The organism is Bacillus sp. FSL R5-0416 (assembly GCF_037975425.1).
In the GTDB taxonomy this organism is placed as follows: Bacteria; Bacillota; Bacilli; order Bacillales; family Bacillaceae; genus Bacillus; species Bacillus subtilis.
Window position 1 is genome coordinate 2,929,303 of sequence record NZ_CP150252.1, and the last position, 115,343, is coordinate 3,044,645.

Sequence of the window (115,343 nt, forward strand, 5' to 3'; positions counted from 1 at the left end):
AGCCAAAATACACATTGATGCTATCACAATTGTAACCGCATTCATTTTCTCCCATCCCCTTTGCTGTTTTTCATAAATATATCATAATTTCATGGTGAAAAGCGGTCATTTTTTCCTATACAAAAAGCCGGCTTGAACGGGCCGGCTCGTGGCAGTTGAAAGACAAGCCGGAGAGAAATCTCCGGCTTAGCTTCTCTTATGACTGTTTTTTCAGGCGGATCACATTCCAGGAAAGCGGCGTGAAATGAGCAGTTAAGCCGTTTTCGCTGACAGACGATGTTCCGTTGGAATGCGGAACGACATTTTTTCTGTTATGCTGGTTTGTCGCTTTGATATCCTGATGCTCAAGTACGATGTGCTCTGCGATTTGGTAGGATTCAAAGCCTCTGAGCGAAATCTCCGTCTCCATCTGATCCTCAGCCTTGTTTACCGCAAAAATAGTGAGGCTTTCTTCCTCTTCAGAGTACACAACAGCAGCATCAACATATGGCACATCAGTGAAATCAGAACAGTCGTACTTCGGAGAAGAAATAAGCGGTTTCAGTGACTCGCCCCTTCCATAAACAGAAGCATGCATGTATGGATAGAAAATCGGCTGTCTCCATGCTTCTCCGCCTTTTTCCGTCATGATCGGCGCGATGACATTGACAAGCTGTGCAAGACACGCAATTTTCACACGGTCTGCGTGCTGCAGCATCGTAATGAGCAGAGAGCCGACTAATAAGGCATCTTCAAAATTGTAAATATCCTCTAAAATCGGACGCGCAGTGATCCACGGCTCGACTTTTTTATCAGCCTCATTTGAGTGGTACCAGACGTTCCATTCATCCAGAGAAAGATTGATTGTTTTCTTGCTGCGTGTTTTTGCTTTTACATAGTCACAGGTCGCAGCGACTGATTTGATAAAATGATCCAAATCCATAGAACGTGCCAAGTAGTTTGGCAGATTGTTATCCCGGTTTCCGTAGTAGGTGTGAAGAGAGATATAGTCGACATGCTCATACGTATGCTCCAGCACCTTCGCTTCCCAATCGATAAAGGTCGGCATGCCGCTGTTTGAGCTGCCGCAGGCAACGAGTTCAATTGATGGGTCAACCCACTTCATGACCTTTGCTGTCTCTGCAGCAAGCCGTCCGTATTCATCAGCTGTTTTGTGGCCGATCTGCCACGGTCCATCCATTTCGTTTCCTAAGCACCATGTTTTGATGCCATACGGCTGTTCATAGCCATGCGATCTTCTTAAATCACTCCAGTAAGAGCCTTTCGGATGGTTGCAATATTCAACGAGATTACGAGCGGCATCTATGCCCCTTGTGCCAAGGTTGACGGCCATATTGACCTCAGTGTTCACCTTTTTTGCCCAAGATAAAAATTCATTTGTTCCCACTTCATTGGTTTCTGTCGTTTGCCATGCCAAGTCAAGCCGTCTTGGGCGGTTTTCGACTGGTCCGACACCGTCCTCCCAGTTGTATCCGGATAAAAAGTTTCCGCCCGGATAGCGGATGATGGGAACCTGTAATTCTTTGATCAGCGACTGGACATCTTTTCTAAATCCATCTTCATCCGCTTCAGGGTGATCAGGCTCGTATATGCCTTCATATACCGCACGACCCATATGTTCGATAAACGAGCCATAAATCCGTTTATCTACTTCACCGATTTTATATTCTTTGTCTACAATCATTCGCGCTTTTTTCATCACACGTTTCCTCCTTCATTAACCTTTGACTCCCCCTACCGTCAGGCCGGAGATAAAGTACTTTTGGAAAAACAAGAAAATGATAATCACCGGCAAAATCGCAAATACTGAGCCGGATATAAGCATGTCGTAATTATTTCCATAAGGGCTCAGCAAGCTGGACAGCCCTATTGGAAGCGTAAACATTTCTTTCGACCGAAGCACAATCAGCGGCCATAAGAAGTTGTTCCAGCTGTTTAAGGACTGGAGGATAATCATCGCGCCGAAAGCCGGTTTCATCAGCGGTGCCATAATCCTGAAAAAGATGCCGAATTCCGTACAGCCGTCCATCCTTGCAGAGTCCAGCAGATCTCTTGGAAGGCCAAGGGCATATTGCCTGAAAAAGAAAACGGCAACAGGTGAAACGATAAACGGCAATATGACACCCGTATATGAATCGATCAAGTGCAGTCCGACGGTAAGCTTAAACAGAGGAAGCATCATCACTTCCAGCGGAACCATCATGATAATCAACACAAGAACAAAGATGATATTTCTGCCCTTAAAATCATAAACCGCAAGCCCGTACCCGATCATCGAAGAAAAAAACAGAGTGAGCACGGTCGTAAAAAGTCCGAGTACAAGACTGTTAAAAAACCATTTGAAATAAATGCTGCCGCCATTAAACAGAAATGTGTAGTTATCAAAACTCATCACTTTTGGATCAATATCAAGATTCAGCCCCACACGCAAAAGCTCAGATGACGGCTTTAATGATCCTAAAAGCAAACAGAAAATCGGAAAAAGATACAATAGGCTCAGCATCATAAAAAACAGGGTCAGCGCAATTCTGTAAACGCTAAACTGAGGACTGTGCCGCAACATTTATCCCTCCCCCTTAAACGAGCCTGACAGCTTTAATGAAATCAGGCTGACAACAAGGATCACAATCAAAAGCACAATGCCGATGGCCGCTCCGTATCCCATTTCATTGTAGGCAAGTCCCTGCTGATACAAATATCCGACAAGCGTCAGACCAATATTACCCGGGGAATTATTCTGCCAAAGGACGTAGCTTTCTTCAAACATCCTGAAGCCGCCGATGATGCTGATGGTCAGCACATATACGGTTACAGGCTTGAGAAACGGCAGCGTGATGTGCAGAAATTTTTTCATTGTATTCGCGCCGTCTATATCAGCGGCTTCGTACAGCTCTTTCGGCACATTTTGCAAACCGGCTAAAAAGTAAAGGATGTTGATTCCCATCCATCTCCATGAAGCAAGCAGCACCATCAAAAACATGCCGGTATGTTCATTGTTCATCCAGTTCTGAGGTGAAAAGCCGAGTTTAAGTAGGATGGAATTGGCCAGAGACGTTTCCATTTCTCCGAAGATCAGCCGAAAAATGATCCCCGCGACAATGGTTGAGGTCAATGCCGGGATAAATAATGCTGATTTAAATATATTTCTAAATTTGACCAGCTTTGAATTCAGGAATATGGCCAGAAGCAATGGAACAGGAATCAGCACGATCAGCGTCCAAAAGGTGTATTCCAGCGTATTCCAAAGGGCGGTATAGAACGTCGGGTTGTTTAGCGCTGTATAATTAGACAATCCGACAAAGGACACCTCTCCCGGCAATATTCTTTGAAAGCTCATGATGAAGACACTAATGATGGGGTATAGAAAAAATACGAGAAAGGATAAAACGAATGGCGCTGTAAACAGATAGGGCGCCGCTTTTTTCGAATAAAATACATCTCGCCAGCCTGATTGTTTCGCAGCTGAAGGAACGGGATGAACCGTTCCCGTTTTCACAGGTTTCATGAGAACCTCCCCGCTTTCACTTTTTGAATGGGATTCTATTTCTGTTTCAGTTCACCTGCCGCTCTGTCCAAGGCTTGTTTAGGCGTTTTTTGCTGAGATTTAAGCGCGTCGAACAATACGCTTCTGTTGACAAGGTCTGAAGCCTTGGCAAAATCCTCATGTAAATAAATTGGATTGATTTCATCCTTGATATCGAGCAGCACAGAAAAAATGCCTGTTCCGTTTTGGAAGTAATCCGTGTATTTGTTTTTCTCTTTCAATTCCTTGGAGCTCCAAACATCCCAGCGAAGCGGGTCAAAGCCGAGTACGCTCCAGAGTTTTTTATTTCCTTCTTCAGAGCCCTTCGCAAAGGCCAAAAACTCTTTTGCTAACTCAACATGCTTGGATTGCTTCGGTACAACAGTTGCCGTACCGCCCAAACCTGCCGAGCGGTCGCCCCCCTCTTTCCATGCCGGGAGCGGTCTGATGGCAATCTTCCCTTTCAGATCAGGCATATAATCGATAAATCTTCCCATATACCAAATCGGCATGAGGACTGAAGCAGCTCCTCCTTGGTTCATAAAGCCGTAGTATTCTTCACTGTGATGCCCGCCGCCCGGCGCAGGAATCATCGTTTTATCATTGATCATGTCTTTTAAATATTGAAGTGTTTTTACGTTGGTGTCATTATTGAGGATCAGCTTGCCGTTTTTATCAAAATAGCCTGAGTTTTGCTGTGAAATCATAGATAAGAACGTTGCGGAATCATTTGTTTCCACCGTTCCCATCGGCTTCCCGGTCACTTTGCGCACTTTCTGTCCGGCTTTATGGTAATCATCCCATGTTTTAATATCGTCAGGATTGACGCCGGCTTTTTTCATCACATCCATGTTATAAAACATGACCGTTGTCCCTACATGTGTATCGAGTCCGTAAAGCTTTCCGTTTTTGCTGTACAATGTCAGCCGCGCCTCAACGAATTTATCGCGATCCTTTTCAATCAGCGGAGTCAAGTCGGCAAGCGGTATGTCAGAGCCCTTCAAAAAGTTTGAAAAACGGGCCAATTCGACATCTGCAATATCAGGAACGCCTTCTCCCGCTATTAGGGAGATAGATAAGTTATCGTGCATTTGTCCATATGGATAAACGACCGTATTCAACTTAATTTTGCGGTCAGGATATTTTTTGTTCCATTCCTTCACCATTTCCACATAGAACTGCTCATGAAGCCCGTTAAATGTCCAAAAGGTCAGCTCGGTTTCACCCGACTTCCCGGATGATCTTTCTGCTGAACACCCAGCAATGACTAATGTCAGCAGCATCATGAGCACAAGAAAACAGACAGTCATTTTTTTCATCTGCGTTACCCCTTCCATTCGAGGTGCGGGCTATTCATATAGACCATGGTTGATCAGCGTTTTGTTTTCATTAATGATTCTTAATCCGGTGCAGCGGTCTCTTAAGGTGTGCGCATGTCTGAAGGCATTCTTGACGGAATCCTGCCCGACACCGATTTCGTCAAAATACGCAGGGCCTCCGGCTGATCTCAGCCAATCAGCCAGCACTTCTCCTTCCGGGAGAGTTTGATAAGCCGATTGGATGGCTTGCCGCCGGCTCGGTGAAAATTCGTTCAGCCCGTCATCCTGAGCGAGCTTTCTGTATGTGTCAGTTAATAAAACAGCTGCACAGCCCACCTTTGCCCCATGAAGAATCTGTGGCCGTTTTTTCTCCATTAATTCCATCTCAATCCAATGTGAAATATGATGCTCTCCGCCTGATGCCGGGCGGGAATGATCTAATGCCAGCATGACAAGCCCCGATACAAGTAAAGACTCCATCAAAACCCGTATGCCTGTTTCCGTTTTCATCGCAATGTCTTCTGTGTGTTCAATGCAGGCAGCAAGCGCCTCCTGAACGATCTTAGCTCCTGCAGGCGAATAAGGCTCACCGGCAAGATGCCGGGATATTTCCCAATCTGCTAAAGACGTGATTTTACCGAGCATGTCACCAAAGCCAGCCGCCACCATTGACTGCGGTGCCGCTTTTAATAGATCCAGATCAGCGAACAGCGCAGATGGGGCCTTCGTTTGAATGGTTGTTTTCGTGCCGTATAAAATAATCGGCGCACCGGCTGATGTAAAACCGTCTACAGATGGAGCAGTCGGATAAGAAATAAACGGCAAATCTCTTTGAAACGCCGCAAAGCGGACGATATCATGAATCGTGCCCGAACCGACTGCGATCATGACATCCGTTGGTTGTTTCGTATGGATCAGCACATGAATGAGCGATCGTTCATCAGCTGTCACATCTCCGGCTTCATTTTCTGGAACGATCAGGCACTCGGCCTGAAATCCTGCTTGATTCAGTCGGTTTTCTAAATCAATTCCTGCAATGCGGTGTGTATTCGTGTCGCAAACAAGGACAATATGTTTGTAGTTTTTTCGTTTTACATAATCCAAAAGCGAATCAGCTGCTTGTTTACCGAGAACTATTTCTTCAACTTTTATAGGCAACGTCTTTTCTCCGGCGTGTTCAAAAGCACGCTGAACGTCAGCTGCGATACGATTCATATCAGAATCCCCTCCTCAGCCAATTTGGTTACATCTTTAATAGAATCCAGCACATAATCCGGCGTGTACAAACGCTGTTCACCCTGTTTCGCAGAACCAGTTAGCACTAAGGCGCTTTTCATGCCATAAAGCTTACCCATCGCAATGTCAGATTCAATGCTGTCTCCTATAATCATGCATTCATGTGCGGACAGCCCCATTGCTGTACAGGCAGCCTCCGCCATCAGCCATGACGGTTTTCCGACAACAAGTTCAGTCTTCGCTTGTGCGGAAGCCTCTATCGCCCCAATCATTCCAGCCACATCAATGGCATTTCCGTCTTCGTTCGGAAAAGAGCGGTCTTTGTTTGTAGCAATGATACGAGCGCCGCTGGCAGCCGCTTGAAAGGCTTGATTTAAATCGTCGTACGTGAGCGTTTCATGAAGGGAGATCACGAGCCAATCCGCTTCCTTCGGTTCGCTCGCGTTCTGCACACCGGCCAGCCTCAGCTCGTCAACCAAGCCTTGCTCCCCAAGCACCCATACCTTTGAAAAACGATAATGTTTTTTCAGAAAAGCCGCTGTCACGCTTGATGACAGAACAATGTCGTTTACGTCCGTTTCAATCCCCGCGCCAAGAAGTTTTTTTCTGCACATGGCACGGGAGATATTCCCCCGGTTGCTTAAAAAGACGATTTTCTTTCCCATTCTCCTAAGCGTTTTGATCGCTTCTCTTGCTCCTTCGATCAACTCATTTCCTCTGAATACAGTACCGTCCAAGTCAATTAGAATGCCAGCCGGTGACACAGGCGTATCATGACTGGCCATAATACGCATTTGCTCCGTGTTTTCGATAAAAATGCTTTTCATGCAGGACTGTATTGATTGGGGTTACATCCTTGTTCAGCATAATGGAGTGATAGGCCATTTCGGCAACCGTTTCTAATACAACTGCGTTATGAATGGCATTTAAGGCGTCAGTGCCCCAGCAGAACGGTCCGTGATTATTCACGAGCACACCCGGCACCTGTTCGTAGTTATGATGCTGAAAGGTTTCCGCTATGACTTTTCCTGTATTCAGTTCGTAGTCATGAATGATTTCTTCATCGTACATTTCTCGAGTACATGGAATCGCACTGTCAAAATAATCAGCATGGGTCGTGCCTAACGGAGGGATGTCTCTGCCCGATTGCGCCCAGCTTGTCGCCCATTGAGAATGGGTATGGACAATTCCCCCGATATTCGGAAAGGCTTTATATAAATAAACATGGGTAGGTGTATCTGAAGAAGGCTTAAGCGAGCCTTCGACGACCTCTCCATCAAGGTTCAAAACAACCAAGTCATCGGCTGTCAGGTCGCTGTATTCGACTCCGCTAGGTTTGATGACAATTCTTTCTTTTTCACGGTCAATGCCGCTGACATTTCCCCACGTAAAGGTTACCAGCTGATGCTCTTGAAGCTTCAGGTTGGCAGCCAGCACTTCTTTTTTTAATGTTTCAAGCATGCTCCATCACCCTTTTTCAATTCTTTTTGGCGGCAGATGAAAATTGAAGATTTTTGATCGTTTTCAGACGTTTCATGACATGGTTTTCTTTTCCGAAATAATGAACCAGCTCTTTATATTCAGCGTACAATTTTTCATAAATCGCGGCGTTTTCGGCATTTGGCGTATAAGTTATATCTTTCAGTTTTCCCATGTTCGCCGCTGCCTCTTTGATGTCATCGTAGCCGCCTTTTTCTTTGCCTGCTGCAAGCGCGCCGAAAATGGCAGATCCTAAGGCTGGGGCTTGCGGTGAACCAGAGATTTTAATGTCCATGTTTGTCACATCCGCATAAATCTGCATGACAAACGGGTTTTTCTCAGCTATTCCGCCCGCTGCGAACAGTTCCTCAATCGGAACACCGCTTTCTTTGAATGTTTCGATAATCATCCGGGTTCCGTAAGCTGTCGCTTCAACTAACGCTCTATAAATCTCTTCAGGCTTCGTCAGCAGTGTCATGCCAAGCAGCATCCCTGTTAAATCTGCATCAACAAGAGTTGAACGGTTTCCATTCCACCAATCTAAAGCAAGCAGGCCGCTTTCACCTGGCGCTTGATGGTTTGCTTTCTCACTCAGCAGCTCATGAACGCCAATGTTTTTTTCCTTTGCTTCCTCTTGATAAGCTGGCGGGACACATGTTTTCACAAACCAGTCAAAATGATCGCCGACACAGGACTGCCCGGCTTCATATCCCGCATAGCCCGGGAGAATTCCGTTGTCCACAACGCCGCACATACCTGGAACGATATGCACCTCTTCACCAAGAAGAACATGGCACGTTGAAGTTCCCATAATCATCAGCATTTTCCCTGGCTCTGTAATGCCGACCGCCGGTACGGAAACATGAGCGTCCACATTGGCAACCGCAACAGCCGTTCCCGGGAGAAGCCCTGTCAGCTTTGCCATTTTTTCAGTCAGACTGCCGGCTTTTTCTCCTACTGAATGAATAGAACCTGACAATTTGTCTTTTGTAATCGTTTTCATTGAAGGATTTAATTTCTCAAAGAAATCATCTGACGGATACCCCGCTTTTTCACTCCACATCGCTTTATACCCTGCGGTACAATTGCTTCGCTTGAGCGAGCCGCACAGCTGGTACACGATCCAGTCCGCAGCCTCGATGATCCGGTCAGCCGCTTCATAAATGTGAGGCGCTTCCTCGGCAATTTGCATGACCTTTGGAATCATCCATTCTGATGAAATTTTTCCTCCGTACCGCTGTAAAAAAGCCTCTCCTTCTTCTTCCGCGATTTGATTGAGCCGATCAGCATGTTTTTGGGCCGCATGATGCTTCCAGAGCTTCACATAGCTGTGCGGCTCCTCTTCATATTCAGGCAGCATGCATAACGGCTGCCCGCTGCTGTCAATAGGAAGGATCGTACATGCCGTGAAATCAATTCCAATCCCGATAATGTCTTTCGGTTCAACGCCCGTCTGTTCGAGTAAAGACGGAATGGTTGTTTCCAAGACTTCGAGGTAATCAGCAGGGTGCTGCAGCGCCCAGTCGCGCGGCAGATTTTGACCCGTTTTTGGAAGGACGGTATCAATGACAGCATGCCTGTATTCTTTTACAGCAGCCGCAAGTTCCTCCCCTGTTTGGACATGAACGAGCACTGCTCTTCCTGATAAAGTTCCAAAATCAACCCCTATTGTGTAAGCCATGTGACATCCCCCTCTACTTTTGAAGCCGGTAAAGCGCCTCGTTCCATTTTAACTCGTGTTTCAGTTTATGAATTGTCGTATCACGGGAAATGAGAACACTTTCGATCCCCGCCATTTCCGCCCAATCAAGCATTTGCTCCGCTGTCAGTTCATAAGACAGGCAGGTATGATGTGCACCGCCGGCTAAAATCCATGCCTCCGCTGCTGTTTTCAATGACGGCTCCGGCTTCCAGAGAACACGGGCAACCGGTAAATTCGGCATGTCTTTTTCAATTTCCTGGCCGTTGACTTCATTCAGCACAAGGCGGAAACGCCCGCCAATATCAACAATGCTAGCTTGAATGGCAGAACCGCTGATGCCGTTAAATACAAAACGCGCAGGGTCCTCTTTGCCGCCAATCGAAAGTGGATGAACCTCGATTTTCGGCTGATCCAAAGCGACAGTCGGACACACTTCAAGCATGTGAGAGCCCAGAATCATTTCATTTCCCGGTTCAAAATGGTACGTGTAATCTTCCATGAAGGAAGTTCTTTTTCCTTTAGCCATGATTTTCATCATCCGTACAAGGGCCGCTGTCTTCCAATCTCCTTCACCGGCAAACCCGTAGCCTTTCTCCATCAGGCGCTGAACGGCAAGTCCCGGCAGCTGTTTCATTCCGTGCAGCACTTCAAACGATGTCGTAAACGCTGTGTATCCGCCTTGCTCAAGAAAAGCGGTTAAGCCAAGTTCAATTTTCGCCTGTTCTTTAATGGACGCTACCTTTGCTTCGTCACGTTTTGTTTCCTCACTGATCACATATAGTCTGTCATACTCGGCATAAAGCGTGTCAACCTCGTCGTCCGTAATGCGATCCATCACTTCAACAAGATCCCCGATGCCATATCCGTCAACCTGCCAGCCAAATTGAATATGCGCTCCCACCTTGTCTCCGTCCGTTACCGCGACATGACGCATGTTATCTCCAAATCTGGCAACCTTAATATGTCTGCTTTCATTTAATGCAGCCGCCGTATCCATCCACTGGGACATTTCTTTTTTCACTTCTTCATCATCCCAATAGCCGGCAATGACTTTTCGGCTAAGCCCCATTCTCGAGTTGATGTAACCGTACTCACGATCGCCATGCGCGGATTGGTTGCTGTTCATAAAATCCATGTCAATCGTACCCCACGGGATATCGCGATTATATTGGGTATGCAAATGCATAAGCGGTTTTTGATAAGAGGAAAGGCCTTCTATCCACATTTTTGCAGGGGAAAATGTGTGCATCCATGTAATAATGCCAGCACATGTCTCACTGTACTCCGCTTCTCTTAACAGCTCTCTAATGGTTTCCGGTGAAGTGACGACGGGCTTATGAGTGATTTTATATCTGGAAGAAATCCCGCTGAGCCCCTCACAAATGCTTTTAGCATGCTGATCTACGAGTTCCAGCGTCTCTTCCCCGTATAGGTGCTGGCTTCCTGTCACAAACCAGAATTCATAATCCTTTGTCTGAAGCATGTAAACTGCCCCTTTCTCATAAAATAAAACGCTTTCAAATACAAAAGATACGTACTAATGATAGAAAATAAACCTATAAATAAATATTTGTACGAACAATTTTATTATAGTAATTGACTATTATACTGTCAATCTTTTCTTTTAAAAAAAGCCGGGGGCAGAGTCCGGCTTTTTGATTCAATAGGACGGCCAGCCCGAGCTCCAATTCAAATCATTGATAAGAAGCTTTGGAATGCCGTTGTCATTGGCATCATAGGCATGGCGAACAAGAATGTTTCCGTTCACAATATCCTGGCCTCCAGGTCCTTTCCATTGGTCATTGCCCGAATCCAAAATGGTGCCTCCGCCTTCAAGCATGCTTTTTCCGCTTTTATCAAGATAAGGGCCTGTAATGTTTTTGGATCTTCCGTAAGCAATTTTGTACGTACTGTTTACCCCGTCACAGCATTTATCAAATGAGACCATTAAGTAGTAATAGCCATTTTGATACGTAAGAGTAGGAGCCTCAAGCGCCCCGCCATTATTCGGTCTGGCAGCAATCGAATAGAGCGAGCCTGTAGGCTTCATTGTACTCTTATCGAGCTTAGTCAGCTTAATGCCGCTCCAAAACGAGCCGAATGCAAGCCACGGGTTGCCATCCTTGTCGAATGTCAGCTCCGGATCAATGGCGTTATAATTATTTGAACTTGTCGAACGAATCACCAAGCCCTCGTCCTTCCAGCTCCCCGAACTGATGCTTGTTGAAGATGCCAGGCCAATGGCAGATGTATTGCTTCCAAAAGAAGAAACGGAATAATACAGCCAATACTTGCCGTTATAGTATTGGATGTCCGGCGCCCACTGGTTTTGACCATAATTCGGCACATAATTGGACCACCACGATAGCGGTGTACTGAAAATGGATTTTTGTACGGTCCAATTTTTAGCGTCTGAAGACTTCAAAACCCGCAGTCCCCGTTCTTCAGTAAGCCCTGTTCCGAGCGCATACCATGAGCTCCCCTCTTTAATCATAGTCGGGTCATGAAGCAGCTCATTGGATGCACCCCAAAACGCTGCCTCTGCGGGAGCAGCAGAAGTGAATATCAAACCTGCAGCCAGAGCGGCACTCGAAAAATGTAAGAAACGTTTCCATGTTTTTTTCTTTTTCAATTTTGTTTAACCTCCTTTATATTAGAAAGCGCTTACAAATTAGATTGTTTATCCTCCCTTCCTGTCAAATCGGGCTGCGTATCGTATATCGTCATGTTCAGGAAATTTTCGGTATCCCCTTTATTGTAGTCACTATGCTGTAATTTGTACAGACAAAAAAATAGAATCCGCCTCAATAGGCGGATTCTTCCGTATCTTTATTGGTACGTAATTTCGTCAACCGTTTTTCGGTCTAACTTCTTAATAACTTCTGTAATTAGCTTTACCGCGTTTTCATAATCATCACGATGCAGCATGGCCGCGTGCGTATGAATGTAGCGGGTTGCAATGGTAATGGACAGCGCAGGAACGCCATTTGCCGTCAAATGGATGGCACCCGAATCAGTTCCGCCGCCGGCAATGGCATCAAATTGGTACGGAATGCCGGCTTCCTCCGCAGTGGCTACAACTGCATCGCGCAAACCTTTGTGAGAGACCATGGATGCATCGTAAACGATAATCTGCGGGCCTTTGCCCATTTTGCTCTGCGCTTCCTTCTCGGAAATGCCAGGCGTGTCTCCTGCTATCCCTACATCAACACCAAACGCAATATCAGCCTGAATGGTGTGTGCAGCCGTTTTCGCTCCTCTCAGCCCGACTTCCTCCTGCACGGTTCCGACGCCATACACTATATTTGGATGGTCTGTGTTTTGTAAGTTTCTTAACACATCAATTGCAATCGCACAGCCGATGCGGTTGTCCCAGGCCTTTGCGAGGAGGAATTTTTCATTGTTCATGACCGTAAATTCAAAATGCGGAACGATCATATCTCCCGGAAGTACCCCCCACTCCAAGGCTTCTTCCCGGCTTGAAGCTCCAATATCAATAAACATGTCTTTTATTTCCACTGATTTTTTTCTTGCTTCAGGAGACAAAATATGAGGCGGCTTAGATCCGATAACCCCAGTGATTTCTCCTTTTTTTGTGACGATGGTGACCCGCTGGGCAAGCATAACCTGAGCCCACCAGCCGCCAACGGTTTGAAAACGGACAAAGCCTTTATCGGTGATTTGTGTCACCATAAAGCCGACTTCATCCAAATGTCCGGCGATCATAATTTTCGGGCCGTTTTCTGCACCAGTTTTTTTGGCAATTAAACTGCCCAGGCGATCTGTTGTCACCTCATCAGCAAATGGTTCTATGTATGATTTCATCACTTGCCTTACTTCTCTTTCATTGCCCGGTATGCCTTTTGCATCTGTTAAATCTTTCAGCATGGTCAATGTTTCATCTAATTTTGCCATGTTCCAAACCCTCCTTCATCAGTCCTGCATTCTTATTATACAAAACATAGCGCTAACCATACGACTATTTCACTTGAAAATCGGGTATATGTTTTTACAGCTTTCTTTTAGAAAAAGTGAAACCTTTTTCTATGCTTTTCGTATTACATCAGATCATCACCATAAGGGAGGTGCCTTCACACAATGTTTGTCATGGTTCTAAGGATTATTTTGCTTGCACTTTTTGCTTATTGTATTTATGCCGTGGTCAAATATGTCGCGAATCCTAAGAGAAGGCTTAAGCTGGCCCAATCAAAAGAACATTTTTATATTATTGATGAACAAAACAATACCCGGAAGAATTTTCAGCTGACGTATAAAGGCGTGCTTTTTGAGGGAGAAAAGCATATTCCTTCCAAGGATCATCCGCTGTTTATTCACACGATCTTTGTCTGGACAGAATCTCCTGAGAAGCTGAAGCATTTCTCTGCAAAAGATTTTGAGAGCATTGAAGAAAAAGTGCTGGAACGATATCCAAATTGTAAGATTGACTGGGACCAGCCCATTAAACTCGCAAAAAAAGCAGAAGAGCGTTAAACGCTTTTCTGCTTTTTATAAATCAAACGGGCTGTAGTAAATAGCGATGAGAATCGCTTCAATTACCAGAAGGAGCGGTACTCCGTACTTAAAAGAAGCGTGTTTCGTTTTATGTCTGAAGGTTTGCATGCCAAGCCAGACACCGAGCGCTCCAAACACGATGGCTATCAGCCACAGCCGGTCTTCAGAAATTCTCCACTTGTGCTGCTGCGCTTTGCGTTTGTCAATGCCCATCACCCAAAAACCGCACAGATTAATCAACACCAAATAAGCAGCAATAATCATGTTGCCTCATCCTTTATATAGAAAAAGCCGCTCTGCTGGAGAGCGGCTCTATATGATTACTTGTTTAATTGAGCTTTAGCAGCATCAGCAAGCTGATTGAATGCAGTAAGATCGTTTACAGCAAGATCAGCAAGCATTTTACGGTTTACTTCGATACCAGAAAGCTTAAGACCGTGCATTAAACGGCTGTAAGAAAGGCCGTTCATGCGAGCAGCTGCGTTGATACGAGTGATCCAAAGTTTACGGAAATCACGTTTTTTCTGACGACGGTCACGGAAAGCATAGTTTCCAGATTTCATGACCTGCTGGTTAGCTACTTTGTATAATGTATGTTTTGAACCGAAATAACCTTTTGCTAATTTAAGAACCTTTTTACGACGCTTACGTGTAACAGTTCCGCCTTTTACTCTTGGCATTGAATTTCCCTCCTAATTGTTCCTTATCCGATTACTTGATGTTAGCAAGCATTTGTTTGATACGTTTGAAGTCTCCTGCGCTTACAACAGCACTCTTGCGAAGCTTACGCTTTTGCTTTTGAGATTTGTTGGCGAATAAGTGACTTGTGTACGCGTGAGAACGTTTTAACTTCCCAGAACCTGTCTTTTTAAAACGTTTAGCAGATCCGCGGTGAGTTTTCATTTTTGGCATGGGATTTCCTCCTTATTGCTTTTCGTTTTTCGGTGCGAGCATTAAGAACATGCTGCGGCCGTCCATTTTTGGTTTTGTTTCGACTGTCGCAACCTCAGCACATGCTTCGGAGAAACGGTCTAATACACGCTGACCGATTTCTTTATGAGTGATTGCGCGTCCTTTAAAGCGGATAGAAGCTTTCACTTTATCGCCTTTTTCAAGGAATTTAATCGCATTGCGCAATTTCGTGTTAAAGTCATGCTCATCGATTGTCGGACTTAACCGAACTTCTTTTAAGTTAATGATTTTTTGATTCTTGCGTGCTTCTTTTTCCTTTTTCTGCTGCTCAAATCGGAACTTACCGTAGTCCATGATTCGGCAGACAGGCGGTTTTGCATTCGCTGCAACTAACACAAGGTCAAGATTTGCGCGGCCGGCGATTTCAAGTGCTTCCTGACGGGACTTGATTCCAAGCTGGTCGCCATTTTGTCCGATTAAACGGACCTCACGTGCACGGATACCCTCATTAACCAATTGATCTTTGCTAATAATGAGCCACCTCCATAGTTTCTTCGAATTGATTCACAACTCATTTTGAATGCATTTTGCAGGCAAACAAAAAGTGTGGGCATTATAAAACACCCACACTACGAACATCTGTATCAATAAAAATGTACGGTCAACCTGCCAACTACATGCATGTGTCAATCAGGTGAGAAGCGGGTGCTTCTGCTTGTGATTTATATTCAATTCAATAACTATTCTACACAATACCGGATCTTTAGTCAAGGACGACTTATCCGGAACAACTTTTACATTGTAACATGGGTTTTCTATGAGCGCAAGAGAGAAAAAGAAAATCTTTCATCCCCACCCAGAATGCAAAGAACCAACAATTCCCCCCTTATTTCGCAATTTACAACAAAACCACCGACAGGAAGAAATGTAAAACAAAGTTAATCTCTGACCGATATAAGAAGCAGAAGGGAGCCTGACACATGAACAAACTGATACAGCTTGCTTTATTTTTCACATTGATATTAACCGGTTGCTCGAATAGCAGCACATCTTCCGAATCAAAAGTCGAAACTGTTAAGACAACTGCAGCATTTCCTCAAAAGGGGCTGGAGAAAGAGCTAAAAAAACTAAAACCCGTTTCATTGGACATGAAGTTCGAGAGTCCACTTGCTACTGAGTTAGGAAAGCGGAAGGCAAAAGAAGAAGCTGAAAAGCAAAGACAAATCGCCGCAGAGAAAAAGCTTGAAAAAGAGCGGGAGGCGAAACGAAAGAAACAGCAGGAGGAAAAAGCAGAGAGACAGCGATTAGCAGAGCAGCAGGCGGCAGAGAATCAGCGATTAGCGGAAGCAAAAAGACAAGCTGAACTTGAAAGACAGCGGCAGGCAGCAATCCAAAAAGAGCAGAAAGCGAACGCTGAGAAAAAGCGGCAATCACAGGCACAACGGCAGCAGACCGAGGCACCCTCATCTAATAGTAAAAATCCACCATCTTCCTCGAGTCAGACAGATAAAACCATTCAACAGCCAGCTTCAGAGCTTCCTGATGACGATGGTTATGGTTATGAAGAACGAAAAAAGTGGCATGACGATCAAGTAGAATGGGGCATTAAACAAGGGTATATCGATCCCGAAGACGCACCATAAAATAAAAAAAGCCAAGGCATTCAGCCTTGGCTTATCCTCCGATCAGCTGCACGAACACAGGGATGACCAGAACCGTTACCACTCCTACTACGACAACAGCAATACTTGCCATCGCAGCTTCAACTTCTCCCATCTCAATCCCGACCGCTACACCAAGTGCATGTCCGGATGTTCCAAGAGCCAATCCTTTAGAAATCGGATTTTTCACTTTAAACACCTTCAAGAACAATGCTCCGAGCGCATATACGATGACAGCGTTAAAGATGACCGCAAAGGCTGTGATGTCGCTGATGCCCCCGATGCCTTTTGATAAAGGAAGCGCAATTGCCGTTGTAGCCGCCTGCGGAAGCATGCTTTTCATTACGGCCGAATCGAGATGAATGCCTTTAGCGAGCAGATAAACAATCGTGACAGAGCAGATAGAGCCGGCAATAATGGAGGCCATGATTTGCCACCAGTATTTTTTAAGCTTATCTCTTTGTTTGTACAAAGGAATTGCAAATGCGATCGTTGCCGGTTCAAGGAAAAACTTAATGATCTCTCCCCCGTTATTATAATCCGCGTAGGAAAAACCGCCGATTTTTAAAAATGCGATCCCCAGCACCATGGCAACAAACAAAGGAGTGAAAAGGAAGAAGCCTTTTGTTTTCTTAAATAAAAAGGTGCCGATGCCGAATGCAGCAAGTGATACGACAATCCCAAAATAAGGACTCATTGTGCTTTCCATTTGAAGAACCTCCTGTTTCCCTTAATGGTGAACGAGTTCGTTATTGTTCTGCGGGCTTTGTACTGTTTTTGTTTTCATGTCCGCTGCGGTCTTGTGTTTTCCGCTCAGCGAAAGAATCAGCTGAGAAAACAATCCCGTAGCCCCCAGCAAAATAATCGTTGCGAGCAGAATGACAAGAACAATTTGCAGGCCGTATTGCTGCATCACACCAAGCGAATTCATAACAGATATACCTGACGGAACAAATAAAAATCCGATCAGAGAGGTTAAAGACGTTCCGAGCGTTTCCACTTGTTCCAGTTTAATGACTTTCAAACATAATAGGAGAAATAATAAGACCAACCCTACAACCGATGCCGGGATAGGTATTGGGACAATAGCGGCAATCATATTTGAAACCAGCATAATGACGGCAAAAATAAATGCTTGTGTTAAAAACCCGTACACTTTTTTAGCACTCATTTTCTTCACCTCTTTCTCTTTGGTACCCTCATTATAAATAAGAATCCCCTGTTATAAAGCGCTTACAAGATAACATGCCGAATAGCGGGGCTGAGTTGCAGAATCAAATGGCTGAAATGCAAAAAGCCGCCCATCAAATATGGAGCAGCTTTTTCAATTCCTTCGCATATGTCCGGCTGACCGGTATTTTCGATCCGTCTTTCATGATCAGATTATACGTTGAATTAAACCATGGCTGAATTTCTTTAATATATTCGGTATTCACGACAAAGCTCCGATGGACGCGGATAAAATCAGAATCCGGCAGCTTTTTCTCAATCACAACGAGTGTATCGCTGACCGTATAAGAATGATCGAAGGTTTTTACATTGACATGACCATCTTCTGTTCCGGCATAGATAATGTCCTTCGTATCCACAATCACAATCGATTCCCCCACAGATAGCGCGAGCTTGTGCTGGCCCGCATGGCTGTTTTGCTCTATTTCTACAATATCCCGATTGACTTTTTTATATTTTTTCAGCGTTTGCTGAATTCTTTCTTCATCGAAAGGCTTGGTTAAATAATCAAGAGCGTCCACCTCAAACGCTTTGAGCGCATACTGGTCATACGCTGTCGCAAACACAACTGCAGGAGGATGCTTCATTTTCTTCAATCGCTTTGCGATATCAAAACCGTTTTCTCCGGATAAATCAACGTCTAGAAACAGCAAATCAGGTTTTTGATCCATCATTTGGTCAAAAGCGGATTCGATATTTTCCGCTTCATTGATTTCCATTTCCTCATTGGTCCGCTTAAGCAAGTAAGCCAGTTCATCTCTTGCCAGCATCTCATCATCAACTATTAACACCCTGAGCATGTTCTTCTCCCTCTTTCATCTGTTGCATTGGCACTTGAAAGGAAACCTCTGTCCCTTTATGAACCTCACTGCTGATATGCAGTGCAGCCTGCTGTCCGAATAAACCGATCAGCCGCTGATTTAGGTTATAAAGCGCTGTACCGGTTCCCTCCTTAGACGGAAACGGTTTCTTTCCCAGTTCCGGCAAGACGTCCGGCGGAATTCCGCGTCCGTTATCCGCCACCTTCATATAGACGGATGCATCATCAGATAAGACACAGACTGTAACCTTGCATATGTCTTGTTTTTTCGGAAACGCGTGCCGAAGCGCGTTCTCGACAAGCACCTGCAAAACAAACGGAGGGATTTCAATCTGCTCCAGTCTTGTGTCGATATTAAGCTCAATTTTATATTTCCCGGGAAAACGCGCCTGTTCTAATGACAAATAGGCGTTAAGATGGTTCAGCTCCTTTGAGAGCGGGATCAGCAGCTGTCTCGCTCCTTGAAGGTTTGAACGAAAATAAACACTGAGCTGCAATAGGAGCTTACGGGTTTTTTCAACATCTGTACGGCATAACGCAGAAATCGTGTTGATCGCATTAAATAAAAAATGCGGATTCACCTGTGCTTGAAGCGCTTTAATTTCAGCATCCTTGAGAAGTTTGCTTTGCAGCTCTGCTTCCCCAAGCTCAAGCTGTGTCGAAAACAGCATGGCCAGCCCCTCGGCAAGTTCCTCCTCTACCTGACTCAGGCCTGCCGGGCTTTTAAAGTACATTTTTAAGGTGCCGATTGTATTGCCGTTCGATGTCAGCGGCAGAACAATTGCAGCGTGCAAAGGGCATTCAGCATGCGTGCATTCAATCTCTTCCTGCGAAATCGCCTTCATAATATGCCCTGTTTTAATCACCTTTTTGGACAGGCCGGTGATCAAACTTTTCGATGGGATGTGGTGATCCATTCCCGCACCGACATGCGCAAGGATCTTTTCTTTATCAGTGAGAGACACCGCATCTGTTCCTGTCAGCTTATGGATAATAGCCGCTACACTTTTACAGGAGTTTTCATTTAATCCTTGGCGAAAAAATGGAAGTGTCTGATCAGCAATCGTCAGCACTCGATGCGTTTCGAGAGCTCTTGCCTGTTCTTCCTTGCGAATGATCGCTTGAATAATAGACAGAAAAATAAAACTGCCTGTTCCATTGATGAGTATCATCGGAATTCCGATCATGCTGACAAGCTCCCAAGCGTCACTGAACGGCTTTGCCATCAGCAAAATAATGATCATTTGCAGTGACTCCATGCCGATTCCCACAAGAGCGGCGATGCGCGGTGTCGGCATTCGATATCGCTTCGTAAAATACCTGCCGATCAAGCCTGCAAGAACACCCGCTAAAATAGATGATACGGCACAGCTTAAAGCCGTGCTGCCACCGAGTGAAAAACGATGCAGGCCCGCCAGTATGCCGATCCCAGCTCCTACAAACGGACCTCCGAGAAGGCCCCCGATTTCCACGCCCAAAATACGGGTATTCGCGATAGAGCCCGATGGATCTATCGTAAACACCCAGTCATTGTTTACAATCATATTTCTTTGAATTTCGATGCCTGTATAATTGCTGATGATGCTGAAAAGAGAAAAAATTGAAATTAAAATCGCTTTTCCTTTATAGCCGTCCTGATTCTGAAGAGCTTGTCTGAAAAGTTTCGTATGGGCGAGAATGAACCCTAATATAACAATAATCCCCACTCTCTCCAGCATCATAATCATTAAATGAATCATTCATGTCACCTGTTCTTTCCGTTTTCATTCTAGCATGTTTTCGTTTTACGGCTGACTGTTTTTTTAAAATCGTCTGAAAACATATTTCACAAGGCTTTTATCTATTGTAAAATAAAACATGAGCCTTTTGGCAGAAAGATTTGAATCTGAAGCAGAGGAGAAGATCATGAAAGCCGTATTTTTTGATTTAGATGATACACTACTTTGGGACGAAAAAAGCGTCAGAACAACATTTGCAGAAACTTGCTTACAGGCGGAGAAAAAATATGGCCTTGACCCTGAGGAATTCGAAGCAGCTGTTCGCGAAGCGGCGAGAGAATTGTACATGTCATATGAGACGTATCCATATACAGTGATGATCGGCATTAACCCGTTTGAAGGACTGTGGTCCAATTTCTCAGAGCCAATCAGTGAAGGCTTTCAAAAGCTGAACAAGATTGTGCCGGAGTACAGAAGAAATGCATGGACAAACGGACTGAAAGCGCTTGGGATCGATGATCCTGCATATGGCGAATACTTGGGAGAGTTTTTTGCGGCAGAGCGCAGAAAACGCCCGTTTGTATATGATGAAACTTTTGCTGTACTCGATCAATTAAAAGGCAAGTATGAATTATTGCTTTTGACAAATGGCGATCCGAGTCTGCAAAAGGAGAAGCTTGCCGGCGTACCTGAGCTCGCTCCTTACTTCAATGAAATCGTCATCTCGGGCGCATTCGGCAAGGGCAAGCCGGATGTTTCAATTTTTGAACACTGCCTTAAGCTGATGAATATTGAAAAAGACGATGCCATCATGGTCGGCGATAATTTGAATACTGATATTTTAGGCGCTTCAAGAGCCGGAATCAAAACCGTTTGGATCAACCGGACTGATAAGAAAAACGAAACTGACGTAACGCCTGATTACATCATCAGCAGCCTTCATGATTTGTTTCCTATATTAGAGAAATAAAAAAGCATGATCTCTTCAACGAGATCATGCTTTTTATTTTATTTTTTCGCTTCAGCTACTGCCTTTTTCACAAACTCATCAAGTGAAATGGTTTCAGAGTTCTGTTCTCCGTATTTACGCACGTTTACCGCTCCGTTTTCTGCTTCTTGGTCACCGACCACCAGCATGTACGGGATTTTTTGCATTTGCGCTTCACGGATTTTGTAGCCGATTTTTTCATCGCGGCTGTCGACTTCAACACGCAGGCCTTCACGTTGCAGGCGTTCCTGCACTTTTTTCGCGTAGTCTAAATGCACAGCCGGAGAAACCGGGATGACTTGGAACTGAACCGGTGCAAGCCATGTCGGCAGCGCGCCTTTGTGTTCTTCGATTAAGAAGGCAACAAAGCGTTCCATTGTTGAAACGACACCTCTGTGAATGACAACCGGACGGTGCTGCTTGCCGTCCTCACCGATGTATGTCAGGTCGAAACGTTCCGGCAATAAGAAATCAAGCTGAACCGTAGACAGTGTTTCTTCTTTTCCGATCGCAGTTTTCACCTGAACATCAAGTTTAGGGCCGTAGAATGCCGCTTCACCTTCTGCTTCGTAATAGTCGTGGCCGATTTCGTCCATTGCCTCTTTCAGCATGGATTGCGCTTTGTTCCACATTTCATCGTCATCAAAATATTTCTCTGTATCTTCCGGATCGCGGTAAGACAGACGGAATGTGTAATCACTTAAACCGAAGTCTTCATAAACATCCTGGATTAAACGGACTGTACGGATAAACTCATCCTTAATTTGATCCGGGCGCACAAAGATGTGTGCATCATTTAACGTCATTCCGCGTACCCGTTGAAGCCCTGACAGCGCACCTGACATTTCATAGCGGTGCATCGTTCCAAGCTCTGCAATACGAATCGGAAGCTCGCGGTAACTGTGAATGTCTTGTTTGTAAATCATCATATGGTGCGGACAGTTCATCGGACGCAATACAAGTGTTTCATTGTCCATTTCCATCGGAGGGAACATGCCTTCCTGATAATGATCCCAGTGTCCTGATGTTTCATACAGCTCTTTGCTGCCTAGCACAGGTGTGTATACGTGCTCATAGCCGAGGCTGATTTCTTTATCAACAATGTAGCGCTCGATGACGCGGCGGATTGTCGCGCCTTTTGGCAGCCAAAGCGGCAGGCCTTGTCCGACTTTTTGAGAGTTCGCAAACAGCTTTAATTCTTTGCCGAGCTTTCTGTGGTCGCGTTCTTTCGCTTCTTCTAGCATACGAAGATGCTCTTCAAGATCAGCTTTTTTGAAGAAAGCTGTGCCATATACGCGCTGAAGCATTTGGTTTTTGCTGTCACCGCGCCAGTATGCGCCTGCAAGGCTTAACAGCTTAAATTCTTTGATTTTTCCGGTTGAAGGAACGTGGACGCCGCGGCACAGGTCAAAGAATTCGCCTTGCTCATAGATCGAAACGGTTTCTCCTTCAGGAATCGCATCCAATAGTTCAAGCTTCAGGTCGTCGCCGATTTCCGCAAAACGGGCTTTCGCTTCTTCACGGCTGACTTCTTTTCGAACGATCGGAAGGTTCGCATTAACGATTTTTTTCATTTCTTTCTCGATTTTCGGCAGATCCTCCGGTGTAATCGCTTCGTCCATTTCTACATCGTAGTAAAACCCGTTTTCGATAACCGGACCGACGCCGAATTTAACATCCTTGTAGATGCGTTTAATCGCTTGAGCCAGCAAGTGAGCCGTACTGTGGCGCATAATTTGAAGACCTTCTTCTGAGCCTTCTGTAATGATTTCCACTGTACCGTCTTCATTGATCGGCGTTCTCAAATCGATTTCTTTTCCGTTCAGTTTTCCGGCTAATGATTTTTTCTTTAATCCCGGACTGATGGATGCCGCGATATCTTCTGTTGTTGTTCCTTTCGCAAACTCCTTGACTGCTCCATCAGGAAATGTGATTTTTACCATATCTGACATCTTTGTCACTCCTTTTTTTGCATATAAAAACCCCGCCCCCTATGAAAGGGACGAGGTTGAATAAACGGAATCGTGGTTCCACCCTTTTTTCCGCAAAGCCAATACGGCACCTGCGGCTCTAAGCTCTGTAACGGGAGTTCCCGTCAGCCATTACTGTTCCTTTTCAAGAGGTTCACAGCTGAAGTTCAAAGGCGGTAAAGCGAATGGTCCTTAGCTGGGAAGCTTGCAGCCAGGGCTTCCCTCTCTTTGAGCCGGTATCATTCCTTCGTGTCCTTATCAATACGTGTGTCTTTCTTAATCTCCTATGTATTATAAATTGTTCAATCCAAAAAATCAACACGATCGCGTTTCCTTTTTTTAAACCGACAGCCTTATATAGACAGGCTGCCGGCCCTCATCCTTCCGAGTGCTTCACCGGTATTTCTGCATCTGTAAAAGCATGCAGCGGGAGCATTTCCACTCTCTCTTGAAATACGTTTTGAATGGTCCTTGCCATCATGTGCTCGGGCTGGTCGGTATAAAGCACGACTTCATCAGGCGCAATGGAAATCAGCGGCGCGAGCAAATGAGAATCAATATACATAGGATGATCCCGGACAAATCTTCTGTCTATGTATTTCATTTTTTCCCGTTCCGGCACATAGCGCAGCTCCCATAATGTAAAGGAACCATCATGGACAATATGCACTTTTTTGATTCGCGGCTGTTTGGCGTTCACATAGTCTCTGAGTGTTTGAATAAAGTTTTGATATTCCTGTTCCATCTTATATTCATCAATCGCTGCTTCTGTAATATCTCTCAGCTGCTTATAGTATGATCCAAGTCGGAAGGTCTGAAAGGAGCGAATGTAAAATACTCCTTCCTCTAAACAGATCGTTTGGAGTTCATCCAAAATAGATTGTTTCCGTGAAAGCTTCAGCGGCTCAAACGGAAGATCGTCTGCTTCACCTTCAATAATACTGTGTGCGAGCTGAAGGATTTGCTGCTGTTCATCCTGGTCCGTGAAACAATAAGTTTCCTCAATCAATGACAGCATATGCTCGTCTTCTTTGCATTCCAAAAAAAATTTGACCAGAATCGGCTCCATAAAACGCTGAATAGGAAAAGCCGGATTCGCTTTTTCAATCCCGATTTTTCGTATGCCTTCACGGACAATGATATTGTTCCGATCGTCCGAATGCTGAATGAGATGTAAAAAAGCGGCTGCATCATGGTCATCTTCAAAGATTATTTCAAGCATGTTTGTCCCCCCTTACGGCATCTGTTACAAGTATATGGGGGATGTTTTTAAAATAGACGTAAAGGTCACTGGCAAATCTTAATTTGATTCTTGGAACAAGTTTTGCATTTTCTTTCTGAGGATGAATGGCAGCGAGATAAACACGATATACAGAGCTAGGACAAGAAAGAAAGCGGGCAGATTGCCAGCCAAAAAGCTCGCACCCAGCACATTAAGCGCAATCGTCCCAGGAATGATACCCACAGCCGTCGCCGCAAAATACGGCAGCGCTTTGACATTGGAAAGACCTGCCGCATAGCTGACGAAATCAAAATTGATCGGCAGGATTCTCAAAAGAAAGATGTAGAAAAATCCGTTATCCTCCATTTGCTTCTGAATGGCTTCAAGCCTTTCGTAATGCCCGTTCTTTTTCGCCGAAAACAAACCGGCCGCAAAAAACGAAACAGCTGAAGCGCACATTGAACCGACTAACGTATAAAGCGTGCCGAGAAGCGGGCCAAACGCAAGTCCGCCAGCTATTGAAATAACAGACACCGGAAATAAAACAAGTGGCCTGACGATGGATATCCCGATAAACATCAGAGGTGCAAAGACTCCGAACGACAATACCCAAACCCTGATTTCTTTCGGCGATACATTCAAATACGTTTTATTTCCCCAATAGAGTAAACCAGCACCTGCAAGCACTGCCAGCCATTTGACAGCCGTTTTTCGTTTCATACCCTCAGTTCCTTCCCCTTTGAACCACAGCAATTATGGATGTCGGCGGTTTTCTCCGTCAAGGCGGATCGGAGCAGCCAAATATAATATCCGCTCCATTAATCTTGCAGCTTTTACTTCTTCTTTTTCTCCCCTCTGCGAATACGTAAAATGATGCTTCAGCTCGTCAGGTGAGAAATTAGAAGAAAAGAACGTTGGCAGCTGCTGGGACATTCTGTGCTGAAGCACCGTTCCGATGACTTCATCCCTTACCCAGCTTGTCATTGATTCTGCTCCGATGTCATCAAGCATCAATACGGGTGTGGTCTTTACCATATTGAGCTTCTCTTCCAATGTCTGGTCTTGCAGCGAATTTTTAAGCTCTCTCACAAATTCAGGCACATAGACAATCATGGAGGAGTACTCTTTTTCCGCCAGCTCATTGGCAATTGCAGCGAGCATAAACGTTTTTCCTACCCCAAATTTCCCGTATAAATATAATCCTTTCCCTTTTCCCGTCTCATTATAGCTTTTCAGGAAGTCTGTAACATGCTGAAACATCGCGAGCCTGCTCGGGTCACTGATATCAACTTGCTGGAACGTCGCTCCGAGAAGATCCTGCTGGATATACATGCTTTTCATAAGAGACTTTTGTTTCTTCTGCTGGTCGAGCTTCCGTTTGACTGGACATTCATAATACTCGATATCAATAGACCGCCCACTGACAACAAGTTTCGGATGGTAGCCCTCCAACAAATTGTTGCAGTTTTCATCTTCCGAACAATAGGAGCAATTCTTGCTTTGTTCAATATATTCATAAAGCTTATTTAAGCTCTTTTCGATCATTTTTTGGTCAATCACTTCTTCGTTTTCCTTCAAAAATGCTTGAACATCTTGATCTTTCATGACTTTTTCCTTCATTTGTTCAAGACGTTTTTGGAAATCCGGCCTGCCGGTTACGCCCTGCAGGGAACGGCCGATTGGTTCCATCTATTCCTTCACCCCGCATCTCTGTCTTTAATAGGCAGAGTATTTTTTCAGTTTTTGCATTTCTTCCATCATCTTTTTCTTCTGTTCTTCCAAATCCTGCGGATGCAGCTTCTGCTGTCCGGATTCTGAGTCAGACGCTGTTTCCTTTTCTGTCATCCAATCAGGAAGCTTTTCTTCACGAATCACTTTTTGGTTTCGTTTCGAAGACTTTGTTTTTCCTTCAGCCCATTCAAGATACTGGCGGTTTTCTTCTATTGCGAGCTTCATCGCTTCCCTGACCGTTTTTACCTTTTTGCGTGCCCAATGCGAAGCGATTTTTTGGATATAGTTTTTGGACAGCTTCATGTCGGTTTTCAGCATGACATAATAAATTAACACATTTGTGACGCCTGGCTCGAGCTTCTGTTCGAACATAATTTCTTCTATGATCTTCAGATCAGCTTTTGACGGCTCTGTTCCGTCAGCAATGTCCTGCAGAAGCTTCTTCGGGGAAATCGCCTCAAGCAATGCAATCAGCTTCCCATCCAGAGAATCCTCTTCTGCCGGTTTTTCGCCTTCACGCAGATGCATCGGCTGTGTTTTTTCCACCAAATCGGGCAGCTGTCCGTTTCTTTCAATTTGATACCAGTCGCTCGCCGCTTTTCTTAATGCCTCCGTCGTAATGACGTCACGCTCATCAATTGCGCTCATTACAACATTTTGCATTTGCAAAGGGTCAATTCCGTACAGATAAGAAAGCTTTTTGATTGTGTCCCGCACCTGCTGGGTCATCGCTTTTCTCGGTATCATCGTCTCAGAAAGTCCCGCTAAAAACAAATCAAAATCAAATACATCCTCCGTTATGGTGTAGGACGGAGACTGTCCGACAGAAGTATACTCGGACCCCTCGGCAAGCCTTACCGTTTCCTCCATATCGGATGTGAGCTTCCATTCACTCGGCTGCAGCGATTCAAACGCATGATTAAACGGACGCGTAATGTCCTTCGCATCTTCTGAAATGGCCGGGTGCGTAAAAAATTGTTTTAATTGCTGATATTTCGTTTTTCCGACTCTATTATACAGAAAAACATTCAGCATTCCGTCTTCAAAAAATTCATTCGGTCTGAGCGGCGGAAGGAGTTCATATATAAAGAGGCGCTCCTGCCGCTCGGATTCTTTCATATATACTTTCAGCAATCCGATGCCCTCGAGCTTCCCCTGTTCCTGATGGATCGTTTTTAAGTTGGACTGTGTCATCCCCATCAGCTGTCTATGTGTGGACTCTCCGCCCCACAGACGGTTTTGTTCAAGCTCTCCCCACAATGTCATATAAAGAGAGAATGCAACAGGGCCGATTAAGGGCTGGTACAGTTGTGTAATAATTTGTCTGTCAATATCCTGCAGCATCGATCTGCTTTTAACCACATACGGGTCTACAGGCAGTACATCTTTCCAATAGTCAGCCATACATTCTCAAACCTTCCGAATTTGTTTCTACCTTTCATTTTACACCGTTTCTTATATCTATCAAATGCCAATTTTGCACATGAGAAAAGAGCTAGAAGAATCCTCTTAGCTCTTTTAACGCTCTTTCTTTATTAAGTCTTTTAATTCGTCGATAAAGACGTTTATATCTTTAAACTGCCGATAGACGGACGCGAACCGCACATATGCGACTTCGTCAATCTTAGCCAGCCGGTCCATGACCATTTCTCCGACGAGCTCACTCTTCACCTCGGAGCAGCCTTGATTGCGAAGCTCTTTTTCAATATCAAAGCACATGTCTTCAAGCGTTTTGAGTGAAACAGGCCTTTTTTCACATGCTTTTATGAGGCCGCGCAGCATTTTTTCTCTGCTGAATTCCTCACGCACACCTTCTTTTTTCACGACGATGAGCGGGGTTTCCTCCACTTTCTCAAAGGTCGTAAACCGGTAGTGGCAGGATTCGCACTCGCGTCTTCGGCGAATCGACTTTCCGTCATCCACAGGCCGTGAATCAAGGACTCGTGTTCCGTTATGCTGGCATGAAGGACATTTCAATAAAATCAGCTCCCAACTATATCGTTCCCTGCAATGTATTTTCGGCAGCCTCCGCCTTTTAAAAATAGATGTGACAGCATCTGTCGGGAGAGCCGTTGTTAAATTTGTTTCTATAGCATTAGGTGGTTTGTGAAAATCTCCTTCTTATTTTACAAAAAAAATGAAAAAAGAAAAAGCTGACACTCTCGTTTCTTTATAAAAATAAAAGGAGCATAAGCTAAAAAGCGCATAATGGCTTTCTAGCTTCAGCTCCCTTTGTGTTCGCAATTTACTTTATAGTACTTTCGCTTGCGCCTGTTTAATTTGCACAGGCCCCATTCCTCTTGGTATTTCAATGTTTTCTCTTGTATCAGCATGTAATGCCTCTGCAATGTAATCAGCAGCGACATTAGGATCTAAGTCTCCACAAGTATAAACATCAATGCTCGCATATCCGTGCTCAGGAAAACTGTGAATCGTTAAGTGTGATTCAGAAATAATCACAACTCCGCTTACGCCTTGCGGTGCAAATTTGTGAAATGCAACCTCGCGCACCTCAGCACCTGATTTTAGAGCAGCATTTACAAACGTTTTTTCAATAAAATCCATGTCATTCAGCTTATCAAAATCGCATCCCCATAGCTCGGAGATAACGTGACGCCCCATTGTTTCCATAGTCATGGACCCCCCTTAACAAGAATTAAAAAGTGAAATTCCAACAACTGGGTCGGCCATTTACCACGGGGGAAAGTTAGTCCGGAGAGGTCCTAACCCTTTAAGTAATTCCGAAACAGTCTCAAGCAAGAAGTTCACGAAAAATAGTATACTGTGTTTAAGTCTAATTTGCAAGGTGCGTTTTTTCAGAAATATGTTGTTAAGGGTTTTTTCTTTAAAATGTGTCCATGACCTTATTTTATACAGCAGACGGATGTTTCATTCGTGCCGCTACATGGCGGATCAGATCAACAACTCTGCAGGAGTAGCCCCATTCGTTGTCATACCACGCCAGCACCTTTACTTTCCTGTCTTCCATTACCATTGTTGTAAGCCCGTCAATGACCGCTGAATGCGGATTCGTATTATAATCAGTCGAAACGAGCGGTTCATCTGAGTAATCAAGTACACCGTACATCGACGTTTTGGCAGCGCGTTTAAATGCCTCGTTTACTTCTTCAGCCGTAACATCCGTTTTCAGATCAACAACGAGATCAACCAATGAGACGTTCGGAACAGGGACACGCAAGGCGAGGCCGTGAAGTTTTCCTTTCAGATGCGGCAGCACAAGCGAAAGCGCCTTTGCCGCTCCTGTTGTCGTCGGAATGATGGATTCACCGCAAGCCCGCGCCCGGCGCAAATCTTTGTGCGGGTTATCAATATTTTTTTGGTCATTCGTATACGCATGAACTGTAGTCATCAGACCGCTCTCAATGCCAAACTCTTCATCCAGCACTTTTACAACAGGCGCAAGGCAATTTGTCGTGCATGACGCATTTGAAATAATGACATGGCGCTCAGCGTCGAATTGGTCCTCATTTACGCCCATCACAATGGTAACGTCTTCATTTTTTCCCGGAGCGGTCAAAATCACTTTTTTTGCGCCTGCTTCTATATGGCCCATCGCTTTATCTTTAGCATTAAACTTCCCTGTTGCTTCGACAACTATGTCAATATCATATTCCCGCCAAGGCAGCTGTTTTGGATCACGGCTGTTTAACAAAAGCACTTTCTTTCCATTTACGATCAGGCTGTCTTCACCAGCCACAACTTCTTTGTCGTATCTGCCGTGAATTGTGTCATACTTTATTAAATGAGCCAGCGTTTCTGCGGAATAGCTGGCGTTAATGGCCACTACTTGAATTTGATCGTCTAACATCGCTTTTCTAAAAACCATTCTTCCGATTCTTCCAAACCCGTTGATCGCTACTTTTACCTTCATGTTGGACACCCCTTATCAATTATGCCATCCTAATTTGTTACTATCTAAAATTAGTATAACACATTAAAACAAATTCGCCAGTACATATTGATAAAAATCAACGATTATAACGCTAATTTATGATGCATCTTATGTTTTCTTGCACAGAATATCAGGCGTAAGAACCAAAAAGCAGCCAGCGCTCCGCACTGACTGCCCTCATGCTTTATGATTCCTGTTTTAACTTATCATTGAGCACACTTTCTTCTAGAACAGAAAATGTATCCCCGTACACTCTGTTAATATGATTCGCTCCCCAAGCACACAGCATATCTAAAATTCCTTCTAAGCTGCGGCCGTATTCGCTGAGCTCATATTCCACTTTGGGAGGAACTTGATTATATACGATTCGTTTAATGACACCGTCCGCTTCCAGCTCGCGCAGCTGCTGAGTCAGCATTTTTTGCGTGATGTTGGGCATTAGGCGTTTTAATTCGCTTGTGCGTTTTTTTCCGTGCGTCAGATGGCATAAAATGACGCATTTCCATTTCCCACCGATCACTTCAAGAGTCGCTTCAACAGAAATGTTATATTTTTTCTTCTCCATACAATCCATTCTCCTCACAGGCACCAAAAAGTGACTATAGCACTTCAAAGTACGTACTTTTATTTCTTAACGATATGTTTCATAATCACATTTGCCGGCTGATTTGAATCTGCTCTTTTTTATTTATATAGCTTACTCGGCAGAATTTCAATCATACAACACATCTTACAAAGGAGGAACATCATGACTTCAGCCAATAAAAGCAGTATTCCTGCACTACTGGCTTTGGCCGTAAGTGCATTCGCAATAGGGACAACTGAATTTATCAGTGTCGGCCTTTTGCCGCTCATTGCTGATGACCTGCATATTCCAGTCACGACAGCAGGATTAACCGTTTCCCTTTATGCGCTCGGCGTTACATTTGGGGCACCTATATTAACTTCATTGACCTCAAGCATGTCACGTAAGACACTATTGCTTTGGATCATGTTTATTTTTATTGCCGGTAATACGATGGCAGCAACCGCTTCAAGCATCGGGATTTTACTAGCAGCACGTGTGATATCGGCATTTTCGCACGGTGTGTTTATGTCGATCGGTTCGACAATCGCAGCGGATATTGTCCCGGAAGATAAAAGGGCTAGCGCGATTTCAATTATGTTTACTGGCCTCACTGTGGCAACTGTAACCGGAGTTCCTTTTGGGACATTTATCGGCCAGCAGTTCGGCTGGCGTTTCGCCTTTATGGTCATTATCGCCGTCGGAATCATTGCTTTCATTACAAATGGCATTCTTGTACCGTCCAAATTACGAAAAGGGACGAAAACAACGATGCGGGATCAATTGAAGCTTGTGACAAACAGCCGGTTATTGCTTTTATTTGTCATTACAGCGCTTGGATACGGAGGAACATTCGTTGTGTTCACGTATCTGTCTCCCCTGCTTCAGGAAGTAACAGGCTTCAAAGCCGGGACTGTTGCAGTGATTCTGCTCGGATACGGAATAGCTATTGCTATCGGCAATATGATTGGCGGAAAGCTGTCAAACCGAAATCCAATTGCCGCTTTATTCTATATGTTTATCGTACAGGCAATTGTTCTATTCGTACTGACATTTACAGCCCCGTATCAAGCAGCTGGGCTCATTACCATTCTCTGTATGGGATTGCTGGCCTTTATGAACGTGCCCGGCCTTCAGGTGTATGTCGTCATGCTGGCTGAGCGTTTTGTCCCGAGTGCAGTTGACGTCGCATCCGCGATGAATATCGCTGCCTTTAATGCAGGGATCGCGCTTGGGTCATACCTTGGCGGTGTGATCACCGATTCAATCGGATTGATTCATACCGCTTGGATAGGCGGATTAATGGTGGTCGGTGCAGTCATTTTAACAGGCTGGAGCCGCTTGATGGAAAAACGAGATCGGCAGGAAGCCTGACAATTTTAAAGGAGGAAATGAACATGACAACACATTTACAAGCAAAAGCAACACTTCATAATGGGGTAGAAATGCCTTGGTTCGGCCTTGGCGTGTTCCAAGTGGAAGAAGGATCTGAACTGGTAAACGCAGTTAAAACTGCCATTGTTCACGGGTACCGCAGTATTGATACTGCAGCAATCTATGGAAATGAAGCTGGAGTCGGAGAAGGGATTCGGGAAGGCATTGAAGAAGCAGGCATTTCAAGAGAGGATCTGTTTATCACATCGAAAGTATGGAATGCGGATTTAGGCTACGAAGAAACACTCGCCGCGTTTGAAACAAGTCTGTCCAAACTCGGTCTGGATTATTTGGATCTATACCTCATCCACTGGCCTGTAGAAGGAAAGTATAAAGAAGCTTGGAGAGCGCTTGAAACGCTGTATAAAGAAGGCCGCATCAAAGCGATTGGCGTAAGCAACTTCCAAATTCACCATCTTGAAGATCTGATGACGGCAGCTGAAATTAAGCCTATGATTAACCAAGTGGAATTTCACCCGCGCCTCACACAAAAAGAGTTGATAAGATACTGCCAAAATCAGGGCATCCAGATGGAGGCTTGGTCACCTTTAATGCAGGGACAGCTGCTGGATCACCCTGTATTGGCTGACATCGCTCAAACATATAATAAATCTGTCGCACAAATTATTTTGCGCTGGGATCTGCAGCATGGCATCATTACGATTCCTAAATCAACGAAGGAACACCGCATTAAAGAAAATGCAAGCGTATTTGACTTTGAATTAACGCAGGATGACATGAACCGAATCGATGCACTGAATGAAAACTTGCGCGTCGGTCCTGATCCGGACAACTTTGATTTTTAATGGCAAAAAAACACCGTTCAATATGAACGGTGTTTTTTGATTATGCCCAGCTGTTCATGATTTCATCAAGCTGCCTTTTGGTCTCTTCAAGCGTGCCGCTGTTATCAATGACTTGATCTGCTCTTGCTGTTTTTTCCTCTAAGGGCATTTGAGAGCGGATACGGCTGACTGCTTCTTCTTCCGTCAGCTGATTGCGCTTCATCAGACGTTCCAGTTGAAGATCTTTTGTCACACTGACCACAATAATTTTATCAACCAATGATTCCAATTTGCTTTCGAACAATAGCGGGATATCCAATACAACAAATGCCTCCCGATTTGCAACGGCTTCATCACGGCGATTGAGCATTTCCTGCCTGACTGCGGGATGAACAATTGCATTTAAAGCGAGACGTTTTTGTTCATTTGTAAATACCAGCGCTCCAAGCTTTTTTCTATCTATATCGCCATTTGAGAGCAGTATGTCTTCACCGAATTCGTCAATGATTTGCCGGTAGGCCGGCATCCCTTTTTCTACCGCTTGTTTTGCAATGATATCTGCATCTATAACTGTTATTCCTTTTTCAATCAGCATATTGGCTACCGTGCTTTTGCCGCTAGCTATTCCTCCCGTTAAACCAATGACTAAGGTCAAGAGATCCACTCCTTTTTACAATTTCCAGAGCCCAATCGTGATTAATAGAAGCCCCGGCAAAAACGCCATTTTATCGATCCATTTCCACTTAGACAGAAAATGGCCGGCATTGATTCCAATTGATACAAACAGCGAGCTCATGATTGCCACGGCGATGCTCATCACAATCGGCGAAAAACCGAGAATGGCTGCGCCTATACCTGCTCCAAAGGCATCAATCGATAAGGCAAATCCCAATAAGACCGCCTCAATTCCGTTGATCACACCCGATTTGTCGATATCCGCACTCATGGGTTTTCTCAAAATATGAATCACAATTCCTAATGACCGAACCTCTAAATTAAGCAGTGTTTTTTCATGCAATAGGTATTCTTTATCTTTTGCCGGTTTGAAAAATTGATACAGAACCCACGCACCGATTCCAACCAATATCAAACCGCCAAGCTTCTCCGTCACATATACAGGAAAAAACTTCGTGAGAAAGCTTCCGATCAGCATGGATATAAACATGACAGCACCGGAACAGCAGGCGATAACCAAAATCGCTTTAAACGGTATTTTCATTTTTCTCAATCCGTACGTAAATCCGACTGAAAAACTGTCCAAGCTGACAGCCAACGCCAGCAGCAGTATAGAAACCATTTGCATATCCGTTTCTTCCTTTCTGTTGGTGCTCTTGTATCAGATGTGAAATGCCCGGGATTCATCACAATCATATATATGGGAAAGTGAAAAATCCGTGTTTCGAAAATGGCATCCTCAATTCCAGAGTTACTGATATATGCACCGACAGCTTGGACAATGAAGCATTATGCTACTTTTTTGTCTGGCACTTTGCGCAAAAATGCGTGCCTCTTCCTCCAACGACAATTTTCGAAATCATCGTTCCGCAATTTTTGCATGGCTCGTCTTTTTTTCCGTACACAAAATGCTGCAGCTGGAACATTCCGATTTCCCCTTGGGAGTTGATATAAGAACGGACTGTGCTTCCGCCCGCATCAATCGCCTCCTGCAGAGTGTTTTTGATTTCAGCGTGAAGGGTTTTGATTGTTTTATCTGATAATTGATTTGCTTTTGTCTCGGGATGGACACCTGCTCTGAAAAGAGCCTCATCCACATAAATGTTCCCGAGTCCAACTACCGTTTTTTGATCCAGTAGGGCAGTTTTGACAGCGCGGTTTGTTTTCGCAAGCCGTTCTTTTAAATACGCACTCGTAAATTCTTCTGCATCCGGCTCCGGACCTAACTGAGAAAGCGGGAGCTCGCCCGCTTCTTCTCCCGGTTTAAATAAGTGCATGTTTCCAAATTTCCGCACATCCCTGTACCGGAGCTGGGTTCCATCCGTCATCGTGAATATGACATGCACGTGTTTATCGTCAGGCTCCTCGGCTTGATGAAGACCGTATTTTCCTTCCATTCGAAGGTGAGAAACCATAACATAATGATCTAAATGAAACAGTAAAAACTTTCCCCGTCTTCCGATGGACTGTATCGTTTCTCCTGCTAGTTTTCGCGCAAATTCCTCCGGTTCGGCAGGCCGTTTGATGATATTCGGCCATCTGATCTCTACCGATTTGATTGTTTTTCCCTTTACAAGCCCGGTCAGAGTGCGCCGGACCGTCTCAACCTCTGGTAATTCCGGCACATCCATCACTTCCTATCTCTGTTTATTTCGCATCGTACCAAGATGGGCCTGATGCAAAGTCCACCTTTAACGGCACATCTAATGCAAGCGCATGCTCCATCACTTCAGGAACAAGCTTTTCAAGAATTTCAATTTCTTCCTTTGGCGCCTCAAAAATCAATTCATCGTGTACTTGAAGCAGAAGCCTTGCTTTCAACTGTTTTTCTTTCAGCTTGGCAGCCATGTCAATCATGGCTTTTTTGATAATATCAGCGGCGCTTCCTTGAATCGGCGTATTCATGGCCGTCCGCTCCGCAAAACTTCGGATATTAAAGTTCCGGCTCGTCAGCTCAGGGATGTAGCGGCGGCGATGCATAAGCGTTGTTACGTATCCTTTTTGCTTCGCTTCCTGTACTGAATCTTCCATGTACGCTTTTACGCCTTGGAAGCTTTCCAGATAGCGGTCGATAAATGCTCCCGCTTCCTTCCGAGTAATGCCGAGGTTCTGTGACAGACCGTAATCGCTGATCCCGTAAACAATGCCAAAGTTGACCGCTTTCGCCTGGCGTCTCATCGCAGATGTCACTTCATCCTTAGCGACATGGAACACATCCATTGCCGTTTTCGTGTGAATATCCATATCATTTGTAAAAGCTTCGATCAGATTTTCATCCTTTGAAATATGGGCAAGCACCCGCAGCTCGATTTGTGAATAATCGGCTGCAAAAATGAGCCAGTCTTTTTCAGACGGCACAAAAGCTTGGCGAATTTTCCGCCCTTCCTCAAGCCTGATCGGAATGTTTTGCAGGTTCGGATCAGTCGAGCTGAGACGGCCAGTTTGCGTTAAGGCCTGGTTAAATCGCGTGTGCACTTTATGCGAATCCGGTCTCGTCACCTTTAAAAGCCCTTCGATATATGTTGATTGAAGCTTGCCGATTTGTCTGTACTGTAAAATATAGTCGACAATATCATGCTTGTCAGCCAGCTTTTCAAGCACATCGGCAGACGTAGAATAGCCTGTTTTCGTTTTCTTTACGACAGGAAGGCCGATCTTTTCAAATAAGATGACGCCTAGCTGTTTCGGAGAATTGATGTTAAACGGCTCTCCCGCAATCTCATGGATTTTTTCTTCATATTCCTTCAGCTTCGCACCCAGTTCTTCACCCATCCGTTTTAAACGGTCAACATCGACCTTGACGCCAGTTGATTCCATTTCGCCAAGAATAAGCGCAAGAGGCATTTCCAGCTCTTCAAACAGTTCAAGCTGGTCGTTGTTTTCCAGCTCCTGAACGAGCTTTTCCCGAAGGCTTTGAATCGCTAACGCTTTTCGGCCAAGGTGCTCAGACAGTACGTCTTCTGACGGCACTGCCCGTTTTGCTCCTTTTCCATAAACTGATTCATCACTTGAAACGATATGCAGGCCGTAATCCTTAGCCACACTCGCAACGTCGTCATATGAATTGCCCGGGTTGATGATATAAGCCGCAAGGAGCGTGTCAAACTCGGCTCCTTTCAGCTCAATGCCCTGCCAGCGCAAAGCGACAACTGCCCGCTTGCTGTCGAAGACCCATTTCTTCTGCTCGTCATTTTCCACCCATTCTTTAAACACCTCAGACTCAACGGCAATGTCTTTCGGAATGAAATAAGCTCCCGTTTCATTTACGATCGAAAATCCGAGGATCGGCTCTTCATGATAATTATCGCCAATCTGTTCAACGACAAATGCGGATGGAGAAACCAATATATCGCTTGTCACGTCTGTGACTGTTTTGACATTAATGTCTTCCAACGATTGATCCTGTTCTGCTTCTGCACTGTCTTCTCCAAGCCGTTCAAGAAGCGTGTTGAAGCCAAGATCTTTAAAGATGGCAATGACCTGTTCACGATTAAAGCCTTGATATTCCAGGCCGGAAACAGATACCTCAATCGGAGCATCCGTCATAATTGTCGCAAGCTCCTTGCTCATCAATGCCTGATCCTTAAACTCCTCAAGCTTTTCCTTCAATTTCTTTCCGCTCACCTCGTCAATGGACTCCAGCAGCTTTTCAACGGAATCAAATTGTTTTAAAAGCTTAATCGCAGTCTTTTCTCCGACGCCGGGCACACCCGGAATATTATCTGAGGAATCGCCCATCAGACCCTTCATGTCAATGATTTGTTCAGGCGTAAGCCCGTATTTCTCTTTGACATGCTCCGGTGTGTAAAATTCAACATCGGTAATTCCCTTTCTCGAAATGGCAACTGTCGTTTTGTCCGTTGCCAGCTGTGTTAAATCCTTATCTCCTGAGAAAACCTTAACTTCAAATCCGTCTTTTTCAGCCGATTTGGCCAGTGTGCCGATAATATCATCCGCTTCATATTGTTCCAGTTCATAGCGGCTGATCTGGTAGGCATCCAGCAGCTCGCGGATAAACGGCATTTGTTCGGAAAGCTCAGGCGGGGTTTTCTGTCTGCCGCCTTTATATTCTTTAAATGTGCCGTGACGAAATGTTGTTTTCCCGGCATCAAACGCAACCAGCATGTGCGTCGGTTTTTCATCCTCAAGCATTTTCATCAAAATCATCGCAAAGCCGTATACAGCATTCGTATGAACACCTTTATCATTGCTTAACAGCGGCAATGCAAAAAACGCCCGGTAAGCCAGACTGTTTCCGTCTACAAGCACTAATTTTTTTCGTTCCGTCATTCAATTTCCTCCTAAGAAGCCTCAGGCTTCCATTCATCTCTTACATAGTCATTAGCTCCTCTTATTTTAACAAAGTTCAATTTGAAAGGAAAATACGTGAACTATAAGAGAAGACACAAAAAAGGACGGGAACACAAATAGGTTCCCGCCGTCAAAATTGGCTCCTTGGATGAAGGGGTTCTACTACATCCTACCAGCATAGGTTTAACAGTGCATGAAGATATTGTTAAACCTTTGTAAACATTAGGCGGACTTTTCAGCGGCCCGTTTCAGCGTCACGGTAAAGACAGTTCCCCGTCCAAGCTCGCTTGTGACATCAATTTTCCCTTCATGAGCCTCTATTAAATGCTTGACAATCGCAAGGCCCAGCCCTGTTCCGCCCGAATTCCTGCTTCTGTCTTTATCTACGCGGTAAAAGCGTTCAAAGATTCGCGGAATTTCTTCTTTCTGAATTCCGATTCCAGAATCGGCAACCTCAATCTGAATGTCTTTTTCTCTGGGTTTTACATTGATAGCCACGGAGCCCCCCTCAGGCGTGTACGTTAACGCATTGTTTACGAGATTAAGAAATACCTGTTTCAGCCTGTACGGGTCACCAGATACATATTGAGGGTCTTTCGGGACATTCAGGTGCAAGGAGATGCCTTTCTCATCCGCTTTATGCTTCAGAAGCGTTTCAATCTCACCAAGCATTTTGGCCGGCTCAAACGTTTCGATACTGAGCGTGAAATTTTGCTGCTCGATTTTTGAGAGATCGAGCAAATCCTGAACCAAAGACTGAAGCCTTTCGCTTTCCTTAAGAATAATAGAGAGAAATTCAGAAAGCGCCTCTTTGTCCTCCATCGCCCCATCCAATAACGTCTCCGTAAACCCTTTTATGGACGTAATCGGCGTTTTCAGCTCATGAGAAACATTGGCCACAAAATCCTTCCTCATCTGCTCTAATTTCTTTGTTTCCGTCATGTCATGGAAAACGAGCACAATTCCTTTCCATTCATCGTCCGGCCCCATAATCGGAACGCCGTCCACTTCAAAATAACGCCGTTCTATTTTGATCGGAAGTCTTAACAGCTTGCATTTCTTTGTCTCCGTCATAAAAATATCTTCGACAAGCTGGATCACTTCTTCATGTTCAAATGCATCGTGATAAAGACGGCGCAGCATATGATTCGGATTGATATGAAACTGCTTGGCGTAAGACCTGTTTACGAGATTAATAAAGCCTCTTCCGTCGATCATAATCAGCCCGGAGCCAATGTTTTCAATGACTGTCAGCAGCCGATCCCGCTGCATTTCCTGCGTTCGCGTCATTTCCATCAGATCAATGGCAAGGCTGTTCATCGCATGTCCTAGCTTATCAGAACGCCTAATATAGCCGCCGTACGTCCGTGCATCGTAGTTGCCCTTAGAAAGTTCTGTGGCTACATTTGTCGCTGACTCAATTGACCTTTTATAACGTGAGGTCATGCTGGAATAAAAATAAACAATGACGATAAATGCGGTACAAAGACTGGCCGTCAGCATCCCCCACAATTCGCCTTTTAAGCCGTCGCTTTTTTCAGAGGCGGAAAGCAGCACATATCCTGTTTTTTCACCTTTGCTTCTAAGTGAAAGTCCGTAATAAAGCTTGTTATCTGTTGTTGACAGAATACCCTCATGGCCAGAAACAAGCGCCTGCACCTTTTGGGAATCAGCCGCTCTCCCGTTTGACTCATACAGCACCTTGCCGTCTGTATCGATAACGGATGCGCTCACATCAAGCGCGCCGCCTGCATCTTTAATGATTTTCTCATTTGCTTGATTATTCAGATTGCCGGCATCAAGAAGCGAAGCCAAGTATTTTGCTTCTTTTTCAATGTGTTCCTCTGCTTTCCTTTGATCAGATGTCTCAAAAAGCTGCTGTAAAAACAGCCCGAGAACACAAAACACCAGAATCATACAGACAACGAATACAGAAAAAAGGCGCACACGGTATTTATTCATTCATTTTTGGCTCCTCCAGTTTATACCCCAATCCCCTAATCGTTTTAATGTAGATCGGTTTTTTGGTATTGTTTTCAATTTTGTCGCGAAGATGGCTGATGTGCACATCAACAATTCTCGTATCTCCGGCAAAATCATAATTCCAGACTGCGCTCAGCAGCAGGTCTCTTGTCAGAACTCTGCCTTTATGTCTGCCTAAATAGAGCAGCAGTTCGAATTCTTTCGGTGTCAGTTCAAGCTGACTTTCTTTAAAGTACGCTTCATAATGATCAGGCAGGATTTTCAGATCGCCGATTACGATCTGGCCTTCCATTTCATCGTTCTTCATCTCACTAGAGGGCGCAGCCATTTCCGAACGCCTTAAAATCGCTTTGACTCTCGCATTTACTTCCCTTGGACTGAACGGCTTGGTCATATAATCATCAGCACCGAGCTCAAGCCCTAATACTTTGTCGAATTCCTCATCCTTCGCTGTCAGCATTAAAATGGGAAACATCAGTTTTTGCTGTCTCAGCTGCTTGCATACTTCGATTCCGTCCAATTTTGGAAGCATCACATCAAGCACAATCAAATCAGGCTTCTCTGTTTCCGCTTTTTTGAGTGCTTCTTCCCCATCCGAGGCGGTAATGACATCATAGCCTGACCGTTCCAAATTGTACTGTAAAAGAGTAACAATAGATTCTTCATCATCCACAACTAAAATTTTCTTGTTCATGCTGTGCCTCCAGTATTATAATTCCCCGACATCCTATTTCTCTATTTTATGTCATCTTAACATGTTTCATGATTTTATTTTAGCGAAAGCAGGACATTCCGACAATTCGCCTTTTACATCATTTTTAAAAGAAATAAAGATGTTCATGATAGCGCTTTCATTTATAGTAAAAAGAGAAAGGCTGTATTAAGCAAGCCTTTCTCTCTTTTTATTAGGATAATACTTTCATGACATTTTTGACAGATTCAACTGATTTATTCAGCTGCGCTCTTTCATAGTCTGTCAGTTCAAGTTCAATGATTTGCTCAAGACCGTTGCCGCCTACAATTGTAGGAACACCAAGGTAGATGCCTTCATAGCCGTATTCCCCTTCAAGATAAGCAATTGTAGGAAGGACGCGACGCTGATCTTTCAAGATCGCTTCGACCATTTCTGTCAGAGAAGCCGCAGGCGCATAATACGCGCTTCCGTTTCCAAGAAGATTCACGATTTCGCCTCCGCCTTTTCTAGTGCGCTCCACAATTGCGTCAATCCGTTCTTTCGGAATAAGAGTTTCAAGCGGGATACCGCCAGCATAAGAATAACGCACAAGCGGCACCATATCGTCACCGTGTCCGCCGAGTACGAAACCAGTCACATCTTTCACTGACAGGTTTAATTCCTCTGCCACAAATGTTCTGAATCTTGCCGTATCAAGCACACCGGACTGGCCGATTACACGCTCTTTAGGGAAGCCTGATTCTTTGTACACCGCGTATGTCATTGCATCAACAGGATTTGTCAGCACCACAATAATAGAGTCAGGAGAATATTTTACGATTTCCCGCGTAACGCTTCTCATAATCTTTTCGTTTGTAGAGACCAGATCATCTCTGCTCATACCAGGTTTTCTTGCGATACCGGCTGTAATGACAACAATGTCAGAGCCAGCTGTATCCTCGTAATTGGATGTTCCCGTAATTTTTGCGTCAAAGCCTTGAACCGGGCTTGCTTCAAGCATATCAAGCGCTTTTCCCTTTGTCGGGTTCTCCAATTGCGGAATGTCAACAAGAACAACGTCTGCCAGCTCTTTTTGAGCGATTAAAAATGCAGTTGTAGCTCCGGTAAAACCTGCTCCGATAACAGAAACTTTTTTACGAGTATTTCCCATGTCTCTCTTCTCCTTTATGGCTAGTTTTAGGCTTTTTCCTTGCTTAGTCCATGTTTTTGATCAGTTCTTCTCCGAACTCTGAACATTTCACTTCAGTCGCCCCGTCCATTAATCTAGCAAAATCGTAAGTTACGACCTTGGAAGCGATTGTTTTTTCCATAGATTTGATAACCAAATCAGCCGCTTCGTTCCATCCTAAATGCTCAAGAAGCAGAACGCCTGAAAGAATAACTGAAGATGGGTTTACTTTATCAAGGCCTGCATATTTAGGAGCCGTTCCGTGCGTCGCCTCGAAAATCGCATGTCCTGTTTCGTAGTTGATGTTCGCTCCAGGAGCAATGCCGATTCCGCCGACTTGCGCAGCAAGAGCATCAGAAATGTAATCTCCGTTCAAGTTCATTGTCGCAACGACATCAAACTCGTTTGGACGCGTTAAGATCTGCTGAAGGAAAATGTCAGCAATGCTGTCTTTGATAATGATTTTTCCTGCTGCTTCCGCTTCGCTTTGCGCTTTGTTGGCAGCGTCTTTTCCTTCTTCTTCAGCAATGCGGTCATATTGAGCCCATGTGAAGACTTTATCTCCGTATTCTTTTTCAGCAAGTTCATAGCCCCAGTTTTTGAAGGCGCCTTCTGTGAACTTCATGATGTTTCCTTTGTGAACAAGCGTTACAGATTTGCGGCCATGCTCGATCGCATAATCAATGGCAGCTCTGACCAAGCGGCTTGTTCCTTCTTCTGAAACAGGCTTAATGCCGATACCTGATGTCTCAGGGAAACGGATTTTATTGACGTTTAACTCATTTTGAAGGAAGCTGATAAGCTTTTGCACTTCTTCAGAGCCTTTTGCATACTCGATGCCTGCGTAAATATCTTCTGTATTTTCACGGAAGATGACCATATCAGTATCTTCAGGGCGTTTTACCGGTGACGGCACTCCAGTAAAGTATCTTACAGGTCTTAAGCAGACGAATAGGTCAAGCTCTTGTCTGAGCGCTACGTTCAAAGAACGGATACCGCCGCCGACAGGTGTCGTTAACGGGCCTTTAATCGCGATGAAATATTCGCGGATCACATCTAATGTTTCAGCAGGGAGCCACTCACCTGTTTTATTATAAGCCTTTTCTCCGGCGTAAACTTCTTTCCATGTAATTTTCTTTTCGCCTTTGTATGCTTTTTCTACTGCTGCTTCCAAAACCTTCGAAGCCGCGTTCCAAATATCAGGACCGGTTCCGTCTCCTTCGATAAATGGGATAATCGGGTTGTTTGGTACGTTTAATACTCCGTTAGAGACTGTAATTTTTTCACCTTGTGCCACAATAAAAACCTCCCAGTATGTAATTCATATTTAGAAAACATTTTATTTTTCTTATATAGAAAATAAAATGATTTTTCCTAACATTCAATTTAAAGTGTAACCCAATTTTGATGTTCTGAACAAGAGGCTAACCTCATTGACGCAAGCCAGCCTCCAATGGTTCTTTAGGCTCTTTCTTCAATCGGAACGAATTTTTGTTTGTCAGGGCCTGTGTAATCTGCCCGCGGGCGGATCAGACGGTTGTTGTCATACTGCTCAAGAATATGAGCGAGCCAGCCGGACATTCTGCTTACTGCAAAAATCGGTGTAAACAAATCATGGTCAATACCGAGGCTGTGATATACAGAAGCCGAATAGAAATCAACGTTAGGCGGAAGCTTTTTCTCTGATGTGACGATGTCTTCTATACGAATCGACATCTCATACCATTTGCTTTCGCCTGTCAGGTTGGTCAGGCGCTTGCTCATTTCTTTCAGATGCTTCGCGCGCGGATCACCATGCTTATACACACGGTGGCCGAATCCCATGATTTTTTCTTTCTTTTCAAGTTTAGCGCGGATGTACGGCTCAGCGTTTTCCACTTCACCGATTTCTGTCAGCATTTTCATAACGCCTTCATTCGCTCCGCCGTGAAGAGGCCCTTTCAGCGCGCCGATTGCTGCAGTAATGCCTGAATAGATGTCAGAAAGTGTTGCGACGCAGACCCTCGCTGTGAACGTTGACGCGTTCAACTCATGATCAGCATGTAAAATCAATGCTTTGTTGAAGGCTTCAACTTCAATTGGTGAAGGCTCTTCACCGTTTAATGTGTAAAGAAAATTCTCCGCAATACCGTAATCTTCTCTCGGTTCAACAGGCTCAAGACCCTTACGAATTCTGGAAAACGCTGCAACCAAGCCAGGCACCTTTGCCTGAAGGCGGATCGCCTTTCTGTAGTTGGCTTCCGGGTTCATGGTATCAGCCTCGCTGTCAAGCAGGCCTAGTAATGAAATTGCTGTCCGAAGAGCAGCCATGGGATGAACATTTTCGAGGGAATAAGATTTGAAGTGCTCAATAATTTCTTGCGGAACGGCAGCTTCCTTTGCAAGCTGCTGCTTTAACTCTTCAAGCTCTTTTTTGTTTGGCAGCCTTAGATGCCAAAGCAAGTAGATGATTTCTTCAAAACTTGCATTCTCTGTCAAATCATCGATATCATACCCCACATATGTAAGGGTATCATCAATAATAGAACTAACAGATGATGTTGTTGCTACAACCCCTTCAAGACCGCGTGTCGCTGTCATATATAACATCTCCTTTTCAATAAATTTCCCCTTTAAGAGTGTTGTAAAAACATGAGGCTTACTTAAAAAGCACGATGCAAGTATTTCTCTCCCCCAAAAAGAAAATGCTTACATTTTACTGGCTGCTGGAACTAAAACCCCTTGCTTATGAAAGAACATAACAAATTCTTATAAGCTTATTTAAGTTTAAGCCTATTCTCATTATAAACAATAATCAGACATTTGTTAAATGTTTACCTATAATTTTTTTTTTCATTCTGTGATTTCCCCGAAAAAACGCCTTTATTTGCGGGTTTTTGCATAAAAAAAAAGCGGCTTTCAGGCCGCTTTTTTTTATGAAGTGAACAGTTTTACGATCTGCATGGCTAAATAAGCAATCCCCGCTCCGATCAGCGGTCCCACCGCAACTCCTCCAAAAAGCGCGACTGCAAGAATGGTCCCGATCACGAGAGCAGTTGTAATATGCGGATCATTTTCAAGCAGGGTCAGGCCGTTTTTTGCAATCAGCGCCACTGCGATCCCCGCTCCAAGGGCGATCCATGCGTAGGAAGACCGCATTGCTTCTCCAAGCTGCTTAAATCCGATTTCTCCCGTGGCAATCGGGACAAGAACGGCGATGGTAATAATGGTCACACCCCAGTTAATGCCTTTTGACTGGATGGTCGGAAATAATTTTTGATCAAGTCCAACGATTTTGATGATCAAAAGGACGGATACAGCAAAGAGCAATGATTGGTTTTTTGCGATAAGTGCGATAGCCAAGAGTAAAATTAAAAATAAATTCGCTTGTGTAAACACATGCCATCCCTCCTTTAAGATGAATGTATTCATATTCAGCCGCAGCGTGAATACATATAAAAAATAGGACATGCTGACGAGAGGAGGACCGTTTTCGTGAATCAATCTTATATCACTATTTTTTTCAGAACCCTCTTTGTCATATCAATGACCGCAGGGTCGATAGCTGCGGCCTATTATTCGTTTCCGTTAACTTATCCGTTCCTGATCGCCCTTATTCTTTCTTCAATGATTCATCCTGTTGTCGATTATTTGGACAAAGTGACAGGATTCCCCCGAACGATAAATGTTCTGGGCGTTCTTGCTTTTTTTCTGCTCGCGGCCTTCGGCGTCCTCACCATTCTGGTAGCCGAAATCGTAACGGGAACAGCCTATCTAGCAAAAACGCTGCCTCCGCATATCAGCACGTTTATTTCATATTGCGAAAAATTGTTTACAACTCATATTCAGCCGCTCTATAACGAGTTAACTCTTTTGTTTCAAGAATTGGAAACGAACCAGCAGGCTTCCATCGTCACTCATATCCAGACACTCGGTGATTCTGCCGCTAAAAATGCCGGGCTCTTGCTGTCCCACATTCTAGAGATGATCCCGAGATTTTTTGCTCTTCTTCCCAATACGGCGGCGGTTCTGATTTTTTCTCTTCTGGCAACCTTTTTTATGACAAAGGATTGGCACAAGCTGAAAGCCATGCTTGTTTTAATTCTGCCGGATCGTGTGACAGCTAACAGCAAAGCAATCAGCAGCGAATTAAAAAAAGCAATGACTGGTTTTATCAAAGCACAAGCCGTCCTCGTTTTCATCACGATGGTGATTGTATTTATCGGCCTTTCTCTCTTAAAGGTTGAACACGCCGCAACAATTGCTTTTTTAATCGGGCTTGTAGATCTTCTCCCTTACTTAGGTGCCGGCTCCGTATTTGTGCCCTGGATTTTGTATTTATCGATTACGGGCCAGCTGCCCCAAGCGATCGGAATTGGTATCCTGTACCTCGTCGTTCTTATTCAGCGGCAGCTGACAGAGCCCAAGATACTAAGTAAATCTATCGGGATCGATCCGCTGGCAACACTCATCGCCCTGTTTGCCGGCTTTAAATTATTCGGGTTTTTAGGACTGATTGCTGGACCGGCTGTACTCGTCATCATCCAAGCTTTCATCACAACAGGCGCATTAAAAGAAATATGGTCCTATATCACCGTTCAGCAAAAATAAAACGGCAGCCGTTTTTTTCATGGCTGCCGTTTTTTATTTGATGATGATCCGCTTATTCTTCGACATTCCTCTCAGCCATTTGAACAGAATCGGCTTACACCAGCCGCGGGTAAACGGGATAAGAAGACAGGCGCCGGCCAAATCTGATAAAAAGCCCGGAAGCATCAGCAATAGACCGCCAATGAAAATGCACAAACCGTCAACAATCGCTTCCCCCGGCATTTTGCCATATTGAAGATCACGCTGAACCTTATAATACACTTCGGTTCCTTGTTTTTTTGCAGCTGCTGCGCCGATAATGCCAGTCAGAATCATGAATAGAACTGTCGGCAAAATGCCAATCAGCTTGCCTAAAAATAGGAATATGCCGATTTCTATTGCCGGAAACACAATAAAAAGCAAAAACAAAAATCTCATATCCAAGCCCCCCACACGTGTAACACGTTCTGTTCAACAAAAGGCATGATAAAGAGAAAAGGAAGGGATTCCCCTTCCATTTTCACCTGTAATTAAAGAACGCTCGCACGGCCTTGATAGACTGCGCCTCTGGAAGCGTCAACTGTAATATCCTGGCCATCTGTCAAAATAGATGTCGCATTTTCCAGACCCACGATAACCGGGATGCCAAGGCTTAATCCGACTACCGCAGCATGGCTAGTCAAACCGCCTTCTTCTGTAATAAGAGCAGACGCTTTTTCAAGGGATGCAATCATATCACGGTCAGTGCTTTTGGTAACAAGTACCGCACCGTCAGTCATTTTTTGCTCAGCTTCTTTTGCATTTTGTGCAACGACAACCGGACCGTAAGCTGATTTGCGTCCAATGCCTTGGCCTTTAGCGACGATATCGCCGACAGTATGAACCTTCATTAAGTTCGTAGTGCCGGACTCACCGACAGTGCCTGCTGTAATAACGATAAGATCGCCGTGTTTTACAATTCCGCTGTTCAATGATTTTTGGACAGCATCCTCAAGCATCTCATCTGTTGAGCTCGCATTTTGGCCGCTTTCCGCGAATACACCAGATACGAGGGCAAGCTTTCTGGAAATAGAGTCATTTACAGTAACCGCAACAATCGGAGCCTGCGGACGGTATTTTGCAATCATACGTGCTGTATGGCCGCTTTCTGTCGGCGTTACGATCGCAGCAGCATTCAGGTTAATCGCCGTATGTGCGACAGATTGTCCAATTGCGTCTGTAATTGTCATGCCCACTTGATCTCTGCGTTTTGAGAGAATTTCTTTATAATTTAAAGCTTCTTCAGAACGGGACGCGATGTTATGCATTGTTTGAACTGCTTCAACCGGATAACTTCCGGCAGCAGTTTCACCAGAAAGCATGATCGCATCTGTTCCGTCGAAGATCGCGTTTGCAACGTCACTTGCTTCCGCACGAGTCGGACGCGGGTTGCGCTGCATGCTGTCAAGCATTTGTGTTGCTGTAATAACAGGTTTGCCCAGCGCGTTGCATTTTTTGATCAGTTCTTTTTGCACAAGCGGCACTTCTTCAGCTGGAATTTCCACACCTAAGTCTCCGCGTGCAACCATTAAGCCGTCAGACACTTCGAGAATCGCATCGATGTTGTCAACGCCCTCTTGGTTTTCGATTTTAGGGATGATTTGAATATCCTGAGCGTTGTGCTCTTCAAGAAGCTCACGGATTTCGAGCACATCCGTAGAACGTCGAATGAAAGATGGTGCGATGAAGTCTACTCCTTGCTCAATACCGAAAACGATGTCTCGCGCATCCTTTTCAGTAATACCCGGAAGATTGACACTTACGCCCGGTACGTTAACACCTTTTTTATTTTTGAGTGTTCCGTTGTTTAATACTTTTGTTTTGATTTCGCGTTTAGCGGCATCTACATCAAGTACCTCAAGACCGATAAGGCCGTCATCTAACAGAATCGTTGAACCTTGTTCAACGTCATGGACTAAACCTTCATATGTCACTGAAATTTTATCTGTTGTTCCTACAACCTCGTCCATTGAAATAATGAGCTCTTTGCCTGTTTCAAGCTCAATACCGCCGTTTTCCATTGTATGTGTGCGGATTTCAGGACCTTTTGTATCAAGCAGAATTCCAACGTTCTTGCCAAGTTTTTTACTTGCTTCGCGGATATTTTTAATTCTTGCACCGTGTTCCTCAAAATCTCCGTGAGAAAAGTTTAATCGAGCCACGTTCATTCCTGACTCCATTAATTTCGTAAGCATTTCAATACTTTCACTTGCCGGACCGATGGTACAAACAATTTTAGTTTTTCTCATTTGGTTCACTTCCTTCTGAAATCTTCAGCCTTCAGCTGTACATTAGATAGACAGTTCTTTTGAAAGCTGATACATGTTTTGCTCAACTGTGTGTTTTGTCTCAAGTATTTCTATAATATCATGGTCTACAAGCTTATTGTTTTGTATACCTACACAGCGTCCGCCTTTTCCTTCAAGCAGCAGTTCAACTGCATATGCGCCGAGACGGCTTGCTAACACACGGTCAGCAGCACTCGGAGAACCTCCGCGCTGGATATGGCCCAATACAGATACCCTAGTTTCAAGATTTGTTTCTTCTTCAATGCGTTTCCCGAATTCAACACCGCTGCCTACACCTTCGGCAACAATAATAATACTGTGCTTCTTGCCGCGTTCGTGGCCGCGTTTTAAGCGGGCAATGATTTCGTGCATGTCATAGTCTGCCTCAGGGATTAAGATCGATTCCGCGCCCCCTGCAAGACCGGCCCACAATGCGATATCGCCGGCATGACGGCCCATTACTTCGATTACATATGTACGTTCATGAGAAGTCGCTGTATCGCGAATCTTATCAATTGCGTCAATTACTGTATTTAAAGCTGTATCGAAACCGATTGTAAAATCAGTGCCCGGAATGTCATTATCAATTGTACCCGGTACACCTACACATGGAAACCCGTGTTCCGTTAATTTTTTCGCACCCATATATGAACCGTCTCCGCCGATAACAACAAGGCCTTCAATACCAAGCTTCTTCAAGTTTTCTATCCCTTTTTCACGGCCTTCAACTGTTTTGAATTCAGGACATCTTGCCGTATAAAGCTTAGTTCCTCCACGATGTATAATATCGCCTACTGATCCGAGTTCAAGCTTTTCAATCTTTCCGCTGATCAATCCCGCGTATCCGTTGTAAATACCGTAAACTTCAACGTCATGATAGATCGCTTTTCTGACTACTGCGCGAACTGCTGCGTTCATTCCCGGGGAATCCCCGCCGCTCGTTAATACCCCTATACGTTTCATTCTCCATTCACCTCAGCAACATATATGATTAAACATAACATGATCATTGCCCTAAAAACAATGAAAAGGGATCTCCATCCTCCCTATGAAACCTTACCTATTATACAATTAAATAAATTGTTTTTAAATAAAATTTAAGGAATGTCACAAAAAATAAACGTGAGCCAAAGGCTTCACGTTTATTTAGTTTACCCCGATATATTGATCTTCAACCGAGACTTTGCCAATTGCTTTATATTTTTCATAGCGCTGCTGAACTAATTCTTCTTCGCTCAGCTTCAGCAAAGTTTTTAACGATTGTTTAAGGGTTTCGTCCATATAGCTTGCCTGCAGCTTCACATCATGGTGCGCTCCGCCTTTTACTTCTTTAATCATATGATCTATAATACCTAATTCTTTTAAATCCGGCGCAGTGATTTTCATTGTTTCTGCTGCTTTTTTAGCAAGACTGGAGTCCTTCCATAAAAGTGCCGCGGCACCTTCCGGAGAAATAACAGAATAAGTAGAGTTTTCCAGCATATGCAAGTGATTGCCTACACCCAGACCAAGGGCTCCGCCGCTTCCGCCTTCACCGATGACGATGCAGATAACAGGCACTCGAAGGCCGGCCATCTCAAACAGGTTTTTGGCAATAGCTTCACTTTGTCCTCTTTCTTCAGCTGCTCGTCCAGGGTATGCCCCCTTCGTATCAATAAAACAGATAATTGGTCTGTTAAATTTGTCAGCCTGTTTCATCAGACGAAGCGCTTTTCTGTAGCCTTCAGGATGCGGCATCCCAAAATTGCGGACTAGGTTTTCCTTCGTGTCTTTGCCGCGCTGATGCCCGATTACCGTTACAGGGAGGCCGTGGAACTTCGCAATCCCGCCGACAATGGCTTCATCGTCCCCGTACGCTCTGTCTCCGTGACATTCAAAAAAGTCGGTAAACAGGTGTTCGATATAATCAAGAGTTGTCGGACGGTCCGCCAAACGCGCGATTTGAACCCGGTCCCATGGCTTCAAATTTTTATAAATATCATCCTGAAGCTTAGCGAGACGGTCTTCGAGCCGTTCGATTTCCGCACTTAGATCCATATCGGAATCTTGGGTGAATTTTTTTAGTTCGGCGATTTTGGTTTGCAGTTCAATCACCGGTTTTTCAAATTCTAATCTTGGAGCCACTCAATGTCACCTCCTGTTTGATGCATATCCAGCAGATTTTCTAACGTTTTTTTCATATCGTCGCGATGAATAACCGCATCAAGCTGTCCATGTTTTAATAAAAATTCAGCCGTTTGGAAGTCCTCAGGCAGTTTTTCTCCTATTGTCTGTTCAATAATCCGTCTTCCGGCAAAACCGATCAGCGCGCCAGGCTCAGCGAAATTGTAATCGCCAAGGGATGCAAAGCTTGCTGATACGCCCCCGGTAGTCGGATGCGTCATTACTGAAATAATAAGACCCTGTTCTTCACTGAACAGTTTTAACGCAGAGCTTGTCTTAGCCATCTGCATCAAACTTAATACGCCTTCCTGCATTCTAGCGCCGCCTGAAGCCGTAAAAATAATAAACGGAACTTTATCAGCTTTTGCTTTTTCAATCGCAAGCGTGATTTTTTCACCGACGACTGAACCCATGCTGCCCATTCTGAATGAAGAATCCATGACGGCGACAACAGCCGGGTGTCCGCCGATGGTGCCTTTGCCTGTCACAACAGCCTCGTTTAAGGATGTTTTCTCGCGATCTTTTTCAAGCTTTTCCAGATATCCCGGGAAACCAAGCGGATTTTCCGAGAGCATTCCCTGATTGAATTCCTCAAAGGATTGTTCATCCATCAAGCTTTCGATACGCTGTTTTGCGTTCATTGGGAAATGATAATCGCAGTTCATGCATACCCGCATATTTTTATCCAACTCTTTAGTGAGCATGATTTTTTTACACTTAGGACATTTTGTCATAATGCCTTCCGGAACATCGTGCTTCGCTTGTTCAGATGGTACGGAAGCATACTTTTTCTTTTTCGTGAATATATCCTTTAACAAATGATTACCTCCCTTTTGTGAAGGGTTCTCTTCACCGCATGTCATCAAACAGATAGACTTGCTAATAACTTTACCGAAACTATTGTACTTTTTTTGTCAAACGCTGTCATCCTCAATTCGACAACTTTTTATTCGATGACGTGCTCGGAAAGGCTTGTATGAAATCAGATAAGGTGTTGAAACGACAAGGTTGACAGCGCATTCAAATATAATGTTAAACCCGGCTGAAATTTTTTTAAGGCTAACCCCCTAAAAAAATTTCAGCCGTCAGTTTAACTTGAGAACAGCGCGCCGGTCTCCGCCAACGCGCTGCCATTTTTGGAATGAATTAAAATTATTCACCAATAATCGTAAGTTTTCTTGTTTTTTCTGCGACTTCCTCAGGGTCAACAGTGATTCTTGCGACACCTGTTTCCATCGCAGCTTTTGCCACAGCCTTCGCAACAGCAGGCGCAACACGTTTATCAAACGGTGCAGGGATGACATAATCTGCGCTAAGCTCATCTTCTGAAACCAGTGAAGCAATGGCTTCAACCGCTGCGATTTTCATTTCCTCGTTAATATGAGTGGCACGCACATCAAGTGCTCCGCGGAAAATACCAGGGAATGCAAGAACATTGTTTACTTGGTTCGGGAAGTCAGAACGGCCAGTTCCGATAACGCTTGCTCCGGCTTCACGCGCATCTTCCGGCATGATTTCCGGATTTGGATTTGCCATTGCAAAGATAATCGGATCTTTTGCCATGCTTTGAACCATCTCTTTTGTTAACGCGCCTGCTACAGAGACACCGATAAATACGTCAGCATCAACGATGACATCTTTCAGAGAACCGTCTTTGCGATCTTGGTTCGTGAACTTCGCCACTTCATTTTTGACATCGTTCATGCCGTTCGGGCGCCCTTCATAAATGGCCCCTTTGGAATCGCACATCACAATGTCGCGAACGCCATAATGATGAAGAAGCTTGATAATCGCAATGCCAGCCGCACCCGCGCCGTTTGCGACAACTTTAATGGATGACATGGATTTTCCAGACAGTTTCAGCGCGTTCACAAGACCTGCTACGGTTACAATGGCAGTACCGTGCTGATCATCATGGAAAACCGGGATGTTTGTTTCTTTTTTGAGGCGCTCTTCAATGATAAAGCAGTTTGGCGCTGCAATATCTTCAAGGTTGACGCCGCCAAATGTCGGTTCCAGCAATTTTACAGTTTCAACGATTTTATCAACATCGTTTGTGTTTAAAGCAATCGGGAACGCATCTACGCCCGCAAAGCTTTTGAAAAGAACTGCTTTCCCTTCCATAACAGGAAGCGCCGCTTCAGGGCCGATGTTTCCAAGGCCAAGTACAGCTGTACCGTCAGTTACAACTGCTACCATGTTCCCCTTCATTGTGTAATCATATACTTTGTTAATGTCTTCATGAATATCCTTACACGGTTCTGCAACACCCGGAGAATACGCGAGGCTTAAATCTTTCGCATTTCTGACCTCTACTTTTGATTTAGACTCCAGTTTCCCCTGGTTGACTTTATGCAGGTGTAATGCTTCTTCTCTTAATGACATTCTCCTAAACACTCCTTATGGATATTTTTTGATTCGTATACTGCTGCGTTGATTGCTGCATTCTGCGGAGTAAATCTATCTGAATATTTAAACAGGATCACATAATTGCTCCAATTGTATAACAAAAAGCGAATCGTTACCACTGTTTTAAAACGACGTTTTTTTGACCCAACAGCTCTTTTAAGCGATATAACACCTGGTGATCTGCATTGATATGGAACGACTCAGGTAGCTTAATCGTCTGTTTTTGCCTTTCATAATAGAGATAAACGCCTGTTTCCCCTTTATGCTCCAGCAAAATGCGCTTAATCTTTGCCAGGATCTCCTGGCTGTGCTGACTGCTTTCTATTTTTATATAAACCGATGGCGCTTTTTCTGCATCCATATTTTCTAATAATTCTGCCCGGGACATGATGAATTGGATCTTATCTTGTCTAACTTCACATTTCCCCGCAGTGAACAAAAGAGCGCCTTCTCTTAAAACGGGAGAAAGCTGTCTGAATTGTTCAGGGAAGACTACGGCTTCCATCTCGCCGGTTTCATCACTGAGCGTTAAAAACGCCATGTTTTGACCTGTTTTCGTCCGAATCGTTTTGATCTTCGACAGCAGAACGCCTAGTGAAAGCTGCCTTTTGACTGCCCGCTGAGCCTGCAGAATGGAGACTGCTCCTTGCGCAGTGAGCTGTTTTCGGAAGGCGGAGAGGGGATGATTTGAAAAATAAATGCCAAGCGTTTCCTTTTCAAACGCAAGTAAATCCACCAGAGGAAGCTCCTCCGTCTCCACATACTTCGGCTTAATTGAAAACGATTCATCTAAAAACAATCCCATTTGGTCATCGTCCGCGGCGAATAGCTCAGCATGTTCCAAAGCAACATCAATGGATGCGAGCAGCGTGGCCCGGCTTTGGCCGAATTCGTCCATCGCACCAGAAAAGATAAGTGCTTCAAGCACTTTGCGATTTACGCTTTTTGACGGCACGCGAAAGCAGAAATCGAAAAGATCTTCAAATGGTTTCTCTTTTCTTGCTTTATATATATCTTTGACTGCTGAGACGCCTACACTTTTTATTGCGCGGAGGCTGTATCTGACAGATCCGTTTTCAACTGTAAACGGAAAACTGCTTTTATTCACTGACGGAGGAAGGATACGAATCCCGCTCCCCTTTGCTTCGTAAAGATATTGAGAGATTTTATCCTCATTGCCAATGACGCTTGTCAGCAATCCGCACATAAAATATAACGGATAATGAGCTTTCAAATACGCAAGCTGGCACCCGATCATGCTGTATGCCACCGCATGGCTTCTGTTAAAGCCATAGTTTGCGAATTTGACGATTAAATCGTAGACCTCATTTGCAGTGTCTACAGAATACTCCTTTTTTAAGCACCCTTCAACAAAATGGCTTCGCTCTCTGTCCAGGATTTCTTTTTTCTTTTTGCTGACCGCCCTTCTCAATAGGTCCGCTTCGCCTAAAGAAAACCCCGCCATACGGGAAGCAATCATCATAATTTGTTCCTGATACACAATGACGCCATATGTATCTTCCAAAATGCTCCTTAAATCTTCATGAGGATAGTGAACAGGCGCCCGGCCGTGTTTACGGTCGATAAATAACGGAATATTTTCCATCGGACCCGGCCGGTACAGTGCATTGACCGCCACAATATCTTCTAGGCCCGAAGGTTTCAGCCGTTTCAAGACGCTTCTCATCCCTGCAGATTCAAGCTGGAAAATGCCTGTCGTATCCCCTTTTGACAGCAAGGAGAACGTTTTGTCATCGCTGTAGGAAATACTTGAAAGATCTATTTTAATATTTTCTTCTTTTTCAATCATTGAAGTGATGGATTCAATAAGTGTCAGATTCCTCAAACCTAAGAAATCCATTTTTAAAAGGCCCAAGTCTTCAAGATGGTCCATCGCGTATTGCGTTAAATAGATCCCTTCATGCCCTTCTTGAAGCGGAACAACATCTGTTAAGGGTTCTTCACTCAGGACAACGCCCGCTGCGTGGGTTGATGCATGCCTTGGCAGCCCTTCTATTTTCCGGGCAATTGAATAGACTTGCTGAAGCAGGCTTGACTCCCGAAGCCGCTTATCCAGCTGCGGTGACTGCTGTCTCGCTTCATCCAGCGTCATGCCCGGTCTTGAAGGAATGAGTTTTGCAAGCTGATCTGCCTCCTTCGGGCTGACGCCGAATACTCTGCCGACGTCCCGGAGCGCCGCCTTTGCCGCAAGTGTTCCAAAGGTGATAATCTGTGCGACGTGCATTGCACCGTATTTCTGCTGAACATATTGAATGACTTCATCCCTTCTAGTATCGGGAAAGTCAATATCAATATCCGGCATGCTGACGCGCTCGGGATTTAAAAATCTTTCAAACAGAAGGTGATGCTTAATCGGGTCAACATCTGTGATATACAGCACATATGCCACAAGAGAACCTGCCGCAGAACCTCTTCCCGGTCCTGTAACAATCCCTTTTTTATGGGCGTGCTTCATAAAATCCCACACGATCAGAAAGTAATCGCTGAACTTCATCCGCTTGATGACATCAAGCTCATATTGAAGACGGCGAAGGTATCGTTCATCAGGCTTGCCGAAACGGCTGCGGAGTCCCTCCATACAGATATCCGTTAAATAATCATCAGCGGACGTTCCGTCTGGGGTCGGAAAAGACGGTAGACGGGTCTGCCCGAGACTGACGTCAACCCGGCATTGTTCCGCGATCTCTACAGAAGCTTGCAGTGCCTCGGGATGCTCTCGATAAATGTTTTGCATTTCTTCGAGTGGTTTCAAATCGAGATCAGGCAAATCTTCAGCGGGTGCATCCGTCAGTTTTTCCCCCGCTTTAATCGCTTTCAAACAACGGTAGGCAGCCTTATCTTCCTTCCTTATGTAATGCACATCGCCTGTGGCCGTAACAGGGATATCCGTTTCTTCTGATAGCTTTAGAATCTGCTCAGACAAGACTTGATTCCCTTTAAAAGGCTGATAGGAGAAATAAAAAGCTCCCTTTCCGAATATAGACTGAAATTCCAGCGAGGCTTGAGCAGCCTGTTCGAACAGCCCTCCTTCAAGAAGTGTTTCAATATATCCTTTTTCGCCGGGCGTTATTGCGATAATCCCTTCTCGATAACTGTGAAGCCATTTCGGCTTCAGTCCGCCTTTTGATTTAGATTGCAGAACGCTGCTGATTTTCAGCAGGTTTTGATAGCCTGTATTTGATTTTGCCAGCAGGACGAGCGGGTATGCTTCAAGCTCGCTGTCATCTGTAAAAACAGAAGCCGTCAAACCGATTATTGGGTTGATCCCTCTCGCCTTGCAAGCTTTATAAAATTGAATAGCTCCGTACATGACATGATCATCTGTCAGCGCCAAAGACGCATATCCGAGCCTGTCAGCTTCACTGACGAGTTCTTCCACAGCCGCGGCGCTGTTTAGCAGGCTATACCCGCTATGCACTTGCAGGTGAACAAAAGACATGCTATCACCTCTTTCTCATTACGATTCATTTCTTCCCTCATTATAAGGCCGGTTTCCAAAAGAAACAAATGTTCTTTTTTGACTCATCATCATACTTGTCCTGAAAGCTCAATATGATATAAAAGGTGAGGTGATAAAGATGGATCAGGAAGCAGGATTTATGGTGAATTTTATCAATAGCTACTTCATTGCGTTAGGGGTGCTGATCGGAGGCGCACTCATTGGAGGGCTCGGAGCATACTTGGCAGGCGAACCCCCGCTTACAGCCATTACAAAGCTTGCCAACCGGTTAAAAATATGGGCGCTTGTCGCAGCTATCGGAGGCACCTTTGATGCGGTATACAGCTTTGAACGCGGCATACTCGAAGGCAATACGAGAGATATCTTTAAACAGCTTCTTTTAATTATTTCGGCCATGGGGGGCGCGCAAAGCGGCTGGCTTATTATATCATGGCTGACTCAGGAGCATCTTTCTTCATGAGGGTCCCCCAGCATTACAAAAAACCGGGATGGCAGCGTTTTTTCGCGGGAATGATGTGCGGAGCCGTAATTAGCTGGTTCTTTTTCCTGTTTACTTACGGAACATTCCAAGAGGAGCAGGTCAGCCTCATCGAAAAGCAAAAAGAGCATGTAAAAGACTTGAACAATCAAATTTCGATCTATCAAGAAGACCTCCATAAACTGAATGAAGATAATAAAAGAAAACTGCTGATTCAAAGCGTCAGCGTCAAATTGCTGAATGGGGATAAATATAAAATATCACAGCCGGATAAAACGAAATTCGAGGAGCATGTAAAGGATGATATTTCAGAGGTGATTACAAAAGACATAGAGAGCGTCTATCAAACAAAGGATCTCTTGAAGCGGACAATTGAAAATAAAGTCTATATGATCAATGAAAAAAAATACGAGGCAACCGTCAGAGAATTGATTATTTATACGAGGCTGACAGTGGAACTTGAAATATCTTTCGCCACATAATTATGGATTTTTTTTAAATTCTCCAAACTTCTGTCGCTTTTTCCCATTCTTTTTTATAAACTATATGTGAGGCTTAATGGCGAAAGGAAGGAGGAAGGGAAATGGAGGTTTACAGTGACCGTCAGTTAGCAAAAGATCAAGCAGCCCGTCTCAGACAAGGTTTTTCTGCATATGCCGAAACAAACTCACTCGCTTCCCTCATCAAAAAAGAACTTCAATCACACAATCTCCAAGTCTACGAGGACCTTACTGATTTCGGCTGCTGGTTCATCCCCGTCACAGATGAACACTAAGAGAGAGGGTCTCCCCTCTACTCGTGTTCTTTACATAATGTTTCCAGATCAGCTAAAATCCGATCAGCTTCATCCCAGCTGTAAATAGAGGCGCCTGAAGCTAACGGATGCCCTCCGCCGTTATATTTCCGGGCAAGTCCGTTAATGACAGGCCCCTTCGAACGGAATCTGACTCTGATTTGATCGTCTTCTTCTACGAAAAACACCCAGGCGCGAATACCTGAGATATTGCCAAGCGTCCCGACAAGCTGCGACGCTTCAGAAGCCGTTGTGCCGAATTTTTCAAGCGTATCCTTTTTGATGAAAACAGAAGCAGCCCCGTTTTCGGACAAAGACACATTTTGAAAGATAAAGCCGTTAAGCTTCACCACATTCAGTTTTGTTTCATACAATTGATTAAATAACTCTGAGGAAGAGAATGGATACTGAATGAGCTCGCCTGCATATTTTAATGTTTTTTCCGTGGTATTCGGAAATAAAAAGCGTCCGGTATCTCCAACAATGCCGGCGTAGATCAGCTCTGCCGCTTTCGTATTCAGCTTCCAGCCGTGCTCTTTTCCTTCTAAATACAGCTCGTAAATCATTTCACTTACTGAGCTGGCGCTTGTATCGACCCAGAGAAGGTCACCGTATGGATCTTCGTTCGGATGGTGGTCGATTTTCATTAGTTTGGCGCCTGAAGGATAACGCTGATCGTCGATTCTTTCTTGATTTGCCGTGTCACAGACAATGACAAGTGCGCCTTCATATGTTTCATTGTCCACCTCATCGAGGGAATATAAAAAAGAGAGGGACGGTTCAGGCGTGCCGACCGCAAAAATATTTTTTTCAGGATATGTTTCACGCAGGATTTCCGTAAGCCCGCACTGTGATCCGTAGGCATCCGGATCAGGACGCACATGTCTATGTAAGATAATCGTGTCATATAATGATATGGTTCTGATCAATTCTGTTTTCATTTGATACTCCTTTATTGTTTTTATTCATTAAATCACATTCTCTGCCGACGGAAAAGAAAAATAACGTCAAAACCAAGCCCGTTTTTGTATAAAATGGGTTTGTAAACTTTTACGATGGAGGATTTCATTTATGCTGGTTCTTGTTTTTTTGATTGGGCTTTCAGCCTGCTTTTATGTGTACTATAAAGTAAAAGGCGTACGGGCAAAGCCATCTTTGGCAAAAGAAATATGTTCAGCAAAATCAAGCATGGCCTTAGGGTCACTAGTCCTGTTCTACGGGCTTAACCAAATGATATTATTCCATTCAGTATTAACGTTAGTAATCGGCGGTATCTTTATCGTCATAGGAGCAGGAAGCGCTTGGGCAGGTTATAAAGCCTTTAGGCATTACAATCCCCTTCACGCCAAAGAAGCTGAAAGAGATCACGCGTAAGGGGCGCCTGAACGTCCCTTAGCTTCTTTCCATCAGCTGAACCATCAGCATCGCTTTAGACACGATATGACCTTGGCTGTGCACTTCCACTTCCATTTTCCCAAACTTTCTGCCGGCCTCCAAGATGCGAGGTTTGACTTCGATGACTGATTCCATCTGCACAGGCTTCAAAAAGAAGATGGTGATGCTCTCTATGACGAGTTCGCCGCGTTTTTTCGAGCGCAAAAATCGGTTTGCCGCTTGCGTCAAAATGGTCGTAAATACGCCATAAGAAATGGTTCCAAGCTGATTTGTCATTTGCGGCGTGACTTCATACTCGTAAACCGTTTGATCTTCTTTATCATCACCCTCATCTTTAAACCCCCTTGAAACGATATCATCAAGCTTCTCCCCGACCTGCGGCTGCTTTTGAATCATTTGAAGAGCTTTCAATACGTCTTGGCGGCTGATCATGCCGATGAGTTTTTGGTGGCCGTCAGTGACGGGAAGCACTTCGATCCCTTCCCATACCATCATTTGCGCAGCTGAAGCGACAGATGTTTTCCCAATAACCGTGACGGGATTTTTGGTCATGACTTTTTCTATAGATGCATTTCGGTCATGGCCAGCAATATCTTTTGATGTCAGAATGCCGTGGATTTTCATTTGATCGTCGACAACTGGGAATCGGCCGTGGCCGGTTTCAAAATTTTTCTCATACCATTTTTCAAGTTTATCCTTTGGCGAAAGATATACCGTGCGGTCAGCGGGTGTTAGGATGTCCTCCACTAAAACAATTTCTTTTTTGATCAGCTGGTCATAAATTGCCCGGTTAATCATCGCGGCAACTGTAAAGGTGTCATAGCTCGTGGATAAAATCGGCAGTTCAAGCTCATCTGCCAGCTGCACAATGCTGTCATCCGTGTTAAAGCCCCCGGTCACCAATACGGCCGCGCCCGCTTCAAGCGCCTGCCTGTGTGCATTGATTCTGTTTCCGACAATCAAAAGATTCCCCGCTGCGGTGTAACGCATCATCGCGTCAAGCTCCATCGCGCCGATGACGAATTTATTCAATGTCTTATGGAGCCCTGCCCTGCCTCCGAGCACTTGTCCGTCTATAACATTTACAACCTCTGCATAGGTAAGCTTTTCAATGTTCTCTTTTTTCTTTTGTTCAATTCTGATTGTGCCCACACGTTCAATCGTGCTGACAAACCCTTTATTCTCTGCTTCCTTGATCGCTCTGTACGCGGTTCCTTCGCTTACTTTCATTTCCTTTGCAATTCTTCGGACAGAAATTTTTTCACCGACAGGCAGTGAATCGATATACGTTAAAATTTGTTCATGCTTCGTTGCCAAGCCTTTCACCTCTAAGGACAGTCTTCTTGTTTTTATTATAAGGTTTCAAAGGATTTATACGCAATGAGGCTGGAAAATAAAAAACCATCTCCTAGAGATGGTTTCACGGTTTAAAGCTCGATCGTCTCACCGACCGACATGACTTTGCCGACTCCGCCCGGCAGGCTGTCAGCGAATGCTTCTGGGTCTTGTTCGATGACCGGGAATGTATTGTAATGCACCGGCACGACCTGTTTTGCGCGCAGCCATTCAGCGGCAAGCTTGGCGTCTTCAGGCCCCATCGTAAAGTTATCGCCAATCGGCAGGAAAGCAAGGTCGATATGATTCAATTCGCCAATGAGTTTCATATCAGAGAAAAGAGCCGTATCGCCCGCGTGGAAAATCGTTTTATCTTCTACAGTCAGCAAAATACCGGCAGGCATGCCTGTGTAAGTGATCGTTTTGTTTTCTTCATCTGTGATGGCTGATCCATGAAAGGCCTGTGTAAGCTTCACTTTTCCAAAATCGAACTGGCGGGAGCCGCCAATATGCATTGGATGAACATTCAAGCCTTTCCAGCCTAAGTACACAGCGAGCTCGTTCGGGGCTATAACCAACGCGTTATTTTGCTTGGCGATTTGTTCAGTATCACCGACATGGTCATTGTGGCCGTGCGTTAATAAGATGACATCCGCTTTTACATCCTCCGGCTTTATATCCGTTAATGAATTCCCTGTTAAAAACGGATCAAAAATAATATGATGGTCCTTCGTTTCCACTGTGATTACAGAATGTCCGTGATATGTCACTTTCATTTCTTTCACCTCGTCACATGATTTTGATTTTTTTATTTTCCCTTTTTAAAAAGCTGAAAAACTTATGTTGTTTGATTCTTGTTAATGACATTGAGGCCTCCGGTGGCTTCAATGACAGTCCCTGTCACAAGGTCTGAGTTCTCCTCACACAAGAAAGCGATAATCCGGGCGATATCCTCGCCTGTACCGGATCTTCCTATCGGCGTTTTTTCTTTGCCGATTCGCATTCTGGCTTCCTCTATCGATGCTTCTTTCATGTCGCCGACAATGTCTCCCGGGCAAACCATGTTGGCGGTTATGCCGAATTCGGCTTCTTCAATGGCAATTGTCTTCGTCAAAGAAGCCAAGCCCACTTTCGCAGCGCCAAATGCCGATCGGTGAAGCCAGCCGGGCGCGTGAGCCGCACCTTGGAATCCGTACGTAATGATGCGTCCAAATTGCTGTTTTCTCATAATAGGAATAACCGCTTTGAATAAATGAAAGACGGCGCTTAAATTTCCTTCCAGCATGCCATACCATTCATCATCAGTATAATCGGCTAACTTTTTACGTTCAAATATGTATGGTCCCGCGTTGTTAATCAAAAAGTCGATCCTTCCGAAGCGGTTTAAGGCAGCCTCTGCAATACGCAGCAGATCTTCTTTTTTGGTGACATCACCTTTTACAAATTGCAGCCGGTCAAGACAATCGGAACAGGCTTCCTTCAGGCGGCTGACTGCCTCCTCATCCTGTCTGTAATTGACTGTTACTGAATACCCCTTTGCAAGCAACGTTTCAGTCACTTTGCGGCCTAAACCCTTCGAACCGGCAGTAATTAAAGCATGTCGCACATGAATACCTCCCAAAGCAACGTCGCCGCTTTCAATAAAGTGTTTCTTCTTCTACTTTACTATAAAAGGCTTGCAATATCACTTTTTACACTTTGGCATACAAAAAAAGCTGCCTGTACAGACAGCTTATTCTGCAGGAGATGAAGACTCCTGATCAGGCATATCGACATAACCGCTTTGATACGCTTCTGAAATGAGCCTTGTTGTCTCCTGGCTTTCTTGTTCATCATAAATATAGCGTTCCGGTTCTTTTTTCATCATTCTGCCTCCCATCATTATAGAGGTAGGTTGGCTATAATGACGGGATTTTATGAAGGAAATTTTAACAAACTCCAGCTGCCACGCAAGCTTTCGCTTTTTCAAGCGCCTGCTTTACCTGTTTGAATCCGGTGCCCCCGGCGCTCATTCTTTTTTCAACTGCGTAGTAAGGGTCTAACACAGTGTAAATATCTTCTTCGAATAGTGTACTCGCCTGCTGAAACTCGCCAAACGGCATATGGCTTAAATAGATCCCTCTTTCGATGCATGTGTACACAAGTTTCCCGACCACTTCATGCGCTTCTCTGAACGGCATTCCCTTTTTAGCTAAATAATCAGCCAGTTCCGTCGCATTTGAAAAGTCTTGTTTTGTCGCTTGCTTCATGACGTCTTTGTTTACAGTCATTGTTTGGATCATGCCTGTGAAGATTTGCAGACTGCCCTCCACCGTTTTCACCGTGTCAAACATGCCCTCTTTGTCTTCCTGCAGATCTTTGTTGTAAGCGAGCGGAAGTCCTTTCATGATCGTAAACAGCCCCATCATATCGCCGTATACGCGTCCTGTTTTGCCGCGGATCAGCTCCGCCATATCAGGATTTTTCTTTTGCGGCATCATGCTGCTTCCTGTTGCGTACGTATCGTCAAGCTCGATGAATTTAAACTCCTGCGAGCACCATAAAATGATTTCTTCAGAGAAACGGGATAGGTGCATCATCAGCATACTGCTGTTGCTTAAAAACTCCAAAATGAAGTCTCTGTCGCTGACGCCGTCCAAGCTGTTTTCATAAATGGCATCAAAGCCGAGCAGTTCTGCTGAATAATCACGGTCAATTGGGAAGGTTGTTCCCGCGAGCGCCCCGCAGCCGAGCGGAGATTTGTTAATCCGCTTCATCGAATCCTGAAAACGCTCCTTGTCGCGCTCAAGCATCCAGAAATACGCAAGCAGATGGTGAGCGAATGAAATCGGCTGGGCGCGCTGCAGATGTGTGTAGCCCGGCAGAATCGTTTCAACGTTCGCTTCCGCCTTTTCAATCAGCGCACTTTGGAATGCCTCAATCAGCTCGATGATGTGGCCGACATGATTCTTCAAGTATAAATGCATGTCAGTCGCCACCTGGTCATTCCGACTTCTGCCGGTATGCAGCTTGCCGCCAAGAGGACCGATTTCGTCAATGAGCATTTTCTCAATGTTCAAATGAATATCCTCATAATCGACTGAGAATTCCAATGTTCCCTCCTCTGCTTTTTGCAAAAGGGTATTCAGGCCCTCTCGGATTTTCAGCTCTTCTTCTGCTGTCAGAATACCGCATTTTTTCAGCATGGCAGCATGTGCGAGAGACCCTGTAATGTCTTCAGCAACTAAATGTTGGTCAAATGATATGGACGCGCCGAACTCGTCGACCCATTTTTCCGGTGTTTTTTGAAATCGGCCTCCCCAAAGCTTCTTCATGCTTTAATCTGCTCCTTCTTTTTCACGATGCTGTTCACTTTTGTCGGAAGTCCCCAAAGCTCGATAAATCCGATTGCTGCATGGTGATCAAATGCATCGTCTTTTGTATATGTTGCAAGTTTTTCATCATATAGAGAGTATTCCGATTTACGTCCTTCTACAATTGCATGGCCTTTAAACAGCTTCACGCGGACAATGCCTGTGACATGCTTTTGCGTTTCTTTTAAGAAAGCGTGCAGCGCGTCTTTTAACGGCGAGAACCATAAGCCGTTATAAATGATTTCTGACATTTTTTGCTCGATGATCGGTTTAAAGTGGGCTACCTCTTTCACCAGTGTCAAATCTTCTAATTCTTTATGCGCTTTGATCAGTGTCATCGCACCAGGGCATTCGTATACTTCCCGGGATTTAATGCCGACGAGGCGGTTTTCCACGTGGTCGATACGTCCGACACCGTGCGCCCCCGCCATTTCATTCAGCTTCAAGATCAGCTCAGAAAGCGAGTAGGAAACACCGTCAATGGAGACAGGCACGCCCTGTTCAAATGCAATTTCAATCACTTCCGGCGTGTCCGGCGTTTTTTCCAGCGGAGCTGTTAAATCGTATGCACCTTCTGGCGGCGCCGCCCATGGATCTTCTAAAATGCCGCACTCATTGGCGCGTCCCCAGAGGTTTTGGTCGATAGAATACGGGCTGTCAAGATTGATCGGAATCGGAATGCCGCGGCTAGCCGCATATTCAATTTCTTCTTCACGTGACCACTGCCATTCGCGAACCGGCGCGATGACTTCAAGGTCAGGGTTTAATGATTTAATGGAGACTTCGAAACGAACCTGGTCATTTCCTTTCCCTGTGCATCCGTGGGCAATCGCCTGTGCATCTTCTTTTTCCGCTATTTCAACCAGTTTTTTCGCGATCAGCGGTCGAGATAATGCCGAAACAAGCGGGTATTTTCCTTCATACATCGTGTGGGCCTGCAAAGAAATAAGCGCGTAGTCCTGTGCAAATTCTTCTTTTGCATCGATCACGTAGGAGTTTGTCGCGCCGACTTCAAGCGCTTTCTGCTGAACAAATGCCAAATCTTTGCCCTCACCGACATCCAGACAGCAGGCGATTACATTATATCCTTGCTCCTGAAGCCATTTTATTGCGACGGAAGTATCAAGACCCCCTGAGTATGCTAATACGACTTTTTTCTGTTCTGACATGATAAAATTCCCCTCTCAACCGTGTTTCTATTTTGTATAAAAATAAATTATATTTAATAAAAATACATTTTGTATGTATACACTTTAACAAGTACGTTTCGTTTTTTCAAGCCTTTTATAAAAAAAACTTCACCTAAATTTCAGGTGAAGTTTCATAGTATTTATTCATTTACTTGTCTTTTCTGATTTCTCTGACCACATGCGCAAGTTCGGGAATAATCAGCTTATTCATTGCCAGCTTTACCGCGCCGCTTGAGCCTGGCGTTGAGAAAACAGCGGTATGCTGAATGACGCCGGCAGTTGCTCTCGACATGATTGCGGCAGGGCCGATATCCTCTGTATAACTCAGCATCCTGAATATTTCTCCAAAGCCGGGCAGTTCTTTCGAAAACAGCGGCGTAATGGCTTCAATTGTGACATCACGATCTGCTATGCCTGTCCCTCCGTTTAAGAGTACCGCGTCTGTCTGTTCATCCATGCAGCCCGCAAGCACTGACCGCTGCAAAGCATCCTTTTCGTCTTTTACAATTTCATATGCGGCAATATGATGACCGGCTTCTTCTAAAAACGAGATCATCAGCTTGCCGCTTTTATCGGTTTCCTCTGTCCTCGTGTCACTGACAGTAATCACTTTGCAACGAACGATATCGGGAGCTTCTTGTTTATGCTCTTGAACACTCATTGGCCCACCTCTTTTATGTTTTCTGTCTGTCACTATCATGCATCAACAAAAAAGCACATTCAAGAGAATGTGCTTTCATGCGATTTATTTTGCTAAACGAACAACGTCGCGCGCAATCATGACTTCTTCATCAGTCGGAATGATCATGACTTTTACTGGAGAATGCGGATAGCTGATGAAAGCTTCCTCGCCGCGCACGTTATTAAGCGCAGGATCCCAGTATACGCCCATGAATTCTAAACCGCGAAGAACGCGTTCTCTGACTTCCACACTGTTTTCACCGATACCGGCAGTAAAGATGATCGCATCGACACCGCTCATTCTTGCAGCGTAAGAACCGATGTATTTGTGGATTCTGCTTGCGAATACTTCAAGAGCCGTTTCCGCGCGCTCATTTCCTTCTTTCGTTGCTTCAACGATGTCACGAAGATCGCTTGAGAAACCGGAAATGCCGAGCAGTCCGCTTTTTTTGTTTAATGTATTCAGTACTTCGTCAGCCGTTTGGCCTGTTTTCTCCATGATGTATGGGATCAGGGCAGGGTCGATGTTTCCAGAGCGTGTGCCCATTGCTACACCGGCAAGCGGCGTAAAGCCCATGGATGTGTCAATAGATTTTCCGCCTTCAACAGCCGCAATACTTGCTCCGTTTCCAAGGTGGCAGGAAATCAGGCGCAAGTCTTTTAACGGACGGCCGAGAAGCTCTGCCGCACGCTCAGTTACATATTTATGTGAAGTGCCGTGGAAGCCGTATTTACGGATGCCGAATTTTTCATAGTATTCATACGGCAAGCTGTACAGGTAAGACTGCTCAGGCATTGTTTGGTGGAATGCCGTATCAAATACAGCTACCGCAGGAACATTTGGAAGCACTTCTTTGAACGCTTTAATTCCAACGATATTTGCCGGATTGTGAAGCGGTGCCAATTCAGAAATATCTTCGATTTCCTTAATGGTTTCATCCGTTAATAAAACAGAATCGCTGAATTTTTCTCCGCCGTGAACGACACGATGGCCAATTCCGTCAATTTCATTCAAGTCTTTAATAATGCCGAATTCCGTTAACTTATTCAGCAGCATTTTAACAGCTACCGCATGATCTGGAATATCAGTTACTTCTGTATTTTTTTCGCCGTTCACAGAAATTGTGAATACGCTGTCGGCGATACCGATTCGTTCAACTAAACCCTTCGTTAAAACGGTTTCTGAAGGCATTTCGAAAAGCTGAAATTTCAAAGACGAGCTTCCTGCGTTAATTGCAATAATTTTGGACATGATTGACGCTCCTTTATACTCTGTATCAACAACTTCGTTTTTCGTACTTTTTTCCCGGTGAATATCAACATCTTCTCCGAAAAATATCTGACTTTTCCATTTAAACATTGTCATGTCGGCTTTTCAAGTCAACTTGCGTATTGATAACGCTTACAATAAGAAGTCGTTATTTTCAGACACATTCCCTATAGGTTTTGTATTGATGAACGCTTACAATTTGCGGTTTTTCCCTCTGTATTTTGTGTTTCAAAGCTGGATTCAATTCGTCAAGTCCGGTCTTCAAAAGCATAAATAAAAGCAGCTTAGGCATCGACCTCATACGGCTGCCTAAGCTGCTTTTAAAACACTTACTTTTCTTTTTTAAACCATTCATCAAATTGAGCCATCATATCAAGCATCGCCTTTTGATTGGAGAAAGACGGAAGATTCGCAAGCAGAATTTGCCCCGGCGCTTTCGTATTCTCTCCTTGTTTCTGAAGCACAAGGATGCTTTTGGCATGAGCTTCGTCTTTAAAAATAGATTTTGGCAGCTGCAACAGTGCGTTGATATGAACCTTATCTTTGAAAAACTGTTTCAGCTTGCCGCTTTGGGAGCTCTCAAACAAATGATTCGGAATCATAAAAAATAAGTAGCCGCCCGGTTTGGTATGCTTGACGCTCTGTTCAATAAACAGATGATGAGCGAAGGAATGGCCTTCGTCAGCTTTGAGCTCAAACGCTTCTGCTCCTTCGTCATTCGGATAATAGCCGACTGGCAGATCACAAATGACCGTGTCAACTGGATCGATAAACAACGGCTCAAGGCTGTCTTGGTGGAAAAGCTCAAGCTCTTTTTTCAGAAGGTTCGCTTGGGCATAGGCGATCTTCAAGAGCACATCATCAATTTCAATGCCAAAGCTGTTTGCCGTTTTTTCAGACAGCTGGTTCAGCACGGTAAACAGAAGGTTCCCAGTTCCCAAGGCTGGATCAAGAATGGTCAGTTCCTTTTTGTCCGCCATAAACTTATTCACCAAATAGCTGATGAAAAGCCCGATCGTATCCGGCGTCATTTGTCTGTTTGGATGGGAGATATCTTTCATTCCTTTAAGGACGGCAAGCTGAAAAGCCTTGCGTACCCACTCATGCTCATACGTGCCGAATTCCGCTTTTTCAAGCAGAGCCTGAAGTTGTTTGGTTTTCTGATCAGCAGGCAGTTTCAGCTGATCCGTTTTTTCAAGAAAATACATTTCTCCTGCTTCGGCCAGCGCCTCTATATATGAAATCTGCAATTCATTCTTTATCATAATCGCGGCTTCGTTTAACAGCTCATACACCGCACCTACATGGTCTTTTTGCATATTGTGTTCCTCCTTGCCATGAAAAAAGCTCCGGCGGCAGCCTGGAGCTTTTTTCCCTGCTTACTTCACTAATGCCTTAGCAGCCTCAATTGGCTTTTCATAGTTCGGGTGGTTTGTTGCTTCGCTTACATATTCAGCGTAAACGACTTTTCCGTTTTCATCAAGGACAAATACGGAACGCGCAAGCAGACGAAGTTCTTTAATATACACACCGAACGCTTCACCAAATGACATATCTCTGTGGTCAGACAGTGTTTCCACTTTGTCAATTCCGTTAGCGCCGCACCAGCGCGCTTGCGCAAATGGAAGGTCTGCACTGATTGTGTAGACGTTGACATCTCCAAGCTTTGCAGCTTCTTCGTTAAAACGGCGTGTTTGTGCATCACAAACACCTGTATCAATTGAAGGGATAACAGAAATAATCGTTACCTTTCCTTTCATGTCAGCTAACGATTTTTCTTCAAGGCTGTTAGTCAGCACTGTGAAATCAGGAGCTTGATCTCCTACCTTCACTTCTTGTCCGACAAGTGTAACCGGACCGCCTTTGAATGTAATTTCAGCCATTATAATTCCTCCCTTTTGTATGTATGTCTCTATCATAGTAAAGTTTCCTGCAAACTGCAAAGTTTATGCCAAAAAAAAGTTAACTGCGGCCAGCGCAGTTAACCTTTTTTAATAATTCATATTGTTCATTTGGTTTTGATTTTGGCCCTGGCCTTGGTTTTTGTTATTTTTCTTGAACATTTGCTGGATGCGCTCGAGTGTTTGAGGGGCTGCGTCTAAAATTTTCTCTATTAAATGGGTATTTTCATCTAAATGAAGCATTCTGATGCCTGTCGATCCGACAATTAAAAACGCGATCGGCGTAATGGACACACCGCCCCCGCTTCCGCCTCCGAAAGGAAGTTTCTGTTCTCTTGTCTCATCGTCTTCCGATTTCTTTTCGGCCGGCTTTCCGCCAAACTCGCTTCCGCCTGCGGCGAATCCGAATCCAACTTTAGAAACAGTTAAAATCACACTTCCATCAGGCGTTTCTACTGGATCTCCGATGATGGTGTTAACATCAATCATTTCCTTCAAGTTTTCCATTGCGGTTTTCATTAAACCTTGGATGGGATGGTCTGCCATATACGCTTCCTCCTTAAACTGATGAATCATTCTTTGAAGTCATTCTAGCCGACGGATTCTTCTTTAATACGGATAGCTCCCGTCCGTATTTGACGAATTTGAAAGCTGCAAGCATAGCATGTCCAAAGCGAAAAAAGAATATACACTGAAAATGGGTCTTGGAAACAGGGACTTGAAACGACGGGATCACCTCATAGACAGGTTTATTCACAAAGTCCAGGTGGTCGTAGAGCATTGCTGCGATACCGCCCTTCACACCCCATACAGCACCTGTTAACACACCTGTCACTGCCGCGTCCTGAATTCCGATTACTGTAACCCATTCTAGTTTTGTGATATGTAAATGCGCGAGAAAAGACGCGCTGATTTTTCGCAGTCTGGTAACCTGATGCAAAAGCATTTCAATTTTATTAATGCTTTGCTGCACATCATTTTGTGTAATTTTTTTCTTTCCGCTGCTTTTTTTCATTTTAGATTCAGTTTTTTGTTTGATATCCACTGTTCCGTCTTCTTTGTTCACCTTAATCGCCGGAATTGTTTTTTTGATCCTTATAAGGCCAAACAGCGCCGTAATCTTCAAGGTCAATTTGTCATTATCAGCGGCATGAAGATACTCCAGCGCGACATGGATTTTCATTCTGAGAAGCAGTACGATCCCTATGAGAATAAGAATGGCTGTCAGTACATACACCATATTCTTCACTTCCTCTAGGAGCATTATCGCCAATTCCTAAAAAAATAAACCCGGACGGAGGTCCGGGTTATCGGTTATTTGCGGTATAATTTTTCATGCACCACGGTGGTATCCGCGATGTAATCATGAATCCCTTGTTTTGTAGGTGAAAAAGCAACAACGATATATAAAATCCAAATCTTATCAATATACCGTCCCACCACTTCACGAAAAATCACTGTACTCCATGTCAGCTTGCTATCTCGCTTCACAGAAACCACTTTGAGGCCGAACACCATTTTACCAAGCGTCTGCCTGAAGTATTTAGTCATGAGTGCGAAGTAGGCAAGATACACAATAAGCGTTGTCACACTGTAAGCCGAGAAGGTAAACATACCGGATGTTTTCGGCAGATCCAATACGGTAAAGAGGGGAGAAACGAGCAAATGGTTTAATCCCCATATCACGAGCCAATCAAGCAGGAAAGCCCAGAAACGAACCCAAAAGCCAGCATAGGCATGTGTCAGCTGCTCCGCTTCTTGCGGGCCTTTGATGTCATTGCGCTCTAACTCTTCATATGTCGCGTCCATTATTGTTCCCTCCTACTTCGCATAGAGATACATCATTCTCGGCGAACCGGATTGCGATAGAATTTCTCTCATATTCAAAAAATCAATTTCACTTTTAAACATTTTGTTCGCGCCCATGGAAAACAGTGAGCCTAATCCGAAGCTTTCCTCATAAGAAATGACAGAGGCGTTTTTCAAATCCTTGTGATCCTTTTTCATGGCCGTAATGGTATCGTCATAAAAACCAAGCTCATCAACGAGGTTCAGTTTTTTCGCCTGCCGTCCGTCATACACGCGGCCGTCCGCAATTTTCTTTACCTCTGCTTTCGGCATGCTGCGCCCTTTTGAAATGACATCAACAAAGCCTTCATACGAATTATCAACCATCGATTGCATGATGTTTTTTTCTTCTTTCGTCATCTCACGGGAAGGAGACATAATGTCCTTATGGGCCCCGCTCTTAATCGTTTCAAAAGAAATGCCAAGCTTATCGGCAAGCTTTGAATAATTGACGCTTTCCATAATGACGCCGAGTGACCCGGTCAGGGTTTCCGGTGTCGCAAAAATCTTATCAGCCGCTGTTGAGATGTAATAGCCTCCTGATGCTGCCATCGAACCCATTGACACGTAAATCGGTTTTTTCGTTTCTTTCTTGATTTCTTCCAGTTTCTTATGTATTTCAGCACTTTCATACACTCCGCCACCCGGAGAATTCACCTTCAGAACGATACCTTTGACCGTCTTGTCATCTTTTGCGCGCTCAAGGTTTTTTAAGAACGTTCTGTGGTTATATCCGTCTGCACCAAGCAGACTGCTTGAGTCTCCATTATCCTGAATGGTGCCGCTGACCTCTAATACGGCAATTTTACTTGAGAGACTGCCGTTTTCCAGCGTCTTTTCCTGCGATTCATCCGTCAGTGATGTGAGATCCGTTTGAGCGCCTTTGACGCTTTCAAAGAAACTCATAGAGATGCTGACGATAATAGACACGCCGAAAATCCCCAGAGCAATCACTAATGCAATCCATCTTTTTGCATTCATTTTTTCTCCTCCTTTTTCCCAAACTCTCTCATTATACGATTCAATATGAAAAATGTTTCACTTCATGAGAAAGCTCCGGCTTAACGGGCTGCCGGCAAACGTGGTACACTTATGGCCAAAGGTATTTTATCACAAATACTGGATAGCAGAAAAACTTAAATATGACAGCAAAGGGGAAATGGGATATGACCGATCAACGCCGTAATGTTTATTTTTTTCACAAACAGGATCAGGAAACGAACGAACAAGCCCACTCGTTAACACAATTGGCGGAAGAGCATGGATTTACCGTTGTGAACCAGCACTCAGACGCCAATATTATCGCTAGCATTGGCGGGGACGGCACATTTTTGCAGGCAGTTAGAAAGACGAATTTTCGTGACGACTGCTTGTACGTCGGCATTACCAAAAAGGGGAAAGCTCATTTATATTGCGACTTTCATAGTGATGAGCGAGAAAAAATGGTCGATGCAATGACGTTCGAACAAATTGAAGTGAGAAAATACCCGCTGATTGAAGTGACAGTGGACCACGCCAGTCCTTTTCACTGCTTAAACGAGGTATCCATCCGCTCAAGCATCATTAAAACCTTTGTGATGGACGTGCTGATTGACGATCTGCACTTTGAAACATTTAGAGGTGACGGGATGATTATCTCAACGCCTACAGGCAGCACCGCCTATAACAAATCTGTTGCAGGAGCGGTTGTTGATCCATTGCTTCCATGCATGCAGGTATCAGAGCTTGCATCCCTTAACAATAATACCTACCGGACACTCGGCTCGCCATTTGTCCTCAGCTCTGACCGAAAGCTGACCCTTCGTGTGGTGCAGGACGGCAACGAACACCCAATCATCGGTTTGGACAATGAAGCACTCAGCACGAGAAATGTGAAAACGATCGAAATCAAACTGTCTAATAAGAAAATCAAAACAGTCAAACTAAAGGACAATTCATTTTGGGAAAAAGTGAAGCGTACTTTTTTATAGAAAATAAAAGGACAGGCTGCTGCCTGTCCTTTTATGATTTCTCATATACAATCTGGCCGTTAATCACGGTTTTTTTAATATCTAAAAGATGAAGCTGTGCGGGGTCAATGGCAAACGGATCACCACTGAGAACTGTAAAATCCGCGTCATAGCCTTCCGCAATTTTCCCGCGTGACTTCTCTTTATAAATGATACCGGCGCTACCTTCTGTATAAAGCTTTATCGCTTCATATACAGGTAAACATTCACTTTCATTATAGCTTGGCCCGTTTTGCTCATGACTGCTTTTCCTGAGGACCGCGGACTGGATCCCTAGAAGCGGGTCAACAGGCTCAATCGGGGCGTCTGAACCGCCCGCGCATAAAATGCCTTTAGATATGAGGGTTTTCCAGGCAAATGCAGTCTTCATCCGGTCTTTTCCGAGACGGTCAATGACCCACGGAAAGTCGCTTGCAACGAAATGCGGCTGAAGATCAAGTGCGATCGGCATGCGTGCTGCTCTCTCGATTAATTCGTTATCAAGCACTTGGGCATGAATAAGCCGATCATGCCGGCCGTTTTTGGGCGGATGCTTTTCAATTGCGTTCAGCACTTTTTCAAAAGCAAGATCGCCGATTGCATGAACAGCAACCTCCATCCCTTTTTCTCTCGCTTTGCGAATGAGCCGGCCAAGGGTTTCGTCATCGTGAACCTGAACACCATTTGTTGATGGATCATCCTGATATGGTTCTTTCAACAAAGCCGTTCTCCCGCCAAGCGCCCCGTCCGCAAAGATTTTCATCGCACCAAACTCCACATAAGGGCCGGACGGCTTATCCAGCTGCTCCCATCGATCGACCGCTTCATGATGAACGAGCAAATGGCAGCGGAACGGATACTTTCCGCCAGCGGCAGCTTTCTCATAAGCTTTCAACGGCACCGAAACATCACCATAATAGGACAAGTCTTCCGAATGACCGCCCGTCAGGCCTTTTGTCCAGCAATCCTTTATTCCAGCCGTTAATGCCTCATCAACATAGTGCTGGGAGACTGGCGGGACAGCCTTCAGAATCAAATCCTGCGCCTTATCAAACAGGAGTCCGGTCGGCTCGCCATTTGCATCTTTTACGATGACTCCGCCGTCAGGATCAGGAGTATTTCTTGAAATTCCCGCTGCTTGAAGAGCCGCAGAATTGACAGCTATTGCATGCCGGCATATACGCTTGAGCAAGACGGGCCTGTCAGGAAACAGGCGATCAAGATCATGCTTAGTCAAGTAGTCAGGTGTCTCAAACTGATTTTCATTCCAGCCTTCTCCAATGAGCCAATCGTTTTTAGGAAGCTGCCGCTCTCTTTCCTTCGCAGCCTGTAAAATTGAATCTTTCGACGTCAGTGCGGACAGATCGAGCTGAAGCTGTTTCTCACCGTGGCCGATCAAATGTAGATGGCTGTCAACAAAACCGGGGAACATCACTGCTCCGTTCAGGCTGATTTCTTCTGTTTCCGGCGACCCGTACTTTTCCTTCAAACGTTCATAGCTGCCGGTGCCTTTTATGACACCATCCTCAACATAAACTGCCTCAGTCCGATCGCCTTCTTTGAGCATCGTATAAATGAAACCGCCGTGCCATATCGCCTTCATTCACGTTCACTCTCTTTCTTTATGCCTTTTTATTGGCTTTGAGCTGTTCTTCACGTTTTCTTAATTCCACTCGTCTGATTTTTGCAGAAGCCGTTTTAGGCAGGCTTTCCACAAATTCAATTTCTCTAGGATATTTGTATGGAGCGGTAATCGTCTTCACATGGTTTTGCAGCATTTTGACAAGCTCATCACTGCGTTTTTCATGATTTTGCAGGACAACATATGCCTTTACAATGGAGCCTCTGATTTCATCAGGGCTCGCGACAACAGCACATTCTTTTACTTCTGGGTGCTTAACAAGCGCGTCTTCCACCTCGAAAGGCCCGATCGTATAGCCGGAGCTGATAATAATATCGTCATTTCGGCTTTCAAACCAGAAGTAACCTTCCTCATCTTTTCTTGCTCTGTCTCCCGTTAGGAAATAATCGCCGCGAATTTGTGTTTTCATTCTTTCCGGATCTTTAAAATACTCTTTAAAGAGCGCAGGCGTACTGAGGTGAACAGCGATATCGCCAACCTCACCAGGTTTGCAGATTTCACCGTCTTCATTTATGATCTCCACCTGATTTCCCGGTGTCGGTTTTCCCATGCTTCCCGGTTTAATAGGCGTATCTTTCAAAACACCAACCAAAAGCGTGCTTTCTGTTTGGCCATATCCGTCCCGTACCTTAATGCCAAAGTGCTTTTGGAAAACATCAATGACTTCACGATTGAGCGGCTCACCTGCGGAAACAGCGCTGTGCAGGGCAGAAAGATCAAAACGGTCCAAGCCTTCAACCTTCGCCATTAAGCGGTATTCTGTCGGCGTGCAGCAGAAAACATTGATTTTGTAGCGATTTAAAAGCTCTAGATATTTTTCTGCTTTGAATCTGCCGTGGTACACAAAACCGGTTGCTCCGCTGCCAAGCACCGCTAAAAACGGACTCCATACCCACTTTTGCCAGCCAGGGGCAGCAGTTGCCCAGACGATATCCTTTTCAGAAATATCAAGCCAAGCGCCGGCAGAAGTTTTTAAATGAGCAAATGCCCATCCATGTGTATGTACAACACCTTTCGGCTGACCTGTTGTCCCGGATGTATAAGATAAGAAAGCCATATCATCTCTTGTTGTGTCAGCTGTTTTAAATTGGCTTCCGTCCGCTTCAATTGATAAGAGGTTTTTCCAGCCGGCATCATTTTCACCAATAGACAGTGTAATCAGTTTGTCAGTCGTACTGACATCCCGGAAAGCGCCAATAAATTCTGAGTAGACGATAGCGCCTTTTACCTCTGCATGTTCAATCCGGTATTCAAGATCTTTCGCGCGAAGCATTTCTGAGCACGGAATGACAACCATTCCTGATTTCAGGATAGCCAAATAAACAGCATAGGCTTCAAGCACCCGCGGAACCATTACAATCAGCTTGTCTCCCTTTTTAAATCCAAGATCAGCTAAGGCCGCTCCGATTTTATTTGTTTCTTCCATCAGCTTTTCATACGACCAAGATTCTTGCTTGCCCGACTCGTCCTCCCACAGAAGAGCGGTTTTTTGTCCAGCAGCACTGAACTTTTCCATTTCATTCACTAAATTATATTGCACAGGGGCAATTAAATCTTCACGTTTTAACACGAACAACTCCTCACTTTCTCCACCCATTATACATAAATACAGGCTCTTTCCGTAAGGATATGCCTAAAAGCAACCTCTGTAAACATAGATTTTATAGGCCGCTGGTCCTTTTTTATATGTAAAAAATGAAAAAGAGTGGGGATACCCCCACTCCTAAGCCATTATGTGAAATTGTAAATTAGAATTGTCCTCCGCCCATGTTTTGTTGAGCAAAAGATACAAGACGTTTTGTGATCTCTCCTCCAACAGAACCGTTAGCGCGAGAAGTTGTGTCTGCTCCAAGGTTTACACCGAATTCAGAAGCGATTTCTAATTTCATTTGGTCGATCGCTTGAGCAGCTCCTGGTACTAAAAGGTTGTTGCTGTTACCTGAGTTATTGTTAGCCATGTGTCTCACCTCCTTGTGAGTATAGAATGTGTCAAAACACATGGCTTCATTCAGAAAAACTTTGGTAATTGTATACAGGAGCTGAAAATTGATTTAAAAGAGTTCAGCGAATTTATCGTTAGCTTCTTGTTCGCTATACAGGGTCATTGTCTCAATGTTATCTACCGCTTCTTGAATATACGGCTCGAAATCAACAAAGCTTTCAAAGTGTTCAATTTTCTCTTTTTTAGGGCGTGTTTTCGGGCTTGGCGGTGTAAAGATCGTGCAACAGTCTTCAAACGGCTGAATGCTTGTCTCATATGTGCCAATTTCCCGTGATTTTTCGATGATTTCTGTTTTGTCCATGGCGATTAGCGGACGCAAAATCGGTGTTGACGTCACCGCATTAATTGCATACATGCTTTCAAGCGTTTGGCTCGCTACCTGACCGAGGCTTTCTCCCGTAATAATGGCAAGCCCGTTTCTCTTTTCTCTGATTCTGTCGGCTATCTGAAGCATGAGGCGGCGGGTTGCCGTCATTGTGTAATTTTCAGGAATTTGTTTTTGGATGAGCTCTTGCGTTTTTGTAAATGGAACAATATGAAGTGTCATGCTTCCCCCAAAACGGGACAGACATTTCGCCAGATCCATTACCTTTTGCTTTGCGCGCTCGCTTGTGTATGGCGGGCTGAAGAAATGAACAGCTTCTACCGACAATCCCCGTTTCATCGCATAAAAACCGGCCACAGGGCTGTCAAAACCGCCAGAAAGCATCAGCATCGCTTTTCCTGCTGAACCAACTGGCAGCCCGCCTGCACCTTTTTCATCACGAATTGTCAAAAATGTTGCTTCTTCCCTGATTTCGATTCTGAGCGGGATGTCTGGGTTGCGAACATCGACCGTCAATCCTTCTGTATTTCGCAAAATATGGCCGCCGATTTCAGCGTTCATCTGGTTTGTATCTAATTCAAATTGCTTATACGCTCTCTTTGTCGCGACTTTAAACGTATCACCTGGTTTATACTGATCTTTGATAGCCTTTAGTGCGGTTGCCTTAATATCATCAAGGCGGCTGTCACATTTAATTGCCAGGCTGAAGCTTTGAATCCCAAACACTTGCTTTAAATGAGGAAAAAGAGCCTCAGGATCCTCTCCATTTAATGTAATCGTCATACGATCCCTGTTGGAAAAGTATTTTAAATTCGGATAGTCTTTCAAAACGAGTCTGATGTTTTGTTTTAAGCGCTCAATAAAGCTTTTTCTGTTTTTGCCTTTGGTCGAAATTTCCCCAAAACGAATTAATATATGATCGTAATTCATGTTCTACCTCATCATTTTCCTTAATTTTTTGATGCCAGGACGAAGCGCGTTCATAAACGGTTCTGCCACATCGCTTGTCTGGCTGTAATTTAAACTGATTCTGATGCTGCTTCCGGCAATCTGCTCTCCTTTGCCCATCTCTAAGAGAACCTTGCTGGGCTTATGTTCTTTTGCCGAGCAAGCCGATGTTGTGGAGACGAAAATATCCTGTTCCTCAAGCATGTGTAAAAGCACTTCCGCTTTAATCCCCGGTACAGAGAAATTAATAATGTGCGGCGCGCTATTCATTTGAGGCGTGTTGATAACGACGCCCTCAATTTCACTCAGCCTTTTCATAAACAATTCCTTTGCGGCAGTCATCGTGTCAAGCCGTGTGTCAAAATCAGCAGAGGCAAGATTAATGGCCTTGGCAAGCGAAACCGCTCCAGCAGTATGTTCTGTTCCGGCCCGTATGCCTTTTTGCTGAGAGCCTCCCGTTATGAGCGGAATAAGGCGTGTTCCTTCTTTTACAATAAGTGCGCCTGTCCCCTTCAGCCCGTGAAATTTATGCCCGGAAATTGAACATAGATCAATGCCGGCCTTTTCAATTGCCAAGGGCACTTTATAGATGCCCTGCACATAATCGACGTGGAACAAAATGTTCGGGTGCTTCTTCAGCACTTCCCCTGCCGCTTCAATCGGCTGCACGGAACCGACTTCATTGTTCACATGCATCATGCTGACAAGCACGGTATCGGGACGGATGGCTGCTTTTAGATCTTCAATAGAAACAAATCCGTCTTCATTCACAGAAAGATAAGTGATATCAAACCCGAACAACTCTTTCAGCTGTTCTAACGATTCCGTAACGGATGGATGTTCAATAGAAGTGGCAATGATATGTTTGCCTGTTTTTATCTTTGACAAAGCCGCTCCTTTTAAAGCCGCGTTATTGGCTTCTGTGGCGCCTGACGTAAATACAATATCATATTTTTTTAGGCCTAAGGACCTTTTGATTTGATTTTTGGCTGCTTGAAGCAGCTGTTCCGTTTCGGCTCCATATCGGTGCAAAGATGAAGGATTGCCAAAGTATCGGCTGCTTGTCTGTTCATATACGTTCAAGACTTCATCGTAAGGCTTAGTCGTTGAACTATTATCTAAATATATCATCTTTTTTACTCCTTTATGAAAGCGGTACAAGGTATGATATTTATGTTACCATAACAAAATTTAATAGAAAATTACGAAAAACTAGTATTGACTTCTAATTTTTTTACCATATAATAAGATTTGTTCGTTTCGTCATATTATCTGACAATTAATTGACAGAATATTTTAACATAATTATTAGGAGGATTTTTTTCATGAAACACTCACTGCCTGTCAAAGATACCATTATTATTGGTTTCATGCTATTTGCGTTATTCTTTGGAGCAGGAAATATGATTTATCCGCCGGAACTTGGACAAGCAGCCGGACACAACGTCTGGAAGGCCATCGGCGGATTTTTACTGACAGGGGTAGGCCTGCCGCTTCTCGGCATTATCGCCATCGCATTAACCGGTAAGGACGCTAAAGGCCTTGCTGACAAAGCGCACCCTGTTTTCGGCACAATCTTTACTGTCGTGCTTTATTTATCAATCGGACCATTATTCGCCATCCCGAGAACAGGAACTGTTTCATATGAAATTGGCGCTGTTCCGTTTTTGACTGGCGTACCAGAAAGACTTTCTTTATTAATATTTACACTTATCTTTTTCGGTGTTACGTACTATTTAGCGTTAAACCCATCCAAGGTTGTCGATCGAGTCGGAAAAATTCTGACTCCCATCAAATTCACAATTATTTTAATCATTGTTCTCAAAGCCATCTTCACGCCGATGGGCGGATTGGGCGCCGTGACAGAAGCATATAAAGGAACACCGGTTTTTAAAGGATTTTTAGAAGGCTATAAAACAATGGACGCACTTGCTTCAATTGTATTTGGCGTTGTCGTTGTAAATGCTGTAAAAAGCAAAGGCGTTACACAGTCTAAAGCTCTTGCTGCAGCCTGCATTAAAGCAGGTGTGATTGCCGCTTTAGGCCTGACTTTCATTTATGTATCCCTTGCTTATTTAGGTGCAACAAGCACAAATGCCATTGGTCCTGTTGGTGAAGGAGCTAAAATTTTATCTGCGTCTTCCCATTATTTATTCGGTTCATTAGGCAACATCGTACTCGGAGCAGCGATTACAGTCGCATGTTTAACAACAAGCATCGGCCTTGTCACATCTTGCGGCCAATATTTTTCAAAACTTATTCCGGCATTATCATATAAAATTGTCGTTACGATTGTCACGTTATTCAGCTTGATCATTGCGAATTTCGGACTCGCGCAAATTATCGCGTTTTCTGTTCCTATTTTATCAGCTATCTATCCGCTTGCCATTGTCATTATCGTTCTTTCCTTCATCGATAAGATCTTTAAAGAAAGACGCGAAGTGTACATCGCATGCTTGATCGGTACAGGACTTTTCAGTATTTTAGACGGTATCAAAGCAGCCGGTTTTTCACTTGGATCTTTAGATGTGTTTCTAAATGCGAATCTTCCTCTTTACAGCCTCGGCATCGGCTGGGTGCTTCCAGGAATCGTCGGAGCGGTTATCGGCTATGTGCTGACCTTATTCATCGGACCATCCAAACAGCTTAATGAAATAAGTTAATGTCACAGAACGCCTGCGTTATTGCGCAGGCGTTTTGTAATGAAAAAAAGAGCCTGCTCATTACACTGCGGGCTCTTTTTCATGGTCGTGATTATCTAAGCGGATATGTCAGCTTTGATTTTTTCAACTGCACCTGGCGCAGCCTTTTCTACAGCGGCAGCTGCAATTTCATAAGAGTCGTCATAATCAAAAGCATAAAAACGTCTTTCCGCTTCTTTCAGCTGTTCTGATAAAATGTGATTTTGGCTTCTGAACCGGTTTCCGAACTGAATGATTTTTTCAATGAGGATGACCTGCTCGACAAGTTCCTCTGATTCCCGGCTTGCCCTGTTGACGATATCTTCTGCTTGTTTCAAATGGGCTCCGGCTTCTTCCATATTTAATGGAAGTTCGTTTAGTTGATTGACTGTTTCTTGAATATGATGATGCGCGTTCTCCAGCATCTCTTGAATATGGCTCGGAATGCCTGGAATGTTGCTAGTCTTCAGCAGTCTAGCTGTCTCAGAAATTGTTTTTTTCAAATTGCTGAGCGTCTCCCTCGCCTGAAGCTCTTCTTTTCTCAGCGCTTGCAGGTTTTCACGATACTCGGCATGCTCTTTTTTCACTTCTTCAATTTGCTTCTCTATTGAAGCAACTTCTTCTACTAAAAGTGAGTAGGCGACATGCTCTGCATCGAGCTTATCTTTAACGGATGATAGCAGCTTCCCAATTTCATCAAGGCGCTTTTCAAAAGCCTGCTGTTTGCCGAGCTCACCGGCTGTCAGCCTGTAGCTTTCCTTCACCAGCTCAGTTTCCGCTTTCGTATGCTCTTTCTCTTCTTTAAGCTTATCGTAAGCAATAATCAATTCAGGCATTTTGCTTAGTACGGATTGACCGGCTTCAACTTCGCCCTCCAGCTGCTGATAAACAGATTGAATATTTTCGTCAATGAGCTGCAGGATTGCGGACGCTTCATCAATATCCAGCTCAGTCATCAGGACATGTTCCGCTCGTTTCAGCTGGTTTGACAGATTTTCTAATTCCTTATCAAGCTGGATATGCTCAAGCTTGTACCCTTTTTCTTTCATTTCGCCATAGCCATCCTTGAGCTTTGCAATCTGTCCGGGCACCGTCTGTTTACAGTCAGCTAACAGCTTCGGCACATCATCTATGTATGACTGAAGCCGTTCAAGATTGCGGTCCTGCTCAAGCAGTACTTTTCGTGCAGTAATATAGTTTCCGCCTTCTGTTTCTTCTTCAAATTGTTTGATGCCGCTCCAAATTTCGTCCAGATCCTTTTCAAGGCTGTCATAAAGCTCCCCGTAAAGGTGGCTGTAAGCCAGCAGGTTTTTTCGAGATTTCGAATAGCGCTCCCTCACCTGTTCAATCTCTTCACGGCTCTTTTCCTCACTTGTGACAAGATCGCTGATTTCCCGAAGAATCTTTTCAATGCTTGATTCAGCCGCTGTCAGCAGGTCGTCGATATGAACGAGCACTTGATTGGCCTTTTTAAACCGGTATTTGTCTGCATTTTCCTCGGCATCATAAAGGAGCTCTTCAACTTTCGGCATGTGGGCTGTGACAATCTCGTCCCATTCTTCACGCCACTTCTCAAAGAACTCTTCTGTCTGACCCGTCATTTTTAAATGTTTTATTTTAGACATTTCTTCCACGATCGACCGATTCAGAATTTCAATCTTCCACGATTCCAGCCGGTCGATTTCGGCGTAGATTTTTTTCCTGAAAAAGTAGCCTGCCGCAAACAGCGCAAGCAGTACAATTAATAATCCAATGACAAACTCCATAATGAGCCCCCTTGCTGTTTACCTTAATCTGTCAGGGTGTTTTATTTATTCAGAAAGATTTCAGGATATGTATTGAGAAAAACTGTCGTTTTCATTGTTATTATGATACCATGTAACAAACATTTTTTGACCAGAAATCAAAAACTTTTTGTGCAAAATCGGCAGGATTTGACTATTTTTTCATGGGGTGACATCAATGCAAAAGCGAGACGGACATATTCACACACCATTTTGCCCTCACGGCTCCAATGACACACTCAGACAATATGCAGAAGAAGCCTTAAAAAAAGGGTTCGAATCGATTACTTTTACCGAACACGCCCCATTGCCGCCCTCTTTTACCGATCCCACGCCGCTGAAAGACAGCGCGATGGCGCAAGCTTCTTTGGAACGCTATATTCATGAAATTTCCGGATTAAAAAAAGAATATCGCGGACAGCTTAGCATACGGACAGGGCTTGAAGTCGATTATATCGCTGAATTTGAAGACGAAATTACATTATTTCTGGACACATACGGGCCATATTTAGATGACAGCATCTTATCCGTTCATTTTTTGCGCACAGACTCTTCCTATCTATGCCTTGATTATGACGAGCATACCTTCAAAGAGCTGATTTCAGCCTGCGGAAGCATTGAAGCGGTATATGAACAATATTACCGGAGTGTCTATTCTTCCATTGTAGCATCTCTCGGCGTTTATAAGCCAAAAAGAGTCGGTCACATCACACTCGTCCAAAAATTCATCAAGCTGTTTCCATACAGCATGTCAGAGCATATTCGCGGCCTCGTTTCCCTGTGCTTAAATGCCATTGAAGAAAACGGAATGGAGCTCGACTTCAATACTTCCGGCTTAAGAAAAACTTACGCTGGCGGTATTTATATCGAGGATTGGATGCTGAATGAAGCGAAGCAAAAGAAGATCCCGCTTGTGTTTGGGTCTGATGCCCATCAAGCGGGAGATGTCGGATATGCGTATGAGGCGTTTTTGGAACGGTGCTAATTGGTGAGCGCCACGTCTCCTGTCCGAAAGACGCTTCTGATCCAAATCTTGATTTCTTCAAAATACATTTTATAAAAATACGGCTCGTGCGGCTGCATGTAGAGTACTTCTGAAATATATTGAGGCTGGAGATAGGGCATCATCAAGAGAGATTTTAATTGGAGAATAAAATGAGGCAGCGGCAGCGTTAAATATTCACGCTGTTTTTCTCCTTCCTCAATGATCAGCTGGAAGATATACTTTTCCTTCATTAGATATGTCGACATAATTTCCCTGATTAATGTGGAGTCAATTGTGACTTCCCGGTAGACAAAACGAGTTAATTGACGATGATTATGCTGATAGGATAAAATATCGAAAACCAATTGAAGAAGCTGTTCCTGCGTGCTTTGAGAAGAGATATTGCTTGCCGCTGTTTCAAGCGTTTTGCTGTAGCCTTCGTAAAACTCTGAAACTAAGTGTTCCATCAAGCCTCCTTTGCCTTTAAAATAGTAGGAGATGTGCGCAACATTTACATCAGCTGACTTTGCGATTTCACGGACAGACGTGCCAGAAAATCCTTTTTGGTTAAAAAGCATGACAGCAGATTCAATAATTTTGTCTTTGGTGCTTACTTTCATACGGCTCACTCCTTCCTCTTGATACTATTCAAGCAGAAAGCCGCTGTTCCTGTAAGAACTTATCGACAAATGCCGGCAGAAAAGCCGGAACTTTGTTTTATATTATAGAAAAAGTGAGGGTTTTCCATGTTCCATGTCGAAAAACAATCTGGAGATAAAGAAAAAGACTATCAGCTTCTGCTAAAACAGCTCGAAGCCATGACCGAAGACGAAACAGACCAAATAGCTAACTATGCAAATGCCTCAGCACTGCTGTATCATTCGCTGCCTGAAGTCAACTGGGCGGGTTTCTATTTTGCCAAAGAAGAGGATGGACAGCTTGTGTTAGGTCCGTTCCAAGGCCTGCCGGCATGTGTTCGGATTCCTTTCGGCAGAGGGGTTTGCGGCACAGCGTACGCAAACGGAAAAGTGGAACGTGTTGAGGATGTAAACGCGTTTCCGGGACATATCGCCTGCGATGCAGCGTCTCAATCAGAAATTGTGCTTCCGATTCGTGTAGACGGAAAAATTGTCGGCGTCTTGGACATCGACAGCCCAGTGAAAAACCGTTTCGACGAAATTGATGAAAAATACTTAACTCAATTTGCCGAAACGCTAGAAAAAGCGTTAGCGCAGTAATATAAAAGCCCAAAACTGATATCGTTTTGGGCTTTTTTTATTTTATTGAGTCATGAATCATCAAGCGGTTTTTCCCGCTCCGTTTCGCGCTGTAGAGCGCTTCATCTGCCTCATGCACAAGCTCTTTCAGCGACTTTTTTGTTTCTGTCGTCCAGCAGGAGATACCGCAGGAAATGGTTACCTCGGGTTTCGTATTTTTTCTGACCGCATAAACCAGTCGCTCAGTAATCCGTTTCCCCACTGCAACCGGCACATTCGGCAAATAAATCGCCAGCTCCTCGCCTCCCCAGCGGGCACCAACATCATGCTTTCGGATGTTGCTTTTAATCACTGAAGCGACTTGAATTAAAATCTCGTCCCCAGTCTGATGGCCGTACGTATCATTTACATTTTTAAAATTATCAATATCAACAAGAATAAAAACACCCTTTTGGTGGATTTTCATGCTGTATTGAATTTTTTCATCTAAATACACTCGTGAATACAGTTCAGTCAGCTGATCTGTTTTCACAAGGTGCTCAAGACGGTCGCGAAGCATTGAATTGGTTACAGCCAGTGTCGCGTGATGAATCAGCGCCTGAAACAGCTTGTACATTTCAAATGTAAAAGCGTACAGCTCCTGTTTCAATAAAACCGCAAAGCCCAGAAGCCGGTCGTTTTGAATCATCGGAGCAGCCATCAGCGAGCCGTACCCCGCCTTCCCAAAAACAGACTGGCCATTCCCGATGAAAACCCCTTTTTCACCTTCATACAGCTTTTCTTTCAGCTCATTATAAAAATCTGACGGTTTCGCTTCTTTAAAAAATGCTGTGCTGCCTGGAAGCAATGTTAGGTTTTCAAAATGGTCTATATGAAAAAATCCCACTTCTTCTGCCTGAAACGATTCTGCCATTCTCACAGCCAGATCATTCATTGTATCAGTCAGTGTCAGCCGCTGATTCAGGCGGCGTGATGTTTCATTAATCAATTCCAAATTTGCGATGCTTGCTTTGGATTGTTCGTAGAGCTGGGCATTTTCAAACGCTTTTCCCGCCGCGTTTGCTAACAGCGACATTTCATCAAGGCAGGCATCAGTAAGAAAGCTGTCACCCGTTCCCTCAGCCTTCAACACCCCGTATGTGCCCTGCTGTCCTTTGATCGGAATATAGGCGACAGATTCATTTTTCCGCAAAATGTCTCCGGACAAATACACTTTGAGCGCAAAGGAATCGGATTTTTCCCCTTCCATATACAGCTCTTTTGCAGGTATCCCTAAACATTGGTCTTGATCGTGCGATATAAATAAAGAAAACTCAAAAAGAGAAAATGTGCTGGTCAAGCTTTCTAAAAGCTGCTTCAGCACATCTGTCTGATCAAGCAGTGAATGGAACAGCTCTGTCATTTTGTATATCTTTCTTTGGTAGATCGTTTTGTTATAGAGTCTTTCCTGTTTCATCGACTGGTTTAAAAATGAAGCAACCACGTCCGGAAGCCCTTCAGGAATCTCTTCATCCTGCCTGCACGCAAGATGGAAACGCCTGCCGGAGCCGTCCTCAATCAGATAACATGAAGCGTTTATTTTTGAAGCGGAAAAACGCGCTTCACCATCTGCCAGTTTTGTCACAAAGTCTGATGGTGACGGTGTAAGCGAAACACAAAGGGTTGAAAAATAGGTTTGAATAGCCGAAGTCAGCCATATGAAAGAGTCGGTGAATGTGACTTTTTCAGATTTGGTTAATAAAAAATCGAGCATATGATAATGAAAGGCGGATAATTGATCTTTAGTTTGTTCTACCATGTTTTTATCACCTAAAAGTTTACCACTAATTTTTGTTTATTATATCATAAACGGTGAAGCAATAATGGAGGAATGGTTGACTTCAAAACAAATAAATTATATAATGACCTTTGTGTGAAATATTGCAGCCTTTTTGTTCAGCTTCTATGTTTTCATTTTGTTCCTTATCAATAAGGTGTATCGTGTAACTCTCTGCTGCTGGAGCGAGGATACATGAAAACAAAATGTGCATGGTCGAATAGAGCAGACGGTTTTTATTTTCCACAAAAATAAAACCAAAGGAGGAGTCACATTATGGCTCGCTATACAGGTCCATCTTGGAAACTGTCCCGCCGTCTAGGAATCTCTCTTAGCGGTACAGGAAAAGAATTAGAAAAACGCCCTTACGCTCCAGGTCCCCACGGTCCAGGACAACGTAAAAAATTATCAGAATACGGTTTGCAATTGCAAGAAAAGCAAAAGCTTCGTCACATGTACGGTGTAAACGAACGTCAATTCCGCACTTTGTTTGACAAAGCTGGCAAACTAGCTGGTAAACACGGTGAAAACTTCATGATTCTTTTAGATTCTCGTCTTGATAACGTTGTGTACAAGCTAGGTTTAGCACGTACTCGCCGTCAAGCTCGCCAATTGGTTAACCACGGTCACATTCTTGTAGACGGAAGCCGCGTTGACATCCCGTCTTACCTTGTGAAACCTGGTCAAACAATCGGTGTTCGCGAAAAATCAAGAAACCTTTCTATCATCAAAGAATCTGTTGAAGTGAACAACTTCGTTCCTGAATACCTTACTTTCGACGCTGAAAAGCTTGAAGGTACTTTCACTCGTCTTCCTGAGCGTTCTGAACTTGCTCCGGAAATTAACGAAGCGCTTATCGTTGAGTTCTACTCTCGTTAATCGTTTTAAAAACCCCTGCCGCTATGCGGTCGGGGTTTTTTTATCGTCTGTTTCGTCATTCGCCTCTTGCTGGCCAACACTATCTTGCGCCTGCTGATCCCAGTAATCCTGCTGCAGCCGTTCTTTTGCAATCGTACACATGAGATTCACACTTTAGCGCTCCTTTCATTTAAAAGGTGGTGATTGGTCGTGTTTGCCCTATCTAATATACTCTTTTCCTTTCATTCCTATGCGGTAAACAAAAAGATCCTTTGCCTTCAGTGGCAAAGGATCTTTTTCTTATTTATACGTCACAAGGAAGTATTTTTTCTTCCCGCGGCGCAGAACAGTAAATTGGTTTTCGATACGGTCTTCACCTGATAGGGTATAATTTATTTCCGTCTGTCGTTCACCGTTAATGTAAACAGCTCCGTTTTGAATGTCTTCACGCGCTTGGCGTTTAGAAGGAGATAATTTAGATTGCACCAACACATCTACAAGTGAAAGCTCTTGGGTGCTGTCAACTTCCATAGAAGGAACATCTTTAAAGCCTACTTTTACGTCTTGAGCGGAAAGCTCTTTAATATTGCCGCTGAACAGCGCTTGGGAGATGTTGATGGCTTGCTCCAGCGCCTCGCGTCCGTGAACAAGTGATGTCACTTCTTCTGCTAGGCGTTTTTGCGCTTCACGTTTTTCTGGCGCCGTTTCTGTTTTTTCAGCGTACGCTTCAATTTCCTCTTTTGAAAGGAACGTAAAGTATTTCAAGTATTTGACAACGTCACGGTCGTCTGTGTTGATCCAGAATTGATAGAATTCATATGGCGATGTTTTTTCTTTATCAAGCCAGATCGCGCCGCCTTCCGTTTTTCCGAACTTCGTGCCGTCTGCTTTTGTGACAAGCGGAATCGTTAGGCCGAACGCTTTTGCTCCTTCTTCTTCTGATTTTCTGATCAGTTCAAGACCCGCTGTGATGTTGCCCCACTGATCGCTTCCGCCGATTTGCAGTTTACAGTTTTTGTCTCTGTAAAGATTTAAGAAATCATAAGATTGAAGAATCATGTAGCTGAATTCCGTGTACGAGATGCCGGATTCAATTCTTGAGCTGACCGTATCTTTTGCCAGCATGTAATTGATGCCGAAATTTTTACCAACGTCACGAAGGAAATCGATCACATTCATTTTGCCGATCCAGTCAAAGTTGTTCGCGATGACAGCTGGGTTTTCTGCTGCTTCAAAATCTAGAAATCTGGACAGCTGGTTTTTGATTTTTTGGGACCATTCGGATACGATGTCAGCAGTGTTTAATGTACGCTCTGCTTTTTTTCCGCTTGGATCACCGATGAGGCCCGTCGCGCCGCCCACAAGCGCAATCGGATGATGCCCTGCAAGCTGAAAACGGCGAAGTGTTAAAATAGGCAGCAGGTGTCCGATATGCAAGCTGTCTGCTGTCGGGTCAAAGCCTGAGTACAAGCGGATTTTTTCTTCATTCAGCTGTTTATTTAATCCTTCTTCATCTGTCATTTGCTGAATCAATCCGCGGAAGGATAAGTCTTCAAGTAAGTTAGTCATAAGATAAAGCTCCTTTTTTGATTAAAATAAAAAACGCCCCTTCGTTTACACGAAGGGACGATTGATTATCGCGGTACCACCCTACTAATAAGAGAATGCAAACATTCGTCTTATCACTTTGCCTGATAACGGATCAGGTCCGTTCTTTCACTACTGAAAGCCTGGCCGGCTTTGTTTGCAAAAGCGGTTCATGAGTGTATTCGATATATCCGTCTGTGCTGATTTTCACCGGCCATCAGCTCTCTGGAACGTAAGGATATTCTACTTGTCTCAATCTTTACCTTTTCATATGAAGCTATATCATTTTTAACATAAATAAAATCCTGTGTCAACGCCGCCTTTTAATCCTCCATTGTTGACAGATCTCCAGCCGGCAGATTAAGCTCCCATGCCTTCAGCACGCGCCTCATGATCTTTCCGCTTCGGGTTTTCGGAAGCTTATCTTTAAATTCGATCTCACGCGGAGCCGCATGGGCTGCAAGACCCTGCTTTACAAATAGGCGGATCTCTTCTTTCAGTTTATCAGACGGCTCAAATCCTTCCCTGAGTGCAATAAAAGCTTTAATGATTTCTCCACGCACCGGGTCAGGCTTTCCGATTACGCCTGCTTCTGCAATAGCCGGATGTTCGACAAGCTTGCTTTCCACTTCAAATGGGCCGACGCGCTCACCGGAGGTCATGATGACGTCATCAACTCTGCCTTGGAACCAAAAGTATCCCTCTTCATCCATGTAAGCAGAATCCCCAGACACATACCAGCCGCCCGGCATGAAATACGATTCATACTTTTCAGGGTTATTCCAAATGGTATGCATCATGGAAGGCCAGCCCTTTTTGATGGCGAGATTGCCCATTCGGTACGGCGGAAGCTCGTTGCCTTGATTGTCAACGATCGCTGCCTCCACTCCTGGAATCGGCTTACCCATTGAACCCGGTTTAATATCCATGCAAGGATAGTTGCAGATAAGCTGACTGCCCGTTTCTGTCATCCACCATGTATCATGAATTCGTTTGTTAAAAACTTTATGTCCCCATCTGATGACTTCCGGATTTAGCGGCTCACCGACACTGAGCACATGCCGGAGTGAAGTTAGATCATATTTCGCAGCCATTTCATCTCCCGCTCCCATCAGCATCCGAAAAGCGGTCGGCGCGCTGTACCAGACATTGACGCCAAGCTGTTCAATCGTACCATACCAGCTTTCCGGGCTGAAACGTCCGCCGACGATGACATTTGTCGCTCCGTTCAGCCACGGTGCAAAAATGCCGTATACCGTACCTGTCACCCATCCTGGATCAGCCGTGCACCAATAAATGTCTTCTTCCTTTAAATCAAGGACCCACTTTCCTGTTTGATATTGCTGAATCATCGCTTCATGGACATGCAGCACGCCCTTTGGCGTACCAGTGGAACCTGATGTATAGTGAAGCAGAAAGCCGTCTTTTTTATCCATCCATTCGATATCCAGTCTTGTGCTTTCCTGTTTCGCTGCTTCATCATAATTGATGATATTCGTGCCGCTCTCAGCCTCTCCCCCGACTACGAAGACATGCTGCAAGTGAGGCAGTTTGTCTACCGGTATTCTCTCCAGCAGCTCAGGTGTTGTGACAACAACCTTTGCCTCACTGTTTTCAAGCCGGTCTTTCACCGCTCCCTCCATAAATGCTTCGAACAGCGGCCCGGCGATGGCGCCAATTTTGATTGCGCCAAGCATAATAAAATAAAGCTCGGGTGATCTCGGCATAAAAATAAAAACGCGGTCCCCTTTTTCCACATTTCCATACCGTCTCAGCACATTCCCGGCTCTGTTTGATTCTTCCTTCATTTCTTTAAATGTGTATTTTTCATCCCTTTTTGCGTCTTTATAATAAAGCGCTACTTTGTTTTTTCGAAACGATTCGGCATGGCGGTCAATCGCTTCATACGCCGCATTCAGTTTCCCTGTCTCATGCCAAGAGAAATGTTTCTCTGCCTCGGCCCAATCAAAATGCCGGTACGTTTCTTCATAGTTTTTTAAGTTATGATCCCCCTCTATTGCTGGTAACGCTTTCAAATTCATGCCCAAACATCCCCCTTTGCTGAAGTTGTCACAATTATTATAGTATATATTCATATTCTTCTCAATTTTTAAAATATAAACCATGTTGAAAACGCTTTATAATTTGGTATTCTTAAAGAAGGCATGTATTTTTGATAAGAATTGATGGGACGGTGAATTAGTGGAACATCATAAAACATACCATTCAGCAAACATCAAAACAGCAACCGGCTCTTTACTGATAGAAGGGCCTGTCTCTCCAGAGGATTTGGCAGGTTATGAGTTTCATAAAGATTTAACCGCATTTCGCCCGCCTCGCGAGCAGCATGAAGCGCTAGTCGACATTGCAGGCCTTCCCGAAGGGCGCATTATTATTGCCAGAGACGGCCGAACCATTATCGGCTATGTCACGTATTTATATCCTGACCCGCTCGAAAGATGGTCTGAAGGAAATATGGAGGATTTGATTGAGCTCGGAGCCATCGAAGTAGCGCCGGACTATCGGGGATGCGCTGTCGGAAAGACGCTCCTGACCGTCAGCATGATGGATGAACAAATGGAAAACTACATTGTGATGACGACAGAATATTACTGGCATTGGGATTTAAAAGGGATGAAAAAAGATGTGTGGGAATACAGAAAGATCATGGAAAAGATGATGAATGCAGGCGGATTGGTCTGGTTTGCAACGGATGAGCCGGAGATCAGCTCCCACCCTGCAAACTGTCTGATGGCCCGCATTGGAAAAAACGTCAGCCAAGAATCAATTGAGCAATTTGACAGGCTCCGTTTTTATCATCGTTATATGTATTAACTGACACTGGCAAAGGGGAAAAAATAATGATTGTTGAGCAAATCATGAAAAGAGATGTCATTACATTAACGAAGACGGATACGCTTGAAACAGCAATATGCAAACTGAAGGAATTCCATATCAGGCATCTGCCTGTTGTAGATGAAGAACGACACGTGATCGGCATGATTACAGACAGAGACATGAAACAGGCCAGCCCGAGTATTTTTGAAGAAAACAAACGAAGCCTATTTCTCACACGAAGCGTAGATTCAATTATGAAAAAGGATGTTGTCTGCGCCCATCCGTTAGATTTTGTCGAAGAAATATCAGCCGTGTTCTACGAGCATGGCATCGGCTGCCTTCCAGTGGTACACCATCAAAAATTAATGGGCATTTTAACAAAAACCGATTTGCTGCGGACGTTTGTCAAATTGACAGGTGCTGACCAGCCGGGATCGCAAATTGAGATAAAAGTAAACGACATCACCAAAAGCCTCGCTGAGATCAGCAGTCTTTGCCAAGACCTTCAAGTGAAAATATTAAGCGTGCTTGTTTATCCGCATGACGATCCCGGTGTAAAAGTGCTTGTCTTCCGTGTAAAAACGATGAATCCGCTGCCGTTTTTGCAGGCATTACAAAGAAATGGACACCACGTCGTATGGCCGTCAGAGCAAAGGGACCTGCTATGAGAGACAGTGTATTTATCTATTCTCCATCCTACCAAACCTATATGTTTCATCAGGAGCATCCCTTTAATCAGCAGCGGGTTCTGTTAACATATGATTTGCTTAAGACGATCAATGCCTTTGATGATGGAGACATTGTCACCCCCAGACTCGCTTCAGAAGAGGAGCTTTCCCTTGTCCACACGGACGATTACATTCAGGCCGTAAAGCTTGCGGGCGCCGGAAAGCTTCCCGCTGAAGAAGGAGAAAGCTACGGGCTCGGCACTGAAGACACACCCGTCTTTGCCGGCATGCACGAAGCGGCATCACTCTTGGCAGGCGGCACTTTAACGGCCGCAGACTGGGTCATGTCAGGACAAGCCCTGCATGCGGCAAACCTTGGCGGAGGGCTTCATCACGGCTTTCGCGGGAGAGCTTCAGGGTTTTGCATATATAATGACAGCGCTGTGGCGATTCAATATATCCAGAAAAAATACAGATCCAGGGTACTTTATATTGATACCGACGCCCACCACGGGGACGGTGTGCAATTTACCTTTTACGATAATCCTGACGTATGCACGCTGTCCATTCATGAAACAGGAAGGTATTTATTCCCTGGAACCGGTCAGATCCAAGAAAAAGGCAGCGGAAAAGGATATGGCTATTCCTTTAATATCCCGCTTGACGCTTTTACAGAGGATGATTCTTTTCTTGAGGCTTACCGGACAGCAGCTTCAGAAGTCGCCGCTTATTTCAAGCCCGATGTCATTATCAGCCAAAACGGCGCCGATGCCCATTACTACGACCCGCTGACGCATTTATCAGCAACAATCAATATATACGAAGAAATCCCCCGTCTTGCACACACTTTGGCTCATCAATATTGCGGAGGGAAATGGATTGCAGTCGGAGGCGGCGGATATGATATTTGGCGTGTCGTGCCCCGCGCCTGGGCCAGAATATGGCTTGAAATGAAGGGAATTGACCCGGGACACGAGATCCCGCCGGAATGGATTGCTAAATGGCAAAAACAATGCCCCGTGGCCCTTCCGTCGAGCTGGAGCGATCCGGCTGATTTATATCCTCCGATTCCCCGCAAGCCTGAAATCACAGAAAAAAATGCCCAAACTGTCAGCAAAGCATTATATGCGATACGTTCTGAACAGCAAAGAACAAAGTAAAAAACGACCTTTACGAAGAGGTCGTTTTTGATTTTTTAATCACTATTTCCACACGCCGATTTTCCTTCATGTGTTCATTTGTCTTGTTATCCTTCACCGGCTTTGTATCCGCATAACCGACAGCAATAAAGCGCTTGGAGGGAAGCTTCTCTTTAGACGTGAAGTATTGAATCACTCCACTTGCCCGTGCTGCTGATAGCTCCCAGTTCGACGGGTATCGGTATGTCGAAATGTTTCGGCTGTCTGTATGCCCCTCCACCTGAATGTCATTTGGAATGGTTTGAAGAAGAACGGCAATTTGGTGAAGAAGTGTTTCGGCATTTTTCAGCACCTTTGCCTCACCTGTATCAAACAGCACAGCCTCCTGAAGAACGAGCACGACACCGCGTTCATCCCGTTTGGCTGTCATTTGGGCCTTTAAATGATTGTCTTTTATATATGTATTTACTTTCTTGAGAAGCTGATCCTGCTGATCCTCTTGCTTCTTCGTATCAGATGGGGATGTATTCTTTTTTTCTATGGATGTTTGGTCCGGCTGAAGCCCGTTGCCTTCCTTCTGGATCGAGTCCACTGCCGCTTTAAATTTTTGCAGATCGATTTGGGACATCGAAAAGAGTAAAATAAAGAACACAAGGATCAAGGTGATCAAATCTGTAAAGGTTACCATCCAGCTGGATGAAGATTGACTGTTTTTTCCGCTTCCATTCCTTCTTTCAAAACGTTCTCTTCTAAGCTTCATGTACAGATCCCTTTTTTGTTTTTACTTGTTTTGGCTGCTTCTGCCATTCTTCCCGTGAGCTGAAAACGACCAGCTGGCTTTCAAGGTTGCGCGGGTTTTTTCCGGATTGAACACCGATAATCCCTTCCACCATTACCTGCTTGATGAAAATTTCACTTTCTGTTTTCTCTTCAAGCTTAGCCGCGATCGGGTTGAAGACCATATTTGCCAGTAATGAACCATATAAAGTCGTCAGAAGCGCAATGGCCATGTTTGGTCCGAGCATATGCGGGTCGTTTAAGTTTTTGAGCATCAGCACAAGCCCGACGAGTGTTCCGATCATTCCCCACGCCGGAGCGAATTCTCCCGCTTTTTCAAAAACTCGCCGCCCTTTTCGGTGCCGTTCCTCCATTGCTGCGATTTCTGAATCCATGACGAGCCGAATCGTTTCTTCATCCCAGCCGTCAATCGCTAAAAGCAGCCCTTTTTTCAAGAATGGATCTTTGATTTCCCGAGCCTGATCATCCAATGATAAAAGCCCGTGTTTTCGCGCGTGATCGGAAAGGGAAACAAAGGTTTTCACAAGATCTTTCACATTGTCTTCCTGGCGGATGAATGCCTGCTTTAACACAGAGGGCGCTTTTTTCAGCTCTCTTGGCGGAAAACTGATAAAAACAGCGGCGCAAAGTCCCCCTGTTACGATGAAGAAAGAGGTCAGATCAAGAAAAGAGCGGAAACCGCTTACTCCAGATCCCGAAATAATCCCGATAACAATAATAATCGTTCCTAACACAAATCCAACAGGTGTAAGATAATCAAAACGTTTCATCATTTCTCCCCATGAAAAAAGCAAGAATTCACCATAAAGGTGAAGCTTGCTCTTTGTTTTTCTTATGACTTGGTTGACTTTCTAAGCTCTATACGGTGCGGCAGTTCGACGATATGCTCTTCAACCGGCTCTTTATTCATGAGCTTCGTCAGCAGTCTCATCGCAACGGCGCCGATATCATATGTCGGCTGAACAACTGTTGAAAGCTGCGGACGAACCATGAGGCTTAATCTTGTATTATCAAAACCGATAATGTCGAGATCCTCCGGAATGGATAAGCCCTGATCCTGAGCGGCATGGATAATGCCGAGTGCCATTTCATCAGTTGCAGAAAGAATGGCTGTCGGTTTTTTATCCAGGCTCATCAGATGCTGCAGTGCTTCGAGTCCGGAATCATATGTGTAATCCCCTTCAGCTACAAATTGTTCATTAAACGGAAGGTTCGCTTCTTCAAGCGCACGTTTGTAGCCTTGGAGTTTTTTTGAACGGTTGATCGGTTCTGCCATTGGTCCGGAAACGAATGCGATGTCTGTATGTCCTTTATCAACCAAAAGCTTCACAGCATCATAAATCGCCTGTTCGTAATCGATAGCGACTGACGGTGTTTCCTCCTGCTCTTCTACAGAAGCGGCAAGTACAATCGGCACTGGGGAACGCTTAAATTCCGCCACATGCTCGTCCGTAATGTTTCCGCCCATAAACACGATGCCGTCCACTTGTTTGCCGAGCATTGTGTTTAACAAGTGCAGCTCTTTCTCCATGTTTTGGTCAGAGTTGCTCAAAATAATATTGTATTTATACATTGTCGCGATATCTTCAATTCCGCGTGCAAGCTCTGAATAGAAAATGCTTGAGATATCGGGAATGATGACACCTACAGTTGTTGTTTTTTTACTTGCCAGTCCTCTTGCCACCGCGTTTGGACGGTAACCGAGACGTTCAATGGCTTCCAAGACTTTTTTCCTCGTTGTCGGTTTTACATTCGGGTTGCCGTTCACGACACGGGAAACGGTTGCCATGCTTACATTAGCTTCTCTCGCTACATCGTAGATCGTAATATTGCTCATCCTAAAACCACTCCTTTTACTGGATACACTTATCCTTATCTATAGCATAAACACTTTATGTAGAGAAATGTCATAATGTCCGAATTTATGTCGTTTATGATTTGTAAGCGTAAGTCAGTAGTGTACATTATTTTTCATTATTCATCAAATTTAATTACTTCTCATGAAATTATACACGTTTTTATAGATGATGAAAACGTATACTTGGTTTTTATAACTAAATAAACGAGAAAGCATAAAAAAAGGCCGCAGGCGCGGCCTTTTGGATTGTTCAATTAAGCGTTGACTTTCACCATTGGCTTCAGTTCATTCAGCCATTTTTCGAATTCAGGAATCGCCATTTGCTGAGCAGAGTCAGAAAGTGCGACTGACGGATCAGGGTGAACCTCAGCCATTACGCCATCTGCACCGATCGCTAAAGCTGCTTTAGCTGTCGGAAGCAAGAGGTCACGGCGGCCTGTTGAATGCGTAACATCAACAAAGACTGGCAAATGCGTTTCTTGTTTCAAAATCGGCACAGCTGAAATATCCAGCGTGTTTCTCGTTGCTGTTTCATATGTTCTGATTCCGCGCTCACAAAGGATAATTTGGTCATTTCCTTGTGACATGATGTATTCAGCAGCATTGATGAATTCAGAGATCGTTGCAGCAAGACCGCGCTTCAGAAGCACTGGCTTTTTCACGGCGCCGGCCGCTTTCAGCAATTCGAAGTTTTGCATGTTGCGCGCTCCGATTTGAATGACATCAATGTAGTCCAGCGCTTCTTCGATATGAGCCGGAGTTACGATTTCACTGATAACCGCCAGATCAAATTCATCCGCTACACGTTTTAAAATTTGAAGGCCTTCAACACCAAGCCCTTGGAAATCGTATGGGCTCGTACGAGGCTTAAAGGCTCCACCGCGCAAAATTTTAATCCCTTGTTTTTTCGCAGCTGCAGCGACTTCAGCTACCTGCTCATAGCTCTCTACCGCACATGGGCCGACAATGAATCTTTGCTGGCCGTCTCCGATTTTTTCACCTTTGATATCAACAATTGTATCTTCAGGTTTTTTCTTGCGGGAGACAAGCAGCGCTTTGCTGTGATCTTCTTCCTGAAGCTCTAAACCGGCTTTGAATATCTCTTTAAAAATGTGCTGGATGGTTGAATTTTCGAACGGCCCGTCATTGTTTTCAATGATATTGTTTAACATCGTGCGTTCTCTGACAGGGTCAAATCGGTTCACACCCTGTGCTTCCTTCGCTTTACCGATCTCTTTTACAACATTGCCGCGTTCGTTGATTAATTTTAAAATTTGTAGGTTTAATTCGTCTGCTTTCTGCCTTAAAAGCTCTAACTCTGTGTTGCTCATTTTTTTCATCCTTTCCCTGCACATTCATTTTTTATTTTGTAGTTATCATGCATCTTACTATAAGTAATTCCAAATGGAAATACTGAAATACAAAAAATTTTATAAAAACTCTACTTTATTACCCAAACGCTTTTAAGTGATAAAGTAATCTATGAAGCTATCCTACATGATGTGAGGGCAATGTTCAAGGGTTTTTTACAAAAAAAAAAGCGCCAGATGATATCTGGACGCTTTTTTCTATGACAAATGCTGCTCAATTGCGACTTCTGTAATTTGTGAATGTGAGGTATGCCATTTCACTTCACCGTTCTGGATGATGAATACTTGAGGGCTTTCATGCTTGACCCCATATGTTTCTGCAATGAAATTGGACAGCGGCCGGGCTTCTTGTACTTGAAGATAGTAAGCCGGCACATCCTCATGCTGATTTGCAAAGGCATCAAACTCATGAAATGCTGCCTGGCTGATCGGGCATGTGGTGCTGTGTTTAAAGAAGACGAAAACGCCTTCCTGTTCTGCAATCCGTTTAAATTCTTCCTCAGATTGAATAAGCTGTTTAGCCATGACTCAAGCTCTTCCTTCCCTGCTTAGCGATTCAACTGCTCAGCCTGTTTTTGTGCATCTTTCAGTTCGTCTTTTACATCTTCTTTCGTCTGGAGGACTTGATCTTTTGTTTCATCAGCCGCCTGCATCGCTTCTTCCCTCATATCTTGCATTGCAGTCGATGAATCCGTTTTGTCAGATTTGGAACGGTCTCTTAAATCCTTTACCTTGTTCATGATTTGCCCAGACTGATCCGCTACAAGCTGTGTGATGTTGGAAGTTTTGTCTTTTGCGATGCTGACATATTGCGTGCCTTTTTCCTTCGCATCTGCCGTCATTTTATCAGTTTTGTCCCGTAAAGCAACAGCCTGGCTGCCGAGATCGTCGCGAAGTTCTTTGCCTGATTTAGGCGCTAGAAAAAGAGCTGTAGTGGCACCGATGATTCCCCCGATTAAAGTTCCGATTAAAAAATCTTTACTATTAATTCCATCTTTGCTCATCATTATTCCTCCTCTTAGTATTTTTTTCTCTTACAGGGCTGATTTTTTCTTTTGCTTCCATTTCTCCCAAATTTCCATTGCTGCTTGACTCCATGTGACAACTTGATTGATCTTATCTTGATTTTCTCTAACTGATGCCGATACAGACCCTGCCGCTTGTTTCATGGATGTATTGAACTGCTGTACAGAAGCTCCCACTCCTTGAACAGCATGAACGACCGTGTTCAGCTTTTCTGATTTTTCCTGAATATCTTCAGCCAGGCGGTTGGTCTTATGTAAAAGCTCGGCTGTTTCAGTTGTGATGCCCTTCATTTGTCCCTCCAGCCCTTCAAGAGTGGATGCGACGTTTTTTAGTGTCAGCTGCAATGACTTCAATGTTTTAGACAAGTAGATCACTAATACGAGAAATGCAACTGCGATGAGTGCAACGCTCAAATAAAGAATAATAATCATCTCAAACCTCCTTGCTGCAGGATATACTGCTGTTTACCCGTTTTCTTCAATCATAAACATGTGTACTGGGCTGTATACATACTATTCTCCGTTATGTAAGAAAATCCTTTAATAAGCTTTCCCATCAGATAAATAAAAAGCAGTGAGATCACTGCTTTTTATTATGCCATGACGTTTTCGTAGGCTCTCATATATTTTTGGATATCTCCTGCTCCCATGAAGATGAGAACGGCTTTATCATGAGCTTTTAAAACAGATGTGTCATCTTCTTCAATCAGCTTGGCATTATGAATTTTTCCCTGGAGATCGCCGATCGTCAGCTTTCCGGCATTCTCACGGGCTGAGCCGAAAATATCGCATAAATACACACAGTCAGCGCCGCTCAGGCTTTCTGCAAATTCGTCAAGGAACTGCTGCGTCCGTGTAAATGTATGAGGCTGGAATACCGCGACAATTTCCCGATCAGGATACTTCTGTCTTGCCGCCTCGATTGTCACTTTTATTTCTGTCGGATGATGGGCATAGTCATCAATCAGCACTTGATCCCCAAGCTGCTTCTCATTGAATCTGCGTTTGACGCCCCCAAAGGATTTGAGAGCATGCTTAATGATGCTGGAATCAATTTCTTCATAATGGCATAACGCAATGACCGCCAATGAGTTTAATACATTGTGGTGGCCGTACGCAGGAATATAAAACGTATCATAGAACGTATTGCGGACAAAGACATCAAAAGTTGTCCCTTCCGTGCTTTTTACGATGTTTCTGGCTTGAAAATCATTTTCTTCCCCTGTGCCGTAATACACAACCGGGACGTTCGCATGGATTTTCGGCAGATGCTCATCGTCTCCGCAGGCAATAATGCCTTTGTTGACTTGAAGAGCCATCTCTTGGAAAGCGTCAAATACATCGTCAATGCTTGAAAAGTAATCAGGGTGATCAAAATCAATATTCGTCATAATCGCGTAATCTGGCTGATAGCTTAAGAAATGGCGGCGGTATTCGCACGCTTCAAACACAAAGTATTCGCTGTTTTCATTTCCCTGGCCTGTTCCGTCTCCGATTAAGAAAGACGTCGGTTTTGCGTTTTGGATCACGTGAGCCAGCAGACCCGTAGTCGACGTTTTGCCGTGTGCGCCCGTAACGGCAACACTCGTGAATTTTTTCATGTAGTCGCCTAAAAACTTATGATAACGTATCACCGGAATTCCCTCAGACATCGCTTTTTCTATCTCAGGATGCGTGTCTGGGAATGCGTTTCCGGCGATGACTGTCATGCCGGGTTTAATATTTTCCGCGCTAAAAGGAAGAATCGTAATATTTCTTTTTTCAAGCGCTGTTTGCGTAAAAATAAATTTTTCGATATCCGATCCTTGGACAGTATATCCATTATCATGAAGTATTTGGGCAAGCGGACTCATACCGGTCCCTTTTATTCCAACAAAATGATAAACAGTCATAATTGTACCTCCAACAAACGTCTATCTGTTCCCCAGTATATGACGCTCATTTCAATTTGCGACCGCGGCGGCTGAAAAGCCTACCTTAGCGGCGTATTTTATATATTTTGTTATGTTTAGTATCAGGTTATTTCTTTCCGATTAAACCCAGATATCAAGATTTGTCTATGCACAGCTGCTGTAAAGCGGCATAGCTGTTAAATGCTCTAAACACTATCATACCATGTTTGGTGTGAAAATGAACCCATATTATTCGTTTATTAAATCACTTGCTGTGATCAGCACCTCTCGAGGCTTGCTTCCTTTTGCCTCAGAGATCATGCCTTCCGCTTCCATCATGTCGATCAGCCTTGCCGCACGATTGTAACCGATTCTGAATCTTCTTTGCAGGCTTGAAGTGCTCGCACTGTTTTGCTCTACAACAAACTCACACGCTTCGTAAAACAGTTCGTCCTCTTCTTTCAGGGCTGATCCTTGTCTTACGAGCTCTTCTTGTTCAAATAAATAGGTCGGCGGCATTTGGCTTCTGACGTGGGAAACGACGCGGTCGATTTCCCGGTCTGACACAAAGTTACCTTGCAGACGGACCGGTTTTCCCGATCCGTTTTCCAAAAAGAGCATATCCCCTTTTCCGAGAAGCTTTTCTGCACCGGCTATGTCAATAATTGTTCGGGAATCAACCTGGCTTGAGACAGAAAAGGCGATTCTCGTCGGGATATTCGCCTTAATCAGACCTGTTATGACATCGACTGACGGACGCTGAGTTGCGACGAGAAGATGGATACCGCACGCTCTGGCTTTTTGGGCGATCCGCGCAATGCTTTCTTCCACATCGTTTGGAGCCACCATCATCAAATCTGCAAGCTCATCAATAATGACAACTAAATATGGCAGCTTTTCACCCATTTGGTGTTCAGCGGTTAATTGATTAAAGCGGTCAATGTCGCGGACACCTGAATGGGCAAAAAGCTCATAGCGGCGCTCCATTTCCTCAACGACCCATTTCAAAGCAGCCGTAGCCGCTTTAGCGTCAGTAATGACCGGGCTGACGAGGTGAGGAATTTTATTGTAAGGGGCCAGCTCTACCATTTTCGGATCAATCAGCAGCACCTTTACCTCACTCGGGTCAGCTTTATAAAGCAGGCTGACTAATATTGTATTGATGCATACGCTTTTTCCGGAGCCTGTAGCGCCGGCAATCAAGCCATGCGGCATTTTCTTCAAGTCGATAACAACAGGATTTCCTGAAATATCTAATCCCAGCGCAGCTGTGAGCGGTGACTTGCTTGTCCTGAAAGCTGAGCTGCGAATCATTTGGCGCAAATCAACCACCTTGCTCGTGCGGTTCGGCACTTCAATTCCGATCGTGTTTTTCCCCGGAATCGGCGCTTCAATCCGAATATCTCTCGCTGAGAGACTGAGTTTAATATCATCGGACAAGTTGGTGATTTTATTCACCTTTACACCCGGTTCAGGATGCACTTCAAATCTCGTGACAGACGGACCCTGGGTTACATGGACCACATTGGCGCGGACATTGAAGTTTTTCAAGGTCAAATCAAGAAGCTGACGCTGTTCTTCGATCCACGCAGCATCATCTTGAACCTGCGCTGGCGGGACATCAAGCAGTGCAACATTCGGAAATACATAGCTGCCGCGGCGCTCCTCTGCTTTTTGCTGTTTATGCGTATCTCTTTTCAGCATCATCACATTAAAAGGAACGGATGGCCCTTTTTGAGAAGATGCGCTTTGTTCGGTCCTTTTCGCCTGTACACCAGGCCTTTTTTTCGGCTCTTCTGAAGCTTCGCGAGGTTTGTCTGCGCGAATTCCCTGCCGGTTTTCAAGAGTTGCAGTAAACGATTTGGAACCCTGCTCCATGTGTTCAGTTTTCCCAAGCTCTGTATGGCTGTCTGGCTGAACATCTATCTTCGTTTCCTGAGCCTCTCCCAGGATGTCATAATGATTATTTATTATGCTTTCTGATGGCTCTTCTGATTCTTTTGCCACAGTTTCTGCTTGAGCCAGAGCCTCTGATGAATACTCATGATCAGTAAATAAAGGCTCTTCCTGACGAATGTCCATTTGTTCTTCTTGAACGAACGGGGACTCAGCACCTTCTGCCGCGTTTTCATGATGATTGTATACTGGGCTGTCTGACGGCTCTTTTGCTTTTTCATCCTCAGATACTGACTCAGTCTGAGATTCAGGAGCTGTTTGCTCTTCATCAAGTTCAGCGGAGAAAACAGGCTCTTCAATTTTCTCTGGCTGCTGCTCCCTTTGCTCTTCCTTAGCCGTTGCAGGCTCTTCGCGGCCTACTTCACTGTCTGAAAGCCCTTCAGCCGCCGTATCTGTGAGCATCTCAGGCGGTGTTTGCTCTTCGGCATGTTCAGCTGGGAAGGAAGGCTCCTCTTCTTCCGGCTGTTGAACGCCTGACTCAAATGGCACTTTGTTACCTGACGGCTCGGCTGGCCGTTTCGCCAGCGCCTCATCATTCTCCGTATCCTTTCTGTTTAAAACGCCAGAAGGCTGTTTTTCAAATTGGGTATCCGGGAAGAAAGGACTTTCTTTTTTGGAATGCGCCTGTGTGTCTGAAGCAGGATAGCCGCGTTCACGTTCGATCTCTTCTGACAGCAGTGTTACCTTCTCTTTTACCGATTTATCCGGTTCGTTCAATGTTTCAGAAGGCTTTTTCGGCACATCCTTTTTAACAGATGGTTTTTGATTGAATCCATAGACAGGCGAAGGGATATTTGTCGGTTTAAACGGTTTCTTCGCCGGCTCTGCTGCTTGATATGTATGCTGCTCTTCTTCATTTCTGGGACGCTCTCTGTAAGGTGCAGCACTTGGACGAGGCGCGGATTTCGGTTCGTCCGATGGTGTGCGGCGCCTTCTCAGGTCATGATTTTTGTATCCGTCAGGCACGACTGGAAAACGGAATTTGCCTTTTGGATATTCATAATATATTTTAGGATCTTCCAATCTTTTTAATTGTCCTTCAGGATGATGTACTTCTTGTTGCTTCGGAATTTGAGCGGGTTTTGTCTCCCGTTCAGCATCCTCTTCGCTTTCGCCTAAAAACAAATCAAAAAATTTATGAAGCCAACTCATAATTTATCTCTAACTCCCTTATAGTTTTCTGGGACGGTTTTTAGTATACCACTGCTGGTCGGCCCAGAAAAGATTAAGCTATCAGCAGAAACAAAGCCGCTAAACAAGGGCTTAGCGGCTTTTCACATGATTCGTTTTTTTTGGCGGATTTATGGGAGTCTAAAACTGAAATGCGTCTCCCGCCTCATAGTCTCCTTCTAACACAAGGATTCCTTTTTCAGCAGGGGCATCCGGCAAATCAAGCTCTTTCGCTGAGCAGATCATCCCGCTTGACGGAACGCCGCGAAGCTCTGCATCCTTAATGACAAGTCCGCTAGGCATCACAGCACCGACTTTGGCAACGACAACTTTTTGGCCTTGGTCAACGTTAGGCGCGCCGCAGACGATCTGAAGCGTTTCTTCTCCTACGTTGACTTTACATACGCTTAATTTATCCGCATTCGGATGTTTTTCTTTTGATTCTACATACCCCACAACAAACTTCGGAGATAAATCAACGACTAATGTTTCTTCAACGCCGTTTCTGTTTAAAATCTCATTAACATCTTGCACGAATGTTTCTGAGAGCGCAACAGGGCCGTTTTCATCAATGGTCAAGTAAGAAGACGCGTTGAAAATGTTGAAGCCCGTTGTTTCTTTTGTTTCGTTATTGAAAATTTTGACGACGTCGCCGTGTTTTTCATATCCTAATTGTTCGCGTGTCACATCTTGAAGAGAGATCAGGAGCGTGTCTCCCACACCTTCTTTATTATAAAAAGCGTTCATAAGTAAAAATCCTTTCTAATCCTTTTTCGGACGGCTTTTCGCCAGGATAAACACCGGTTCCAGCTTTCCTTCATTGTACAAAAATGAAAGGGCGGTAATCGGGACGGTGCCGCCTGCAAAGAAGCTCATCGACATTTGTCCTAGAATATCATACCCCGATTCATTCCGGATGTCAGCAAGAATCAAAACGTCCTGATGAGGAACAGAGATCGCCAGCTCCCCTTCTGCATGCTGCTTATACTCATTTAAGATCGCTTCGTTCAAAATCCGGCTTGCATCGTATCCGTCGTTTGCCCTGAAGAAATAAAAGTAATTGCCGGCAACCGTATCCTCTTTGACAACCGTCGGCAGGGAACGGAGATTAAATGCGGCCGTCTCTCTGATCCGCTCTTTTGTCCAGTTTTCTTTCTCAAGCATGCGCTGGTCAATTAAACGGTAGGTTTTCCCGAGATCTAGCGCGTAATAAATTCTTGTCTCTGCGGTATGATCGTCATAAATGAGCGGGATATCTTCGCTGGACTTGTCCGGGAAGGAAGTCGAGCGGATGACCGGATAAATGCGAGTTTCTTTCCCGGTCATTTCCTGAGCCTTCCCTTCCATTGCCGTCATCGCTTCGGAGACATAGTACACGATCTCATCAATGGCTTCGTCTTTTTTCAGTTCCCATTTTGCAATAATCGGCGGCAAATCGAGTGTAATCCCTTTTTTAGTCGTTTGATCCTCAACACGGAGGGTGTCTTTTTCTCTGTCAAACAGAAAGGAGCGATTCTCGTGCTGAAGGCGCTGCTTCAGTATATCTGACAGCTTCCTTGAGGTCATTTTCAAACCGATGTCCTCCTTTACGCTTTAGCGAGAGAGTCTGTTAAAAACTGTTCAATTTCTTCTTTTGTTTTGCGGTCTTTGCTCACAAAACGATTTACTTCTTTTCCTTCATTAAACACCACAAAGCTTGGGATTCCGTAAATTTCCCACTCTGCACATGTATCAATGAATTTGTCACGGTCTACGTAGTAGTAGGTGAATTCAGGGAAATTCGCTTCCAATTCAGGCAGGAAAGGCTCTACAAAACGGCAATCCGGGCACCAATCGGCTGAAAACATAAATACAGACCAATCATCCTTTACCGCTTTTTCCAGCTCTTGAGTTGATTCAATTTTTTTCATTTCATATCCCTCCAGTTGTTTATGTTCTTACATGTTTTTTATCGATACTCGTCCATTTGGATCATACCAAACTGCTTGAGGCAAAACCACTTATATGCAACGAATGAATATGTAAGATTGGCTTTCCCATTATCATTATCATATTTTATTTGCATTATCAAGCTCGTTTCATTTAACATCGTGTACATGAGGGTAAAATTTACAGATGGACATACATAAGGAGGGATTTTTATATGGAGTTTATCGTCTATTTAGCAGGAGAAATCCACAGCAATTGGCGCGAGGAAATTAAAGAAAAAACAAAATCACTGAAGCTCCCGATTACGTTTGTTGGCCCAATGGAGAATCATGACCGCTCAGACAATATTGGTGAAGAAATTATGGGCGTACAGCCAAATGCCGTTTTAAAGGATGACAAAGCCTCTGACATCAACAACTTCAGAACCGCCGTCCTGATGAATAAAGCAGACTTTGTGATCGCCCTGTTTGGCGAAAAGTACAAACAGTGGAACACGGCAATGGATGCATCATATGCGATCGCAAAAGGAAAACCCCTGATTATCATCCGGCCGGAATCGCTCCACCATCCTTTAAAAGAGCTTTCCAATAAAGCGAATATTACGGTTGAAACCGTTAACCAAGCCATTAAGGCCCTTTCCTATCTATTTGAAACAGAATAAGAAAAAAGCTTGTCGATCCGAGCTTACTGCTCGTTCAACAAGCTTTTATGAAACCTACATATTTTCTTTAATCGCATCCACCGTCTGCTTATCGCAGGCTGTTACAAGTTTGATGAGCATTTCTTTAGCAGCAGCATAATCATCAATATGAATGATAGAAGCGTTTGTATGAATATAGCGGGAACATATTCCGATAACCGCTGACGGCACACCGCTGTTCGAAATATGAACCTTGCCTGCGTCTGTTCCCCCGCCGGATACAAAATATTGATATGGAATATCATGCGTTTCAGCCATATCAAGAACGAATTCCCTCATTCCGCGATGCATGACTGTCGTTCTGTCAAGAATGCGCAGCAAAAAGCCTTTTCCAAGCTGGCCGAATTCATTTTTGTCTCCGCTCATATCGTTTGCCGGGCTGGCGTCAAGGGCGAAAAACAAGTCCGGTTTAATCATATGAGAAGCCGTCTGCGCGCCCCTTAGCCCTACTTCTTCCTGAACCGTTGCACCCGCATAGAGTGTATTCGGAAGCTCTTTACCGTGTAATTCCTTCAGAAGTTCAATGCTTAAGCCGCATCCATATCTGTTATCCCATGCTTTTGATAAAATTTTCTTTTCATTCGCCATCGTCGTAAACGGACAAACAGGCACAATCTGCTGTCCCGGTTTAATGCCGATTTTGATGGCGTCTTCCTTATCATCCGCTCCAATGTCGATCATCATGTTTTTGATATCCATCGGACGGTTTCGCTGCGCATCTGTCAATAAATGCGGCGGTATGCTTGAAATCACACCCGGAACCGGCCCGTTATCTGTTTGAATTTCAACCCGCTGCGCAAGCAAAACCTGGCTCCACCAGCCTCCGAGCGTCTGGAATCTGAGCAGCCCGTTGTCTGTAATGGATGTCACCATGAAGCCGACTTCGTCCATGTGCCCGGCTACCATAATTCTCGGTGCGTCCTCTGCGCCTCGTCTGACTCCGAAAACACTTCCCAGTCTGTCCTGAACGATGTCATCGGCATATTTGGCTAGCTCCTGCTTCATAAAAGCACGAACCTGATGCTCATTGCCCGGCGCGCCGGGAAGCTGCGTCAGTGTTTGGAAAAGCGCTTTCGTTTCTTGATTCATGTTTTCCCCTCATTTCTATGTAGTCCTTTTATTTTATTAGAAACAATGAAGTTTTCCAAGCACCCTGACCCAATCTGCTCGATCAGCCGCGTATTGCTTAACAGGATTTGGCTGTTTCTGTATAATGAAAAGTACGATCAACCAGGAGGTGCTTTATTTTGAAATTGCGTCATCTTCTTTTAGGAGCAGGACTTGGAATTTGTACGGCTGTCGTTGTGAAACAATATGTGATGAAGCCTTATATTTCTTCAGAAAAAGCGCTTCGAATTGTAAAATCTGCTTTTAAGCAGCGGGGCCCGATTGACGGATCATGGATTTACACCCAGCCGGAGCCTTACAATATTAACGGAGAAACGGTACAGGTATACAAAACCGGCATTACACGATCAGCTTTCGGAGAATTAGAACAGTATGAAGTCATGGTGGATGCGAAAACGGGAGAAATTGTTGATGTCATTGATACAATCGCCTCTTAACACCGGACAAGCAAAAAATAGAAGCCGCTGCCTATGCAGCGGCTCTTTTTTATTATATCGCGCGAATCGGTTTGTATACCGGATACCACATCGCATCCTGCACTGCCTGTATAATGTCTTCAGGCTCTTCCGTAGCGACGCCTTCCTTCATTGCGGTTTTTGCAACTTCAACAGCAACGGTTGCCGAAACAGTGCGCAAATCTTCAACTTTTGGAAGCATCGGCGCGCCAGGCACCCCGACATTGACCATACCTGCGATTGCCCGGGCACATGCTTCAAACATGCCGTCGGTAATTAATTTTGATTTTGTAACAATCGTTCCAAGACCGAGACCAGGGAAGACAAGCGCGTTGTTTGCCTGCCCGATATGATACGTAACTCCGTTATATTCAACTGGCGGGAACGGGCTTCCTGTCGTGATCAGCGCACGGCCTTCTGTCCATTCGATTAAATCCTCCGGTTTTGCTTCAGAAAGGGTTGTCGGATTTGACATTGGCAAAATCGCCGGCCGTTTCACATGTGACGCCATTTCTTTTACAATTTCTTCAGTGAAAGCGCCGGAAACTGTAGATGTGCCGATCAGGATCGTCGGTTTCGCCTGCCGGACCACTTCAAGAAGATCAATGCCTCCGCCGTCTCCGTTCCGCTGATAATCCTTCACTTCATCAGCCGAACGGGCATACGGCTTTTGGAAATCAAGAAGCTGATCCATATCATCTGTTAACAGCCCGTTTCTGTCTATGCACCAGAAGCGCTTGTATGATTCTTCTTCACTCAGCCCCTCGCGCACCAATGCTTCCCGCAGCTGTTCGGCAATTCCGATTCCTGCCGTTCCCGCTCCGAATATAACAACTCTGTGATCCCTCAGCGGAACTTTAGACGCTTTTGCACAGGATAAGACTGCGGCCAAAGAAACAGCGCCAGTTCCTTGGATATCATCATTGAAGGTACACACTTTATCTTTATAGCGTTTCAAAATGCTTCGCGCGTTTTTCGCCCCGAAATCCTCCCAATGCAGCAATGCATTCGGAAATGTTTCTCTCGCCAGCGCAACGTAGTCGTCAATAAATTGGTCATAGCGTTCGCCGCGCACTCTGGAATGCTGGTTGCCGACATAAAGCGGGTCGTTCAAGAGGCTCTCCTGATTTGTCCCCGCATCTAAAACAACAGCCAGCACTCTGCTCGGATCAATGCCCGCAGCCGCTGTATAAACCGCCAGCTTGCCAATAGAAATCGCGATTCCTCCGACGCCCCAGTCACCGATTCCTAAAATTCCTTCCGCATCAGTGGCAACAATTAAATCGATCGTATCGCTTTGATCTTTATACTGTTTAAATGCTTCTTTCATACCGTCCGGGTCATCGATTGACAGATAGAGCCCTCGTGGTTTTCTGTATTCATGGCTGTATCTCTGGATTGCCGTTCCGACTGTCGGTGTGTAGACAATCGGGAGCATTTCCCCTAAATGGTCATTTAACAGGCGATAAAACAGCGTTTCATTCCGATCGTGCAGCGCCGTTAAATAGACATTTTTGCTCAAATCGTCAGGCTGTGCGGAATATTGTTCATACGCTCTTTTCGCCTGATCATCAATTGTTAATACCTTGGGCGGCAGAAAGCCTTTTAAACCAAGTTCTTTTCTTTCTTCCTCAGTAAAAGCAACACCTTTGTTCAAAAAAGGAACAGAGAGCACTTCAAGGCCTCTTAATGTTGTTTGAATGTCTCCTTCGTTTGTTACTTTGAATTGTTTCACCCTGCCTCTTCCTTTCTGAGCATAATTAGTACTAGGTTTGCATTATTAGCCGGAAAACATGCAGGGTAAACATAAAAATATGCTATTGCTTCATTCGCTTAACTGACTTTTTGATGCTTCCGTCCTCCTCCCATTGAAGGGCGCGATACTCGGCATCATGGTAAAAAATAAACCAAGCGTCTTTTTCTGCTGCGAACGCCTGCCATTTCTGCTTTTGCGGGATAGAGGTCATCGGATAATCATCGTAAGCCAGCACCCATAGCGGATTGCGGTGGGCATGTGTCGGCATCAGATCTGCCATATGTACGGCAGTTTCACCCGCATCCTCGCATATCAGGACGCTGTGTCCGTCGCTATGGCCTCCGGTGTGATGCATTGTAATACCCTCTGTGATCGTTAAGGTGTCTTCAAAGGTTTTGACTTGGCCAGCTACAGCCTCCCAATTTTCTTTCCAATACGTATTTTTCGACCTGATATTCGGATGGCGCATTTCGTCCCATTCAACAGCTGATGTATAAATCACTGCATTCGGAAAGACAGAGACGAGCCGTTCACCTTCATATTCGGTTAAACCGCATGCATGATCAAAATGAAGGTGTGTCATTGCGATCACATCTATATCGGCAACCGTTAATCCGAGTGCAGCTAATGAGGGTTTCACATTCGACTCTTGTGTCACGCCATAGTTTCGTTTTTGTTTATCAGTCAGCTTGCCGGACCCAATTCCGGCGTCAACGATGATATTGAGCCCATCCTTTTGAATCAAAATAGGGTCTGTCCTTAGTTCAATCTGGTTTTTTTCATTGACTGGATATTTTTTAGACCAAAGCGGCTTTGGCACAACGCCGAACATGGCGCCTCCGTCCATATGCGTCACGCCTCCGTCAAGCCAGGTCAACGTGATGTTTCCAATTTTCATTGTTTCCATTTTCATCCCCCCTGTCATCATGGTAGCAAACGGTCCATAAAAAAAACAGACTCCTGTCAGAGTCTGTCTTTACGTTCTCCATTCAACCTCAGCCCGATAGATCGGCTGGCCGAGTGCAGAGAATTTTTCTTCATATTCTGTCATAATATTGCCTTCGAGATTGCTGTTATGCAAATCAAGACTGACGTATGTCAGCAGGAGGCCGTACTCAGAGAAGCTCTTCAAAGAGTACTCAAACAAACCTCGGTTGTCCGTTTTAAAATGAATCGCTCCGCCTTTGCCCATTACTTCTTCATATTTTTTGAGGAAGTGGGAATATGTCAGGCGGCGTTTTTCATGCCGTTTCTTCGGCCAAGGATCAGAAAAGTTCAAGTAGACCCGTTTCACTTCCCCCGGCTCAAACACATCCGTCAGCGTGTCCGCATCTATATTCAGAAGCTTTACATTCTGCGCTTCGCTGTCTTTTACTTTTTGGACGGCTGTCACGATGACGCTTTTAAATAACTCAATACCAATATAATTGATGTCGGGATTTTGTTTGGCCATACCAGAAATAAATTGGCCTTTTCCTGTACCAACCTCGATATGGATCGGATTGTCGTTGCCAAACACTGTGTTCCATTTCCCTTTATAATCAGCAGGATTGCTGATGGCAATATCTGCGTTTTCAGCCAAAAAGTCATCAGCCCAAGGCTTGTGGCGCATTCTCATATGATTGACACCTCTATCTATTATTTCGACTAACAACATACCATGAATTAAAAAGACCCGCAAGCTCGTTTTTCCAGTGTATCTCTCTTAAGGCCGAGCGCATAAAAAAAGAGGGTCCCGTCTGCTGGAACACTCCTTTCACATGTATAAAAACGCTCTGTTTTGAACAATTTAACCCGTATGATACTGAAGGGATGTGTACCGTTATGGGTTTACATTATGAGCATCAAGTTCATTTATTGAAGGATATATTGACTGACCATCAATTGGACTGCTGCGGAACAGTCGCAGAGTACGAGCAGCTTGAGCGTGTGATTAAATCACTGATGGCAAACACCGAGCTTGATTCAAATTTCAAAAACGTGCTTGAAGATGTTTACCGCTACAGCCAATCAGGAATATCGTCCAAATCCATCGACTCACACATACAAGAGCATCAGAACAGCCTGTCTCAATGGGTAGAGCAAATGGATTCGTATTCCTGATTAATCAACAATTCGTTTCATGAGGATATGCAGCTCTTCCATTGCATCATGAAATTCCTTATCATTGCCTTTTGCTTTATGCCAGGCAATGAAAGTAATTGTTTCAGATAACACATACCAAGCCATTCGCAACCGAAGGCTTTCTGTCAGCTCTATGCCGTACATGCTCAGCCAGCTCTCCCAAGCTGGCTTTTCGACGTAGTGGTACAGCAAAGGCCCGAGGTCCATCGCCGGATCAGCGATCATGGCGCCGTCCCAGTCAATTAAATACAGCTGGTTGTCTTCAGACAATAGCCAGTTATTATGATTGACATCACAATGGCAAACGACTTTCTCACCGAAATGCACTTCATGCAGGTGTTCTTCCAAATACTTGATCCCTTCTTGAATCAGCGGCGAAGATTGCTGCACAGCAAATACAGCCTGCTTCAGCTGAGACAAAAGAGCCCCCGGGTTCAGCGGTTCTTTTCCAAGTCTCTTCAGCATGTCCAGCAAGGCTTTTGATGTGTGTATTTTACGAAGCAATTCAGCAACGGGCCGTCCGCTCATGTCTTTAGGCTTCAGCTCTCTGCCGGTCATCCAGTGCTGGGCCGTAATGACGTCCCCATTTTCCATCCGTTTTGTCCAAACCAGCTTCGGAACAATGCCTTCGGCGGATAAAACAGCTAAAAAAGGTGAGCTATTACGTTTTAAAAAAAGCTGCTGCCCGTTATGTTTCGCATAATATGCATCTCCTGTAGCTCCTCCGGCGGGGAAGATCTCCCAATCGCTACCTAGTAATTGTCCCAACCAGTTCATATCAATGTTCAACCCATCATTTCTTAAAATATTTTAGAATTAAGGCTAATCGTTTCTAGTCTATCCAGCGAATGCCTTTTTCGTACGAATCGTATAAAAATAAAAAAGACAGCTATTGAGAGTCTCATATGCTAATCAATAGCCGTCCTTTAAATTTTAGCGCTATAGCACAAACTTCGTCAAGCAAAACTCTTAAGATCTGATGCTAAATATAAGATAACTGTTCCGATGCCGTTTACTGCAACCGTTTTCTTGATTTCTGCCGGGTCTTTCTGAAATCCTGATGGATCACATAAAAGCCGATAAGGTATGTCGTTTGGCAGCCTCCACTCGACGGAGTCAGGACTCGCGTGATGGATAACAATGATATCTTTCCATTCGTCAACCTCGTCAAGATCATAAAGCCTGTATGCGATAAGGTGTTCTTTTAGCGTCAAGCATTCAAGATGGCGCCGGATGTCTGCAGCGGACCTAAGACGGAATGCAGGATGCGCTTTTCTCAGCGAGATCAGCCTGCGGATATAGTGAACATCTTCTTTGAATGTTTCACGGCGATCCCAGTCGAGCTGGTTGATGCTGTCACTGGATTGATAGCTGTTTTCCACTCCCTGCTTCGTCCGGAAAAATTCCTGGCCGCTGTGAATAAACGGCACCCCTTGGGCAAGCAAAATAATCGCGGCTGCAAGCCTTTGTCTGCTTCGCTTTCGGCTGTCATTTTCTTGAGGAAGCGCGAAGCTCATTTTATCCCAAAAGGTGTGATTGTCGTGTGATTCGACATAATTGATGGACTGGCTTGGTTCCGGAACAATCGGTGCTAATGCCTTCCATCCGGAAGACCCGGCAATTCCATGCATCACAGCTTGTGCTGATTCACTGCCGCCAAGCGCAAACCCTGCTGCCATAAGGTGAAAGGTGTTCCCTTTTACAGCGTCACGAAACATATCATTAAAAAAGCCGATGCCCGGCATTCTTGGCGCGTTCGCCAAAGCAGCTTTCTGTTCATGCGGCAGCGGTGTAGCCAGATCCCACCCTTCTCCAAAAAGCAGGATTCCGGGCTTTGCCTTAGTTGCTTTCTCTTTCATATAAAGCACGGTGTCAATATCTAAAATGCCGAGGAGATCAAATCGGAAGCCGTCAGCATTGTATTCTTCAAGCCAATAGACCACGCAATCCGCAATGAATTTTCTTGCCATCCTTCTTTCTGATGCAATATCATTGCCAACGCCGGTGCCGTTTGACGGCATCCCACATTCGTCGTGCCGGAAAAAATAACCGGGCACTGTCTTTTCAAAGGGGGAATTCTCCCTCTTATACACATGGTTAAAAACAACATCCAGAATGACTCGCAGACCGTGCTGATGCAGGGTATTGATCATTTGTTTCAGCTCTGTTTTTCTCGTTTGAGGATCATGAGGGTTTGAGGCATAGCTTCCCTCCGGGGCAAAGAAATGAAGCGGGTTATATCCCCAATTGTATGCATCAAGCGGCTTCTCTTCATCAACTCCGGCAAAATCATTCACCGGCAGAAGCTCCACATGTGTAACACCAAGCTCTTTTACATACGCCAGTCCCGAAGAACTGCCATTTGCGGTTTGTGTATCAGTTTCCGTTAATGCTAAGTATTTTCCCTTGTTTATCATGCCGCTGTTTTCATGGATGGAGAAGTCGCGAAGATGCGTCTCATAGATGACGGCATCCACAGGGTGTGAGAATGGTTTAAGAGGAGCAGTCCATTTCATTTGATCCGGGCGCAAGACGACGCCCTTCTCTCCATTTACAGTCACAGCCTTGGCATACGGGTCAACTGTTTCCATCCATTCTGAATTGTTGCAGATGCAAAACAAATACTCATATCCGTGAAGGTCACCTGTGACCGTAACGGCATAGACGCCTTTTTCCAACCGAGTCATTTGGAATGTGCGCCCGCTTTTATTGGGGTATGAAAGCTTGACAGCAGCTGAGGTTGCAGCAGGCGCCCATACTTTAAATACGGTATGATCCGCGGTATAAACGGCGCCCAGCTCTCCGTCATAATAAAATTCGTCATCAAACGCAGACGTCCGGATGACCGCGCCAATTTGGAGATCCGTTTTGTGGCCGCTGGATGCTCTGACGCAATGGATTTTTCCAAATGTCACAGGATGGTCGGATACGCAGACGTACTTGTATTTTGCTTCAAGGGAGTATTCCTCCCTGACAGCCAGAGGAAAAACTGTTGTTTCTGTCTCAAGCCGAAACGGCGGTGTCATGATTTCCTTTTGTTCAGCAGGAATCAGAACAGTAATGATATTCATGTCATCGACATACGCTTCGAAGCTGCGGCGGATGCTGACCATCGGAAGCTCTCTCCTTCAAACACGTTTATGTTTTGATCCTTAGGGGTGAAGGACTAGAAGCCAGACGAAACGGGGTAGTGCCCATGATTTCTCCGTCAGCATGGAACGGGATTTTGTCCTTCGTGTAAAATGTAATGTCCTTCGCTTTAAACATCGTAACGCCATCCATCTTTGTATGTTTTCCAAATGCCATGAAACATAAAAGCCAATATTTTTTCAAAAACGGCTGGTTTTCAACGATTACGATATCAAATGTCTTCTCGCGCGGATTTGCTAGGGGCGCCGCCTTCATGCCTCCCCCGTAAAACGGATGGTTGGATACAACGGCAAACCAGACATCATGAAATTCGCGCGTCTCGTCTTCCGTCGTACAAGCTAACGTAAACGGCTTAAAGGTTGCCGAAGCGTGCAAATGAGAAAGCGGATACACCAGAAATCGAAGGCGGAGAAAAAGAAAAACCCGTCTCAACGGAAATTCCATCGCCTTTTTATTGACATATGCGTCAAACCCGATCCCGATATGATTCATAAAATAAAGAATCTGTGATTTATCCTGAAGGAAATTGACGCTCCCTAAATGAAAGGTTCTTGTTAACGGGCGCTTTACCTTCTTGATTTCCTGTATCAGATCGATTTTTTTAATAGAGAATCCTCGCGAAAAATCATTATATGCGCCCGCCGGCACAAAGCTCAGCTCAATATCGTCAACATCTTTCAGCCCGTTGACAACTTCATGCATGGTTCCGTCTCCGCCAATGACGATCAGGCGCTTCAGCTTATATTCCTGTATCGTTGAAATCTGTCTGGCGAGCACCTCGGCGTGTCCCGGATGTTCAGTTAAAAATGA

The 115,343-nt window shown here is 44.5% G+C and carries 113 protein-coding genes, 1 pseudogene and 2 other annotated features (2 of these 116 only partly in view); of the genes and pseudogenes, 21 read left to right on the top strand and 93 right to left on the bottom strand.

Translation table 11 applies throughout. From position 1 onward, the window contains the following. From cstA to NYE20_RS15770, 12 genes are all read right to left on the bottom strand, one after another. A protein-coding gene (cstA, locus tag NYE20_RS15715; protein ID WP_032726361.1) for a carbon starvation protein CstA crosses the window boundary here: on the bottom strand, positions 1-45 show its start. Its footprint begins 1,752 nt before the window's first position; 45 of the gene's 1,797 nt are visible here — the first part of the coding sequence; it begins with the start codon at positions 43-45; the stop codon falls past the left edge of the window. Between the two features lie 151 nt (positions 46-196). Further along, on the bottom strand, positions 197-1,699 hold the full coding sequence (gene abfA, locus NYE20_RS15720; protein WP_032726362.1) for an alpha-L-arabinofuranosidase AbfA: 1,503 nt from the start codon (positions 1,697-1,699) through the stop codon (positions 197-199). 18 nt (positions 1,700-1,717) lie between these two features. After that, positions 1,718-2,563, bottom strand: coding sequence for an arabinose ABC transporter permease AraQ (araQ, locus tag NYE20_RS15725; protein WP_003229508.1), 846 nt, complete (start codon positions 2,561-2,563; stop codon positions 1,718-1,720). Continuing rightward, entirely contained in the window at positions 2,564-3,505 is a 942-nt protein-coding gene (locus NYE20_RS15730; protein ID WP_014480514.1) for a sugar ABC transporter permease, read from the bottom strand. Between the two features lie 35 nt (positions 3,506-3,540). Beyond that, positions 3,541-4,842 (bottom strand): ABC transporter substrate-binding protein, encoded by a 1,302-nt coding sequence (locus NYE20_RS15735; RefSeq protein ID WP_015714490.1) that lies wholly within the window; start codon positions 4,840-4,842, stop codon positions 3,541-3,543. A gap of 30 nt (positions 4,843-4,872) precedes the next feature. Continuing rightward, on the bottom strand, positions 4,873-6,057 hold the full coding sequence (gene egsA, locus NYE20_RS15740; RefSeq protein WP_072175572.1) for a sn-glycerol-1-phosphate dehydrogenase: 1,185 nt from the start codon (positions 6,055-6,057) through the stop codon (positions 4,873-4,875). After that, positions 6,054-6,872, bottom strand: a complete 819-nt coding sequence (araL, locus tag NYE20_RS15745; RefSeq protein WP_072175601.1) for a sugar-phosphatase AraL — start codon at positions 6,870-6,872, stop codon at positions 6,054-6,056. The genes egsA and araL overlap by 4 nt, the downstream gene beginning before the upstream one ends. Beyond that, the gene (gene araD / locus NYE20_RS15750; RefSeq protein WP_003229501.1) at positions 6,850-7,539 is read right to left on the bottom strand and encodes an L-ribulose-5-phosphate 4-epimerase; all 690 of its coding nucleotides are present in this window, start codon (positions 7,537-7,539) and stop codon (positions 6,850-6,852) included. The genes araL and araD overlap by 23 nt, the downstream gene beginning before the upstream one ends. 16 nt (positions 7,540-7,555) lie before the next feature. After that, positions 7,556-9,238 (bottom strand): ribulokinase, encoded by a 1,683-nt coding sequence (gene araB / locus NYE20_RS15755; RefSeq protein WP_161621725.1) that lies wholly within the window; start codon positions 9,236-9,238, stop codon positions 7,556-7,558. A gap of 13 nt (positions 9,239-9,251) precedes the next feature. Then, positions 9,252-10,742, bottom strand: coding sequence for an L-arabinose isomerase (gene araA, locus NYE20_RS15760; RefSeq protein ID WP_041851079.1), 1,491 nt, complete (start codon positions 10,740-10,742; stop codon positions 9,252-9,254). Between the two features lie 177 nt (positions 10,743-10,919). Then, positions 10,920-11,891 carry an arabinan endo-1,5-alpha-L-arabinosidase AbnA gene (abnA, locus tag NYE20_RS15765; protein ID WP_024573508.1) on the bottom strand — a complete coding sequence of 324 codons (972 nt, stop codon included), beginning with the start codon at positions 11,889-11,891 and terminating at the stop codon, positions 10,920-10,922. 197 nt (positions 11,892-12,088) lie between these two features. Then, positions 12,089-13,174, bottom strand: coding sequence for a M42 family metallopeptidase (locus NYE20_RS15770; RefSeq protein ID WP_339183406.1), 1,086 nt, complete (start codon positions 13,172-13,174; stop codon positions 12,089-12,091). Positions 13,175-13,357: 183 nt separating this feature from the next. Between NYE20_RS15770 and ysdB the strand changes: the two genes are divergently transcribed. Beyond that, positions 13,358-13,750, top strand: coding sequence for a sigma W pathway protein YsdB (gene ysdB, locus NYE20_RS15775; RefSeq protein WP_029318219.1), 393 nt, complete (start codon positions 13,358-13,360; stop codon positions 13,748-13,750). A gap of 15 nt (positions 13,751-13,765) precedes the next feature. On the opposite strand, the gene NYE20_RS15780 is transcribed toward ysdB, so the two are convergent. The 4 genes from NYE20_RS15780 to infC are packed head-to-tail and all read right to left on the bottom strand — an operon-like array spanning position 13,766 to position 15,217. Beyond that, entirely contained in the window at positions 13,766-14,035 is a 270-nt protein-coding gene (locus tag NYE20_RS15780; RefSeq protein WP_003229490.1) for a DUF1294 domain-containing protein, read from the bottom strand. A 56-nt stretch (positions 14,036-14,091) separates the two neighbouring features. Continuing rightward, on the bottom strand, positions 14,092-14,451 hold the full coding sequence (gene rplT, locus NYE20_RS15785; RefSeq protein WP_003222420.1) for a 50S ribosomal protein L20: 360 nt from the start codon (positions 14,449-14,451) through the stop codon (positions 14,092-14,094). A 31-nt stretch (positions 14,452-14,482) separates the two neighbouring features. Further along, on the bottom strand, positions 14,483-14,683 hold the full coding sequence (rpmI, locus tag NYE20_RS15790; protein ID WP_003222418.1) for a 50S ribosomal protein L35: 201 nt from the start codon (positions 14,681-14,683) through the stop codon (positions 14,483-14,485). A 12-nt stretch (positions 14,684-14,695) separates the two neighbouring features. Then, the gene (gene infC / locus NYE20_RS15795; protein ID WP_010886591.1) at positions 14,696-15,217 is read right to left on the bottom strand and encodes a translation initiation factor IF-3; all 522 of its coding nucleotides are present in this window, start codon (positions 15,215-15,217) and stop codon (positions 14,696-14,698) included. Positions 15,218-15,275: 58 nt separating this feature from the next. Continuing rightward, positions 15,276-15,406, bottom strand: a sequence feature (ribosomal protein L20 leader region). 257 nt (positions 15,407-15,663) lie between these two features. Here infC and NYE20_RS15800 point away from each other — a divergent pair. Further along, positions 15,664-16,326: a hypothetical protein gene (locus NYE20_RS15800; protein WP_041851081.1), complete on the top strand. Its 663-nt coding sequence runs from the start codon at positions 15,664-15,666 to the stop codon at positions 16,324-16,326. Between the two features lie 31 nt (positions 16,327-16,357). On the opposite strand, the gene lrgB is transcribed toward NYE20_RS15800, so the two are convergent. From lrgB to lytS, 4 genes are all read right to left on the bottom strand, one after another. Further along, positions 16,358-17,053: an antiholin-like protein LrgB gene (gene lrgB / locus NYE20_RS15805; RefSeq protein ID WP_003229482.1), complete on the bottom strand. Its 696-nt coding sequence runs from the start codon at positions 17,051-17,053 to the stop codon at positions 16,358-16,360. Between the two features lie 21 nt (positions 17,054-17,074). Next, positions 17,075-17,515 carry an antiholin-like murein hydrolase modulator LrgA gene (gene lrgA, locus NYE20_RS15810; RefSeq protein ID WP_041851082.1) on the bottom strand — a complete coding sequence of 147 codons (441 nt, stop codon included), beginning with the start codon at positions 17,513-17,515 and terminating at the stop codon, positions 17,075-17,077. A gap of 133 nt (positions 17,516-17,648) precedes the next feature. Beyond that, positions 17,649-18,374 (bottom strand): two-component system response regulator LytT, encoded by a 726-nt coding sequence (gene lytT / locus NYE20_RS15815; protein WP_019712907.1) that lies wholly within the window; start codon positions 18,372-18,374, stop codon positions 17,649-17,651. Then, positions 18,352-20,133: a two-component system sensor histidine kinase LytS gene (lytS, locus tag NYE20_RS15820; RefSeq protein ID WP_032726369.1), complete on the bottom strand. Its 1,782-nt coding sequence runs from the start codon at positions 20,131-20,133 to the stop codon at positions 18,352-18,354. The genes lytT and lytS overlap by 23 nt, the downstream gene beginning before the upstream one ends. Positions 20,134-20,299: 166 nt before the next feature. Here lytS and NYE20_RS15825 point away from each other — a divergent pair, with 166 nt between their 5' ends. Next, the gene (locus NYE20_RS15825; protein ID WP_032726370.1) at positions 20,300-21,082 is read left to right on the top strand and encodes an HAD family hydrolase; all 783 of its coding nucleotides are present in this window, start codon (positions 20,300-20,302) and stop codon (positions 21,080-21,082) included. A 38-nt stretch (positions 21,083-21,120) separates the two neighbouring features. On the opposite strand, the gene thrS is transcribed toward NYE20_RS15825, so the two are convergent. From thrS to NYE20_RS15870, 9 genes are all read right to left on the bottom strand, one after another. Next, on the bottom strand, positions 21,121-23,052 hold the full coding sequence (thrS, locus tag NYE20_RS15830; protein ID WP_014480529.1) for a threonine--tRNA ligase: 1,932 nt from the start codon (positions 23,050-23,052) through the stop codon (positions 21,121-21,123). 394 nt (positions 23,053-23,446) lie between these two features. Continuing rightward, positions 23,447-24,292, bottom strand: a complete 846-nt coding sequence (ytxC, locus tag NYE20_RS15835) for a putative sporulation protein YtxC (RefSeq protein WP_021480288.1) — start codon at positions 24,290-24,292, stop codon at positions 23,447-23,449. 78 nt (positions 24,293-24,370) lie between these two features. Continuing rightward, positions 24,371-25,012: a TVP38/TMEM64 family protein gene (locus tag NYE20_RS15840; protein ID WP_038828001.1), complete on the bottom strand. Its 642-nt coding sequence runs from the start codon at positions 25,010-25,012 to the stop codon at positions 24,371-24,373. A gap of 33 nt (positions 25,013-25,045) precedes the next feature. Then, entirely contained in the window at positions 25,046-25,981 is a 936-nt protein-coding gene (gene dnaI, locus NYE20_RS15845; protein WP_038827989.1) for a primosomal protein DnaI, read from the bottom strand. A gap of 27 nt (positions 25,982-26,008) precedes the next feature. Further along, positions 26,009-27,427 carry a replication initiation membrane attachment protein DnaB gene (gene dnaB / locus NYE20_RS15850; RefSeq protein WP_021480291.1) on the bottom strand — a complete coding sequence of 473 codons (1,419 nt, stop codon included), beginning with the start codon at positions 27,425-27,427 and terminating at the stop codon, positions 26,009-26,011. Between the two features lie 114 nt (positions 27,428-27,541). Further along, the gene (nrdR, locus tag NYE20_RS15855) at positions 27,542-28,000 is read right to left on the bottom strand and encodes a transcriptional regulator NrdR (protein WP_003223586.1); all 459 of its coding nucleotides are present in this window, start codon (positions 27,998-28,000) and stop codon (positions 27,542-27,544) included. A gap of 273 nt (positions 28,001-28,273) precedes the next feature. Next, on the bottom strand, positions 28,274-28,654 hold the full coding sequence (speD, locus tag NYE20_RS15860; RefSeq protein WP_003223584.1) for an adenosylmethionine decarboxylase: 381 nt from the start codon (positions 28,652-28,654) through the stop codon (positions 28,274-28,276). 238 nt (positions 28,655-28,892) lie between these two features. Next, a complete protein-coding gene (locus tag NYE20_RS15865) occupies positions 28,893-29,915 on the bottom strand; it encodes a glyceraldehyde-3-phosphate dehydrogenase (protein WP_003229459.1) in 1,023 nt (340 codons plus the stop codon). A 205-nt stretch (positions 29,916-30,120) separates the two neighbouring features. Further along, a complete protein-coding gene (locus NYE20_RS15870) occupies positions 30,121-30,501 on the bottom strand; it encodes a winged helix-turn-helix transcriptional regulator (protein ID WP_021480292.1) in 381 nt (126 codons plus the stop codon). Between the two features lie 183 nt (positions 30,502-30,684). Here NYE20_RS15870 and NYE20_RS15875 point away from each other — a divergent pair, with 183 nt between their 5' ends. Further along, positions 30,685-31,875, top strand: coding sequence for an MFS transporter (locus tag NYE20_RS15875; RefSeq protein WP_014477629.1), 1,191 nt, complete (start codon positions 30,685-30,687; stop codon positions 31,873-31,875). A 23-nt stretch (positions 31,876-31,898) separates the two neighbouring features. Continuing rightward, positions 31,899-32,741: an aldo/keto reductase YtbE gene (ytbE, locus tag NYE20_RS15880; RefSeq protein WP_003229455.1), complete on the top strand. Its 843-nt coding sequence runs from the start codon at positions 31,899-31,901 to the stop codon at positions 32,739-32,741. Positions 32,742-32,781: 40 nt separating this feature from the next. Here ytbE and coaE read toward each other — a convergent pair whose 3' ends face one another. The 10 genes and pseudogenes from coaE to NYE20_RS15930 form a co-directional block, all read right to left on the bottom strand. Then, positions 32,782-33,375, bottom strand: a complete 594-nt coding sequence (gene coaE, locus NYE20_RS15885; protein ID WP_021480294.1) for a dephospho-CoA kinase — start codon at positions 33,373-33,375, stop codon at positions 32,782-32,784. A gap of 15 nt (positions 33,376-33,390) precedes the next feature. Beyond that, positions 33,391-34,041: pseudogene (gene ytaF, locus NYE20_RS15890) on the bottom strand (sporulation membrane protein YtaF); the annotation flags it as partial. A gap of 148 nt (positions 34,042-34,189) precedes the next feature. Further along, positions 34,190-35,020 (bottom strand): DNA-formamidopyrimidine glycosylase, encoded by an 831-nt coding sequence (mutM, locus tag NYE20_RS15895; protein WP_339183416.1) that lies wholly within the window; start codon positions 35,018-35,020, stop codon positions 34,190-34,192. Between the two features lie 22 nt (positions 35,021-35,042). Continuing rightward, positions 35,043-37,685: a DNA polymerase I gene (polA, locus tag NYE20_RS15900; protein ID WP_249850903.1), complete on the bottom strand. Its 2,643-nt coding sequence runs from the start codon at positions 37,683-37,685 to the stop codon at positions 35,043-35,045. A 243-nt stretch (positions 37,686-37,928) separates the two neighbouring features. Continuing rightward, positions 37,929-39,668, bottom strand: coding sequence for an ATP-binding protein (phoR, locus tag NYE20_RS15905; RefSeq protein WP_212082331.1), 1,740 nt, complete (start codon positions 39,666-39,668; stop codon positions 37,929-37,931). Further along, a complete protein-coding gene (gene phoP, locus NYE20_RS15910; RefSeq protein WP_014477634.1) occupies positions 39,661-40,383 on the bottom strand; it encodes a two-component system response regulator PhoP in 723 nt (240 codons plus the stop codon). The genes phoR and phoP overlap by 8 nt, the downstream gene beginning before the upstream one ends. Positions 40,384-40,594: 211 nt before the next feature. Further along, positions 40,595-41,533 (bottom strand): malate dehydrogenase, encoded by a 939-nt coding sequence (gene mdh / locus NYE20_RS15915; RefSeq protein ID WP_003237775.1) that lies wholly within the window; start codon positions 41,531-41,533, stop codon positions 40,595-40,597. A gap of 43 nt (positions 41,534-41,576) precedes the next feature. Beyond that, a complete protein-coding gene (gene icd, locus NYE20_RS15920; RefSeq protein WP_014477637.1) occupies positions 41,577-42,848 on the bottom strand; it encodes an NADP-dependent isocitrate dehydrogenase in 1,272 nt (423 codons plus the stop codon). Positions 42,849-43,012: 164 nt separating this feature from the next. Continuing rightward, positions 43,013-44,131, bottom strand: a complete 1,119-nt coding sequence (citZ, locus tag NYE20_RS15925; protein ID WP_004398810.1) for a citrate synthase — start codon at positions 44,129-44,131, stop codon at positions 43,013-43,015. 333 nt (positions 44,132-44,464) lie between these two features. After that, positions 44,465-44,929, bottom strand: a complete 465-nt coding sequence (locus NYE20_RS15930) for a DUF441 domain-containing protein (protein ID WP_004398695.1) — start codon at positions 44,927-44,929, stop codon at positions 44,465-44,467. A gap of 96 nt (positions 44,930-45,025) precedes the next feature. Between NYE20_RS15930 and ytvI the strand changes: the two genes are divergently transcribed. Next, positions 45,026-46,141, top strand: a complete 1,116-nt coding sequence (ytvI, locus tag NYE20_RS15935; RefSeq protein ID WP_038827985.1) for a sporulation integral membrane protein YtvI — start codon at positions 45,026-45,028, stop codon at positions 46,139-46,141. A 33-nt stretch (positions 46,142-46,174) separates the two neighbouring features. Here ytvI and NYE20_RS15940 read toward each other — a convergent pair whose 3' ends face one another. The 7 genes from NYE20_RS15940 to dnaE all read right to left on the bottom strand — a co-directional run bounded on the left by NYE20_RS15940 (position 46,175) and on the right by dnaE (position 56,479). Next, entirely contained in the window at positions 46,175-46,558 is a 384-nt protein-coding gene (locus NYE20_RS15940) for an FxsA family protein (protein ID WP_339183424.1), read from the bottom strand. A 92-nt stretch (positions 46,559-46,650) separates the two neighbouring features. Further along, positions 46,651-48,408 carry a pyruvate kinase gene (gene pyk, locus NYE20_RS15945; protein ID WP_021480298.1) on the bottom strand — a complete coding sequence of 586 codons (1,758 nt, stop codon included), beginning with the start codon at positions 48,406-48,408 and terminating at the stop codon, positions 46,651-46,653. Positions 48,409-48,450: 42 nt separating this feature from the next. After that, positions 48,451-49,410, bottom strand: a complete 960-nt coding sequence (gene pfkA / locus NYE20_RS15950; RefSeq protein WP_003237788.1) for a 6-phosphofructokinase — start codon at positions 49,408-49,410, stop codon at positions 48,451-48,453. 183 nt (positions 49,411-49,593) lie between these two features. After that, the gene (accA, locus tag NYE20_RS15955) at positions 49,594-50,571 is read right to left on the bottom strand and encodes an acetyl-CoA carboxylase carboxyl transferase subunit alpha (protein WP_003229417.1); all 978 of its coding nucleotides are present in this window, start codon (positions 50,569-50,571) and stop codon (positions 49,594-49,596) included. Continuing rightward, positions 50,556-51,428, bottom strand: a complete 873-nt coding sequence (gene accD / locus NYE20_RS15960) for an acetyl-CoA carboxylase, carboxyltransferase subunit beta (RefSeq protein ID WP_017695750.1) — start codon at positions 51,426-51,428, stop codon at positions 50,556-50,558. Before accD ends, accA begins: the two co-directional genes overlap by 16 nt. A gap of 334 nt (positions 51,429-51,762) precedes the next feature. After that, positions 51,763-52,995, bottom strand: a complete 1,233-nt coding sequence (maeB, locus tag NYE20_RS15965; RefSeq protein ID WP_014664951.1) for an NADP-dependent malic enzyme — start codon at positions 52,993-52,995, stop codon at positions 51,763-51,765. A 136-nt stretch (positions 52,996-53,131) separates the two neighbouring features. Continuing rightward, complete coding sequence (dnaE, locus tag NYE20_RS15970; protein WP_103803827.1) at positions 53,132-56,479, bottom strand: DNA polymerase III subunit alpha; 3,348 nt, start codon at positions 56,477-56,479, stop codon at positions 53,132-53,134. Positions 56,480-56,618: 139 nt separating this feature from the next. Between dnaE and ytrH the strand changes: the two genes are divergently transcribed. The 3 genes from ytrH to NYE20_RS15985 all read left to right on the top strand — a co-directional run bounded on the left by ytrH (position 56,619) and on the right by NYE20_RS15985 (position 57,753). Continuing rightward, positions 56,619-56,960 (top strand): sporulation membrane protein YtrH, encoded by a 342-nt coding sequence (gene ytrH / locus NYE20_RS15975; protein WP_003229410.1) that lies wholly within the window; start codon positions 56,619-56,621, stop codon positions 56,958-56,960. Beyond that, the gene (ytrI, locus tag NYE20_RS15980) at positions 56,957-57,460 is read left to right on the top strand and encodes a sporulation membrane protein YtrI (protein WP_003229408.1); all 504 of its coding nucleotides are present in this window, start codon (positions 56,957-56,959) and stop codon (positions 57,458-57,460) included. Before ytrH ends, ytrI begins: the two co-directional genes overlap by 4 nt. A 101-nt stretch (positions 57,461-57,561) precedes the next feature. After that, positions 57,562-57,753, top strand: coding sequence for a hypothetical protein (locus NYE20_RS15985; RefSeq protein WP_003229407.1), 192 nt, complete (start codon positions 57,562-57,564; stop codon positions 57,751-57,753). A 17-nt stretch (positions 57,754-57,770) separates the two neighbouring features. Here the strand turns inward: NYE20_RS15985 and nrnA are convergent, their stop codons facing one another. Then, positions 57,771-58,712 carry a bifunctional oligoribonuclease/PAP phosphatase NrnA gene (nrnA, locus tag NYE20_RS15990; protein WP_004398971.1) on the bottom strand — a complete coding sequence of 314 codons (942 nt, stop codon included), beginning with the start codon at positions 58,710-58,712 and terminating at the stop codon, positions 57,771-57,773. 130 nt (positions 58,713-58,842) lie between these two features. Between nrnA and NYE20_RS15995 the strand changes: the two genes are divergently transcribed. Continuing rightward, a complete protein-coding gene (locus NYE20_RS15995; RefSeq protein WP_003229401.1) occupies positions 58,843-59,145 on the top strand; it encodes a YtpI family protein in 303 nt (100 codons plus the stop codon). Between the two features lie 18 nt (positions 59,146-59,163). Here NYE20_RS15995 and NYE20_RS16000 read toward each other — a convergent pair whose 3' ends face one another. The 15 genes from NYE20_RS16000 to sppA all read right to left on the bottom strand — a co-directional run bounded on the left by NYE20_RS16000 (position 59,164) and on the right by sppA (position 71,725). Then, positions 59,164-60,483: a CBS domain-containing protein gene (locus NYE20_RS16000; RefSeq protein WP_004398641.1), complete on the bottom strand. Its 1,320-nt coding sequence runs from the start codon at positions 60,481-60,483 to the stop codon at positions 59,164-59,166. A gap of 110 nt (positions 60,484-60,593) precedes the next feature. Next, entirely contained in the window at positions 60,594-61,277 is a 684-nt protein-coding gene (locus NYE20_RS16005; RefSeq protein ID WP_003245964.1) for a metal-dependent hydrolase, read from the bottom strand. 62 nt (positions 61,278-61,339) lie between these two features. Further along, a complete protein-coding gene (locus tag NYE20_RS16010; RefSeq protein WP_130572693.1) occupies positions 61,340-62,107 on the bottom strand; it encodes an SDR family oxidoreductase in 768 nt (255 codons plus the stop codon). A 126-nt stretch (positions 62,108-62,233) separates the two neighbouring features. Next, positions 62,234-62,368: a hypothetical protein gene (locus NYE20_RS16015; protein WP_004399018.1), complete on the bottom strand. Its 135-nt coding sequence runs from the start codon at positions 62,366-62,368 to the stop codon at positions 62,234-62,236. Between the two features lie 61 nt (positions 62,369-62,429). Next, positions 62,430-63,815: an argininosuccinate lyase gene (gene argH, locus NYE20_RS16020; protein WP_161621731.1), complete on the bottom strand. Its 1,386-nt coding sequence runs from the start codon at positions 63,813-63,815 to the stop codon at positions 62,430-62,432. Beyond that, positions 63,812-65,023 carry an argininosuccinate synthase gene (locus NYE20_RS16025; RefSeq protein ID WP_003229357.1) on the bottom strand — a complete coding sequence of 404 codons (1,212 nt, stop codon included), beginning with the start codon at positions 65,021-65,023 and terminating at the stop codon, positions 63,812-63,814. The genes argH and NYE20_RS16025 overlap by 4 nt, the downstream gene beginning before the upstream one ends. A gap of 169 nt (positions 65,024-65,192) precedes the next feature. Then, positions 65,193-65,705 carry a molybdenum cofactor biosynthesis protein B gene (locus tag NYE20_RS16030; RefSeq protein WP_021480306.1) on the bottom strand — a complete coding sequence of 171 codons (513 nt, stop codon included), beginning with the start codon at positions 65,703-65,705 and terminating at the stop codon, positions 65,193-65,195. Between the two features lie 84 nt (positions 65,706-65,789). Further along, complete coding sequence (locus NYE20_RS16035; protein ID WP_003223511.1) at positions 65,790-66,977, bottom strand: acetate kinase; 1,188 nt, start codon at positions 66,975-66,977, stop codon at positions 65,790-65,792. 172 nt (positions 66,978-67,149) lie between these two features. Next, on the bottom strand, positions 67,150-67,353 hold the full coding sequence (locus tag NYE20_RS16040; protein WP_123372909.1) for a hypothetical protein: 204 nt from the start codon (positions 67,351-67,353) through the stop codon (positions 67,150-67,152). Further along, positions 67,325-68,314, bottom strand: a complete 990-nt coding sequence (locus NYE20_RS16045) for an N-6 DNA methylase (protein ID WP_003229346.1) — start codon at positions 68,312-68,314, stop codon at positions 67,325-67,327. The genes NYE20_RS16040 and NYE20_RS16045 overlap by 29 nt, the downstream gene beginning before the upstream one ends. Before the next feature lie 60 nt (positions 68,315-68,374). After that, positions 68,375-68,878: a thiol peroxidase gene (gene tpx, locus NYE20_RS16050; RefSeq protein WP_003223506.1), complete on the bottom strand. Its 504-nt coding sequence runs from the start codon at positions 68,876-68,878 to the stop codon at positions 68,375-68,377. Between the two features lie 108 nt (positions 68,879-68,986). After that, positions 68,987-69,442, bottom strand: a complete 456-nt coding sequence (gene ytfJ / locus NYE20_RS16055) for a GerW family sporulation protein (protein ID WP_003223504.1) — start codon at positions 69,440-69,442, stop codon at positions 68,987-68,989. A 13-nt stretch (positions 69,443-69,455) separates the two neighbouring features. Further along, positions 69,456-70,136 (bottom strand): DUF2953 domain-containing protein, encoded by a 681-nt coding sequence (locus NYE20_RS16060; RefSeq protein ID WP_015483561.1) that lies wholly within the window; start codon positions 70,134-70,136, stop codon positions 69,456-69,458. A gap of 74 nt (positions 70,137-70,210) precedes the next feature. Continuing rightward, entirely contained in the window at positions 70,211-70,705 is a 495-nt protein-coding gene (locus NYE20_RS16065; protein ID WP_014480553.1) for an RDD family protein, read from the bottom strand. Between the two features lie 12 nt (positions 70,706-70,717). After that, a complete protein-coding gene (sppA, locus tag NYE20_RS16070) occupies positions 70,718-71,725 on the bottom strand; it encodes a signal peptide peptidase SppA (protein WP_021480310.1) in 1,008 nt (335 codons plus the stop codon). Positions 71,726-71,910: 185 nt separating this feature from the next. Here sppA and NYE20_RS16075 point away from each other — a divergent pair, with 185 nt between their 5' ends. After that, positions 71,911-72,714 (top strand): NAD kinase, encoded by an 804-nt coding sequence (locus NYE20_RS16075; protein WP_032726405.1) that lies wholly within the window; start codon positions 71,911-71,913, stop codon positions 72,712-72,714. A 31-nt stretch (positions 72,715-72,745) separates the two neighbouring features. Here the strand turns inward: NYE20_RS16075 and NYE20_RS16080 are convergent, their stop codons facing one another. From NYE20_RS16080 to NYE20_RS16100, 5 genes are all read right to left on the bottom strand, one after another. After that, the gene (locus tag NYE20_RS16080; RefSeq protein WP_064670903.1) at positions 72,746-74,335 is read right to left on the bottom strand and encodes an amidohydrolase; all 1,590 of its coding nucleotides are present in this window, start codon (positions 74,333-74,335) and stop codon (positions 72,746-72,748) included. Between the two features lie 19 nt (positions 74,336-74,354). After that, positions 74,355-75,944 (bottom strand): acyl--CoA ligase, encoded by a 1,590-nt coding sequence (locus NYE20_RS16085; RefSeq protein WP_038827971.1) that lies wholly within the window; start codon positions 75,942-75,944, stop codon positions 74,355-74,357. 178 nt (positions 75,945-76,122) lie between these two features. After that, on the bottom strand, positions 76,123-76,332 hold the full coding sequence (gene sspA / locus NYE20_RS16090) for an alpha type acid-soluble spore protein SspA (RefSeq protein ID WP_003223491.1): 210 nt from the start codon (positions 76,330-76,332) through the stop codon (positions 76,123-76,125). 93 nt (positions 76,333-76,425) lie between these two features. After that, positions 76,426-77,631, bottom strand: coding sequence for a tRNA uracil 4-sulfurtransferase ThiI (thiI, locus tag NYE20_RS16095; RefSeq protein ID WP_003229326.1), 1,206 nt, complete (start codon positions 77,629-77,631; stop codon positions 76,426-76,428). A gap of 3 nt (positions 77,632-77,634) precedes the next feature. Then, positions 77,635-78,780, bottom strand: a complete 1,146-nt coding sequence (locus NYE20_RS16100) for a cysteine desulfurase family protein (RefSeq protein ID WP_021480314.1) — start codon at positions 78,778-78,780, stop codon at positions 77,635-77,637. Between the two features lie 194 nt (positions 78,781-78,974). Between NYE20_RS16100 and brnQ the strand changes: the two genes are divergently transcribed. Further along, the gene (brnQ, locus tag NYE20_RS16105) at positions 78,975-80,312 is read left to right on the top strand and encodes a branched-chain amino acid transport system II carrier protein (protein ID WP_003229322.1); all 1,338 of its coding nucleotides are present in this window, start codon (positions 78,975-78,977) and stop codon (positions 80,310-80,312) included. 95 nt (positions 80,313-80,407) lie between these two features. Here the strand turns inward: brnQ and ezrA are convergent, their stop codons facing one another. Then, positions 80,408-82,096: a septation ring formation regulator EzrA gene (gene ezrA / locus NYE20_RS16110; protein ID WP_003229320.1), complete on the bottom strand. Its 1,689-nt coding sequence runs from the start codon at positions 82,094-82,096 to the stop codon at positions 80,408-80,410. A gap of 196 nt (positions 82,097-82,292) precedes the next feature. Between ezrA and hisJ the strand changes: the two genes are divergently transcribed. Beyond that, complete coding sequence (gene hisJ / locus NYE20_RS16115; RefSeq protein WP_021480315.1) at positions 82,293-83,099, top strand: histidinol-phosphatase HisJ; 807 nt, start codon at positions 82,293-82,295, stop codon at positions 83,097-83,099. On the opposite strand, the gene refZ is transcribed toward hisJ, so the two are convergent. Further along, on the bottom strand, positions 83,096-83,719 hold the full coding sequence (refZ, locus tag NYE20_RS16120) for a transcriptional regulator RefZ (protein WP_014477663.1): 624 nt from the start codon (positions 83,717-83,719) through the stop codon (positions 83,096-83,098). The genes hisJ and refZ overlap by 4 nt on opposite strands. A gap of 126 nt (positions 83,720-83,845) precedes the next feature. Here refZ and NYE20_RS16125 point away from each other — a divergent pair, with 126 nt between their 5' ends. After that, a complete protein-coding gene (locus tag NYE20_RS16125; protein WP_014477664.1) occupies positions 83,846-84,337 on the top strand; it encodes a GAF domain-containing protein in 492 nt (163 codons plus the stop codon). 37 nt (positions 84,338-84,374) lie between these two features. Here NYE20_RS16125 and NYE20_RS16130 read toward each other — a convergent pair whose 3' ends face one another. Beyond that, a complete protein-coding gene (locus NYE20_RS16130; protein WP_070547637.1) occupies positions 84,375-86,114 on the bottom strand; it encodes a diguanylate cyclase in 1,740 nt (579 codons plus the stop codon). Between the two features lie 294 nt (positions 86,115-86,408). Here NYE20_RS16130 and rpsD point away from each other — a divergent pair, with 294 nt between their 5' ends. Continuing rightward, positions 86,409-87,011, top strand: a complete 603-nt coding sequence (rpsD, locus tag NYE20_RS16135; protein ID WP_003229304.1) for a 30S ribosomal protein S4 — start codon at positions 86,409-86,411, stop codon at positions 87,009-87,011. A gap of 21 nt (positions 87,012-87,032) precedes the next feature. Here the strand turns inward: rpsD and NYE20_RS16140 are convergent, their stop codons facing one another. The 3 genes from NYE20_RS16140 to acsA form a co-directional block, all read right to left on the bottom strand. After that, a complete protein-coding gene (locus tag NYE20_RS16140; protein ID WP_015714524.1) occupies positions 87,033-87,161 on the bottom strand; it encodes a hypothetical protein in 129 nt (42 codons plus the stop codon). Between the two features lie 129 nt (positions 87,162-87,290). After that, the gene (gene tyrS, locus NYE20_RS16145) at positions 87,291-88,559 is read right to left on the bottom strand and encodes a tyrosine--tRNA ligase (protein WP_003229300.1); all 1,269 of its coding nucleotides are present in this window, start codon (positions 88,557-88,559) and stop codon (positions 87,291-87,293) included. Positions 88,560-88,609: 50 nt separating this feature from the next. Further along, positions 88,610-88,846 (bottom strand) — a binding site (T-box leader). A 54-nt stretch (positions 88,847-88,900) separates the two neighbouring features. Continuing rightward, positions 88,901-90,619: an acetate--CoA ligase gene (acsA, locus tag NYE20_RS16150; protein ID WP_004399030.1), complete on the bottom strand. Its 1,719-nt coding sequence runs from the start codon at positions 90,617-90,619 to the stop codon at positions 88,901-88,903. 160 nt (positions 90,620-90,779) lie between these two features. Between acsA and acuA the strand changes: the two genes are divergently transcribed. Genes acuA through NYE20_RS16165 form a run of 3 tightly spaced genes read left to right on the top strand, consistent with a single transcriptional unit; the run spans position 90,780 to position 93,243 of the window. Continuing rightward, the gene (gene acuA, locus NYE20_RS16155) at positions 90,780-91,412 is read left to right on the top strand and encodes an acetoin utilization protein acetyltransferase AcuA (protein WP_014480567.1); all 633 of its coding nucleotides are present in this window, start codon (positions 90,780-90,782) and stop codon (positions 91,410-91,412) included. A gap of 26 nt (positions 91,413-91,438) precedes the next feature. Further along, positions 91,439-92,083, top strand: coding sequence for an acetoin utilization AcuB family protein (locus NYE20_RS16160; RefSeq protein WP_064670898.1), 645 nt, complete (start codon positions 91,439-91,441; stop codon positions 92,081-92,083). Further along, on the top strand, positions 92,080-93,243 hold the full coding sequence (locus NYE20_RS16165; protein ID WP_161621732.1) for an acetoin utilization protein AcuC: 1,164 nt from the start codon (positions 92,080-92,082) through the stop codon (positions 93,241-93,243). Before NYE20_RS16160 ends, NYE20_RS16165 begins: the two co-directional genes overlap by 4 nt. 10 nt (positions 93,244-93,253) lie before the next feature. Here the strand turns inward: NYE20_RS16165 and motS are convergent, their stop codons facing one another. The 13 genes from motS to NYE20_RS16230 form a co-directional block, all read right to left on the bottom strand. After that, entirely contained in the window at positions 93,254-93,982 is a 729-nt protein-coding gene (gene motS, locus NYE20_RS16170) for a flagellar motor protein MotS (protein ID WP_003229290.1), read from the bottom strand. Then, positions 93,972-94,790 carry a flagellar motor protein MotP gene (motP, locus tag NYE20_RS16175; protein ID WP_014477672.1) on the bottom strand — a complete coding sequence of 273 codons (819 nt, stop codon included), beginning with the start codon at positions 94,788-94,790 and terminating at the stop codon, positions 93,972-93,974. Before motP ends, motS begins: the two co-directional genes overlap by 11 nt. A 62-nt stretch (positions 94,791-94,852) precedes the next feature. Beyond that, positions 94,853-95,857, bottom strand: a complete 1,005-nt coding sequence (gene ccpA, locus NYE20_RS16180) for a catabolite control protein A (RefSeq protein WP_003229285.1) — start codon at positions 95,855-95,857, stop codon at positions 94,853-94,855. Between the two features lie 275 nt (positions 95,858-96,132). Continuing rightward, positions 96,133-97,209, bottom strand: a complete 1,077-nt coding sequence (locus NYE20_RS16185) for a bifunctional 3-deoxy-7-phosphoheptulonate synthase/chorismate mutase (RefSeq protein WP_003223454.1) — start codon at positions 97,207-97,209, stop codon at positions 96,133-96,135. 237 nt (positions 97,210-97,446) lie between these two features. Continuing rightward, positions 97,447-97,773 (bottom strand): bacillithiol system redox-active protein YtxJ, encoded by a 327-nt coding sequence (gene ytxJ / locus NYE20_RS16190; RefSeq protein WP_161621733.1) that lies wholly within the window; start codon positions 97,771-97,773, stop codon positions 97,447-97,449. A 23-nt stretch (positions 97,774-97,796) separates the two neighbouring features. Then, positions 97,797-98,252 carry a YtxH domain-containing protein gene (locus NYE20_RS16195; protein ID WP_004398549.1) on the bottom strand — a complete coding sequence of 152 codons (456 nt, stop codon included), beginning with the start codon at positions 98,250-98,252 and terminating at the stop codon, positions 97,797-97,799. 30 nt (positions 98,253-98,282) lie between these two features. Then, the gene (locus NYE20_RS16200) at positions 98,283-98,705 is read right to left on the bottom strand and encodes a DUF948 domain-containing protein (RefSeq protein ID WP_003229276.1); all 423 of its coding nucleotides are present in this window, start codon (positions 98,703-98,705) and stop codon (positions 98,283-98,285) included. 161 nt (positions 98,706-98,866) lie between these two features. After that, the gene (gene murC / locus NYE20_RS16205) at positions 98,867-100,165 is read right to left on the bottom strand and encodes a UDP-N-acetylmuramate--L-alanine ligase (RefSeq protein WP_003229274.1); all 1,299 of its coding nucleotides are present in this window, start codon (positions 100,163-100,165) and stop codon (positions 98,867-98,869) included. 249 nt (positions 100,166-100,414) lie between these two features. Then, entirely contained in the window at positions 100,415-103,273 is a 2,859-nt protein-coding gene (gene sftA / locus NYE20_RS16210) for a DNA translocase SftA (protein ID WP_103803872.1), read from the bottom strand. A gap of 159 nt (positions 103,274-103,432) precedes the next feature. Continuing rightward, positions 103,433-104,038, bottom strand: a complete 606-nt coding sequence (gene ytpR / locus NYE20_RS16215) for a YtpR family tRNA-binding protein (protein ID WP_003229269.1) — start codon at positions 104,036-104,038, stop codon at positions 103,433-103,435. A 15-nt stretch (positions 104,039-104,053) separates the two neighbouring features. Further along, on the bottom strand, positions 104,054-104,863 hold the full coding sequence (locus tag NYE20_RS16220) for a DUF1444 domain-containing protein (protein ID WP_009967991.1): 810 nt from the start codon (positions 104,861-104,863) through the stop codon (positions 104,054-104,056). 14 nt (positions 104,864-104,877) lie between these two features. Further along, positions 104,878-105,201: a thioredoxin family protein gene (locus tag NYE20_RS16225; RefSeq protein ID WP_003229265.1), complete on the bottom strand. Its 324-nt coding sequence runs from the start codon at positions 105,199-105,201 to the stop codon at positions 104,878-104,880. Between the two features lie 38 nt (positions 105,202-105,239). After that, complete coding sequence (locus tag NYE20_RS16230; RefSeq protein WP_004399150.1) at positions 105,240-105,356, bottom strand: hypothetical protein; 117 nt, start codon at positions 105,354-105,356, stop codon at positions 105,240-105,242. A 78-nt stretch (positions 105,357-105,434) separates the two neighbouring features. Here NYE20_RS16230 and NYE20_RS16235 point away from each other — a divergent pair, with 78 nt between their 5' ends. Further along, complete coding sequence (locus NYE20_RS16235) at positions 105,435-105,881, top strand: YtoQ family protein (protein WP_003229263.1); 447 nt, start codon at positions 105,435-105,437, stop codon at positions 105,879-105,881. Between the two features lie 54 nt (positions 105,882-105,935). Here NYE20_RS16235 and NYE20_RS16240 read toward each other — a convergent pair whose 3' ends face one another. Further along, the gene (locus NYE20_RS16240; RefSeq protein ID WP_014480574.1) at positions 105,936-107,009 is read right to left on the bottom strand and encodes a M42 family metallopeptidase; all 1,074 of its coding nucleotides are present in this window, start codon (positions 107,007-107,009) and stop codon (positions 105,936-105,938) included. A 158-nt stretch (positions 107,010-107,167) separates the two neighbouring features. On the opposite strand from NYE20_RS16240, the gene NYE20_RS16245 reads away from it, so the two are divergent. Continuing rightward, the gene (locus tag NYE20_RS16245; protein ID WP_014477682.1) at positions 107,168-107,485 is read left to right on the top strand and encodes a PepSY domain-containing protein; all 318 of its coding nucleotides are present in this window, start codon (positions 107,168-107,170) and stop codon (positions 107,483-107,485) included. 52 nt (positions 107,486-107,537) lie between these two features. On the opposite strand, the gene NYE20_RS16250 is transcribed toward NYE20_RS16245, so the two are convergent. The 3 genes from NYE20_RS16250 to trmB form a co-directional block, all read right to left on the bottom strand. Next, positions 107,538-109,238, bottom strand: coding sequence for an NAD-dependent malic enzyme (locus NYE20_RS16250; protein WP_014480576.1), 1,701 nt, complete (start codon positions 109,236-109,238; stop codon positions 107,538-107,540). 82 nt (positions 109,239-109,320) lie between these two features. Continuing rightward, the gene (locus NYE20_RS16255; protein WP_014477683.1) at positions 109,321-110,166 is read right to left on the bottom strand and encodes an MBL fold metallo-hydrolase; all 846 of its coding nucleotides are present in this window, start codon (positions 110,164-110,166) and stop codon (positions 109,321-109,323) included. A gap of 69 nt (positions 110,167-110,235) precedes the next feature. Next, complete coding sequence (gene trmB, locus NYE20_RS16260; RefSeq protein WP_021480321.1) at positions 110,236-110,877, bottom strand: tRNA (guanosine(46)-N7)-methyltransferase TrmB; 642 nt, start codon at positions 110,875-110,877, stop codon at positions 110,236-110,238. A 206-nt stretch (positions 110,878-111,083) separates the two neighbouring features. Here trmB and NYE20_RS16265 point away from each other — a divergent pair, with 206 nt between their 5' ends. Continuing rightward, complete coding sequence (locus NYE20_RS16265; protein WP_003237926.1) at positions 111,084-111,362, top strand: YtzH-like family protein; 279 nt, start codon at positions 111,084-111,086, stop codon at positions 111,360-111,362. Here the strand turns inward: NYE20_RS16265 and NYE20_RS16270 are convergent, their stop codons facing one another. The 3 genes from NYE20_RS16270 to NYE20_RS16280 form a co-directional block, all read right to left on the bottom strand. Beyond that, entirely contained in the window at positions 111,363-112,160 is a 798-nt protein-coding gene (locus NYE20_RS16270) for a phosphotransferase family protein (RefSeq protein WP_009967993.1), read from the bottom strand. It abuts the gene before it with no gap. Positions 112,161-112,339: 179 nt separating this feature from the next. Continuing rightward, positions 112,340-114,496 (bottom strand): type I pullulanase, encoded by a 2,157-nt coding sequence (gene pulA / locus NYE20_RS16275; protein ID WP_161621734.1) that lies wholly within the window; start codon positions 114,494-114,496, stop codon positions 112,340-112,342. 25 nt (positions 114,497-114,521) lie between these two features. Beyond that, positions 114,522-115,343, bottom strand: partial view of a YegS/Rv2252/BmrU family lipid kinase gene (locus tag NYE20_RS16280; protein ID WP_161621735.1) — the 3' portion only. The gene runs 108 nt beyond the window's last position; only the last 822 of its 930 coding nucleotides appear in the window; the start codon falls outside the window, past its right edge; it ends in the stop codon at positions 114,522-114,524.

Excerpts from the sequence above, each read along its gene's own strand:
- NYE20_RS16125 (WP_014477664.1), top strand. The coding sequence starts at position 83,846 with ATGTTCCATGTCGAAAAACAATCTGGAGATAAAGAAAAAGACTATCAG.
- refZ (WP_014477663.1), bottom strand. The coding sequence starts at position 83,719 with ATGAAAGTAAGCACCAAAGACAAAATTATTGAATCTGCTGTCATGCTT.
- thrS (WP_014480529.1), bottom strand. The coding sequence starts at position 23,052 with ATGTCAGATATGGTAAAAATCACATTTCCTGATGGAGCAGTCAAGGAG.
- NYE20_RS16240 (WP_014480574.1), bottom strand. The coding sequence starts at position 107,009 with ATGAATCAAGAAACGAAAGCGCTTTTCCAAACACTGACGCAGCTTCCC.
- abfA (WP_032726362.1), bottom strand. The coding sequence starts at position 1,699 with ATGAAAAAAGCGCGAATGATTGTAGACAAAGAATATAAAATCGGTGAA.
- NYE20_RS16200 (WP_003229276.1), bottom strand. The coding sequence starts at position 98,705 with ATGATTATTATTCTTTATTTGAGCGTTGCACTCATCGCAGTTGCATTT.
- NYE20_RS15825 (WP_032726370.1), top strand. The coding sequence starts at position 20,300 with ATGAAAGCCGTATTTTTTGATTTAGATGATACACTACTTTGGGACGAA.
- dnaE (WP_103803827.1), bottom strand. The coding sequence starts at position 56,479 with ATGTCTTTTGTTCACCTGCAAGTGCATAGCGGGTATAGCCTGCTAAAC.
- NYE20_RS16015 (WP_004399018.1), bottom strand. The coding sequence starts at position 62,368 with ATGATGAAAAAAGAACCGGAACGCTATATTTATGATGAACAAGAAAGC.
- pulA (WP_161621734.1), bottom strand. The coding sequence starts at position 114,496 with ATGGTCAGCATCCGCCGCAGCTTCGAAGCGTATGTCGATGACATGAAT.
- NYE20_RS16160 (WP_064670898.1), top strand. The coding sequence starts at position 91,439 with ATGATTGTTGAGCAAATCATGAAAAGAGATGTCATTACATTAACGAAG.
- NYE20_RS15865 (WP_003229459.1), bottom strand. The coding sequence starts at position 29,915 with ATGAAGGTAAAAGTAGCGATCAACGGGTTTGGAAGAATCGGAAGAATG.
- thiI (WP_003229326.1), bottom strand. The coding sequence starts at position 77,631 with ATGAATTACGATCATATATTAATTCGTTTTGGGGAAATTTCGACCAAA.
- ytxC (WP_021480288.1), bottom strand. The coding sequence starts at position 24,292 with ATGCTTGAAATAATCTTTGAAGATGACCATGATGCAGCCGCTTTTTTA.
- NYE20_RS16130 (WP_070547637.1), bottom strand. The coding sequence starts at position 86,114 with ATGGTAGAACAAACTAAAGATCAATTATCCGCCTTTCATTATCATATG.
- NYE20_RS16235 (WP_003229263.1), top strand. The coding sequence starts at position 105,435 with ATGGAGTTTATCGTCTATTTAGCAGGAGAAATCCACAGCAATTGGCGC.
- NYE20_RS16080 (WP_064670903.1), bottom strand. The coding sequence starts at position 74,335 with ATGAAGGCGATATGGCACGGCGGTTTCATTTATACGATGCTCAAAGAA.
- ytbE (WP_003229455.1), top strand. The coding sequence starts at position 31,899 with ATGACAACACATTTACAAGCAAAAGCAACACTTCATAATGGGGTAGAA.
- NYE20_RS15870 (WP_021480292.1), bottom strand. The coding sequence starts at position 30,501 with ATGGAGAAGAAAAAATATAACATTTCTGTTGAAGCGACTCTTGAAGTG.
- NYE20_RS15735 (WP_015714490.1), bottom strand. The coding sequence starts at position 4,842 with ATGAAAAAAATGACTGTCTGTTTTCTTGTGCTCATGATGCTGCTGACA.
- pyk (WP_021480298.1), bottom strand. The coding sequence starts at position 48,408 with ATGAGAAAAACTAAAATTGTTTGTACCATCGGTCCGGCAAGTGAAAGT.
- NYE20_RS16225 (WP_003229265.1), bottom strand. The coding sequence starts at position 105,201 with ATGAAAAAAATTGAATCAACTCAAGAGCTGGAAAAAGCGGTAAAGGAT.
- phoR (WP_212082331.1), bottom strand. The coding sequence starts at position 39,668 with ATGAATAAATACCGTGTGCGCCTTTTTTCTGTATTCGTTGTCTGTATG.
- NYE20_RS15780 (WP_003229490.1), bottom strand. The coding sequence starts at position 14,035 with ATGATTATTGCTGCTTATTTGGTGTTGATTAATCTGTGCGGTTTTTGG.
- NYE20_RS16005 (WP_003245964.1), bottom strand. The coding sequence starts at position 61,277 with ATGAAAGTGACATATCACGGACATTCTGTAATCACAGTGGAAACGAAG.
- NYE20_RS16035 (WP_003223511.1), bottom strand. The coding sequence starts at position 66,977 with ATGTCCAAAATTATTGCAATTAACGCAGGAAGCTCGTCTTTGAAATTT.
- maeB (WP_014664951.1), bottom strand. The coding sequence starts at position 52,995 with ATGTCATTAAGAGAAGAAGCATTACACCTGCATAAAGTCAACCAGGGG.
- NYE20_RS16185 (WP_003223454.1), bottom strand. The coding sequence starts at position 97,209 with ATGAGCAACACAGAGTTAGAGCTTTTAAGGCAGAAAGCAGACGAATTA.
- nrnA (WP_004398971.1), bottom strand. The coding sequence starts at position 58,712 with ATGAAAACAGAATTGATCAGAACCATATCATTATATGACACGATTATC.
- motS (WP_003229290.1), bottom strand. The coding sequence starts at position 93,982 with ATGAAGCTTAGAAGAGAACGTTTTGAAAGAAGGAATGGAAGCGGAAAA.
- dnaB (WP_021480291.1), bottom strand. The coding sequence starts at position 27,427 with ATGGCTGACTATTGGAAAGATGTACTGCCTGTAGACCCGTATGTGGTT.
- NYE20_RS16100 (WP_021480314.1), bottom strand. The coding sequence starts at position 78,780 with ATGATATATTTAGATAATAGTTCAACGACTAAGCCTTACGATGAAGTC.
- NYE20_RS16230 (WP_004399150.1), bottom strand. The coding sequence starts at position 105,356 with ATGCAAATAAAATATGATAATGATAATGGGAAAGCCAATCTTACATAT.
- argH (WP_161621731.1), bottom strand. The coding sequence starts at position 63,815 with ATGAAGAAGCTTTGGGGAGGCCGATTTCAAAAAACACCGGAAAAATGG.
- tpx (WP_003223506.1), bottom strand. The coding sequence starts at position 68,878 with ATGGCTGAAATTACATTCAAAGGCGGTCCGGTTACACTTGTCGGACAA.
- NYE20_RS16060 (WP_015483561.1), bottom strand. The coding sequence starts at position 70,136 with ATGGTGTATGTACTGACAGCCATTCTTATTCTCATAGGGATCGTACTG.
- NYE20_RS16255 (WP_014477683.1), bottom strand. The coding sequence starts at position 110,166 with ATGGAAACAATGAAAATTGGAAACATCACGTTGACCTGGCTTGACGGA.
- ytrH (WP_003229410.1), top strand. The coding sequence starts at position 56,619 with ATGGATCAGGAAGCAGGATTTATGGTGAATTTTATCAATAGCTACTTC.
- tyrS (WP_003229300.1), bottom strand. The coding sequence starts at position 88,559 with ATGACTAACTTACTTGAAGACTTATCCTTCCGCGGATTGATTCAGCAA.
- araB (WP_161621725.1), bottom strand. The coding sequence starts at position 9,238 with ATGGCTTACACAATAGGGGTTGATTTTGGAACTTTATCAGGAAGAGCA.
- ytfJ (WP_003223504.1), bottom strand. The coding sequence starts at position 69,442 with ATGGCAGACCATCCCATCCAAGGTTTAATGAAAACCGCAATGGAAAAC.
- ccpA (WP_003229285.1), bottom strand. The coding sequence starts at position 95,857 with ATGAGCAATATTACGATCTACGATGTAGCGAGAGAAGCTAATGTAAGC.
- hisJ (WP_021480315.1), top strand. The coding sequence starts at position 82,293 with ATGCAAAAGCGAGACGGACATATTCACACACCATTTTGCCCTCACGGC.
- NYE20_RS16065 (WP_014480553.1), bottom strand. The coding sequence starts at position 70,705 with ATGGACGCGACATATGAAGAGTTAGAGCGCAATGACATCAAAGGCCCG.
- NYE20_RS16075 (WP_032726405.1), top strand. The coding sequence starts at position 71,911 with ATGACCGATCAACGCCGTAATGTTTATTTTTTTCACAAACAGGATCAG.
- araA (WP_041851079.1), bottom strand. The coding sequence starts at position 10,742 with ATGCTTCAGACAAAGGATTATGAATTCTGGTTTGTGACAGGAAGCCAG.
- ezrA (WP_003229320.1), bottom strand. The coding sequence starts at position 82,096 with ATGGAGTTTGTCATTGGATTATTAATTGTACTGCTTGCGCTGTTTGCG.
- pfkA (WP_003237788.1), bottom strand. The coding sequence starts at position 49,410 with ATGAAACGTATAGGGGTATTAACGAGCGGCGGGGATTCCCCGGGAATG.
- araQ (WP_003229508.1), bottom strand. The coding sequence starts at position 2,563 with ATGTTGCGGCACAGTCCTCAGTTTAGCGTTTACAGAATTGCGCTGACC.
- NYE20_RS16165 (WP_161621732.1), top strand. The coding sequence starts at position 92,080 with ATGAGAGACAGTGTATTTATCTATTCTCCATCCTACCAAACCTATATG.
- dnaI (WP_038827989.1), bottom strand. The coding sequence starts at position 25,981 with ATGGAACCAATCGGCCGTTCCCTGCAGGGCGTAACCGGCAGGCCGGAT.
- ytpR (WP_003229269.1), bottom strand. The coding sequence starts at position 104,038 with ATGAACGCTTTTTATAATAAAGAAGGTGTGGGAGACACGCTCCTGATC.
- polA (WP_249850903.1), bottom strand. The coding sequence starts at position 37,685 with ATGACGGAACGAAAAAAATTAGTGCTTGTAGACGGAAACAGTCTGGCT.
- araD (WP_003229501.1), bottom strand. The coding sequence starts at position 7,539 with ATGCTTGAAACATTAAAAAAAGAAGTGCTGGCTGCCAACCTGAAGCTT.
- NYE20_RS15730 (WP_014480514.1), bottom strand. The coding sequence starts at position 3,505 with ATGAAACCTGTGAAAACGGGAACGGTTCATCCCGTTCCTTCAGCTGCG.
- phoP (WP_014477634.1), bottom strand. The coding sequence starts at position 40,383 with ATGAACAAGAAAATTTTAGTTGTGGATGATGAAGAATCTATTGTTACT.
- NYE20_RS15985 (WP_003229407.1), top strand. The coding sequence starts at position 57,562 with ATGGAGGTTTACAGTGACCGTCAGTTAGCAAAAGATCAAGCAGCCCGT.
- mdh (WP_003237775.1), bottom strand. The coding sequence starts at position 41,533 with ATGGGAAATACTCGTAAAAAAGTTTCTGTTATCGGAGCAGGTTTTACC.
- rplT (WP_003222420.1), bottom strand. The coding sequence starts at position 14,451 with ATGCCAAGAGTAAAAGGCGGAACTGTTACACGTAAGCGTCGTAAAAAG.
- acsA (WP_004399030.1), bottom strand. The coding sequence starts at position 90,619 with ATGAATTTGAAAGCGTTACCAGCAATAGAGGGGGATCATAACTTAAAA.
- NYE20_RS16045 (WP_003229346.1), bottom strand. The coding sequence starts at position 68,314 with ATGCAAAAAGACCATGTAGGTGCGGTGTATGAGCTGTTAAACGAAGCC.
- lytT (WP_019712907.1), bottom strand. The coding sequence starts at position 18,374 with ATGCTCAGGGTGTTAATAGTTGATGATGAGATGCTGGCAAGAGATGAA.
- ytrI (WP_003229408.1), top strand. The coding sequence starts at position 56,957 with ATGAGGGTCCCCCAGCATTACAAAAAACCGGGATGGCAGCGTTTTTTC.
- NYE20_RS15875 (WP_014477629.1), top strand. The coding sequence starts at position 30,685 with ATGACTTCAGCCAATAAAAGCAGTATTCCTGCACTACTGGCTTTGGCC.
- NYE20_RS15770 (WP_339183406.1), bottom strand. The coding sequence starts at position 13,174 with ATGGCAAAATTAGATGAAACATTGACCATGCTGAAAGATTTAACAGAT.
- NYE20_RS16025 (WP_003229357.1), bottom strand. The coding sequence starts at position 65,023 with ATGTCAGAACAGAAAAAAGTCGTATTAGCATACTCAGGGGGTCTTGAT.
- NYE20_RS16030 (WP_021480306.1), bottom strand. The coding sequence starts at position 65,705 with ATGAGTGTTCAAGAGCATAAACAAGAAGCTCCCGATATCGTTCGTTGC.
- sftA (WP_103803872.1), bottom strand. The coding sequence starts at position 103,273 with ATGAGTTGGCTTCATAAATTTTTTGATTTGTTTTTAGGCGAAAGCGAA.
- egsA (WP_072175572.1), bottom strand. The coding sequence starts at position 6,057 with ATGAATCGTATCGCAGCTGACGTTCAGCGTGCTTTTGAACACGCCGGA.
- lrgB (WP_003229482.1), bottom strand. The coding sequence starts at position 17,053 with ATGGAAAGCACAATGAGTCCTTATTTTGGGATTGTCGTATCACTTGCT.
- speD (WP_003223584.1), bottom strand. The coding sequence starts at position 28,654 with ATGGAAACAATGGGGCGTCACGTTATCTCCGAGCTATGGGGATGCGAT.
- NYE20_RS15800 (WP_041851081.1), top strand. The coding sequence starts at position 15,664 with ATGAACAAACTGATACAGCTTGCTTTATTTTTCACATTGATATTAACC.
- trmB (WP_021480321.1), bottom strand. The coding sequence starts at position 110,877 with ATGAGAATGCGCCACAAGCCTTGGGCTGATGACTTTTTGGCTGAAAAC.
- NYE20_RS16195 (WP_004398549.1), bottom strand. The coding sequence starts at position 98,252 with ATGAGCAAAGATGGAATTAATAGTAAAGATTTTTTAATCGGAACTTTA.
- ytxJ (WP_161621733.1), bottom strand. The coding sequence starts at position 97,773 with ATGGCTAAACAGCTTATTCAATCTGAGGAAGAATTTAAACGGATTGCA.
- sppA (WP_021480310.1), bottom strand. The coding sequence starts at position 71,725 with ATGAATGCAAAAAGATGGATTGCATTAGTGATTGCTCTGGGGATTTTC.
- brnQ (WP_003229322.1), top strand. The coding sequence starts at position 78,975 with ATGAAACACTCACTGCCTGTCAAAGATACCATTATTATTGGTTTCATG.
- araL (WP_072175601.1), bottom strand. The coding sequence starts at position 6,872 with ATGCGTATTATGGCCAGTCATGATACGCCTGTGTCACCGGCTGGCATT.
- citZ (WP_004398810.1), bottom strand. The coding sequence starts at position 44,131 with ATGACAGCGACACGCGGTCTTGAAGGGGTTGTAGCAACAACATCATCT.
- sspA (WP_003223491.1), bottom strand. The coding sequence starts at position 76,332 with ATGGCTAACAATAACTCAGGTAACAGCAACAACCTTTTAGTACCAGGA.
- NYE20_RS15840 (WP_038828001.1), bottom strand. The coding sequence starts at position 25,012 with ATGAAACGAAAAACGGCTGTCAAATGGCTGGCAGTGCTTGCAGGTGCT.
- lrgA (WP_041851082.1), bottom strand. The coding sequence starts at position 17,515 with ATGAGTGCTAAAAAAGTGTACGGGTTTTTAACACAAGCATTTATTTTT.
- NYE20_RS16270 (WP_009967993.1), bottom strand. The coding sequence starts at position 112,160 with ATGAACTGGTTGGGACAATTACTAGGTAGCGATTGGGAGATCTTCCCC.
- rpsD (WP_003229304.1), top strand. The coding sequence starts at position 86,409 with ATGGCTCGCTATACAGGTCCATCTTGGAAACTGTCCCGCCGTCTAGGA.
- ysdB (WP_029318219.1), top strand. The coding sequence starts at position 13,358 with ATGTTTGTCATGGTTCTAAGGATTATTTTGCTTGCACTTTTTGCTTAT.
- lytS (WP_032726369.1), bottom strand. The coding sequence starts at position 20,133 with ATGATTCATTTAATGATTATGATGCTGGAGAGAGTGGGGATTATTGTT.
- rpmI (WP_003222418.1), bottom strand. The coding sequence starts at position 14,683 with ATGCCAAAAATGAAAACTCACCGCGGATCTGCTAAACGTTTTAAAAAG.
- NYE20_RS16265 (WP_003237926.1), top strand. The coding sequence starts at position 111,084 with ATGGGTTTACATTATGAGCATCAAGTTCATTTATTGAAGGATATATTG.
- NYE20_RS15940 (WP_339183424.1), bottom strand. The coding sequence starts at position 46,558 with ATGAGATTTTTGTTTTTGCTTTTTATTGTGTTTCCGGCAATAGAAATC.
- NYE20_RS15995 (WP_003229401.1), top strand. The coding sequence starts at position 58,843 with ATGCTGGTTCTTGTTTTTTTGATTGGGCTTTCAGCCTGCTTTTATGTG.
- motP (WP_014477672.1), bottom strand. The coding sequence starts at position 94,790 with ATGAAACGTTTTGATTATCTTACACCTGTTGGATTTGTGTTAGGAACG.
- murC (WP_003229274.1), bottom strand. The coding sequence starts at position 100,165 with ATGACTGTTTATCATTTTGTTGGAATAAAAGGGACCGGTATGAGTCCG.